This window comes from Streptomyces phaeoluteigriseus (genome assembly GCF_001896135.2).
GTDB lineage: Bacteria > Actinomycetota > Actinomycetes > Streptomycetales > Streptomycetaceae > Streptomyces > Streptomyces phaeoluteigriseus.
The window spans coordinates 267,103-382,445 of sequence record NZ_MPOH02000011.1 but is presented as its reverse complement, the minus strand read 5'-3'; the positions used below and the strand labels follow the sequence as shown (position 1 = coordinate 382,445).

The following is a 115,343-nucleotide window of genomic DNA, read 5'->3' as shown; positions in this document are numbered from 1 at the left end:
CGGCCGGCTCCCCGCCGACCGGCCGTCGTGCCGTGCGGTTCGGCCCGTGAGGTTCGGCTGTGCGGTTCGGCCGTGGGGTCCCGGCCTCGCGGTCCGGCCATGCGGCCCGGCTGTGGGGTCCCGGCCTCGCGTCCGGGCGGTGGGCCGCGTCGCCTCGCTCGCCGCCGTCACCGCACGGGCGATCGTCGCCGCGGACGGGGCCGACCGCCCGGCCCGCGGTCCGGGCGGGGGGATCGGAGCGGGTTCAGTAGCGGAGGCCGTGCCCGATCGGGTACAGCACGCTCGCCGGATCGTCCGGGCGCTGCACCGGCACGGGCAGCCTGCCCCGCGGCTCCACCGCGCCCGCGATCACCGCGGCGGCGGCCCGCAGTTCGACGTCCGTCCAGGAGTAGGACGCCAAGTAGGCCTTCACGGACGGCAGCTGGGCCACGTCGTACGGATTGCGGACCGCCACCGCGACCACCGGCCGCCCCGTCGCCACCAGTTGCTCGACGAGGGTCCTCTGCGGGCTCGTCGCGGTGACGTTGTACGTCCCCACCACCACCGCATCCGCCTCGCCCGCCGCCGCCACCGCACGGGCGATCGTCGCCGCCGACGGGGCCGTACCCGTGGACAGGGCCGTCGCCGTGAACCCCCGTCCGGTGAGCGCGGCGGCCAGGACCCCGGTGGGGGGACCCGTGGTACCCGAGGGGGAGGCCGGGTCGGCGCCCACCACCAGCAGCCGCCGGTGCGTGCGCGGGGACAGCGGCAGCAGGGAGCCCTCGTTGACCAGCAGGGTCGTCGTCCGCTCGGCGATCCGGTCGGCCGTCGCGAGGTGCGCCTTCGTGCCGACCGTCCGCCCGACCCGGTCCCGGCTGACGTACGGGTCGGCGAGCAGCCCCAGCCGGTCCTTCAGCCGGAGGATCCGCAGGACCGACTCCTCCAGCCGCGCCTCCGTCAGCTCCCCGTCCCGCACGGCCCGCAGCACGGCGTTCCAGGCCACGTCCAGCTTCGGCGGGTTGAGGAGCTGGTCGACGCCCGCCTTCAGCGCGAGCACCGGCACCCGGTCGTCGCCGTACTTCGTCCTTACGCCCGCCATGTCGAGCGCGTCCGTGACGACCACCCCGTCGTACCCGAGGCGTTCGCGCAGCAGACCCGTGACGACGGGCCGGGAGAGGGTCGCCGGGTCACTCGAGTCGTCGAGGGCCGGGACCAGGATGTGCGCGGTCATGATCGAGTCGACGCCGGCCGCGATCGCCGCCCTGAACGGCACCGCGTCCAGCTTCTCCCACACCTCGCGCGTGTGCGTGATGACGGGGAAGCCGTAGTGGCTGTCGACGGCGGTGTCGCCGTGCCCGGGGAAGTGCTTGGCGGTCGCCGCGACCCCGGCGGCCTGGTAGCCGCGGATCTCCGCCGCCGCCAGCTCCGCCACCGCCGTCGGGTCCGCGCCGAACGAGCGGACGCCGATGACCGGGTTGGCCGGGTTGACGTTCACGTCGGCGACGGGGGAGTAGTCCTGGCGGACGCCCATCGCCCGCAACTCCCCGCCCGAGACCCGGCCGAGAGTACGGGCGTCGGCCCGCGACCCCCCGGCGCCGATCGCCATCGCACCGGGGAACAGCGTGGCCGGCTCGCCGACGCGGGCGACGATGCCGTGCTCCTGGTCGGTGGAGATCAGCACCGGCAGCCCGCGCGGCTGTCCGAGCGAGGCCCGCTGGAGGCCGTTGGAGAGGTCGGCGATCTGGAGCGGGTCGCGGGTGTTGTGCGCCCACGTGAAGTAGATGATTCCGCCCACCCGGTAACGCGCGATCAGCTCGGCGGCGGTGCGCACACCGAGTTCGGCGAGGTTGGCGTCGACGTCGGCCTGGTCGGGGGCGGTCGCCGAATGGCCGTAGACCCGTGTGACGAAGACCTGGCCGACCTTCTCTTCCAGCGTCATGCGCGAGATCAGCGCCCGCAGGCGGCGGTCGGCGTCGGCGCGGGCGGTGTCGCCGAGGGTGAACGCGGTGGCGAGGGCGGTGGTGAGACCGGCACCGGCGGCCAGGACGGTACGTCTGGAGGGCACGTGCGCTCCTTCCGGAGGGGTTCCGGGGGTGAACGAGTGATCGGGTGATCCGGTGATCCAGGGTGATCCAGTGGTGCGCTGAAGGAAACTTCCGTCGCGCCAGCAGTAATCGGGAAGTTTCCGCCAGTCAAGGGAACGCGCACGGTACCGGGGGAGGGGCCGCCATCGGCGCAATGGAGGGGGGCGCGCCGATGACGGCATGCTGCCGGCCGTGGTGCGGCGGAGAGGGTGGGTCAGCGATCGCAGCCAGCAGCGAGGGCCGACACCGCACCGGGGTGTCTCGTCCGACAGCTGCGGCTTGGACGAGCGTGGGGTGACGGGGGTTCCCCCTCGCCCGTGAATCGACGGAAGTGGGGGTGGGTGGGGTGGATGCGCCTGCGGGGGAGCCGTACCGCGGTTCGCCAGCACCCGCCCACCGGCCCGAGCGCGCCGGGCGCGGCGGCCGGCGGTGAGCCGGACGGCGGCCCCCTCGTGGGACGAAGGGCCACCCTCCGGCCCAACAAGCGGACACCTTGTCCACCACGTGGACACGCCCACCCCCAGCCAACCCCCGGCGGGATCATGCGGGGCATGCCCCTTGTCGACATTCCCGGTTCCAAGTCCCTCACCGCCCGCGCCCTGTTCCTCGCCGCGGCCGCCGACGGGGTCACCACCCTGCGGCGGCCCCTGAGGTCCGACGACACCGAGGGATTCGCCGAGGGGCTCGTCCGGCTCGGCTACCGCGTCGGCCGGACCCCGGACGCCTGGCAGGTCGACGGCCGCCCGCAGGGCCCCGCGGTCCGCGAGGCCGACGTGTACTGCCGTGACGGCGCCACCACCGCCCGTTTCCTGCCCACGCTGGTCGCCGCCGGCCACGGCACCTACCGCTTCGACGCCTCCCCCCAGATGCGCCGCAGGCCCCTGCTGCCGCTGACCCGGGCCCTGCGCGACCTCGGCGTGGACCTGCGGCACGAGGAGGCGGAGGGCCACCACCCGCTGACCGTCGAGGCGGCGGGGGTGGAGGGCGGGGACGTGACCCTGGACGCCGGCCAGTCCTCCCAGTACCTGACGGCTCTCCTGCTGCTCGGCCCGCTGACCCGCACCGGCCTGCGCGTCACGGTCACCGACCTGGTCTCGGCGCCGTACGTGGAGATCACGCTCGCGATGATGCGGGCCTTCGGCGTGGAGGTGGGCCGAGAGGGCGACACGTACGTCGTCCCGCCGGGCGGCTACCGGGCGACGACGTACGCGATCGAGCCCGACGCCTCCACCGCGAGCTACTTCTTCGCGGCGGCCGCGGTCACGCCGGGCGCGAGGTGACCGTGCCCGGCCTCGGCGAGGGCGCGCTCCAGGGCGACCTGGGCTTCGTGGACGTACTGCGCAGGATGGGCGCGCAGGTGACGGTGGGGGCGGACCGTACGACCGTGCGTGGCACCGGCGAACTCCGCGGCCTGACCGTGAACATGCGGGACGTCTCCGACACCATGCCGACGCTCGCCGCGATCGCCCCGTACGCCTCAGGCCCGGTCCGCATCGAGGACGTCGCCAACACGCGCGTGAAGGAGTGCGACCGCCTGGAGGCGTGCGCGTCGAACCTCCACCGACTGGGCGTGGACGTGGCGACGGGCCCCGACTGGATCGAGATCCGCCCCGGCGCCGCCCCCGAGGGCGCGGAGATCACGACGTACGGCGACCATCGCATCGTCATGTCCTTCGCGGTGACCGGTCTGCGCACGCCAGGAATATCGTTCGACGACCCCGGCTGCGTCCGCAAGACTTTCCCCGGTTTCCACGAGGCGTTCGCGGAGCTGCGGAAGGACATCGTCGGGTGAGTTTCACCATGGAGGGGCCGGTTCTCGAGGGCGCGCTGGTACGCCTGGAGCCGTTGGAACACCGGCACGCGGCCGACCTGGCGGAGGCGGCGGAGGAGCACCGGGGGACGTACGCGTACACCTGGGTGCCGCGGAAGGACGAGGTCGGCGACTACATCGACGCCCAACTCGCCCGCGCTTCCACCGGCATGCTCGCCCCCTACGCGCAGGTGTCCCTGGCGACCGGCCGGGCGATGGGCGCCACCGCCTACTGGGAGCCGCGCTCCTGGCGGTCCGAGGACACGCTCGACGCCGTCGAGGTCGGCTTCACCTGGCTGGCGCGTTCGGCCCAGGGCACGGGCATCAACGCCGAGGCCAAACTGCTGCTCTTCCGGCACGCCTTCGAGGTGTGGGGTGTGTCCCGGGTGGACCTGAAGACGGACGCCCGCAACAGCCGCTCCCGGGCGGCCATCGCCAGTGTCGGCGCGAGCCTGGAGGGCGTCCTGCGGAACTGGTCCCGCTCCTGGGCGCCGGGCGAGGAGGGCCGCCTACGGGACTCGGCGATCTTCTCGATCACGGCGGCCGAATGGCCCGAGCGGCGCGGACAGCTGGAGAAGCGGGTGGCGGGATTCCGGTCGCGCGCGACCTGACGCCCACACACCTCACCCACGGGCGGCGGCGCGTCCGCCGTACTCCGCGACAATTCCTCACGCACGGGCGGCGAGGGAGTTCGTCGTGCTCCGCGACAACACACCCACGGGCGGCGGTGACGTCCGCCGCACTCCGCGGCGACTCCTCACCCACGGGCGGCGAGGGCATCCGCCGCGCTCCGCGACAACTCCTCCCGTACGGCCGCCAGCACCGGATCGCTCTCCGCCCCGGCCCGTACGGCGACGAAGACGTTCCGCGACGGGGGCTCGCCCTCGGCCGGGCGCAGGGCGAGGGCGCGGTGGGCGTACAGGGAGCGGACCAGGCGGGGCACAAGGGCGACCCCCTGGCCCGCCTCGACCAGACCGGCCAGCGCGGCCCAGTCGTTGACGGCGTGCCGGATCTCCGGGGTGAAACCGGCCGCCGCGCACACCGAGCGGGTCACCGACCCGCAGCAGCTCGAACCGCTGCCGACGATCCACGGGTCCAGCGCCAGTTCCCGCAGCGGCACCCGGGCCCGGCCCGCGAGCGGATGGTCGGGCGGCAGGGCGACGTCCAGGATGTCGGTGAGCAGGTCCGTCCGGCTGTAGCGGGGGTCGGTGTGCGGGGGTGCCGCCGCGAAGTCGACGGCCACGGCCACGTCGACCTGCCCGCCGTCGAGGGCGGTGAACAGGTCCGGCGGCTCGGCCTCCACGACGTCCACCCGCAGGCGGGGGAGGCGTTCGCGCAGTGCCCGCAGCGCGGTGGGCAGCAGCCCCAGGATGCCGCTGGAGAAGCAGCCGACGGTCACCGATCCGCGCCCGCCCTCCCCGTATGCCGCGAGGTCGGCGCGGGCCCGCTCCAACTGGGCGGCGATGACGTCGGCGTGCGCGAGCAGCACCCGGGCCTGCCCGGTGAGCCGTACGCCTCTGCCGTCGCGTTCCGTGAGGGGGACGCCCAGGTCGCGGGCGAGGACGGCAAGCTGCTGGGAGACGGCGGACGGTGTCAGACGCAGGGCTTCCGCGGTCCGCGTGAGGCTGCCGCGGCGCTGAAGCTCACGCAGGACGGTCAGGCGACGGAGGTCGATGGTAAAGGCTGGACTTAAGGGTTCCACGGCAAAAGATTAACTGGACCTGATGGCTGAGTCCGGGCAATGATCGAGAACATGACCTCGACGACCACGCCCGGCGCCTTCCTCATCCTCCACGGCTGGCAGAACCACCGCCCCGCCGCGCACTGGCAGCACTGGCTCGCCGACCGCCTGACCGAGCGTGGCCACGCCGTCATCTACCCCCAACTGCCCGACCCCGACGACCCCGCCCTGGAGGTGTGGCTCGGGGAACTGTCCCGCCACCTCGGCGACCTCGACGCCCGGCGCGAGCGGGTCGTGATCGCGCACAGCCTCTCCGTCGTGCTCTGGCTGCACGCCATCGCCCGCGGCCTGCCCGGCCTGGACACCGTCGACCGGGTCCTGCTGGTGGCACCCCCGTCCGGCCCGGTCCTCGCCGGCTACCCGGAGGTCGCGGAGTTCGTCCTCCCCGCCCTCGACGGCCTGACTCTCCCCTCCCCGACCCGGCTGGTCGCGGGCGACGACGACCCGTACTGCCCGGAAGGCGTCCAGTCCGTGTACGGCACGCCGCTGGGCCTGACGGCCGAACTCCTCCCCGGTGCGGCCCACCTGGACCTGGACGCGGGCTACGGCTCCTGGCCGTCGGCGCTGCAGTGGTGCGAGACGGGCGACGCGAGCTTCACGGCGCGCCCGGGGCAGCGGCCGTAGCACCGTCCCCCTCCACGGCGCCCACCGACGAGGCCCCGGAGTCAGGGGCACGACCGGGTTCCTCGTCCGGGTCACCCGCCCCACCTCGCAGCTCCGGAGTGGTGGCGGCCACGGCCGTCACCGCCAGCAGACACAGCACCCCGCCGGTGACGAGGGCGGTGGCGCCCGAGGACCAGCCGGCCGCGAGGCCTCCGCGCAGGTTGCCCAGATGCGGACCGGCCTGCCCGACGATCGCCTCGGCCGCCGTGACCCTGCCCAGCAGCGCGTCCGGGGTACGGGTCTGGACGATGGTCGTACGGGACAGGACGGCCACCGCGTCCGCCGCACCGGCCAGGACCAGCGCCGCGATCCCCGCCCAGGCGCTGGTCGTCAGGCCGAACACGGCGAGGGACACCCCCCACAGGCCGGAGGCGCACAGCATCACGGGCCCCGGCCGCGCCAGCCGGGTCACCGGCCCGGAGAACGCGGTCGCGGTGACACCGCCCACGGCGAGCGCGGACAGGAACAGGCCCAGCGTGCGCGGATCACCGCCGAAGCGTTCCTCGTTGACCAGTGGGAAGAGGCTGACCGGCATCGCCAGCACGGTCGCGGCCAGGTCGGTCACCAGGGCGCCGCGCACGACCCGGTTGCCGGTGAGGAACCGCAGTCCGTCCAGGACACCGTGCAGGCCGGGCCGGGACTTCTCGCCCTCGGGCGGCAGCGGGGGCAGGCCGAAGGCGCCGTAGAAGGCCAGCCCGAAGGTGAGGGCGTCCAGCAGGTAGCAGACGCCGATGCCCCACCAGCCGAGCACCAGACCGGCGACGGCGGGGCCGACCAGCATCATCGACTGACCGGTCGCCTGGTTCAGGGCGAGCCCCGCGGCCACCTGGTCCTTGGGCAGCAGCCGGGGCACGAACACGCCGGCCGCGGGGCCCCCGACCGCCCCGAAGGAGGCCTGCGCCGCGACCAGCGCGAGGATCAGCGGCACGGGAGCGTGCCCGGTGAAGCCCTGCACGGCGAGCAGGAGTGAGCAGACCGCCTGGCCGACCGTGGCGAGGAGGTAGACGCGGCGCCGGTCGGCCCGGTCGACCCAGGCACCGGCGAACAGCCCGACCCCGACCATCGGCAGCGCCTGCGCCAGCCCGACCGCGCCGCTCCACACCGAGCTGTGGGTCATGTCCCACACCTGGTACATGACGGTGACCATGGTCATGAAGCCACCGAGCGTGGACACGGTGCGTCCGATCAGCAGCCGCCGGTAGACAGGAGAGGTACGAAGAGGGCGAACGTCGAGAAAGGTCCGGCCGAGACTCATGAGGCCGGAGGAACGACGGGCCGCGCGACGGGTCGATACACGGCGCGGAGGCTAACCCGCACCCCCGCTGACCCGCCAGTCAATTCCCGCCAAGCCAGGGGTGAGCGCCTCCCTCAGGTCGGCGCCACCCACCTCCCCTCCCCCCTCACGCCGACTCGTTGAGCAGCCTCGCCAGGTGCTCCCGCCCGGCTCCCAGCAGCCCGGCCAAAGGCTCGGCGTCGTCGTACCACCGCTTCTCGTACTCCCAGCACAGCCAGCCGTCCCACCCGTGCCGGGAGAGGACCTCCACACACTCGGCGAGCGGCAGCACCCCGGCGCCCAGCGCGACCGGCGTGCTGTCCTGGGCCGAGACGATGTCCTTGACCTGCACGTATCCGAGATACGGCGAGAGCGCGGCGTAACTGTCCTGCGGCTGCTCGCCGCCCAGCCAGGTGTGCATCACGTCCCACAACGCGCCCACCTGCCGGTGCCCGACCAGCCCGAGGACACGCGTCGCGGCGGCACCGGTGCGATGGGAGTCGTGGGTCTCCAGCAGGATGCGTACGCCGAGGTCGGCGCCGTACTCGGCGGCGGCCCCCAGCCGCCGGGCCGCGAGGGCGTCCGCTTCGGCCGGTTCCTGCCCGTCGGCACCGCCGGGGAACACCCGAACGTACGGCGCGCCGAGATCGCGGGCGAGTCCGACGAGCGCGCGGATCTCACCGAGCACGGCCTCGTCGTCCCCCGGAGCGGCCACGCGCGCATACCCCGCGACCCCGAGCACCTCGACCCCGGCCGCCTTGAACTCGGCGGCCACCTCGGCACGTCCGTCAGGGCCGAGGCCCGGATGCACGGGCTCCTCGGGATGGGCGCGCAGCTCGACACCGTGGTACCCGTGCGTGGTCGCGAGCCGCAGCACGTCGGAGATCGGAAGACCGGGAACACCAAGGGTGGAGAAGGCCAGCTTCATACCTTCGGACAGTACTAGCCACCCGCCCCACCGACGACCGCTACGAATCGACGAGGCGACCCCGTACCCCGAACCCGAACCACGACGAAGGGCCGGGCCGCGGTCCACCGGGAGCGGGCCGTGGCGGTGCGTCGCAAGCCCGTCGCGTAGCCCGTCTCCGCCCCGTAGGACCATGGCAGCGGGGGGGCAGTACGCCCGACTGGCGACGGACTCGACGCACCGCCACGGCCCCCGACCCCCACCCACTCACCCGCCGGACCCGAAGACCCCCGCACCATCAACTCCCCCCGCACCATGGCGATGCCCCCCGGCGGAGGCTCCTCCCGCCCCATGGCGATCCGCCCGGCCCGAGCCCCCGCCTCGGCCAACGGCAGCCGCACGGTGGTCAGCGCGGGCACGGCGTCGATGCTGAAGGGCAGGTCGTCGAAACCGGCTACGGAAACGTCGTCGGGAATGCGCAGCCCGGACTCCCGCAGGGCCGCGCACGCCCCCAGGGCGACGGAGTCGTTGGCGGCGACCACAGCGGTCAGCGCGGGATCCCGCCGCAGCAGCTCCAGCGTGGCCTCGTACCCCGCCCGCCGGTCGTACCGCCCGTGGACGGTCCAGCGAGGATCCTCCTCGATGCCGGCCGCGACCAGCGCCGCCCGGTGGCCCTCCAGCCGGTGCCGGGTGGTGGTGCGCTCCTCGGGACCGGCGATGTACCCGAGCCGCCGGTGCCCGAGCCCGATGAGGTGCTCGGTCAGTTCCCGCCCGCCGCCGCGGTTGTCGAAGGTGAGCGCGATCGCCCCGGTGCCGGGCGCCGGCGGTCGCCCGCACAGCACGACGCGGGTGCCCGCGGCCGCCAGCCGGCTCAGCTTCGACGCCACGGCCGTCGCGTGCGCCTCGTCCTCCATGGCCCCGCCGGTCAGCACCACGGCCGCGGCCCGCTGCCGCTGCAGGAGGGTGAGATAGGTCAGCTCGCGCTCGGGCGAGCCCCCGGTGTTGCACACCACCGCCAGCCGCTCACCCCCGGCGCGCCCGCCGGGCCCGCCGATCTCCGCCTGGATCGCGCTCGCCATGATCCCGAAGAAGGGGTCGGCGATGTCGTTGACCAGGATGCCCACCAGGTCGGAGGTGGCCGCGGCCAGCGCGCTGGCGGGACCGTTGAGCACGTAGTCCAGCTCGTCCACGGCCCGCAGCACCCGATCCCGGGTCGACGCGGCCACGGGGTAGTTCCCGTTCAGTACGCGCGACACCGTCGCGGGCGAGACCTGCGCGCGGGCCGCCACGTCCGCCAGGGTCACCGTCATGTCGTCGTCCTCCGGTCACGCATCTCGTCGTACGTCGTCGTACGCCCTGGTAGACAGCAGGTTCACCTGCCTGGTTCCGGGCGTGTCGAGCAGACCTTACGGCCCCGCACCCGAGTTGTTCGCCCCCTCGAACAACTCGGGATGGACACGGTCTTGTCCGGACCGCCGGTCAGAGGCTAGCTTCTCCCTTATAGAAAGCGCTTGCTGTGACGCTGATCAGTGCCGAGGCGTACGCGGCGCGCACAACCGCGTACGAGACGCGCGCGACGCTGCGGGCACCGCCGCGCACGACGCCGCGTACAACGCCTAAGAAGGGACCGACGTGACACGCAAGACGGTGCGTATCGCCATGAACGGCGTGACCGGGCGCATGGGTTACCGCCAGCATCTGGTCCGCTCCATCCTGGCCCTGCGCGAACAGGGCGGCCTCGACCTCGGCGACGGCACCGTGCTGTGGCCGGAGCCGATCCTGGTCGGCCGCCGGGAACACGCGCTGAAGGCGCTTGCTGAAAAGCACGGCCTGGAGCACGTCTCGACGGACGTGGACGAGGTCCTCGCCGACCCCACCGTCGACATCTACTTCGACGCCCAGGTCACCTCCGCCCGCGAGGAGGCCATCAGGAAGGCGATCGCGGCCGGCAAGCACGTCTACACCGAGAAGCCCACCGCCACCGGACTGGAGGGCGCCCTGGAGCTGGCCAGGCTCGCCGACGAGAAGGGCATCAAGCACGGTGTCGTCCAGGACAAGCTGTTCCTGCCGGGTCTGCTGAAGCTGAAGCGCCTCATCGACGGCGGCTTCTTCGGCCGGATCCTCTCCATCCGCGGCGAGTTCGGCTACTGGGTCTTCGAGGGCGACTGGCAGGCCGCCCAGCGCCCCTCCTGGAACTACCGCGCCGAGGACGGCGGCGGCATCGTCGTCGACATGTTCCCGCACTGGGAGTACGTCCTGCACGAGCTGTTCGGCCGCGTGAAGACGGTCCAGGCCATCGCCACCACCCACGTCCCGCAGCGCTGGGACGAGAACGGCAAGCCCTACGACGCCACGGCCGACGACTCCGCCTACGGCATCTTCGAACTCGAAGGCGGCGCCATCGCCCAGATCAACTCCTCCTGGACGGTCCGCGTCAACCGCGACGAACTCGTGGAGTTCCAGGTCGACGGCACCGAGGGCTCGGCCGTGGCAGGTCTGCGCAACTGCCGCGTCCAGCACCGCTCCGCCACCCCCAAGCCGGTGTGGAACCCGGACATCCCCGCCACCGAGGTGTTCCGCGACCAGTGGCAGGAGGTCCCCGACAACGGCGACTTCGACAACGGTTTCAAGGCCCAGTGGGAACTGTTCCTCAGGCACGTCTACGCCGACGCCCCCTACCACTGGAACCTCCTGGCCGGCGCCCGCGGCGTCCAGCTCGCCGAGCTGGGCCTGAAGTCCTCCGCGCAGGGCCGCCGCCTCGACGTCCCGGAGATCGCGCTGTGACCATCCGACTCCCGGACTCCAGTGGGATCCTGCGGACCTACGAACCCCGCACGGAGCCCCTCGCGGCAACGACCGGAAGCGCTTTCACCTCCCGTACGGTCTTCTCCGCGGCGCACGTCGTCGCGGACCCGTTCGCCGACGTGTCGCCCGACTCACCGGCTGCCGTCGACTGGGACGCCACCCTCGCCTTCCGCCGCCACCTGTGGTCCCACGGGCTCGGCGTCGCCGAGGCGATGGACACCGCCCAGCGCGGCATGGGTCTGGACTGGGCGGGAGCGGCCGAGCTGATCCGCCGCTCGGCGGCCGAGGCGAAAGCGGTGGGCGGCCTGATCGCCTGCGGTGTCGGCACCGACCAGCTCACCGGCCCGGCGTCCCTCGCCGAGGTCCGGGCGGCCTACGAGGAGCAGCTCGCCCTCGTCGAGGCCTCCGGCGCCCAGGCCGTCCTGATGGCGTCCCGCGCCCTGGCCGCGGCCGCCACGGGCCCCGAGGACTACCTCGGCGTCTACGGCCACCTCCTGCGCCAGTCCGCCGAGCCGGTGATCCTGCACTGGCTGGGCCCGATGTTCGACCCGGCGCTGGAAGGCTACTGGGGCTCGTCCGACCTGGACGCGGCGACGGAGGTGTTCCTCCAGGTCATCGCGGCCCACCCGGACAAGGTCGACGGCATCAAGGTCTCCCTGCTCGACGCCGGGCGCGAGGTGGACCTGCGCCGCCGCCTGCCGGACGGAGTCCGCTGCTACACCGGCGACGACTTCAACTACCCCGAGCTGATCGCGGGCGACGAGCAGGGCTTCAGCCACGCCCTCCTCGGCATCTTCGACCCGCTGGGCCCGCTGGCGGCGGAGGCGGTCCGGGTCCTGGACACGGGGGACGTATCCGGTTTCCGGCAGTTGCTGGACCCCACGGTCGACCTCTCCCGCCACCTCTTCCAGACCCCGACCCGCTTCTACAAGACGGGCGTGGTCCTCCTGGCCTGGCTGGCCGGCCACCAGTCGCACTTCGCGATGGTCGGCGGCCTCCAGTCGGCCCGCTCCCTCCCGCACCTGGCCCGCGCCTACGAACTCGCCGACGGCCTCGGCCTGTTCCCCGACCCCAAGCTCGCCGAGGAACGGATGAAGAACCTGCTCGCCCTGTACGGGGTGAACCAGTGACCGGTCTCGGGCGTTTCAGCATCAACCAGATGACGGTGAAGCAGCTGTCGATGCCCGAACTGGTTGCCGCCTGCCGCGACCTGGGCATCGGCAACGTCGGCCTCTGGCGCGAGCCGGTCCGGGCGTACGGCGTCGAGGAGACCGCGAAGCTGGTCCGTGACGCGGGCCTGACGGTGACGACGTTGTGCCGCGGGGGCTTCCTCACGGCCGTCGACCCGGACGAGCGCGCGGCGGCCCTGGCCGACAACCGCCGGGCGGTCGACGAGGCGGCGACCCTGGGCACCGAGGTCCTGGTCCTCGTCTCCGGCGGCCTCCCGGCGGGCTCGAAGGACCTGCACGCAGCCCGCGAACGCATCGCGGACGCGCTGACGGAACTCGGCCCCTACGCCGAGGACCACGGGGTGAAGCTGGCCATCGAACCCCTGCACCCCATGTACGCCGCCGACCGCTGCGTGGTCTCGACCCTCACCCAGGCCCTGGACATCGCGGAACGCTTCCCGGCCCACCAGGTGGGCGTCACGGTCGACACGTACCACATCTGGTGGGACGACCAGGCCCCCGCCCAGATCGCCCGAGCGGGCGCCTCCGGCCGCATCCACACCTTCCAACTGGCCGACTGGACCACCCCGTTGCCCGAAGGCGTCCTGAACGGCCGGGGACAGATCGGCGACGGCGCGATCGACATGCGCGCATGGCGGACCCACGTGGAGACGGCCGGCTACACGGGCGCGATCGAGGTCGAACTGTTCAACGACGCGCTGTGGGCGCGGGACGGCCGAGAGGTCCTGGCGGAGACGGCGGCACGGTTCGTGGCGCACACGGCGTAGTGCTCGGCGGCGGTCGCCGGAGGGAGGAAGACCTCTCCGGCGACCGCCGTCCACGGGGCGTATACGTGACGTATACTCCCGGCATGGCCGACGTGATGATCCGTGTACCCGCCGAAGTCCGTGACCAGCTCGCCGCCGTGGCCGAGGCCAGGGGCAGCAGCCTCCGCGCCCTCATGCAGGAGATAGCGGCGGAGGTGCTTACTCCAGAACAGATCGAGGAGCGAGCAGACCACACCCGCACGCTGCTGGCCGAGCGCTTCGGGCACTACGTGTCGGACGAGGAGTCCGCCGAGATGCGGCGCAAGATGAGGGCGGCCTCCGCCGCTCACCGTGCGGGCCCGGCTGGGTCGGAGCCGTCCCCTTGAGCCGGACCGAGCACTTCGTCCTCGATACGCCCACTCTCCTCGCGCTGGGAGGCGACAAGCAGGTTTCCGGCCTCATTCACGCCGCGGCGGCCAGCGATGACATGCGGCTGTGGGTGCCCGTCCTGTGCCTTGTGGAGGCCGAGCGCCGGCGCGCCGGGATCGTCGACCACGTGGGCGTTCTGGTGGACGTACTCCATGTCGTCGAAGACGATTTCGCCATGGCGGTGACCATCGCCCGACTGGGGAGCGCGGGTGTCGACTTCGGCGTCGCGGCCGCCGTGCATGCCGTGAGCCCCAACCAGACCCTTCCCATGGGTGGTCTGATCGCCACGGTGGCACCGGACCCCTACACAGGACTGGGCGTCGGGGTCATGGACCTGAACCGCTGAGGACCGGTGCGGCACGGGCCACGCCTCGGCGAGGCCTTGCGAGACGTCAGGAGGGTGGCTGGGAGTCGCGGTGGACGGCTTGCCGTGCGGAGTGACGAAGGGGCCGCCCTCCGCCGCATGTGAGCGGACAGAGGGCGGCCCCCGCGGTACCTGGCGTGGGCGTCGGGTCAGTCGGGCAGGCGGTCCATCAGCCAGGTGCAGAGTTCAGCGGTGATCGCCGTGTGCTCGGTCGTCGTGGGCGAGCAGAAGAAGTCGTCCAACTCGCTCTCCTCCCGGGCGAGTTCACTGATCGGCGTGTACAGGTCCTCCTGCGTCTCGACGTCGCGGATGGCCACCGCGCTCACCGACGCGACGAAACAGACGTCCTCGTGCCGCAGATCCACCGTGGCGCCGAGCTTCTTCATCGCGTCGGCGAGGATCTTGTACGTGTGCAGCGTGCCGCCGGGAGCGCCGTCCACTTCAGGGAAGCCGCTGGTCGTGACGGTCTCTTCGGCCTTGGGGAACCGCCGGTACAGGTAGGCGGCCGTGACGTCGTCCCCCTGCGCCTGGGTGTAGAAAGTCGTGCCGGGGTAGATCCCGTCGATCCGCAGCGCGACCTCGCCGGGCAGCACCTCGGGCAGGCCGACCCCGTCGGCGCGGCCGTTGGCGACGGCGATCTTCACCGGGATCTGCGGCCAGCCGCCGAGGCGGCCGAGGGCGTCCAGGAACTCGGTGCGCTCCGGGGCGACCCCGATCTTCTTGGTGTCCTTGTCGTAGTGCCGCCACAGCATCTGGCGCGCGGCCGGGCTGTCCATCTGCTTCGCGAAGGCGTTCGGGAACGGGATGAAGTGCGAGAACGCCTGCACGCCGACGGGGATGGAGGCGCCGCGGTGCGGGCTGTCGTAGGAGAAGTACACCGCGGTCTCGTGGTTCATCCGCTGGCGCTCCATGTGGGCCAGGGCGTAGCGGGTCACGATGCCGCCCATGCTGAACCCGCCGACGACCAGCGGGGCGTCACCCCGTCGTCGGCCGATGGTCTCCCTGATGACGGCTTCGGCGGCGCGCGCGTTGTCCAGGATGGACGCGCTGCGCTCCTCGAAGCCGAGGAGGATCACGTCCCTGCCACGCCGGTGCAGTTCGCTGATGAACTGGTAGCCGCTCTCCAGGCCCTGGTAGGTCTTGTCCAGTTCGCTGCGGCCGAGGTTGAAGCCGTCGGCCATGATCACGGGCCGGACGACCGTGCCGTCGGTGTTGCCGTCGGCGGGGAAGACCCAGGCGAAGCCGTTCGGCAGGGGCCACTCGGCGTGGTCCGGTACCTCGACCGGTTGGGCGGGGGCGGTGGTCAGCGGGTCGGCGAGGGTGAACGTACCGACGTTGGGCTCGGTCGTTTCGGACATGGTCGTACTCCTCGGGAGGAGGGTGGGGGAGACCACGCCATCATGGTGGGCGTTTCGGCACGACCACCGCTTTGACCTGCGGGTTTCATCACAACAGGTGGTCTTCTCGCGCGCCGGTTTGATGCGCCTGGCATGTGCCGGTGGCCAGATTCCTTCGCTTGTCCGTTCCGCTTCGTCATTTCCCCGGCGACCGTGCAACCGTTCCGGCTTGATGCGGGTCATACACGGTGTCAGGACTTCCGGAGGGGGGATCCGGGGGGATCGCGGGGGTTCTGGCGACGGAGGGGGCAAGCAAGAGGGGCCTGGTCGACGGACCGGGCCCCTCGAAGCATGCGCGGTGATCACCAGGCGGTCAGAAGAACACCCCGCACCGCAGCAGCACGTTCGCGTACGGCCGTGCCTCCCCGGTCCGCACCACCAGCCGCGCCCCCGCCGACAGCCTCTTCAGCTGCTCGTGCGGGACCAGGACCAGCCCGGGGAAGTGCCCGTCCAGCAGCCCGGCCGCCGCCGGGTTCGCCTCCCGTACCTCGCGGGCCGCCGTCGCGCCCTCCACGACCAGCTCGGCCAGCAGGCCCTCCAGGACCTCGGCGAACGACGGCACCCCCGCCCGGAAGGCCAGGTCCACGACTCGCGGACCGTCGGGTATCGGCATGCCCGCGTCGCACACCAGCACCCCGTGCCCGTGCCCCAACTCGGCCAGCGCGCCCGCGAGATGGCGATTGAGTATCCCGCCCCTCCTCACCGGCCCTCGACCTCCGCCGCCGTCGGGAACGACTCCTGCGCGCCCCGCCGGGTCACCGCCACGGCCCCCACCCGCGCCGCGTACGCCGCCGCCTCCGCGAGCGAGGAGCCGGCACCCAGCTTCCACGCCAGCGCCGCCGTGAAGGAGTCGCCCGCCCCGGTCGTGTCCACGGCGTCCACCCGCACCGCCGCCACCCGCTCCACACCCTCCGCCGACGCCACCAGCGCGCCCCGCGAACCCAGCGTCACCACCACCGACTTCGGCCCCTTGGCGAGCAGCACCCGCGCCCAGTCCTCGGGCCGGTCACCGACGGCCGAGCCGCCGTCGACGGCGCCGAGGATCACCTTCGCCTCGTGCTCGTTGACGATCAGCGGATCGCAGGCCGCCAGCACCTCGGCCGGCAACGGGCGCGGCGGTGACGGGTTCAGCACGAAGCGGCTGCCCGGCGCCAGACTCCGTACGACCTCCACGACCGTCTCCAGCGGGATCTCCAACTGCGCCGACACCACGCGGGAGGCGTGGAACAGCCCGGCGGCGGCACGCACGTCCTCCGGTGTCAGGCGGCCGTTCGCGCCCGGGGACACCACGATGCTGTTGTCGCCCGACGGGTCCACCGTGATCAGCGCGATTCCGGTCGGCGCCCCGCCCACCAGCACGCCCACGGTGTCGACCCCGGCCGCCCGCTGCGAGTCGAGCAGCAGCCGGCCGTACGCGTCGTCGCCGATCCGGGCCAGCAGCGCCGTACGGGCGCCGAGGCGGGCGGCCGCGACCGCCTGGTTGGCGCCCTTGCCGCCCGGATGGACGGCCAGGTCCGAGCCGAGGACGGTCTCGCCCGCCGCCGGGCGCCGTTCGACGCCGATCACCAGGTCGGCGTTGGCCGACCCTACGACCAGAAGGTCGTAGTCGTACATGAGAACTCCCCTACGTACGTCGTACGTGACGTGGGGCGGGCGGTCTCCCGACCGCCGCCCGCATCGCCCGCCTGCCGAACCGCTTGCCGACGGTCAGCCGGTGAAGCCGGCCACGTTCGCCTTCGTGACCACCTTCACCGGCACCTTCACCGTCTCCGCGACCTTCTTGCCCTGGAACGCCTTCAGCGCGTTGTCCACGGCGATCCTGCCCAACTGCGAGGGCTGCTGCGCCACGGACGCGTACAGCGTGCCGTTCGTGACCGCGGTCAGGCCGTCCGGGGTGCCGTCGAAGCCGACGACCTGGACGGACTTGCCGGCCTTGGAGCCGAGTGCCTTGATCGCGCCGAGCGCCATCTCGTCGTTGGCGGCGATGACGCCCTGGACGTCCGGGTGCGCCTGGAGCAGGTTCGACATCACGTCGAGGCCCTTGGTCCGGTCGAAGTCGGCCGGCTGCTGGGCCAGCACCTGGATGCCCGGGAAGGCCTTCAGGCCCTTCGCGAAGCCCTCGGCGCGCTCCCGGGCCGCCGACGTGCCCGCCTGGCCCTGGAGGATCACGATCTTCCCGGTGCCGCCGAGCTTCTCGGCGACCGTCCTGGCGGCGAGTTCACCGCCGGCCACGTTGTCGGAGGCCACGAGGGTGTCCGTGGTCGCCTTGTTGACGCCTCGGTCGACCGCGACGACCGGGATCTTCGCCTTGTCGGCGGCCCGTACGGCCGGCCCGGCCGCGTCGGAGTCCACCGGGTTGACGATGATCGCGTCGTAGCCGGAACTGGTGAAGTTCTGGAGCTGGTTGGCCTGCTGAGAGGCGTCGTTCTGCGCGTCGGTGACGGTCAGGTCGACACCCAGCTTCTTCGCCTCGGCCTTCGCGCCCGCCTGGATCTGCACGAAGAACGGGTTGTTGAGGGTGGACAGCGCCAGACCGACCTTCGGGTTCGACGTCGACGAGGAACCGCTGTGCAGGAAGGAGGTCGCGCCGACCACCGCCACGGTGACGACCGCGGCGAGCCCGTACGTCATCGCCTGCCGGCCCTTGCCGCCACCGGTCCCGGCGGCCACCGGGGTCGCCCCGGCCTTGCGGCGCACGGTGTCCAGCAGGACGGCCAGCGCGATGACGACACCGATGACGACCTGCTGCCAGAACGCCGACACGGACAGGAGGTTGAGGCCGTTGCGCAGCACCGCCAGGATCAGCGCGCCGATCAGGGTGCCGGACGCCTTGCCCGTACCTCCCGCGAGGGACGCGCCGCCGATGACGACGGCGGCGATCGCGTCCAGCTCGTAGCCGTCGGCGGCCTGCGGCTGCGCGGAGGACAGCCGGGAGGCGAGCACGATGCCCGCGGCGGCGGCGAACACGCCGGACAGCGCGTAGATCGCGAGCTTCTGCTTCTTCACCCGCAGCCCGGACAGGCGCGCGGCCTCCTCGTTGCCGCCGATGGCGTACATCGAGCGGCCGATGTAGGTGCGGCCGAGGACGAACGCGGCGATCAGACCCATGACGACCATGACCAGCACGGGCACCGGCAGCCAGCCGCCGAGCGTGTCCCCGAGGTGCGAGACGGAGTCGGGGAAGGCGATCGGGGAACCCTCGGAGATCACCAGCGACAGGCCGCGCGCCACCGACAGCATGGCGAGCGTCGCGATGAACGGCGGCAACTTGCCGTAGGCGATGAGGAAACCGTTCACCAGCCCGGCCACGATGCCGGTGGCGACGGCCAGGACGACCGCGAGGACGACCGGCACGCCGTGCGAGGTGGCGCTCCAGGCGAGGACCGTGGCCGACAGCGCCGCCACCGAGCCGACCGACAGGTCGATGCCCGCCGAGACGATCACGAAGGTCACGCCGAAGGCGAGGATGGCGGTCACGGCCGCCTGGACGCCCACGTTGAGCAGGTTGTCCGTGGTCAGGAAGTCACCCGACAGCGCCGACATGGCGATGAGGAGGACGATGAGCGCGGTGAGCGCCCCGTTGTCGAGCAGCAGGCGGCGCACCGCCGCGGCGCCGCCACCGGCGCCCGTCGTGCTCTTGAGCGTGTCAGCGGCCACGGCCGGTCTCCACTTCGGAAGTAGCAGGGGTGGTAGGGGTGGTGAGAGGTGGTCGGGGGCGACCGGGGGTGGTGGGGGTGCTCACGGCGAGTGCCATCACCGCGTCCTGAGTGGCCTCGTCCGCCGCGAGTTCGCCGGCGATCCGGCCCTGGGCCATCACCAGCACCCGGTCGCTCATGCCGAGCACCTCGGGCAGATCGCTGGAGATCATCAGGACGGCGGCCCCGGCGGCCGTCAGCTCGTTGATCAGCTGGTAGATCTCGACCTTGGCGCCGACGTCGATACCGCGCGTCGGCTCGTCGAGGATCAGCACCCTGGTGTCCGCCAGCAGCCACTTGCCGATGACGACCTTCTGCTGGTTCCCGCCGGACAGCGTCCGCACCTGCTGGCCGAGCCCGGCCATGCGCACGCCGAGCTGCGCGGCGATGCGGCCCGCGGCCTCGTGCTGCCCCCTGAGGTCGACGAGCCCGGCACGGGTGGCCGAACGCAGGGTGACCAGGCCGAGGTTCTCCTCGACGGAGGCGTCCAGCACCAGCCCCTGGCCCTTGCGGTCCTCCGGCACGAGCCCGATCCCGGCGGCCATGGCCGCGGTCACGTCGTGGCGGCGCAGCCGCTCGCCCGCCACCCGCACGGCCCCGTGGTCGTACGGGTCCGCCCCGAACACGGCCCGTACGACCTCGGTACGACCCGCGCCCACCAGCCCCGCCACTCCGACGACCTCGCCGGCCCGCACCTCGAAGCTGACGTCGTGGAAGACCCCGTCCCGCGTCAGCCCCTCGACGGACAGCAGGGCGGCGCCGGTGTCGGCGCGCTCGCGCGGGTACTGCTGCTCGATGGAACGGCCCACCATCAGCCGTACGAGCTCGTCCTCTGGCGTGGACGCCGGGACCTGCCCGACGCTCCTGCCGTCCCGGATGACCGTGACCCGGTCGCCCAGGGCCGCGATCTCCTCCAGGTGATGGGTGATGAACACGATGCCCACGCCGTCCTCGCGCAGCCTGCGCACGATCGCGAAGAGCTTCTCGACCTCCTCGGAGGTGAGCACGGCGGTCGGCTCGTCCATGATCAGCACGCGCGCGTCCAGGCTCAGCGCCTTGGCGATCTCGACCATCTGGAGGCGCGCGATGCCCAGTTCACGCACCCGCGCGCGGGGCGACACGGGGACGCCGACCCGCTCCAGCAGGACGGCGGCGTCGGCCTCCATCCGCTTGCGGTCGATCATCCCGAACCGGCGGGGCTGGCGCCCCAGGAAGATGTTCTCGGCGACCGTCAGGTCCGGTACCAGGTTGAACTCCTGGTAGATGGTCGCGATCCCGAGACGCTCGGAATCCTGCGCCCCGTGGATGCGCACCTCCTCGCCGCCGGCCAGGATCCGCCCGGCGTCGGGCGTGTAGGCGCCGGAGAGCATCTTGATGAGGGTGCTCTTGCCCGCGCCGTTCTCACCGAGCAGCACATGCACCTCGCCCCGCCGCAGATCGAAGTCGACGCTGTCGAGCGCGACCACTCCGGGGAAGGTCTTGCGTATGCCTTCGATGCGCAGCAACTCGTCCGCGTTGCTCACGACTGGCTCCTGTTCCTTGCTGAGTTCTCACCGTCGTGGCCGTCCTCACCGCACGAGCGGCGCACGACGAGACGGGCGGGGAGGGTGACGGACCGCGGGGCCCGCCCCTCGATCCGGTCGACCAGCGCGCGTACGGCCGCGCGCCCCAGCTCGCCCGTCGGCTGGGCGATGGCGGTGATCGGGGGATCGGTGTGCACGAACCACGGGATGTCGTCGAACGCGGCGAGCGCGATGTCGTCGGGCACGCGCAGCCCACGCGCGCGAACGGCGTCCAGCGCGCCGAGCGCCATCAGGTTGTCGGCGGCGAACACGACCTCGGGCGGCTCGGGCAGGTCGAGGAAGCCCTCGGTGACCCGCCGTCCGCTCTCGGCCTGGAAGTCGCCCTGCCCGATGTAGACGTCCGGGAGATCGATGCCGCAGGCGCCGAGGGCCTCCCGGAAGGCCTCGACGCGCTCACTGCCGGTGGTGGTGGCGGCCGGGCCCGCGATGATCGCGAGCCGGCGGTGCCCCAGCCGGTGCAGATGCGCCACCAGGTCCTGTACGGCGGCCCGTCCGTCCGCCCGGACGACCGGCACGTCCACGCCCGGGATCCACCGGTCGACGAACACCATCGGGGTCCCCGCGCGCGCGGCGTCCAGCATCAGCGGCGATCCGCCGTCGGTGGGCGAGACGAGCAGACCGTCGATACGGCGGTCCAGCAGGGTCCGTACGTGGTGGTCCTGGAGGTCGGGCCGCTCGTCGGCGTTGCCGATGATGACGCTGTAGCCGAGCGCGCGGGCCTCCTCCTCCACGGAGCGGGCCAGCTCGGTGAAGTAGGGGTTCATCACGTCGCTGATGACCAGGCCCAGGGTGCGGGTCTGGTCGGTGCGCAGCGACCGGGCGACGGCGTTCGGGCGGTAGCCCAGCGCCTCGACGGCGGCCAGCACACGCGCGCGTGCGTCCGCGCTGACCGACGGATGGTCGTTGAGGACCCGCGACACCGTGGCGACGGAAACGCCCGCCTCGGCAGCGACGTCCTTGATGCTCGCCATCGCCGCTCCACCTCCTCGTGGAATCGATTACAACGCCGTACGGGAAGGATTGGAATCGATTACACGGAGGTAAATCAAGACCCTGGCAAGCCCGAGACCGAAACGTGACGGAACGCGCCCGTCCGCGCTCCGGTCGCAGGCCGGGCCCAGGAGGCACAGCCTGGAAGGACGCAAAGGTCGTCTGCGAGGCCCGTCGCTCAGGCGGACCGGAGACGGAGCAGTCATGACGTCGAGGACCAGGAACGACGTCCCCGTCGTGCTCGAGGGCGACGGGGTCGAACTGCGCATCGAGCCGATCGGAGGCGGCCTGTCCGTCGGCTACGTCACCCTCCCGAAGGGCACCGACATGGGCCCCGCGCTCAAGGGCCTGCCCGACGACGCCTGCCAGTGCCCGCACTGGGGCTACATGCTCAAGGGCCGGCTGCGGATGCTCACGGCCGAGGGCGAGCGGTTCTACGAGGCGGGACAGGCCTACTACTGGGCGCCCGGCCACGTACCGACGGCCCTGGAGGACTGCGAACTCGTCGAGTTCTCCCCGACCGAGGACTTCCGGACGGTGATCGACCATGTGACCGCCCAGGCCGGATGAGCTTCGGCCGCGCACCGGATGAGGTGTCGGACCCACTGTCGGTGCCGAGCGGTACCGTCGGATCATGGAGCGACCGACGGCCAGCGGGGACCGGCAACTTGCCGTACTGGAAGGCGTACTGGAGCGCATCACGTACGCGAACGAGGAAACCGGCTACACGGTCGCCCGCGTCGACACCGGCCGCGGCGCCGGTGACCTGCTGACGGTCGTCGGCGCGCTGCTCGGCGCCCAGGCCGGCGAGTCCCTGCGCATGGAGGGCCGCTGGGGCTCCCACCCGCAGTACGGCAAGCAGTTCACCGTCGAGAACTACACGACACTCCTCCCCGCCACCATCCAGGGCATCCGCCGCTACCTCGGATCAGGGCTGGTCAAGGGCATCGGCCCGGTCTTCGCCGACCGCATCACCCAGCACTTCGGCATGGACACCCTGAAGATCATCGAGGAGGAGCCGAAGCGCCTCGTCGAGGTGCCCGGCCTCGGCCCGAAGCGCACCAGGAAGATCGCCGAGGCCTGGGAGGAACAGAAGGCGATCAAGGAGGTCATGCTCTTCCTCCAGAGCGTCGAGGTGTCGACGTCGATCGCGGTCCGCATCTACAAGAAGTACGGCGACGCCTCGATCGCGGTCGTGAAGAACCAGCCGTACCGCCTGGCGTCCGACGTCTGGGGCATCGGCTTCCTCACCGCCGACAAGATCGCCCAGTCCGTCGGCATCCCGCACGACAGCCCGGAGCGCGTCAAGGCGGGCCTCCAGTACGCGCTGTCCCAGTCCAGCGACCAGGGCCACTGCTACCTCCCAGAGGAGCGCCTGATCGCCGACGCGGTCAAGCTGCTGCAGGTCGACACCGGCCTCGTCATCGAGTGCCTCGCCGAACTCGCCGCGCCCCCCGAGGAGGGCGAGGACCCCGGCGTCGTACGGGAGAAGGTGCCGGGCCCCGACGGCGGCGCGGAACCGGTCACGGCCGTCTATCTGGTCCCCTTCCACCGGGCCGAACTCTCCCTCTCCGCCCAGCTGTTGCGCCTCCTGCGCACGGGCGAGGACCGCATGCCGGCCTTCCGTGACGTGGCGTGGGACAAGGCGCTGGCCTGGCTGCGGACCCGTACCGGGGCCGACCTCGCCCCCGAGCAGGAGGCCGCCGTCAAGCTGGCGTTGACCGAGAAGGTCGCCGTGCTGACCGGCGGCCCCGGTTGCGGCAAGTCCTTCACGGTCCGTTCGATCGTGGAACTGGCCCGCGCCAGGAAGGCCAAGGTGGTACTCGCCGCCCCCACCGGCCGCGCCGCCAAGCGCCTCGCCGAACTGACCGGCGCGGAGGCCTCCACCGTGCACCGGCTCCTCGAACTGAAGCCCGGCGGCGACGCGGCGTACGACCGCGACCGCCCGCTGGACGCCGATCTGGTGGTCGTCGACGAGGCCTCGATGCTGGACCTGCTGCTCGCCAACAAACTCGTGAAGGCGATCCCGCCGGGCGCCCACCTCCTCTTCGTCGGCGACGTGGACCAGCTCCCCAGCGTCGGCGCCGGGGAGGTGCTGCGCGACATGCTCGCCGAGGGCGGCCCGATCCCCGCCGTGCGCCTGCTGCGCGTGTTCCGCCAGGCCCAGCAGTCCGGCGTGGTGACCAACGCGCACCGGATCAACGCCGGGCAGCATCCGCTCACCGACGGCATGAAGGACTTCTTCCTGTTCGTCGCGGACGACACGGAGGAGGCGGGCCGGCTCACGGTGGATGTGGCGGCCCGCCGCATTCCGGCCAAGTTCGGCCTCGACCCGCGCCGGGACGTGCAGGTGCTCGCGCCCATGCACCGCGGTCCGGCCGGCGCCGGCGCACTCAACGGCCTGCTCCAGCAGGCCATCACCCCGGGCCGCCCCGACGTACCCGAGAAGCGGTTCGGCGGCCGGGTCTTCCGCGTCGGCGACAAGGTCACCCAGATCCGCAACAACTACGACAAGGGGGAGAACGGCGTCTTCAACGGCACGGTGGGCGTGGTCACCTCGCTCGATCCGGTCGACCAGCGCCTCACGGTGCTGACCGACGAGGACGAGGAGGTGCCCTACGAGTTCGATGAGCTGGACGAACTGGCCCACGCGTACGCGGTGACGATCCACCGTTCACAGGGGAGTGAATATCCCGCGGTGGTGATCCCCGTCACCACCGGAGCATGGATGATGCTCCAGCGGAACCTCTTGTATACGGCCGTCACCCGGGCCAAGAGGCTGGTCGTCCTCGTCGGCTCCCGCAAGGCCATCGGCCAGGCGGTGCGCACCGTGTCGGCGGGCCGCCGTTGCACGGCTCTGGACCACCGGCTCTCCGGACAGTACAGAAAATGATCGATCAAATGAGTCACGAAGGTCACAGAGCACTTCCGCAACCGTGACGGAGGCGGCAGGATGAGCAAGTTGGCGGCACTGAGTGCCGTGGATACGCCCAATGGCCGACCCCGAGTGCACTCTCCTGCGCCAAATGGGGGATGGTAGAGACAGTCAGGGCAACCTCGAAGAAGAGGCACAACGTCGGTGAGGGATGACGTGAGCGACAACTCTGTAGTACTGCGGTACGGCGACGGCGAGTACACCTACCCGGTGATCGACAGCACCGTCGGCGACAAGGGCTTCGACATCGGGAAGCTCCGCGCCCAGACCGGTCTTGTGACCCTGGACAGCGGCTACGGCAACACCGCCGCCTATAAATCCGCCATCACCTACCTCGACGGCGAACAGGGCATCCTCCGGTACCGCGGCTACCCGATCGAGCAGTTGGCCGAGCGGTCGACCTTCCTCGAGGTCGGCTACCTGCTGATCAACGGCGAGCTGCCCACCGTCGACGAGCTGAGCGCGTTCAAGAACGACATCACGCAGCACACCCTGCTGCACGAGGACGTCAAGAACTTCTACCGGGGCTTCCCGCGCGACGCACACCCGATGGCGATGCTGTCGTCGGTCGTCTCGGCGCTGTCGACGTTCTACCAGGACAGCCACAACCCGTTCGACGAGAAGCAGCGCAACCTCTCGACGATCCGGCTGCTCGCCAAGCTCCCCACGATCGCGGCATACGCGTACAAGAAGTCGATCGGTCACCCGTTCGTCTACCCGCGCAACGACCTCGGCTACGTCGAGAACTTCCTCCGCATGACCTTCTCGGTCCCCGCGCAGGAGTACGACCCGGACCCGGTCGTCGTCTCCGCCCTCGACAAGCTGCTGATCCTGCACGCGGACCACGAGCAGAACTGTTCGACGTCCACGGTCCGCCTGGTCGGCTCCTCGCAGGCCAACATGTTCGCGTCGATCTCGGCCGGCATCAACGCCCTGTGGGGCCCGCTGCACGGCGGCGCCAACCAGTCCGTCCTGGAGATGCTCGAGGGCATCCAGGCCAACGGCGGCGATGTCGACTCCTTCATCCGCAAGGTGAAGAACAAGGAGGACGGCGTCCGCCTGATGGGCTTCGGCCACCGGGTGTACAAGTCCTTCGACCCGCGCGCGAAGATCATCAAGGCGGCCGCGCACGACGTCCTCTCGGCCCTCGGCAAGTCCGACGAGCTGCTGGACATCGCGCTGAAGCTGGAGGAGCACGCGCTCTCCGACGACTACTTCGTCTCGCGCAACCTCTACCCGAACGTCGACTTCTACACCGGCCTGATCTACCGGGCCATGGGCTTCCCGACCGAGATGTTCACGGTCCTGTTCGCCCTCGGCCGCCTGCCGGGCTGGATCGCCCAGTGGCACGAGATGATCAAGGAGCCGGGCTCCCGCATCGGCCGCCCGCGCCAGATCTACACGGGCGTCGTGGAGCGCGACTTCGTGCCGGTGGAGCAGCGCTGACTTCTGCCGGCGGGGCGCTTTCCCACCGGGCGCCCGCTGGGTCGGGCCGTTGAGGGGCGTGAAGGAGGGGCTGTCCGCAAGGGCAGCCCCGTGGTCGCCTCGTAGCGCGGTCGCCACTGCCGGGGTCACTTCGCACCGCGGTTGCCTCGTGCCGCGGTCACTCGTGCCGTGGTCACTCGCACCGCGGTCACCTCGTACTCGCGTGAGCGAGGCGGGAAGCGTCGGTTGGGCATGAAGAAGGCGCCCTGGTGCGTCGGTCCCCCCACGGGCCGACGACCAGGGCGCCTTCCCATGTCCCGGTGCGGATTCCCCCCACGGGATCCGGCCGGGCGTCTGGAGGACACAGCGCCTGAATTCGCTGATGCCATATGTGATTGTTCGTTCCGCGGCGGGAGTTGAGCAGAACGAGCAGAACTCGCCGTACCCCCGCCATGTGTGCGATCTGCCGGGACAGTGCACGCTGGGAGGGCCGCTCAAAGCTTCCCGGTGTGACTGCCCCGGCAACGCATCTCTGGAGAAGTCCCCCAAGACATCTCCAGATGTCAGTCGGCGCCCCCCAAGACGCTTCCTGACATCGTCAACTTAGACCGTCGGACCCCTTCGATGGTTACGTTCACGTCACTGTGATCTGTGTCTCTTGCATATGTCCCGTTACCTACGCAAGAGCCCGGATACAGCGATCGGGGCCCAAGCGTAAGGATGATGCGCGAGCCTTGTGAAGAGCTTATGTGAGGCGCGCGCCGGACTCCAGGGGGGCTGTTGTCTCGACTTGGCCCTAACCGCCGGTAACTTCCGGGTACTTCGCCCACGTCGGCGGAACGGTCAGCGAAATGTCCGCAGCCGCAAGCTGTTCGTCACCACGAAGACGGACGAGAAGGCCATCGCCGCTCCGGCCAGCATCGGGTTGAGCAGTCCGCCCGCGGCCAGCGGCAGCGCGGCCACGTTGTAGCCGAAGGCCCACACCAGGTTGCCCTTGATCGTGGCCAGGGTCCGCCGGGAGAGCCGGATCGCGTCCGCCGCGACCCGCAGATCCCCGCGGACCAGCGTCAGATCGCCGGCCTCGATCGCCGCGTCCGTGCCCGTGCCCATCGCCAGGCCCAGGTCGGCGGTGGCCAGCGCGGCGGCGTCGTTGACCCCGTCACCGACCATGGCGACGACCCGTCCCTCGGCCTGGAGCCGCTTCACGACGGCGACCTTGTCCTCGGGCAGCACCTCGGCGACCACCTCGTCGATGCCGACCTCCGCCGCCACCGCCTCGGCCACCGTCCGGTTGTCCCCGGTCAGCAGCACCGGTGCGAGCCCGAGCGCACGCAGCTCCCGTACGGCCTCGGCGCTGGTCTCCCTGACCGCGTCGGCGACGGCGAGCACCCCGCGTACCGCCCCGTCCCACCCGACGACGACCGCGGTACGACCGCGGCGCTCGGCCTCGTCCCTGGCGCGCGCCAGATCGGGCGGGAGGTCGTCGAAGAGCCGGCCCACGGCCACCTCGTGACTCTCCACGCGCCCGCGTACCCCCCGCCCCGGCACGTTCTCGAAGTGCTCGGCCGGCGGCAGTCGTCCGGCGCGCTCCTCGGCGCCCGCGGCGACCGCTCGGGCGACCGGGTGCTCGGAGGCGTGCTCCAGGGCGCCCGCGAGCCGCAGCAACTCCCGCTCGTCGGTGCCCTCGGCGGCGTACACCTCCTGGAGGGTCATCCGGCCGGTGGTGACGGTGCCGGTCTTGTCGAGGACGACGGTGTCGACCCGGCGGGTGTTCTCCAGGACCTCCGGGCCCTTGATGAGGATGCCGAGCTGGGCTCCGCGGCCGGTGCCGACCATGAGCGCGGTCGGTGTCGCGAGGCCCAGGGCGCACGGGCAGGCGATGATCAGGACCGCGACGGCCGCCGTGAACGCGGCGACCGTGTCGCCGGTCAGGCCGAGCCAGGCGCCGAAGGTGGCGGCGGCGATCAGCAGGACGACGGGGACGAAGACCGCGGCGACCCGGTCGGCCAGCCGCTGCACCTCCGCCTTGCCGCTCTGCGCGTCCTCGACGAGCCGGGCCATGCGGGCGAGCCGGGTGTCCGCGCCGATCCGGGTCGCCTCGACGACGAGCCGGCCGCCGGCGTTCACGGTCGCGCCGGTGACGGCGTCGCCGGGGCCGACGTCCAACGGCACCGACTCGCCGGTCAGCATGGAGACGTCGACGGCGGAGGCTCCCTCGACGACGGTGCCGTCGGTGGCGATCTTCTCGCCGGGCCGGACGACGAACCGGTCCCCGACCGCCAGCCGGTCCACGGGGATCCGGTTCTCCCGCCCCTCCCGCAGGACGGTCACGTCCTTGGTGCCCAGTTCCATGAGCGCCCTGAGCGCGGCTCCCGCACGCCGCTTGGAGCGGGCCTCCAGATAGCGGCCGAGGAGGATGAACGCGGTGACACCCGCGGCGACCTCGAGATAGATCGTGGAGGCGCCGTCGGCGCGCGAGACGGTCAGCTCGAAGGGGTGCCGCATGCCGGGCATGCCCGCGTCGCCGAGGAACAGCGCCCACAGCGACCAGCCGAACGCGGCCAGGGTGCCGACGGAGACCAGCGTGTCCATGGTGGCGGCGCCGTGCCGCAGGTTCGTCCAGGCCGCCCGGTGGAAGGGCAGTCCGCCCCAGACGACGACGGGCGCGGCGAGGGTCAGCGACAGCCACTGCCAGTTGTCGAACTGGAGGGCCGGGATCATCGCCGGCAGGACGACGGGCGCGGCGAGCACGGCGCAGACGAGGAGGCGGTGGCGCAGCGCCGACAGTTCGGGGTGGGCGGACGGCTCGGCCGGTACGGCCTCGGCGGTCGGGGCCGGGGGCGCGGGCTCCTCGGCGGTGTAGCCGGTCCTCACGACGGTCGCGATCAGGTCGGCGACCTCCACCTCGGCGGGGTGGCTGATCCGTGCCTTCTCGGTCGCGTAGTTGACCGTCGCGGTGACGCCGTCCATGCGGTTGAGCTTCTTCTCCACGCGGGCCGCGCAGGAGGCGCAGGTCATTCCGCCGATGAGCAGCTCGACCTCGGAGGTTGCGGAGGCTTCGGAGGGCTTGGCGGCGGCGGTCGGGGCCGGGGTGGTGGTGCTGGACATGTCCGTGACTCCAGGGAGCGGAACGGGCCGTGCCCGACCAGTGTCCACCGGTCGGCCACGGCCCGAAGCCGGGAGGGTGCGGCTCAGGCGCGGCCGACCAGCTCGAAACCGGCCTCGTCGACCGCGGCGCGCACGGCCTCGTCGTCCAGCGCCGCGGCGGAGACGACGGTCACCTCGCCGGTGGAGGCGACGGCCTTCACCGAGGTGACGCCGGAGATCCCGGAGATCTCGCCGGAGACGGCGCCCTCGCAGTGGCCGCAGCTCATGCCGCTCACCTGGTAGACGGCGGTGACGGTTCCGGCAGTGTCCGTGTGGGCGGTCATCTCGTTACTCCTCGTCGAGGCAGGTGGGCTGCGGGGCCGGCCCGAGGGTTCGGCCCGAGGGGTGGCCCGAGGGCTTGGCCGGCGGGGGCCGGCCGGCAGGCCTCGGCCGGTCGGGACCGGCCGAAGCCCCACGAGGGGCCTCCACCGCACCCACAGTATACCCCTAGGGGGTACGTGGCGAAGACGCCTCTTCGCGGCCGGGTCGCTCACCGACCAGCGGTTCCAGATAGCGCACGAGGACGTTCTTCAGCTCTTGGACGTAGGCCTCCCGCTCGGCGCCCTCGTGGCCGAGGGTCAGCTCCAGGCCCGCCTTGTACAGGCCCAGGCACATCCGGGAGGTGCGGGCGAGGTCGGCCGGGGAGGTGTCGGGCAGCAGTGAGGAGAGCAGGGCCTCGACCCGGGCGAGCAGTGTGGTGTGCAGCGCGTCGTGCTCCTCGGCGATACGGCCGGGGACGTCGGGGCCGTGCATCAGGGCGAAGAACACGGGGTGCTCGCAGTTGAAGGCGATGAAGCGGTCGACGGCGGAGCCGACGGCCTCCTCCAGCGGGGTGGCGGGGTCGACCGGGGCGAGCGCCTCGCCGTAGGCGTCGCGCATCTGGTGCATGAGCCGGTCGCCCAGCTCGATCGCGATCGCTTCCTTGTTCGGGAAGAACTGGTAGAGCGTGCCCGGCGAGACGCCGGCCTCGCGGGCGATGGCGTTGGTGCTCGCGGCCGTGTAGCCGGTGGTGCAGAAGACCGAGGCGGCGGCTTCGAGGAGTTGGGCGATCCGGCGCTCGCCGCGGGCCTGGCGGCGGCGCGGCTGTTCCTTCGCCTGGTTCTCGGCGGTGTCGGGCACGAGTTATCCCCAGCTCTCCGAACGCGATTGACAAAAGCGAGAGGTCGCTCGCATTCTGGTCCCAGTGAAACGCGAGCGAGGTCTCGTGTTTGCCATTCTATGGCAGTGGTGACCCATGGTGCCTGCTCATGCCGGCACAGGTCACGTCGAATCATGGTGAAGGGGACACCGCACGATGACCGAAGTCGACAGCCCGCCGCGCGTCGGAGGCTGGACCCGATTCGTGACCGCCCGGCCCAGGCTGTCACTGCTCGCCGCCCTGGTGCTGACCGTGCTCGCGGTGCTGGCCGGCAGTGGGGCCGCCGACAAGCTGGGCAGCGGTGGCTGGGAGGACCCGGACGCCGAGTCCAGCTACGCGACCAAGGTCCTGGAGCGCGAGTTCCCCGACTCCCAGCCCAACCTGCTGCTGCTCGTCGACTCGGGCCGCATCTCCGTCGACGACCCGGCCGTGGCCGCCGAGGCCACCCGCCTCGCCGAGCGGCTGTCCGGCGAGAAGGGCGTCGTGGGCGTCGGCTCCTACTGGGGGACCCGGGCACCCGCCCTGCGCGCGGAGGACGGCCACGAGGCGGTGATCGCCGCCCGGATCACGGGCGACGAGAAGACCATGGGTGAGACCCTCGACCGCATCGCCCCCTCCTACCGCGGCACCCAGGGCCCGCTGGAGGTCAAGGTCGGCGGCATCGTCGCCGTGCGGCACGAGATGCAGACGATCATCCAGGAGGACCTCACCCGGGCCGAGATCATCGCCCTGCCGGTCACCCTGGTGCTGCTGGTGATGGTCTTCGGCAGCGCGGTCGCCGCCCTGCTGCCGCTCGGCGTCGGCATCGTCGCCATCCTGGGCACCAACGCCGTCCTCGGCGCCCTCACGGAGTTCACCGACGTCTCCGTGTTCGCGATGAACCTCACCACCGCCCTGGGCCTCGGCCTCGCCATCGACTACGCCCTGTTCATCGTCCGCCGCTTCCGCGAGGAACTGTCCGGCGGCGCCGACCCGGCCACCGCCATCGGCGCCACCCTGCGTACGGCCGGCCGCACCGTGCTGTTCTCCGCGCTCACGGTCGCGGTCTCCCTGGCCGCGATGCTCGTCTTCCCCCAGTACTTCCTGCGCTCCTTCGCCTACGCCGGCATAGCGGTCGTCCTGCTGGCCGCGGCTGCCGCGCTGGTCCTGCTCCCGGCTGCCCTGGTCCTCCTCGGCCACCGGGTCGACTCCCTCGACCTGCGCCGCCTGTTCCGGCGCGGCCGGACGAAGGGCGCCGCCCCCGGCACGGGGGACGGCACGGAGGACGGCAAGGCATGGGGACGCGCGGCGACCCTCGTCATGCGCCGCGCCCCCTTCTTCGCCCTGGGGACGACGGCCGTCCTCGTCCTGCTCGGACTGCCCTTCCTGGGCGTGAGGTTCGGCACCGCGGACGACCGCCAGCTGCCTTCCTCGGCCGAGTCCCACGTGGTGCAGCAGCACATCAGGGACGGCTTCCCCGGCACCCCCGGCGGCGGCCTGGAGATCCTCGCCGAGGGCAGGGCCACCCAGGCCGAGTACGCCGCCTACAAGGAGCGCGTCGCCGCCCTCCCGGACGTCGCGCGAGTGGACGGCCCGCTGGTGAACGGCGACTCGGCGTACTTCACGGTGCAGCCCGAGGGCGAGGCCGTCGACGACGCGGGCCAGCGCCTGGTGGGACACCTGCGTGCCACCGAGGCCCCCTTCGACACCAAGGTGACCGGCGCCGCCGCCGTCCTGGTCGACTCCAAGGACGCGATAGGCGACCAACTGCCCCTGGCGGCGGCCTTCATCACCGTGGTCACCCTGCTGTTGGTGTTCCTCCTGACCGGCAGTGTGCTGATACCGATCCAGGCCGTCCTGCTCAACGCGCTCAGTCTGACCGCGATGTTCGGCGCCGTGGTGTGGGTCTTCCAGGACGGCCACCTCTCCGGCCTGCTCGGCTTCACCAGCCCCGGCTCCATCGAGACGACCCTGCCGGTCCTGATGTTCTGCGTGGCCTTCGGCCTCTCCATGGACTACGGCGTGTTCCTGCTCTCCCGCATCAAGGAGGAGTACGACCACACCGGCGACCACGAACGGGCGGTCCGCCTGGGTCTCCAGCGCACGGGCGGTCTGATCACGGCGGCGGCGGTCATCCTGGCCGTGGTGATGGTCGCGATCGGCACCTCACGTGTCACCAACACCAAGATGCTCGGACTCGGCATCGCCCTCGCGGTGCTGATGGACGCGATGGTCGTCCGCAGCCTGCTGGTGCCGGCCGTCATGCGCCTCACCGGCAAGGCCACCTGGTGGGCCCCGGGCCCCCTGCGCCGCTTCCACCGACGCTTCGGCCTGAGCGAGGGTGGACCGGCTCCGGCCCCGGCCACCCGGCCGGACCCCGAGCGGGACACAGTGGGGGCGCGCGGTTAGGGGGCGGCCCCGGGACAGGGCTCTACCATTCGCGGTGATCGCCCCGGCCGGGGGCGGTCGGTGAGGGCGGGGACGGGGAGAAGGAGTCGCGCATGCGGGCTGTGGTGTTCGAGCGGTACGGGGAGCCGGCCGAGGTCCGGGAGGTGCCCGGACCGCGGCCCGCGGAGCACGGCGTGGTGGTCCGTGTCGAGGCCACCGGCCTGTGCCGCAGCGACTGGCACGGCTGGATGGGCCACGACCCGGACATCACCCTGCCGCACGTCCCGGGCCATGAACTCGCCGGAGTCGTCGAGGAGGTGGGCGCCCGGGTCGCCCGGTGGAGCCCCGGCGACCGGGTGACCGTGCCCTTCGTGTGCGGCTGCGGCAGCTGCCCGTCCTGCGTGGCGGGCGACCACCAGGTCTGCGAGCGCCAGACCCAGCCCGGCTTCACGCACTGGGGTTCCTTCGCCCAGTACGTGGCGCTGGACCACGCGGACGTGAACCTGGTCGCGATCCCCGGCGACCTGTCCTACGCCACCGCCGCAGCCCTCGGCTGCCGGTTCGCCACCGCGTTCCGGGCGGTCGTGCAGCAGGGCCGGGTCGCGGCGGGGGAGTGGGTGGCCGTGCACGGCTGCGGCGGGGTGGGCCTGTCCGCGGTGATGATCGCGGCCGCCTCGGGTGCTCGGGTGATCGCCGTGGACGTCTCCCCGAAGGCCCTGGACCTGGCACGGGCGTTCGGCGCCGCCGTGTGTGTGGACGCGCGGGACACCCCGGACACCGCGGCGGCGGTGCGGGAGCTGACCGGCGGCGGGGCGCACCTCTCCCTCGACGCCCTCGGCTCGCCCACCACCTGCGCTGCCTCGGTCAACGGCCTGCGTCGTCGCGGCCGGCACCTCCAGGTCGGCCTGCTGCCCTCCCCGGACGGCACGACACCCGTGCCCCTGGCCCGCGCCATCGCCCTGGAGCTGGAACTGCTCGGCAGCCACGGCATGGCGGCGCATACCTACCCCCCGATGCTGGAGCTGGTCCGCGCGGGAGTGCTCGGCCCGACCTGCTCGTCACCTCGACGATCACGCTGGACGCCGTACCGGACGCGCTCGCGGCGATGGGGTCGGCGCCCGGTGCCGGGGCCGTCGTCATCGAGCCGTGGCGGTGAGGGCGGCCCACTCCCGGTCCAGCAGCGCCATCAGCACCTCGTCCACCCAGCCCCCCTCCCGCGGCGCGGCCTCCCGGCGCACGCCCTCCACCACGAAGCCGACCTTCTCGTAGACGCGCCGGGCCCGGGGATTGTCGCCGTACAGCTCCAACTGGATCCGGTGCAGGCCCAGTTGTTCGAAACCGTGGCCGACGATCAGCCGGGTCGCCTCGGTGCCCAGGCCACGGCCGCGGCCCCGAGGTCCGATCAGGGTGCGGAAGGTGCAGGTGCGGGTGTACGGGTCGTACTCGTGCAGGACGACCTCGCCGACGAGTTCGCCGGTGGCCCGGTCGGTGACGGCGAGGTCGAGGCGGTCGGGCTGCGCGGAGCGCGTGGCGTACCAGGACCGCAGCCGGTCCACAGTGAGTTCGCCGTCCGGCGGGAAGGTGAAGCGGACCACCTCGGGGTCCCCGATGATCTCCCACATGACCTCGGCGTCCGCCTCGGTGAAGGGCCGCAGCACCGTCGTCTCCCCGGTGAGACGGGGTTTGACGGAGAAGCCGGAGACCGAGGAGACCGAGGGGGCAGGGGGGACGGAGGAGGCAGGGGGGACGGAGGAGTCGTGGGCGTCGCACAGGTCCATGGACAGCACTGTGCCCCACCCGGAGGCGGGGCACAGAAGGGTTTTTCCGGTGGGCGGTCAGTCCGCCCGGCGGCTCCGGTTGCCGGGCCGGGAGGCGACCCAGGCACGGACGGTGTCGGCGTACCAGTAGGGCTTTCCGCCCTCCACGTGATCGGGCGGGGGGAGCAGTCCGTGCTTGCGGTAGGACCGTACGGTGTCCGTCTGCACCCGGATGTGTGCCGCGATCTCCTTGTAGGACCAGAGCCCTCGGTCGGTCATGAGTCGCACCTCCCTGCGCGTGCGGGGGCGGCGGCCGGGAGGCCGCCGGGGGGAGCCCGGCGCTGCGCTGGTGATCACCAGGCCTGTGCCCGCTCAACGACGCGCGGTGACAGAGGGAGAGCGGCTGTTGACAGCGTGCGACACGTCAGCCGCGTACCTGCGACATCGGTGACGCAACGTCAACTTTTGTGACGCCGGTGACACAAACGCCCCAAAGGGGCGCCCGTGTCAGCGGGTCACGCCCCGCAGGACCGCAGGAACGCCCGAGTCCGCTGGGCGATGGGCAACGGCGTGTCGGGGGCACACGGGTACATGTCCTGCTCCACGATCGCGAACAGATCGACGTCCAGCTTCTGCGCGGCCTCCAGCACGGGCCCCAGCGCCGGCACCCCCGAGGGCGGCTCGCACATCACCCCGCGGGCGACTGCCGGCCCGAAGGGGACCTCCTGGGCCCGCACCTCCGCGAGGATCTCCGGGTCGACCTGCTTGAGGTGGAGGTACCCGATCCGCTCCCCGTACGTCTCGATCAGCTTGACGCTGTCGCCGCCGCAATACGCGTAGTGCCCGGTGTCGAGGCACAGGGACACGAGGTCGGAGTCGGTGCCGTCGAGGAACCGGACGACGTTCTCCTCGCTGTCGATGTGGGTGTCGGCGTGCGGGTGGACGACGATCTCCAGCCCGTACCGCTCCCGCACCTGCTTGCCGAGCCGCTCGGTCAGGGAGGTCAGGCTGCGCCACTGCTCGGGCGTGAGCGTGTCCGGCTCCAGCACCTCGCCGGTCTTGTCGTCCCGCCAGAAGGACGGGATGACCACGAGGTGCCGTGCTCCCATGGCCTGCGCGAGCGCCGCGTTGTCCGCGACGTGCGCCCAGGTCTTCTCCCACACGGCCTCGCCGTGATGCAGCCCCGTGAACACCGTGCCGGCCGACACCTTCAGGCCGCGCCTGGCGGTCTCCTCGGTGAGGACGGCGGGATCGGTCGGCAGGTACCCGTAGGGGCCGAGTTCGATCCACTCGTAGCCGGAGAGCGCGACCTCGTCGAGGAAACGCTGCCAGGGCACCTGCTGCGGGTCGTCCGGGAACCAGACGCCCCAGCTGTCGGGGGCCGAACCGACCCGGATGCGGGAAAGTGAGGGCTGAGGTGACAACGACGTCATGGCCGTCAGCGTGCTGGCTGGCCGCAGGGGTGTCAAGGGCTGGTCCGAATGTCTGGACAAAACATTGACAGGGTCCGCCGTACCGGGCTAGAAAGCCGTGGAGAGCCGATACGAAGGGAACTCGATGGCCTACGACCTGATCACCATGGGGCGGATCGGAGTGGACCTCTACCCGTTGCAGACGGGCGTGCCGCTGCCACAGGTCACGTCCTTCGGGAAGTTCCTCGGCGGATCGGCGACCAACGTCGCGGTCGCCGCCGCCCGCCTCGGCCGGGACACGGCGGTGATCACCCGCACCGGCGACGACCCCTTCGGCACCTACCTCCACGAGGCCCTGCGCGAGTTCGGCGTCGACGACCGCTGGGTGACCCCGGTCCCCGGCCTGCCGACCCCCGTCACCTTCTGCGAGGTCTTCCCGCCGGACGACTTCCCGCTCTACTTCTACCGCCGGCCCAAGGCACCCGACCTGGAGATCGACGCCCACGAACTCGATCTCGACGCCATCCGCGAGGCCCGCGTCTTCTGGGTCACCGGCACCGGCTTGAGCGAGGAGCCCAGCCGCACGGCGACGCTGGCGGCCCTCGCCCACCGTGCCGGGGCCGGCACCACGGTGTTCGACCTCGACTGGCGGCCCATGTTCTGGTCCGACCCGGACGCGGCCCGCCCCTTCTACGCCGAGGCCCTGAAACACACCACCGTCGCCGTCGGCAACCTGGACGAGGTGGAGGTCGCCACCGGGGTGCGCGACCCGCACGACGCCGCCCGCGCCCTCCTCGACGCCGGAGTCGAACTCGCCGTCGTCAAACAGGGCCCCAAGGGTGTGCTGGCCGTCAACAGCGCGGGTGACTCCGCCGAGGTCCCCCCGCTCCCCGTGAACGTCCTCAACGGCCTCGGGGCCGGCGACGCCTTCGGCGGCTCCCTCTGCCACGGCCTGCTCGCGGGCTGGGACCTGGAGAAGACCATGCGCCACGCCAACGCCGCCGGCGCCATCGTCGCCTCCCGCCTGGAGTGCTCCTCGGCCATGCCGACGCCCTCCGAGATCGAGGAAGCGCTCGCCGCCGGAGCGGTGCTGTGAGGGCGGACCGCGTGGGAGGAACCCCGCGCCAGGACACCGGCGCCGCCGGCGCGCCCGCGGGCGGTGCCGCCCTCACCACCGTCGACGTCTCCGCACTCGTCCGCCTCCGCACCCACCATCCGGAGGCCATCGCCGAGGCCGCCGCCCGCCGCACCCGTCGCCCGCTGCTCGACGAGACCGGCCGGCTGATGATCGTCGCCGCCGACCACCCGGCCCGCGGTGCCCTCGGTGTCGGCGACCGCAAGCTGGCCATGGCCAACCGCGCCGACCTGCTGGAACGCCTCTGCCTGGCGCTGAGCAGACCGGGTGTGGACGGCGTCCTGGCCACCGCGGACATCCTCGACGACCTCCTGCTCCTCGGCGCCCTCGACGGCAAGGTCGTCATGGGCTCGATGAACCGCGGCGGCCTCCAGGGCGCCCGCTTCGAACTCGACGACCGCTTCACCGGCCACCGCGCCGAGGACATCGAGCGTCTCGGTTTCGACGCGGGCAAGCTGCTCCTGCGGATCGACTACGACGACCCGGGCTCGCTCACCACCCTGGAGTCCACCGCCCGCGCGATCGACGACATGGCGGCCCGCGGACTGCCCCTCTTCGTCGAACCGTTCATCAGCCGCCGCACCCCGGAGGGAAGGCTGGGCAACGACCTCTCCGCCGAGGCCGTCACCAAGTCGATCGCCATCGCCTCCGGCCTGGGCGGCACCTCCGCCTACACCTGGCTGAAGGTCCCGGTCACCGACAACCCCGACGACATGGCCGAGGTCATGGCGACCTCCACACTCCCCGCCGTCCTGCTGGGCGGCGAGGTGGGCGACGACCAGGACGGGGCGTACGAGAAGTGGCGCGGGGCGCTGCAACTCCCCACCGTGCGCGGCCTGGTGGTCGGCCGTTCGCTGCTGTACCCGGCGGACGGCGATGTGACGGCCGCCGTGGACACCGCCGTGGGACTGCTGTGAACGCCGCGTGGACGGTGCGGCGCGCACGGACCGTGAGTGCCGCAGGGAGTGTGAGGGCCGCGTGAACAGTGAGGGCCGCATGAACGACGAGTTGTACATTCCGCGCGGCAGCACCGCCGACGCGGACCACGTGCTCGACATCGACCCCGTGCGGGCCGGCTGGACGCACAGCAGTCTGCGGATCGTCGAGCTGGCGCCGGGCGGCACCCACAGCTTCACCACCGGCGACAGCGAGTGGATCGTGCTTCCGCTGGAGGGCGGATGTACCGTGCGAACGGCGGATGAAGAGTTTCAACTCCTGGGCAGGGAGAGCGTTTTCGCGTCGGTAACCGACTTCGCGTACGTTCCCCGCGACGCCCGGGCCCAGATCGCCTCCGGCGCGGGAGGCCGCTTCGCCCTGGCAGGAGCGAAGTGCGAGCGTCAACTCCCCGCCCGCTACGGCCCCGCGCCGGAGGTCCCCGTCGAGGAACGCGGCAGCGGCAACTGCGCCCGCCTGGTGCGCAACTTCGCCTCCGCCGACGCCTTCGACTGCGCCAAGCTGATCGCCGTCGAGGTCATCACGCCCGGCGGCAACTGGTCCTCGTACCCGCCGCACAAGCACGACGAGCACCGGCCGGGCGAGGAGTCGGAGCTGGAGGAGATCTACTACTTCGAGATCGACGGACCGGGCGGCTTCGGCTACCAGCGCGTGTCCCCCTCGCGCGAGGGCGGCTCCGACGTCCTCGCCGAGGTCCGCTCGGGGGACGCCGTCCTCGTCCCCGACGGCTGGCACGGCCCGTCCATCGCCCAGCCCGGCCACGCCATGTACTACCTGAACGTCATGGCCGGACCCGGCGAGACCCGGGAGTGGCGGATCTGCTTCCACCCGGAGCACACAGCGACCACAGGGGGGTACCGATGACCACCAGGCTTACCGTGGCCCAGGCGCTGGTGCGGTTCCTCGCCGCCCAGTACACCGAGCGCGACGGCGAACGGCAGCGGCTGATCGGCGCGACCTGGGGCATCTTCGGCCACGGGAACGTCGCCGGCCTCGGCCAGGCGCTCGTCGAGTACGCCGACGAGATGCCGTACCACCAGGGCCGCAACGAGCAGTCGATGGTGCACGCGGCCGTCGGGTACGCCCGCCAGTCCAACCGGCTCTCCACGCACGCCGTGACGACGTCCATCGGCCCCGGCGCGACCAACCTGGTCACCGGAGCCGCCCTCGCCACCATCAACCACCTCCCCGTCCTCCTCCTCCCCGGCGACACCTTCGCGACCCGCGTCGCCGACCCCGTCCTCCAGCAACTGGAGGTCCCCCACGCGGGCGACGTGTCGGTCAACGACGCCCTGCGCCCGGTGTCGAGGTACTTCGACCGCGTCACCCGCCCCGAGGCCCTGATCCCGGCCGCCCTCCAGGCGATGCGGGTGCTGACCGACCCGGTGGAGACCGGCGCGGTCACCCTCGCGCTGCCCCAGGACGTCCAGGCGGAGGCCTACGACTGGCCCGACGCGTTCTTCGCCGAGCGCACCTGGGCCGTACGGCGTCCGGCCGCCGACCCCGCCGAACTGGCCGAGGCGGTCACCGCCATCCGCGCGGCGAAGCGCCCCCTGCTCATCGCGGGCGGCGGCGTCCACCACAGCCGTGCCGAGGAGGCCCTCGCCGAGTTCGCCGCGGCCACCGGCATCCCGGTCGCCTCCACCCAGGCCGGCAAGGGCTCCCTGCGCCACGACCACCCCCAGGACGTCGGCGGCGTCGGCCACACCGGCACGGCGACGGCGGACGAACTCGCCCGCACCGCCGACCTGGTGATCGGCGTCGGCACCCGCTACACCGACTTCACCACGGCCTCGCACACCCTCTTCGGCCACGGCGACGTCCGCTTCCTCAACCTCAACATCGCCCCCTACGACGGCCACAAGCTGGCCGGACTGCCGCTCGTCGCGGACGCCCGCAGCGGCCTCCAGGAGCTGACCCGGGCCCTCGGCACGCACGCCCACCGCGTCGCGGACGCGTACGTCGCCGAGTACGGCGAGGACAAGGAGCGCTGGGAGCAGCGCGTCGACGCCTGCTACGAGGCCGAGGAGCCCGACGTACGCCCGACGCAGCCGCAGGTGCTCGGGGCGCTGGACGCGATCGTCGACGAGTCGGACGTCATCATCAACGCCGCCGGTTCGCTCCCCGGCGACCTGCACAAGCTGTGGCGGGCCCGTTCCCGCGACCAGTACCACCTGGAGTACGGCTACTCCTGCATGGGCTACGAGATCCCGGCCGCGATCGGCGTGAAGCTCGCCGCGCCGGACCGGCCGGTGTGGGCGCTGGTCGGCGACGGCACCTATCTGATGATGCCGACGGAGATCGTCACGGCCGTGCAGGAGGGGATCGCGATAAAGATCCTGCTCGTGCAGAACCACGGCTACGCCTCCATCGGCGGTCTGTCGGAGGAGACCGGCGGCGAGCGCTACGGCACCGCCTACCGCTACCGGGCCGAGGACGGGACGTTCACCGGCGCCCCGCTCCCCGTCGACCTCGCCGCCAACGTGGCCAGCCTCGGCATGCGCGTGCTGCGCGCGAAGACCGTGCGCGACCTGCGGGCGGCGCTCGCCGAGGCGCGCGCCGCCGACACTCCCACTTGTGTCTACGTCGAGACCCAAACGGCAGACACAGTGTCGGGCGCGCCCCCGGCGCAGGCCTGGTGGGATGTACCCGTGGCCGAGACCGCGACCCGAGCGTCCGCGGTGAAGGCCCGTGAGCTGTACGAACGGCACGTCTCCACCCGACGCCGTCATCTGTGAAGGAGTACTCGGTCATGACGAAGATCGTCAACCACTGGATCGGCGGCAAGTCCGTCGAAGGCGCGTCGGGTACGTTCGGGCCGGTCACCGACCCGGCGACCGGCGCGGTCACCACCAAGGTCGCGTTCGCGACGTCGACGAGGTGGACGCCGCGGTCGCCGCCGCCAAGGACGCCTACGCCACCTGGGGCCGGTCCTCGCTGGCCAGGCGGACGGAGATCCTCTTCCGCTTCCGTGCCCTGCTCGACGCCAACCGCGACGCGATCGCCGAACTGATCACCGCCGAGCACGGCAAGGTCCACTCCGACGCGCTCGGCGAGGTCGCCCGCGGCCTGGAGATCGTGGACCTGGCCTGCGGCATCAACGTGCAGTTGAAGGGCGAGCTGTCCACGGAGGTCGCCGGCCGCGTCGACGTGGCCTCGATCCGGCAGCCGCTGGGCGTCGTCGCCGGCATCACGCCGTTCAACTTCCCGGCCATGGTGCCCATGTGGATGTTCCCCATGGCCATCGCCTGTGGCAACACGTTCGTGCTCAAGCCGTCCGAGAAGGACCCGTCCGCGTCCGTCAAGCTCGCCGAGCTGCTGGCGGAGGCCGGTCTGCCGGACGGCGTCTTCAACGTCGTCCACGGCGACAAGGTGGCCGTCGACCGACTCCTGGAGCACCCGGACGTCAAGGCCGTCTCCTTCGTCGGCTCGACCCCGATCGCCCGCCACATCCACACCACGGCCTCCGCGAACCACAAGCGGGTCCAGGCCCTGGGCGGCGCCAAGAACCACATGCTGGTCCTCCCGGACGCCGACCTGGACGCGGCGGCGGACGCGGCGGTCAGCGCGGCCTACGGCTCGGCCGGCGAGCGCTGCATGGCCATCTCGGCCGTCGTCGCGGTGGGCGCGATCGGCGACGAGCTGGTGGAGAAGATCCGCGAGCGCGCCGAGAAGATCAAGATCGGCCCCGGCAACGACCCGACCTCCGAGATGGGCCCGCTGATCACCGCCGTCCACCGCGACAAGGTGGCGTCGTACGTCGAGGGCGCGGCGGCCGAGGGCGCAGAGGTCGTCCTGGACGGCACCGGTTACACCGTCGACGGCTTCGAGGACGGCCACTGGATCGGCATCTCGCTGCTGGACAAGGTCCCCACCAGCGCCAAGGCCTACCAGGACGAGATCTTCGGCCCGGTCCTGTGCGTCCTGCGCGTGGACACCTACGACGAGGGCGTGGCGCTGATCAACGCGTCGCCCTTCGGCAACGGCACCGCGATCTTCACGCGGGACGGCGGCGCCGCCCGCCGCTTCCAGCTGGAGATCGAGGCCGGCATGGTCGGCGTGAACGTCCCGATCCCGGTCCCCGTCGGCTACCACAGCTTCGGCGGCTGGAAGGACTCCCTCTTCGGCGACCACCACATCTACGGCAACGACGGCACGCACTTCTACACCCGCGGCAAGGTCGTCACCACCCGCTGGCCGGACCCGGCCGACGCCCCGGCAGGCGTCGACCTGGGCTTCCCGCGCAACCACTGACCCGGCTGCCCCGGCGGTACGGTGCCCTGCTCCCACCCGGGGGCAGGGCACCGTCGTGTCACCCGGCGGCGCCGGCCTCCTCGAGCGCCTCGGTGAGGTCGCCGGTCTGCGCGGCCGGCGGTGCCTTCACCACGACGGTCCTGCCGAACTCGGCGAAGTCCATGGAGACCTTCATGGCGCCGAACTCCTGCACCATGCGGACCGGAAGGTCCTCCGCGTCCACCCAGACGTCCATCGTGATCGAGGTGGCACCCGAGTCCGTGAGGCCGCCGAAGGCATCCTTGAGCGAGCCCATCCGCTCCTGGTCGACGACGGCCCGGTAGTGGGTCGCGGTCTTCCCGTTCACCGTCTCGGAGCCGAGGTCCTCGACGTCCTTGGCGTACTTCAGGCCCTTCATGGAGGCCGATGGGCTGCCGTTGCTGCCGCTGAGGGCCTGCGAGCCCTGCTCGCCGAAGACGGCGGAGCTGTCGACCTTCATCCACTCCTTGCCCGCCAGGGGGCCGGTGGCCTGCGGGTCGACGTCGTAGTAGTACGCGCCGTCCACGAACAGCACCCGCATGGTCGGGGCGTCCTGGAGCTGCTGCATCTGCGCGGCCGCGGTGTCCATCCGGACGTCGAAGGCGTACCCGTCACCCCAGGAGTACGTGCCGTCCATCGCGACGGGCGTACCCGTGCCGATGTCGGTGGTCATCCTCACCTCGGCCGAGCCGAGCTGCTCGGTCCGGTCGGTCGCCCGCGTGAGCGCGGCCTTGATCTTCTCGGAGCTGTCGGCCACCTCGGCCGCCTTCTGCGCGGTGTCCCGGACCGGGTCCGAGCTGCACCCCGTCGCCGCCACCAGCGCCGCCGCCGTGAGCCCCACCCAGGCAGCGGTGTACTTGACCTTCATTCGTCCCCACCCCGTCCACTGTGAACCAGCTGTGCCAGCAGACTCTAGTGGCCCCCACCGACACGTCCGGATACCGGACGGCGGCACGTTTTTTCCCCACGGCGCCTACGGTTCCCGTACGGCCCACCGCCCCTCAGGGGCTTGCCCGTCACTGCCGAATACCTCCTCGCAACCCGTGTCGCGCAACGGATTCCGTAGATGAACACCTATTGACGCGGTGGTTTTCGTCGGGGTTCCATGCAGCGCCGGGAGCGGCCCGAACGAGTACCACCCAAGCCGCCGGAGGCGATAGCGCTCCCGACCGAACCTCGCCGCATCAGTCGATCGGAACCCCATGACCGACACGCTCCGCCCCGTACCGGCCGCCGTCGACGGCAGCGCCGTCCCCGACGGCCAGGACGGTCCCCAGAAGCTCAAGCGCTCCATCGGAGTGGTCGGCGGCACCCTGCTGACCCTGTCCTGCGTGACCCCCGCGTCCACGCTGTTCGTCGTCGTCCCCGACCTGTTCGGCTCGCTCGGCACCGCGACCGCCCTCACGATCGCGATCGGCTCCCTCCTCTGCGTCGCCGTCGCGTTCTGCTACTCGGAGCTGGGCACCCTCATCCCCAGCGCGGGCGGCGAGTACGCGATGGTCTCCACGATGGCCGGGCGACTGGCGGGCTGGCTGGTGTTCGTCCTCTCCCTCCTCGTCGTGATGATCGTCCCGCCGGTGATCGCGATGGGCACGGCCGACTACCTCGCCCCGATCGTCCACCTCGACCCGTCGCTGGCCGGCGCCGCGGTGATGCTGCTGGCCACCCTCGCCGGCCTGCTCGACCTGCGGGCCAACGCCTGGATCACCGGCGTCTTCCTGGTCCTGGAGGTCATCGCGGCGGCCGTCGTGGCGGTGCTGGGCTTCGCCCACAGCGAGCGCGGCGCGGGCAGCCTGGTCTCCCTGGAGGTCGCGGGCACGGACGGCCACGCCGACACCGTGACGGCCATGCTGATCGTCTCCGGCCTCGCCATCGCCCTCTTCGTCACCCAGGGCTTCTCCACCGCCGTCTACCTCTCCGAGGAACTGGAGAACCCGCGCCGCAACGTCGCCCGCACGGTCCTGGCCACCCTCGCCATCTCCACCGTGATCATCCTGGTCCCGGTCGTCGGCATCACCCTCGGCGCCTCCGACCTCACCGAGCTGACCGGCGGCGACATCGGCGCCATGGTGACCGCCTGGTCCAACTCGGCCGTCGGCACCTTCGTCAGCCTCTGCGTGGCCCTCGCCATCGTCAACGCGGGCATCGTCATGGTCATCCAGAACTCCCGCGTCCTGTTCGCCTCCGCCCGCGACAAGGCCTGGCCGCGGCCGGTCAACGCCGTCTTCTCCAAGCTCGGCCGCTTCGGCTCCCCGTGGGTCGCCACCCTCGCCGTCGGCGTCCCCGGCGCGCTGCTCTGCTTCGTCGACCTGGACACGCTGTACGGCGTCACCGGCGTCTCCGTGACCGGCATGTACCTGCTCGTCGCGATCGCCGCCCTGCTCGCCCGCCGCGGCGCCCACCGCCACACGCACGCCTGGCGCATGCCCCTGTGGCCCGTCGTCCCGGCCGTCCTGATCGCGGTCCTCGCCTACATCCTGACCCAGCAGGAAACCGTCCACCTCCTGTGGACCGGCGGCATCACCGCGGCGGCCACCCTCTACTGGGCGTTCTACCTCCGCCCCCGTCCCGGCACCCGCTGGCTGGTGTCGATCCCGGAGGACGCGCGGGACTGACCCGTACCGCGCCTGGTGTACGCCGACATCCCGCCGTACGCCTGTGGGAGGTGGGGCAGCTCGGTCTCCGGTCGACAACTTCCCGACAGTTTCACCCCGTACCGTTGACGCATGGATCTTCGACTGCGCGGACCGCGGCGGCCGCGGCGGATCATCGCCGCCGTGGCCGCCGTCGTCGTGCTCGCCGGCGCCGGCACCTGGACGGCCGTGGCCTCGGACGACGCACCCCCGGTGCACCGCGCCGACCAGGTCATGGCCGTCAACGGCGTGCGCCTGGCCACCTCGTACTTCACCTCCGGCGACTCCGGCCGCCGCCCCGCCGTCCTGCTCGGGCACGGCTTCGGTGGCACCAAGGAGGACGTCCGGGCGCAGGCGGAGAACCTCGCCGCCGACGGCTACGCGGTACTGACCTGGTCGGCGCGCGGCTTCGGCACATCCACCGGCAAGATCGGGCTGAACGACCCGAAGGGCGAGGTCGCCGACGTCTCGAAGCTGATCGACTGGCTGGCGAAGCAGCCGCAGGTCCAGCTCGACAAGGCCGGCGACCCCCGTGTGGGCATGGCCGGCGCCTCCTACGGCGGCGCGATCTCCCTGCTGTCGGCCGGACACGACGCCCGCGTCGACGCCATCGCCCCCGCGATCACCTACTGGAACCTCGCCGACGCCCTGTTCCCCGGCGGCGTGTTCAAGAAGCTGTGGACCGGCATCTTCTTCAACACCGGCGGTGGCTGCGCCCGGTTCGAGCCCGTGCTGTGCGCGATGTACGAGCGGGTCGCCGAGTCCGGCACCCCCGACGCGGCCGCCCGCGCCCTCCTGGAGGAGCGCTCCCCGTCCGCCGTCGGCGACCGCGTCAAGGTGCCCACGCTGCTGCTCCAGGGCCAGACCGACTCCCTCTTCACCCTCGCCCAGTCCGACGCCGCCGAGAAGGCGATCCGCGCCAACGGCGCCCCCGTCGACGTCGACTGGATCGCTGGCGGCCATGACGGCGGCGACCCGGAGGCGAGCCGCGTCCAGGCCCGCGTCACCTCCTGGTTCGACCGCTACCTGAAGGACGACAAGGGCGCCGACACCGGCCCCGCCTTCCGGATCACCCGCACCGGAGGCGTCGACTCCACCGACGGTGCCGCCCTCCTGCGCGGCGCGAGCGACGACACCTACCCCGGCCTGACCGGCGGCGACCGCTCGATCGCCCTCACCGGCCGCGAACAGTCCTTCGCCAACCCGCCCGGCGCCAGCCCGCCCGCCGTCTCCGCCCTGCCGGGGCTGGGCGGCGGCAGCCTCTCCCAGCTGTCCTCCCTCGGCGTCGGCGTCTCCCTCGACTTCCCCGGCCAGTTCGCCGCGTTCACCTCCGCCCCCGTCACCACGGACCTGCGCGTCACCGGCTCCCCGACGGCCACCCTCCACGTCAGGTCGACCAGCGAGGACGCCGTCCTGTTCGGCAAGGTCTACGACGTCGGCCCGGACGGCCGCCAACAGGTGCTGCCCTCCCAGCTCGTCGCCCCGATCCGCGTCGAGGGCGCCAGGTCCGGCAAGGACGTCACCCTCACCCTCCCGGCCATCGACCACGAGGTCGACAAGGGCCACCGGCTGCGCCTGGTCCTCGCCTCCACCGACCTCGGCTACGCCTCCCCGGCCGCCCCGGCGACGTACACCGTCTCCCTGAAGGGCGACCTCGAGGTGCCCACCGCCGCCGGCGTGAGCACCGCGGCCGCCCCGCTGCCGTCCTGGGTGTGGTGGCTGCCCCTCGCGGGCGCCGGCCTCGCCGTGGCGCTGCTGGTCACGGGCCGCCGCCGCACCGCGACGCCCGCCCCCGACCCGGAGCTGGCCGAAATCCCGCTCCAGATCACCGACCTGAGCAAGAAGTACGCGGGAGGCGACCGCTACAGCGTCCGCGACCTCTCCTTCCGTGTCGAGAAGGGCCAGGTGCTCGGCCTGCTCGGCCCGAACGGCGCCGGCAAGACGACCACCCTGCGCATGCTGATGGGCCTCATCAAGCCGGACGGCGGCGAGATCCGCGTCTTCGGCCACGCCATCCGCCCCGGCGCCCCCGTCCTCTCCCGCGTCGGCGCCTTCGTCGAGGGCGCCGGCTTCCTGCCGCACCTGTCCGGCCGGCAGAACCTGGAGCTGTACTGGCAGGCCACCGGCCGCCCGGCCGAGGACGCCCACCTCGACGAGGCCCTGGAGATCGCCGGCCTCGGCGACGCCCTCGCCCGCGCGGTGCGCACCTACTCGCAGGGCAGCGCCAGCGCCTGGCCATCGCCCAGGCCATGCTCGGCCTGCCCGACCTGCTCATCCTCGACGAACCGACCAACGGCCTCGACCCGCCCCAGATCCGCGAGATGCGCGAGGTGATGATCCGGTACGCCGCCGCCGGCCGCACGGTGATCGTCTCCAGCCACCTGCTGGCGGAGGTCGAACAGACCTGCACGCACCTCGTCGTCATGGACCGCGGCCGGCTCGTCCAGGCGGGACCGGTCGGCGTGATCGTCGGCTCCGGCGACACCCTCCTCGTCGGCACCGCCACGCCCGTGGAGGAGCCGCTCGCCGAGAAGGTGGCCGCGCTGCCCGGCGTCGTCTCCGCCGTCCGCACCGACGACGGACTCCTCGTCCGCCTCGACGCGGACGGCAGCGCCCAGCGCCTGGTCGCCGAGCTGGTGCGGCTCGACGTGCCCGTTCAGTCGGTCGGCCCGCACCGCCGTCTGGAAGACGCCTTCCTCACCCTGATCGGAGGCTCCGCATGAGCACGCTGACCGAGCCGGCCCAGCACACCGAGCCCCCCGTGCCCGTCGCCACCGCCTCCGGCTACCGCGCCTCGCGCACCCTGCCGCTGCGCGTCGAACTGGCCCGCCAGCTCAAGCGCCGCCGCACCCTCGTCATGGGCGCCATCCTCGGCGCGCTGCCGTTCGTCCTGGCCATCGCCTTCGCGATCGGCGGCGAACCCGGCGGTGAGGGCGGCAACCGCATCAACCTGATGGACACGGCCACCGCGTCCGGCGCCAACTTCGCCGCGGTCAACCTGTTCGTCTCCGCGGGCTTCCTGCTGGTCGTCCCGGTCGCCCTGTTCTGCGGCGACACCGTGGCCTCGGAGGCCAGCTGGGCCTCCCTGCGCTACCTCCTCGCCGCCCCCGTCCCGCGCGCCCGCCTGCTCTGGTCCAAGCTGGTCGTCGGACTCGGCCTGAGCCTCGCCGCGATGGTCCTGCTGCCCGTGGTCGCCCTCGTCGTCGGCACCGCCGCCTACGGCTGGGGCCCCCTGGAGATCCCCACCGGCGGCGCCCTGGACGCGGGCACCGCCGCCCAGCGGCTCGTCGTCATCGTGGGGTACGTCTTCGTGTCCCAACTGGTCACCGCCGGACTCGCGTTCTGGCTGTCGACGAAGACCGACGCCCCCCTCGGCGCGGTCGGCGGCGCGGTCGGCCTGACCATCGTCGGCAACGTCCTCGACGCCGTCACCGCCCTCGGCGACTGGCGCGACTTCCTGCCCGCGCACTGGCAGTTCGCCTGGGCCGACGCCATCCAGCCCACCCCCGAGTACTCCGGCATGATCCAGGGCACCGCCGTCTCGGTGACCTACGCCGTCGTCCTGTTCGCCCTGGCCTTCCGCGGTTTCGCCGGCAAGGACGTCGTCTCCTAGGTCTCGGGGAGATCACCCACCGGTCTCGGCGGGCCTCCGCCGTGGCTTCTTCGAGACCCATCCGCAACACCCCGTGCCGCACGTTCGGGCCCCCTGTGCCGTCACAGTCACGTACGTCGACGCCAACGACCACAGGGGGTACCACAGATGGAGACGACCCACCGCGTCCGAGGACTGCTGGCCGGCACGGCCGCCGCACTGCTGCTGCTCACCGGCTGCGGCGCCGGGGATCCGGGCAGCAGCACCGACAGCGCCGAGCGCAGCGGCGGCTTCCCGGCCCCCGCGGACGGCGACGGCCGCCACCAGGACCCGGACGAGTACGGGGACCAGGACCAGGACCAGCGGCGGGAACCGGCGCGGAACCACCTCTCCACCTTCGCCCTGGACGTCGACACCGCCTCCTACGGCTACGCCCGCCGCGCCCTCGCCGACGGCAACAGTCCCGACCCGTCGACGATCCGCCCCGAGGAGTTCGTCAACAGCTTCCGCCAGGACTACGAACGCCCCGACGGCAACGGCTTCTCGGTCACCGTCGACGGCGCCCGCACCGGCGAGGACTGGTCCCTGCTGCGCGTCGGCCTCGCCACCCGCACCGCGCCCCGGACCGGCGAACGCCCGCCCGCCGCCCTCACCTTCGTGATCGACATCTCCGGCTCGATGGCCGAACCGGGCCGCCTCGACCTCGCCAAGGAGTCCCTCGGCACGATGACCGACCGGCTGCGCGACGACGACTCCGTCGCCCTCGTCACCTTCAGCGGTGAGGCCGAGACCGTCCTGCCGATGACCCGTCTCGGCGACCGCCGCGGCCGTGTCCACGACGCCATCGAGGGCCTGGAGCCGACCGACTCCACCAACCTCGGCGCCGGCGTCGAGACCGGCTACGCCACCGCCGTGGAGGGCCTGCGCGAGGGCGCCACCAACCGGGTCGTCCTCGTCTCCGACGCCCTCGCCAACACCGGCGACACCGACGCGGACACCATCCTCGAACGCGTCGCGGGCGCCCGCCGCGACCACGGCATCACCCTCTTCGGCGTCGGCGTCGGCAGCGACTACGGCGACGCCCTGATGGAACGCCTCGCCGACAAGGGCGACGGCCACACCACCTACGTCTCGAACGACGGCGACGCCGAGAAGGTCTTCTGCGAGGAACTCCCCCGGCACATCGACCTGACCGCCCGCGACGCCAAGGCCCAGGTCGCCTTCGACCCGCGCACGGTCGAGGAGTTCCGCCTCGTCGGCTACGACAACCGCCGCGTCGCCGACGACGACTTCCGCGACGACAGCGTCGACGGCGGCGAGGTCGGTCCCGGCCACACCGTCACCGCCCTGTACGCCGTCCGCACCAGGCCGGGCGCCGAGGGCCACCTCGCCACCGCCACCGTCCGCTGGCTCGACCCCGCCACCCGCGCCCCGCACGAGGCCTCGGCCCGGTCGGAGACGGACGCCGTGCACGAGGACCTGACGAGCGCTCCCGTCCGCTTTCAGGTCGCCGCCACCGCCGCCTACTTCGCGGACGCCCTGCGCGGCGGCGGTGACGAGGGCTTCGGCACCCTGCCCGACGCCCCGTCCCTCACCGAACTCGGGAAGATCGCCCGGACCTTGGCGAAGCGGACCGAGGACCCGGAGGTGGGCCGCCTCGCCGACACGATCGACCTGGCCCGCCGGGACGGCGGCCGGTAGGACGCCGGTCCCCCCCCCGTCGGCCTGCCGGAGCGCGAGCCGGCGGAACGGAGGACCGACATGCGAAAGGGGCGGACACCGGTACGTCGGTGCCCGCCCCTTGCCGCGTCGGCGTCAGTTGTCGCTGTTCGTGGACAGGATCGACACGTCCTCGAGGAGGTGGGCCAGCGCACCGTCGCGCTTGGTCTGGGTGGAGTTGTCGGCGCACTGCTGCGTCAGGTCGTCCGACAGGATGGGGACGTTCTGGATCGGAACGACGTCGAGAACGGCGACGGGAATGTCGTTCACGGCGATGCACGGCTTGTTGAAGGAGCCCTGGATGAGCGCCATCTGCGGGCTCATGTGGCCGTACGTCGCGGAGTTGCCGTAGCTCTGCGACGCGCCGTTGCCGTTCGACAGCGTGGGACCGCTGTCGTCGCCGATCGCCAATGCCTGCGGAGCAGCTGCGGCGGAGGCTCCCATGACGGAAGCGGCGATTGCCGTGGTGGCAAGAACCTTCTTGATCACTGGCCTGTCCTTTCTGCGGAAACCCCGTCCACCGGAGCCTCCTGGTCAACTCCGAACAGGGGAGGCGGTTTCTGCCGTTCACCCGATCGGCTCACACCCTCGGACCCGGCGACGGCGTCCTTTTCTCGGTGTTTTCGCGGCCTTGGGGCCAACCGGGTGAACCCCCGCAACCAATTCCCACGGGCTGGGTTGATGTCGCCGTAGGACAGTGCGTCGCTACGAGGAAAGGAACGCGAAGTGCTCAAGAAGGCAATGGTCGCTGCGGCGGCCGCCGCTTCTGTCATCGGTATGTCGGTTGCGGCCGCTCCCCAGGCTCTTGCCACGGGTGACGATTCGGGACCGTCCGTGGCCAATGGCAACGGAAGTTCGGCGGCGTTCGGCAACTCGTCCACCAAGGGCGACATGAGCCCCCAGCTCTCGCTGGTCGACGGCTCGCTCAACAAGCCCTGTGCGGCGCTCGAGGACATCAACGTCGCCGTCCTCAACATCGTCCCGATCCAGGATGTCCCGATCCTGTCGGACGAACTGACGCAGCAGTGCTCCGACAACTCCACCCAAGCCAAGCGCGACGGTGCCCTGTCGCACATCCTGGAGGACCTGTCGGTCCTGTCGGCGAACGGCGGCTGAGACCCGGTCGTCCTCCGCGCGGTCCGCTGATCCTTCTGCGGGCCGCGCGCTCGTGTCCGGCGGGATATCCGCCGGAGCGGACGTATCGGCGCTGCTGCTCCCACTGGGGGAACGGCGCGCCGCCAAGTGAGGCATTCGCATGAATTCGTCGTGCCACGGGTTCCGCGGTCGCCTCGGTCGTCAATTCCTCGTGTGCAGGCTGCGGTCATGGTGCGAGCCGTCCCCGTTGTGCTCGCTCGGTTTCGACCGTCATCTAGGCATGACCGTAGAGAAGGGAAAATCATGAAGAAGACCGCTGCTGTCCTCGCAGGTCTGGTTCTGGCCCTCGGTGGGGCTGCCCCGGCTTTCGCCGACGCTGGTGCCAACGGCGCGGCCGTAGGTTCCCCAGGTGTCCTGTCCGGCAACGTGATCCAGGTCCCGATCCACATCCCGATCAACGTCTGCGGTAACACCGTCAACGTGATCGGTCTGCTGAACCCGGCGGCCGGCAACGTCTGCATCAACGACTGAGCGAACACGTACCAGTCGTCCGGCTGGATCGAGGCCGGCCCAGGACACCGAGTTCCAACGTCCAGGGCCGGCTTTACCCACTTCTTCAAGCAGGAAGACCACGAGATTGCGACAGACCCTGAGCAAGGGCATGGTCGCGGCCGCCGCCGCGACGGGCATTCTGTCCCTGTACGGCGGTTCCGCCCTCGCCGACTCACACGCGGACGCCACCGCCAGGAACTCGCCCGGTGCCCTCGCGGGCAACGCGCCGAGATCCCGCTGACCGTCCCGGTGAACGCCTGCGGCGACTCGGTCGACGTCACCGCTGCCCTGAACCCGGCTTTCGGTGACTCCTGTGCGAACACCTCCGCAACGCAACGCAAGGACCACTCCCACGAGGCACCGCCCCACGACGGGGACGAGCCCGGCTACGGCGGTTCCCCCTCCGGTGAGGATGAGCCGGGGTATGGCGGTTCCCCCTCTGAGGAGGACGAGCCCGGCTACGGCGGTTCCCCCTCCGGTGAGGATGAGCCGGGCTACGGCGACAGCCCTGAGGAGGACTGCGGGGGTTATGGCGACACCTGCGGCGGCGAGTCGACGCCGCCTCCCGGTGGTCACACGACCCCGCCTCCGGGTGGTCACTCGTCGCCTCCGCCCGGTGGCGGTCACTCCACTCCGCCTCCTGGTGGTCATACCTCGCCCCCTCCTGGTGGTCACACCTCGCCCCCTCCTGGTGGTCATACCTCGCCCCCTCCTGGTGGTCACACCTCGCCGCCTCCCGGTGGTCACACGAGTCCCCCGCCCGGCGGTCACACCTCGCCGCCTCCCGGTGGCGTCCACTCCACTCCGCCCCCCGGTGAGCACACCTCCCCGCCGCACGGAGGTGACCGGCCCGAGCTGCCGCACACCGGTAGCGGGGCCATGCTCGCCGCCTCGGGCGTCAGCGCCGTGCTGATCACCGCGGGCGCCCTGCTGTACCGACGAGGACGGACCGCGTCCCGTCGATGACGGCGACGGGTGCCGGACGCCTCGCACGCGCCCGGCACCCGTGCAGGCCCTCAGGCCGGCACCGCCCCTGCCGCGTCCTGCCGTGACCGCCTGCCGGGCACCGGAACACCGTCGGCGCCCGGCACCCCGGCCCGCAGCCGGCGCCGTACCCCGCGCACGAGGGTCCCCGCGGTGAAGCCGGCGCCGTGCACGAAACGCATCGCCGGGCCGAAACCGGACGCCGTGACCAGACCGGCCAGGAAGAGGCCGGGGTACGACGACATCGCCACCGGGATCGGCTCGCCGTGACGGGCCCCCACCCCGCGGGTCGCGCAGTAGGTGTCGAGCCGCCGGCGCCGGGCGGGGTCGGAGAGGTTCGACGCCTACGGCTCGGACTTCACGTACATGCCGGCGGGCATGTGGTCGCGCCAGGAGGCCATCGGCCGGCCGAGGACCCGCAGGCCGAGCCCGGCGGCCGCGGCATGGGACGCGATCGACAGGCCGTGCGGGCCGGCACCGACCACCAGCAGGTCGTACATCAGCGGCTGCTCGCCTTCTCGTCGTCGGCCGGGTCGGCCGCGCACGGCACGTGCGGCGGGAGGCCGGTCAGGGACGGCGGGGGAGGCGGGCCCTGGCGGACCACGCGGGGGAGGACGCCGGTCGCGCCCGCCGCGCCGATCCGGCGCAGCCGGCCGAGCAGCCGGCGGGTCACGTGGGCGGTCCACAGGCCCCACATGGCCCGGCCGGGAGCGGTGTCGTCGTCGGCGTACCAGGCGAGTTCGCGGCCGTGCGGCGTGGCTCCGCGCAGGGCGGTCAGCGGCGCGTAGGTCTCCACGACGAAGGTCCGCCCGGGGCGCGCCCGGCCGTCCGGCAGTGGACGGTGCGTCAGGTCGAGGTGCTGGGCGCGCACCACGTCCAGGCCCGCGGTGTCGGTGAGGAGGCGGAACTGGGCGCCGGGGCGCGGATTGAAGTCGAGCAGGTGATAGCGGCCGGTCGTGCCGCAGCGGCGGAAGTCGAGGTCGAGGATGCCGCGGTAGCCGAGTTGGGCGGTGAGGCGTTCCGCGAGGGTGCGCACCGTCGGGTTGGGGGCCCATTCGCCGATCGCCGTCAGGCCCGCGCCGCGGGGCCAGGCGCACAGTTTGCGGCCGGAGCCGCCGCCGCGCAGCGTGCCCGAGCGGTCGGCGTACCCGTGGAAGAACCAGTCGCGGTCGGTGCCCGGGGCGAGGAACTCCTGGAGGAGCAGCGGGCTGCCGGCCTCCTCGCTGCGCAGATACAGCTCACGGGCCTCCTGCGGGGACCGCACCACGACCGTGCTGCGCAGCCCGGACCCGGACGGCAGCAGCCAGGGCCGGCTCCACTTCGCCACCACCGGCAGGCCGAGCCGCCAGGCGGCGGAAGCGGCCTGCGCCGCGCTGTCCGGGACGACGGTGACCGGGTGCGGGACGTCCGCCGCCGCGCACAGCCCGGCCAGTTCACCCTTGTCGGCGACGCGTTCGGGCAGGGCGGGGGGCTGCTGCGGCAGCAGGTAGGCGGGGGCGAGTTCGGCGCGCAGGCGGCTCACCGCGACGGCGCCCGCGTCGTCCATCGGGATCAGGACGGCCGGCCGGTCGATGCGCGCGGCGACCTGGAGCAGCGCGGTGGCGATGTCACGGGGGGTGGCGCCGGGCGGCGGCGGGGGATGCAGTCGGCGGACGAAACGGGATCTGCCGACGGGACTTCCCGTCACCTCGGCCACCAGATGGACATCGATTCCGGCTCTGCCGAGGGAGCGGACGGCACCCAGTGTTCCGTGGTGAAAGGGATTCCGGTCGATGCGCAGGAGAACGGCGGGGACGCGGGTGTCGAGCTGCGACACGTCTTTTCCTTCGGTTGTTTCACCGGTGCGGACGAGCAGGACACTCGAAAGCCGTAACGGCGGTGGCGGGATTGCTTTTCCTGTGACTTTCATATGACTGAGTGTCAGTAATGCGCTTGCGCATCGGTGACAGCACGAGAGTGGAGAAAGGAGCAGGCATGGCCCCACAGCAGCGACGCGCCCGGTCCCGGCGGCTGGCCGTTGTGGCGGCGGCGGTCGCGGCGTCGGCGGCACTGGCGTCCGGCCCAGGATTCGCCGCGGGCGCGGGCGCGGGCGCGGGGTGGCACGGGTCGCCGATCCTCCCGCTCCGACGCCGACCGAGACCCGGAGCGCGACTCCCGCCCCGACTCCGACCGCAAGCCTGACTGCGACTCAGACTCAGATTCCGGCTTCGACCCCGACCGCCACCCCGACCGCGACCCCGACCGCGACCCCGACCGCGACCGCGACCCCGACCTCCGCGCCGACCGCCAAGTCCGGCCCCGCCTTCGGCGCCTACCTCGACTACGGCCCCTCCGGCGTGGCGCGGATGGCCCAGCTCAGCGACTGGCTGGACGGCGCCGAGCTGCGGGTCGGCCACACCTACCTGCCGGGCGACCGGTGGAGCAACATCGAGGGCCGGCCCGACTTCCTCGACGTATGGGCGGACTGGCGGGCCGAGAAGGACGACCGGATGCTCGTCCTCAACGTCCCCATGCTGGAGCGCAACGAGGAGGGCGTGGCCGACGCCGAGGTGCGGCTGCTGCTGCGGCAGGGCGCGGCCGGCCAGTTCGATCACCACTTCCGGGCTCTGGCCGAGCGGCTGGTGCAGGCCGGCGCTCCGGACACGGTGATCGTGCTCGGCTGGGAGATGAACGGCATCACGTACACCCATCGCTGCGGGCCGGACCCAGAGGCCTGGAAGACGTACTGGAAGCGGATCGTCACCACCATGCGGGCGGTGCCGGGCCAGAAGTTCAAGTTCGACTTCACGCCGAGCCGTGGCCGGGACGCCGTTCCCTGGACCCAGTGCTATCCGGGGGACGACACCGTCGACATCGTCGGAATGGATTCCTACGACCAGCCGAGTGGAGCTTCCTTCGACGAGCAGGTGGCAGAGCCCTACGGACTCCAGGAACACGTGGACTTCGCCAAAAGTCACGGCAAGCCCATTTCCTATCCCGAATGGGGGCTCTTTCGCAACGGTGACAACGCCGAGTACATGCGGCGGATGCTCGCCTGGATGGACGAGCACAAACCGCTGTACAACACGGTGACCGACTACTGCCCGCACGGTGTGTGGCAGTGCTCGGAGAACCCCAAGGCGTCGGAGGTCTACCGCGCGGTGCTCTCCGGCCGCACGGACGAACCGGCGACACCGAGCCCACCGACCGCACCGACCGCACCGACCACACCCACGACTCCGGTGCCGGCGACTCCCGAGCCCTCGAAGGAGCCCACGACCGAGCCGACCCCGCTGCCCGCGGTGAACTGCTCGCCGCTGGATCTCGGCGACTGGGTCGAGTACTGGATCGGCGGCAAGCTGTGCGTGCGGCTGGACTGGTGGCCGCGCGACCGCTGAGCGGTCCCCGCGGTGTGCGCCCGATGGCGCAGGCCCATGTCAGGGCCTGCCGCCACCGGCACGTTCCTGCAGTTCCCGCAGTTCCCGCAGTTCCCGTCGCTCGTCGCGGCGGCGCAGCAGCTCCTTGCCCCGCCGCCGCGCGGCCACGTCCCACACCGCCGCCGACAGCAGCGGGGCGGTGCGCCGACGGGCCAGCAACAGCCGCTGGTTGACGACCGGTTCGGGCCGCCAGTGGTGCTTGTAGGGCTCGTTTCCGCGCAGCAGGCTCAACGTGCCGCGCGCCCGGTGCCGGGTGTGCTCCGCGCAGGCGTCGAGCAGCATCACCGCCACGTCCGCCTTGTGTTCGCGCAGCCGCGGATGGGCGCCGTAGAGGTATCCGCCGGCCAGGCGGCGCGAGAGGAGGGTGAGGTCGACGGCCACCACGTCGTCGTCCAGGCGGAACTCGGTGACCACCGCGTCCCCGGAGCGCACCATCGGACCGACCGAGCGCACCAGGTGCTCGCAGAAGCGGGCACGCAGGTGCTCGTTCGTCACCTTCCGCCCCTGCCACTGCAACCGGTGCAGCTCCAGCAGCCGCCGCAGCGCCGAGTCCACCCCGTCCGGGGGGACGACCTCGCGCCGCACGCCGAGCGCGGTCAGCTTGCGCAGTTTGGCGCGCACCCGCTGCGCCTTCGCCGACGGCAGCCGTGCCACCAGCTCGTCCATCGGTACGGCGGGCAGCTCCAGGCACACCGAGTCGCTCACCCGGCGCCTCGGCCCGCTCCAGCGCTCGTACACCTGCTCCACCGCGCTGCCCGGCCGCACCTCACGGAAGTCGATCAGCGCGGTGCGGGCGGCCGCCGCGAGCGCCTCGGTGAGCGCGGCCACGGCCGTCTCCGCCCGCTCGTCGTCGAGCAGTACGTCCCCGTAGTCGGAGATCGCCCCGCCGAGCGGCACCAGCGCGGGCAGCGGACGGCGTACGGCCATCAGCGGGGCGACGGCGAGGAGGTCGTCGCCGCCGGAGCGCACCACCACCAGCCGCAGCCGGCCGCCTCCGCCGTACGACAGCCACCACGAGTGCAGCCAGGCGTGGCTCTGGAACGGGGTGGCCGTCGCGCACCGCCGGTACAGGCGGGCCCAGGCGGGGGCGAGGGCGGCGAAGTCCTGCTCGTCGGTGACGACTTCGGTGGTGTACGCCGGCTTCACAGCGTTCCGTGGGCGTCGGCGGCGAGTGCCGGGCTCGGCACGGCGGCCGGTCTCCCGGCCTCCCGCCGGTTGCCCTTCGGCCGCACCAGCAGGAGCAGGCCCCCCAGCAGGCCGCCCGCGCTCGCGCCCACGAGCCCGGTCACCGTGGGGGACGCCGAGGAGGGCTCGGCGGGTTCGACGGCGCGGGCGAACGGCTCCAGTTCGACGTTGGTGGTGGCCTGCGCCTCGGCGGCGTGCCGGGTCAGCGCGCGGGACACCGCGTTGGCCATGTCGGAGGCCAGATCGGCGCGCGAGGAGGTCGCGGTGATCGACACCATCGGCGCGTCGGGCGAGGTCGCCGTGCGCACCGCGCCCTGGAGCGTCTTGACCGGCACGCCCGCCCACACCTGCGCGTCCCCGAGCACCGCGAGCTGGGTCGCGACCCGGCCGTAGGCCTGCGCGAAGCCCAGCGCGGACGCCGGGTCGGACTTCTCGGTCGGGACGGCGACGACGTACGCCGTGGCCGTGTACACGGGCGGCTTCAGCGCGCCGTACGCGCCACCGAGGAGACCGCCGGTGAGGGCGCCCGCGGCGAGCAGGGACCACGGCGGGAGCGTCCTGGCGCGGTGCAGGGCGCTGGACCGGCGGTGTGGCCTGGTGGGGTTGTCGGTCATGGCGAGGGGACTCCCTGGGGTGACGGGGCGGACGACGGGGACGGCAGGGGCTGTCGGGCCACGGTGGCCGCGTACACGTCCATGAGGCGGGCGGCGCTGCGGGTGATGTCGTAGTGACGGGCGGCCTCGGCCGCGGTGCGCGGGCCGGGGGCGGCGGCACGGGTCCCGGCGAGCGCCCGGGCGAACGCCTCGGGGCCGCCGGTGACACGGCGGGCGGCGGGCGCGGTGTGCGCGGGGAGGTCCTCGATCGCCGGACAGGACGCGTACAGCACCGGCAGTCCCGAGGCCAGGGCCTCGACGGCGGCCAGGCCGAACGCCTCCTCGGGGCAGGGGGAGGCGAAGACGTCCATCGCGCAGATGAGGGAGGGCAGGTCGGGGCCGGGACCGCCGTCCGGGCCGCTGGGGCGTTCGCCGGTGAACAGGACGCGGTCGGCGACCCCCGCCTCGTACGCGGTGCGGCGCAGCGCGATCTCCTCGGGGCCGCCGCCGACCAGCAGGAGGTAGTGGTCGGCCGGGAGTGCGGCCAGGGCGGTGATCAGGACGTCGAAGCGTTTGCCCGCGTGGAGCCGGCCGATGCCGCCGATGACCCGGGCGTGGTCGGGCAGGCCGAGGCGGCGGCGGGTGCGGTGGCGTCGGACCGGGTCGAAGGCGAAGCGGGCCAGGTCGATGCCGTTGGGGACGACCTGGATCCGGTTCGCCGGGACACCCCAGCGCCGCAGGCGTTCGGCGACCGTGGCGGAGACGGCGACGGTGGCCCGGCCCAGCCGCTCACCGGCCAGGTACAGGGCGCGCACGCCCGGAGTGAGCGGGCGGCCCTCCATCTGGGAGTCGCCCAGGGAGTGTTCGGTGGCGACGAGGGCGCGGACCCCGGCGAGGCGTGCGGCGAGGCGGCCGTAGAGGCAGGCGCGGTAGAGGTGGGTGTGGACGAGGTCGTAGCCGCCGGAGCGGATGATGCGGACCAGGCGGGGGAGGGCGCCCAGGTCGCGGTTTCCGGCCATGCCGAGGTGGATGACGCGCACCCCGTCCGCGGTCAGCCCGTCGGCCACCGACCCCGGGTTGGTCAGCGTCACGACGTCGCAGTCGGCGGGCAGGTGCCGAAGCAGCAGCCGCAGTTGCTGCTCGGCGCCGCCGACGCCCAGGCCCGTGATGACGTGCAGCGCCCTCATCGCAGGCCTGCCACGGGGCGGCGGCGCAGCCGGTGCAGCCGGTGCTTGAGGAACAGCCGGACGGCGGTGTCGTTCTGCCCGATGTGGATGCGCGGCAGGGCGTGCGGCCCGGTCAGCGGGCCGGGGTCGATCGCGCAGGCGTACGCGTATCCGGCGTCCCGTACGGCGTCGACGGCCCGCCGGTCGACCGTCCCGTACGGGTAGCAGAAGCCCGCCACCTCGGTGCCGAGCAGGTCGGCGAGGGCGGCGCGGCTGCCGGCCGTCTCGGCCCGCAGAGTGGCGTCGTCCGCCTTCGTCAGGTCGAGGTGGGTCAGGCCGTGCGAGCCGATCTCGACGCCCTCGGCGGCGGCCTCGCGGATGCCGTCGGCGCAGAGCAGCGGTCTGCGCGGGCCGAGCGGGTCCCAGGCGTTGTCGCCGCCGAGCCGGCCGGGCAGCACGAAGAGGGTCGCGGTGCAGCCGTGCCGGCGCAGCACGGGCAGGGCGCCGGTGAGGAAGTCGGCGTAGCCGTCGTCGAAGGTGAGGCCGGCCAGGTCGCGGCCCTCGCCCCGCGCGCGGGCGGCGAGCAGTTCGGCCAGCGAGACGCCCCGCAGGCCCCTTCCCGCCAGCCAGGTCAGCTGCCGGTCCAGCCGCTCGGGCGTGACCGTGATGCGGTACGGATCCTCGGAGCAGTCGCCCACGGAGTGGTACATCGCCACCCAGGGGGCGGGGCCGGTTGCGGAGTCGGTTGCGGAGTCAACGGGAACGGACATGCGGCAGCCTTCGGGTCGCGGAACGTACGGATCGGAGTGCGGAGGCGATTCCCTGGGCGCCCAGCGCCCAGCCCAGCAGGACGAAGACGGCGGCCGCCGTGAGCGTTCCGGCCGCGAGCCCCGCCGCGGGGTCGACGAACCGGCCCCCCGCGAAGGCACCGGCCGGCGTCGCGACCAGGGCCGCCCCCACCGGACGGCTCAGGTCACGCAGCACGCTCGGGACATGCAGCGGCACACTGCGCGGGACGCGGTGCGCGCCCCGCCGCGAGGCGGTACCGGCCGGCCCGCTCGCGGTGCCGGCGAGCAGCACCAGGGCGGTCACGGTGATGCCGGCCGCGTTGGCGGCGGCGATCCCGTACACCCCCCAGGGCGTCACGCACAGCGCGCCCAGCCAGGAGGTCACGACGATCCCGACGGCCATCGCGCCGGCCGGGTACCAGGAGGCGCGGCCCGTCGAGAAGTAGGAGCGGGCCAGCACCCCGACCAGGGTCTGGCCGAGCAGCCCGAGCGCGTACACGCGCATCACGCCCGCGGTCGCCGAGCTGTCCCGCGCGGTGAACGCGCCCCGCTGGAAGAACAGTTCGATCATCTGCGGCGCGCAGGCCACGACCACCGCCGTGCCGAGCAGCACCACGCACGCGGCCAGCGCCAGGTCCCGCCGCACCCGGTCGCGGGCCCGCTCGGTGTCGCCCTCGGCCAGTGCCCGCGCGACCACCGGGAAGGTGACCGTGCACACCATCAGCGACAGGATCATCGGCATCTGCGCGACCTTCTGCGCGTAGTTCAGATGCGAGATCGCCCCCGACGGCAACTGCGAGGCGAGGAACCGCTCGACCAGGACCTGCGACTGCCGGCACAGCGCGAACAGCAGCACGGTCGCCACGACCGCCCCGCCGAGCGGCCGCGGCTCCTCGGCCACCCCGGCCGCCTGCTCCCCACGCTTGCGCAACTGCTGCCACAGCGAAGGCAGTTGTACGGCGACCATCAGGCAACCGCCCACCGCGACCCCGACCGCCGCCGACCGCACCCCCCAGCGCTCGCCGAGCACGAACATCCCGGCCACGATCCCGGTGTTGTACGCCACGTAGATCGCCGCCGGCGCCACGAACCGCCGGTGCGCGCGCAGAGCCGCGCTGCAGTACCCGGCGAGCCCGAAGCTCAGCACGCAGGTCGCGGTGAGCCGGGTGCAGTCGACGGCGAGCGCGGGGTCGGGCAGGCCGGGCGCGAGGGCCCCGACCACCTGGGGAGCGAGGGCCGCGACGAGGACACCGACCGCGACGAACGCCAGCGACAGCCGCGGCAGCGTCCCGGCGACCAGGGCACGGACCGGGTCGCCGCCGGCCCCCTGGGCGCGCCGGGCCAGGGCCATGCTGAACGCCGGGATCAGCGCGAACGCCAGCCCGTCCTCGATGAGCAGGGTGGCCGCGAACTCGGGCACCGTCCACGCGACGAGGAAGGCGTCCGTGTCCCGGCCCGCCCCGAACAGCCGGGCCAGCGCCTGGTCCCGGACCAGCCCGAGCAGCGACCCGGCCACCGACAGGGCGGCGGTGACCAGGGCGGCACGGGCGAGGAACCCTCCGGAGGCCGAAGGCGGTTCGGGCGAGCCCCCGGACGCCTTCCCGGGCCGCTTCCCGTGCCGTGCGGTCGGCCGCGCCGACGACACGACCGTGACGTCCACGTCCACGTCACCGTCCGCGTCGCCGTCCGCCCGTGGGGTCCGGGAAGGCGTCACCGTCATCGCCCGAGCGCCTCCTCGCGCCCGCCGCTCCCGAGGACCTCCGCGCGTCCCGTGCGACCCGCGGGCCCTTCGCCCTCGGGAGCCTCCTCGCCCGCGGCCAACGCCCACCAGGCGGCGAGCCCCAGCACCACCGCCGTCAACACCGTCGAGGGCCCGCCGATGTCGGCGTACAGGAAGTCGGTGAGCTGCCAGACGAGGAGACCGCAGGCGACGAGGGCGCAGTCGAGGCCGGGCGCCCGGTGCCGGTGGGCGCGCAGCAGCCCGCGCAGCGCGCACACCAGCAGCGCCAGCCAGCTGCCCGCCAGTGCGAGCAGCCCGATCAGGCCCTGCTCGCCCAGGATCAGCAGGTACATGTTGTGCGGGGAGAGCAGCGGTTGCTTGCGGTAGCCGGCGCCGGCGCCCTCGGTGTCGCTGCCGGCCGACAGGGCCAGCGAGGCGTGCGCGTCCCGGTGCTCGGGGAAACCCTTCAACCCGACTCCGGTCAGCGGCTGTTCACGCCACATGCCGGCCGCCGCCGCCCACATCGTGTACCGGTCGGTGACCGACTGGTCGGGGGCGTCCGCGACCTGCGTGATGCTGCTGATGCGCTCCTGGAGCATCGCCGTACCGACGCCGAAGCCGCCCACCAGGACCACGCCCGCGGCGACCACGACCGCGCCGGCCTTCAGCGCCCGCCGCAGCCCGGCAAGCGCCAGCTGTGCCGAGCAGGTCACCGCCGTCGCGATCCACGCGCCCCGGCTGAAGGACAGTGCGAGCGGCAGCAGCAGGCCGAGGGCGCAGGCGGTGGCGATGGCCCGCTGTCGTACCGGGGACCGGCCCAGGGCCAGGCCGGCCGCGCAGACCAGCCCGAAGGACACGACGGTCGCCATGCCCATCACGTCCTGCGCGCCGAAGGTGCCGACCGCCCGGATCTCCTCGCCCTGGTAGGAGGCGCCGGTCCCGGTGACGTACTGGTGCACGCCGACCGCGCCCTGCCAGCCCGCGAGACCCACGAACGACCAGGCCAGCAGCCGGAAGTCGGACCGGTCGCGGATCAGCAGCAGCACCGCCGCCGGGACCAGGACGAACACCTGGAGGTAGCGGCCGAGGCCGCCGATGCCCGCGCCCGGTGAGGACGCCCCCATCGCGGCGAGCGCGAGCCCGGCCACCGGCAGCCCCAGCACCACGGCCGCTGTACGGGACAGGGGGCGCCGCCGCTGCCGCAGCAGCCGGACCGCACAGAACAGGACGACGAGCGCGGAGAGCGCGTCGGCCGGTCCCGCGCCGCCCTCGCCGCCGGGGGAGACCGGCAGCGCGAGCAGGGCCACCACGGCGACGACGGGCAGCACCGGCGACAGCGTCCGGACACGGGGCACGGGCAGGGCGGGACTCATCGGACGGTTTCAGCTCCCGGTCGGTCGCACGAGGGCGGCCGCGGTGCGCAGCAGGATGCAGATGTCCTGCCACAGCGACCAGTTGTCGATGTAGGCGTTGTCGAAACGGGCCCGGTCCTCGATGGAGGTGTCGCCGCGCAGCCCGTGGATCTGGGCGAGGCCGGTGATCCCGGTCCGCATCCGGTGCCGAGCCGCGTAACCGGGGTAGGTCTGGCTGAACTGGCCGACGAAATACGGGCGTTCGGGGCGCGGCCCGACCAGGCTCATGTCCCCCCGCAGCACGTTCCACAGCTGGAGCAGCTCGTCCAGCGAGGTCTCGCGCAGAAAGCGGCAGAACGGGCTGATCCGTACCTCGCCCGCCACGCTCCACCGGGTCGCGGACTCGTGCTCGTCCACCGGACGGTGGGTGCGGAACTTCAGCAGGGTGAACGGGCGCCCGTCCTTGCCGATGCGCTCCTGCCGGAACACCACACCCGGCCCGCTGGTCAGCCGCAGCACCGCCGCGAACACCAGCAGCAGCGGGCTGACCAGCAGCAGCAGCGTCCCGGACACCGCGATGTCCAGCAGCCGCTTGCCGAGGCCGCCGCCGCGCCCGGCGCCCATGTCCAGCCGCCGGCAGGGGAACCCGGCGAGCTGCTCACGGGTCGCGTACGACGGGGTGTCGGCGTCGACCTCCCACACCGTGCAGCCCGACTCGGCGAGCGCCCGCAGCAGCGGGCCCTGCGCGGTGCGCACCGAGGGGTGGACGCACAGGACCTCGCGGACGGCGTTCTGGATGAGGGCGCGCTGTACCTCCTGGCCGGTGGTCAGCACCGGCAGCGCCTCCGTGCCGTCGGGGTGGCCGGGGTGTTCGGCGACGATGCCGACCGGGCGTACCCCGTAGCGGGGGTGGCGCAGCACGGCCGCGGCCACCCGTTGCGCGGTGGCCGCCGGGCCGATGACGAGCGCGGCGCGCGGGCGGCGCAGCAGCGCCCGGCGGCGCCACAGGTGGACGACGGCCCGGCCGGTGCAGGCGGCCAGGGCCTGCGCCGTGAACCCGAGGAAGAGGGTCCGCGCGGACAGCGCGTGCGCCGGGGTGTACGCCGCCACGAGCGCCCCCAGCGTGAACCACGCCACCGCGATCCGGCCGCAGACGGAGGGCAGTTCGTCCAGGACCCCGGCCACCGGCCGGGAGCGGTTGGGGCGCAGCAGCATCGTGGCCGCCACCAGTGCGGCGACCAGCAGCGGCCGGCGCTGTGCCCCGGTCAGCGCCAGGGCGCCGGCCAGCGCGGCGAGACCGTCAGTGAGCAGCAGGGGCAGCGGCGAGAGGGGCCGGGTGGCGGGCCGCCGGGCCGGGAACCGGAATCCCGCTCCGCTCTCACGCCGTGGCAGGACCGAGACGTGGGCGTACCCGGGCTGTGTGCCGGGGGAGGGGACGGTGCTTTCCGCAGTCACGAGTGGATGGACTCCCTGCACTCGGTGGGCACGACGCGCGCCGGGTGACCGGCTGCGGACGGCTGACGGCCGAGGGACTCCCGCAGCAGCGGGTCGAGCAGCAGCTCGGTGACCGTTCGGGCCAGCGCGGCGGCGTCCTCGGGGGCGACCAGACAGCGGGGCGCGAGCGTGGGGGGCAGGCTCTCGCGGGCGCCGTCCACATCGGTCACCACCACGGGCCGGCCGCAGGCCAGCGCCTCCAGGGGGGCCAGCGCCATGCCCTCCCAGCGCGAGGGCAGGACCACCAGGTCGGCGGCCTGGTACCAGGGGACGGCGTCGGCGACGGCCCCCGCGAGCAGCACGGACTCCGGGGCGCGGGAGCGCAGCGCGTCGTGGTCCGGGCCGTCGCCGACCAGCGCGAGCCGGGCCCCCGGCACCCTGGCCGCGACGGCGTCCCACGCCGCCAGCAGCACGTCCTGCCCCTTCTGCCGGCACAGCCGCCCCACGCACACCACGAGTGCGCGGCCGGGTCGATGCCCGGCAGCAGCGCGGCGCGCACGGTGTCGACGGGGGCCGGGTGGAAGCGCCGCGGATCGATGCCGTTGGGGACGACCGTCCATTGCCCGGCGATCCCGGCCCGCTGTCCGGTCGCCCGCTCGGCCTCGCTGACACACACCAGCCGGTCGGCCCAACGTGCTCCGAACCGCTCCCACCTGAGGGCGAGAGCGGCGGTGGCCCCGCCGACCGCCTCGAACGACCAGGCGTGCGGCTGGAACACGGTCGGGATCCGCCCCCGGACGGCGAGCCGCCCGGCGAGCCCGGCCTTCGCACTGTGCGCGTGCACCAGGTCGGGCCGCACGGCGTCGAGCACCCGTCCGAGCCGCCGCACCTCGCCGGGCAGCGAGGGCCCCGGCGCCCGCGACGCCTCCCACCGCCGTACGTCCGCGCCCAGGGACCGCAGGTCCTCGGCGAGGGCGCTGTCGGGACAGGCGACGGTGACGTGCAGCCCGGCGGCGAGCTGGGCGCGCGCCAGGTCCGTCACGACGCGGGCGACCCCGCCGTCCACGGGTTGGGTGAGGTGCAGGACCCGCGGTCCGACGTCGGGTTCTGGCTGGTGCATCGCGCGGTTTCCTCGCTCACGGGTGGCGCTCGGGGACGGGGCGGGAACGCGTCTACCGCTTCCGTGTGTCGACGGCGACGAAGAGCACGCCGGCCCACGCCGCGTCCCGCTGGGAAACGAGCCGGAAGGCCAGCTGGTCACCGCCGCGCCGCAAATCCGCTCGCAGATCGAACACATCGGAGTCGTAACCGAGTGTGTTGGCGTACGCCGGGACACGCGCCGCCGGAGCCGCCCCCGGCTCGCTGATCGTGGAGTTCAACACATCGTCAGATGGATTGACCGGGTCGGAGAGCGCCGAGACCCCCCGCGAGCCGTCGAGAACGTGATCGAATCACCCGAACGGCCGCGGTCGCCGTCGTAGGCGACCAGCCCCGCCCGGCCGCCCGCACCGCGCGGGAACGGCACCCCGCGCAGCCGGATCTCCTGCCCCGCGCCCGGACCTAGCGCGTCGAAGCCGTCCCACACCGCGAGGTGCCGCAACGGCTCCCGCGGGTTCTCGTACGCCACCACCAGCGTCCAGCCGCCCCACGCACCGGCCGCGGACCTGCCCATCGCCATGTTGACCTGCGCCACCGTGTACAGGCCCGCCCCGCTCTCGCGCACCAGCCCCGTGACGTCCGCGGAGGCCTGGAAGGCGTCGGCGCCCCGAGCCACCCGGTGGCCGGTGACGGTGTCCGCGAGCACCGCCTTGTACGCGCCGCCCGGCTCCGCGACGAGCACCCGCCCGTTGTCCTTGGGCGACTTCCGCTCACCGACGCGCAGATTGCCGCCCCAGTACAGCCGCGCGTACGTCACCCGGGAGCCCTCGGGGAGGCGGACCTCGGCGCGGGAGGAGTTGTAGGTGTTCGGGTCGCGGTCGACATCGACGTAGAACATGTCCAAGTCGCCGTTGGCCGCCGCCCGCCCCTCCCGGACAGCCGTGCAGGCAGGCGCGGTTCGGGTGGCGGACGCCGGTGTCGTACGGCAGCTGACGGCCGAGTTGGCCGCCCGGGCGATGCCGCCGTGCTGGGTCGCGCGGTACCGCTGGGTGAAGGTCGCGCCGTACCGCTGGGTGAAGGTCGCGCGGTACCGCTGGGTGAAGGCGAGGCGCTCGGCCTCGGCGGAGGGCGGCGCCGGGGCGGCCAGGGCGCCGCCCGGGGCACAAAGGGAGGCGAGGGCGAGGAAGACCACCGACGCCCGGCGCAGCAGCGGACCCAGGGAATGGCGCATGACCGGCGTGGCCCTTTCGGAGCAGGTGCGGTGTGCTGGCGACAAGCGGGCGGGACGAGCCGTCACTCTAGTCATAATCAGGATTAACAAGGAGAAGTCGGGCATCTGTGTCGGAGTTGTGAAGACCGGGACGCCGTCACGTCACCCGTTCGGAGGCAAAACTCCGGGCGCTTTCACGCGTTGACACACCGCCGGGCATCCCCGCCCGGGTGTATGTGTCAAAACCCCCAAGGAGCACCTCTCCATGTCGCGTATCGCGAAGGGCCTGGTCCTGACCTCCGTTGCCGCCGCGGCCGTCGCCGGCGCCTCCGGCATCGCCGCCGCCGACAGTGGCGCCAAAGCTGTCGCCGCCAACTCCCCGGGCGTGCTGTCGGGCAACGTCATCCAGGTTCCGATCCACATTCCGGTCAACGTCTGCGGCAACACCGTCAACGTGATCGGGCTGCTGAACCCGGCGTTCGGCAACACCTGCATCAACGACTGACGTCACCTCGACCGAGGTCACGACGCGTGCGACGTCAGACGGCCGCCCTTCCGTCAGGAGGGCGGCCGTTCGCGTTGTCCGTGCAGGTGGCCCACCCGTCGGGCCCAAGGTGTCGCGGCCGTCGCTCCCGCGTGTCGCCACGAATGGCGGCAGGGTGCCGCGACCGCCCGGTGGACCGTGCCGTGCCGTCCCGCCAGGGGGCACGTCACACGCGGGGGTGACGGAAGGCAACTGTGCTGTTGCGGGCGTGACACGCGCTTTCACGCTGAACCTGCGACTCGACGCATATCGAAAGGAACCCCCATGCGTGGTCTGCCCGTTCGGCGTGCCGCCCTCACCGCGCTGTGCGCCACCCTCCTTCTCGGCATCGCCGCTCCCTCCGCCCTGGCCGCCGATGGGGAAGCGACCCGCGAGCGCACTCATGCGGTGCCGAGTGCGTCTCTCTCCGGCGCGGACGCGCTGCTTGCCAGGGCCCGGAGCCTGGACGACATCAAACCCGCGCTCGCTCCCGTCACCGACCTGCTCGACACCTCGCTGAGGACCGCCAGCCAGGGCAGGAGCGCCGACCGGGCGAAGAGGCTGGGCGCCGCCGCCGAGGACGCTCTGACACGGGTGGCCGAGTCCACCGGCCCGGCCACGACGCCGTCCCACGGTGATCGCGTCGGCCCCGGGGCACGGGCCGCCGACATCACGGACGACCTGCTCGCCACCGTGGAGAAGCAGCTCGGCGCGCTGCTCGAGGCGGCCACCTCCGGCGACGTCGACCAGATCCTCCCCGCGGCCACGAGCCTGGTGACAGGCCTGAGCGACCTGGTCACCTCCCTGGTGGACGGCCTGTCACTCCCGACCCTGCCGACCCTGACGGACGTGACGGACGTGACGGACCTGACGGGCCTGGGCGACCTTCCCGAGGTCTCCACCCTGCCGGCCGAGACCCCGGCCCTGCCGGTGACGACCCCGGCCCTGCCGGTGACGACCCCGGCCCTGCCGGTGACGACCCCGGCCCTGCCGGTCACGCCGTCCACCCTGCCGGCGCAGGCGTCGCCGCTCACCCCCAAGGCGCAGGCCCCCGACGCCTGACGGCCGGTTCCCCTTTCCGCACCTCGGCGTTCGGGTGGGCCCGTGTCGGGGTGCGGAATTCTTCCGCGTCCGGGGTTTCCGCCGTCGCCGCACATCGTTAGACACGGCGTCAGAGTCTCGCTGGTGACTTGAGTTGCCGAGTTGCCGAGTTGCCGAAGAAAGGTCCCCGATGAAGTCCCTGAAGGCTGCCGCTGTCGTTGCCGGATCCCTCGTGATCGCAGGTGCCGCCGCACCGGCATTCGCGCACGACACCGCCGACCTCACGCCCACCAGCCTCAACGGCGCCGTCAACACGCTCACCAAGGGCCCCATCGACGTGATGCCGCTGCAGCACCAGTCGGACACGCTCGACACGGAGAACAAGAACTCCCCGCTCAGCGGCGTCAAGGACGCGACCACCGCGCTCAACGCCCCGAAGTCGCTCCTCGGCGGCCTGCCCCTGCAGGGCTGACGTCACCGCCCGGAGGCCTTCCGGACGCGGCTCGCGCCACGGACGGACCGGCCGTCCGCGGTGTTCGAGGCGGGTCGGCGGACCGGTCCCTCGTTCGTGTGGAGCACCCGCCCGGTGTCCTCCGCCCGGGTGACAACCGTCCGGGCGGACCGCCGGGACGCCTTAGGGTCGCGCGGTGACCACAACCCCCGGCGCAACCCGCCCCTTCCCCGTCGCCGACCTCGGAACCCTCGTCATGATGCCGTGGAGCGGCGAGGCCGCGGACGGCCGCGCGATGCCCTACCTCCTCGCCTGTTCCCTCGGCAACGGTCCCGGCGGCCATGAGGGCGCGACCGCCGCCGTCGAGAGGCTGCTGGAGTACAGCGGCCTGGTCGTGGGCGGTATCACCGACGGCACCCAGAAGCTGAGTCTGCCCGTCACCATGCTGGTCGTGGCCGGCCAGGCCGTCGTGACCATGCCATGGCTCAGGACCCAGTGCACGGTGCCGCCGGAGTGGCTCGAGGCGGTGGCCGAGCGCGGCTATGCCTACCTCCTCTTCACCACCCGCCCCTGGCCCGGAGACGCGCCCGGTTCGACGGTCGCCGCCGAGGCGCTGAACGCGTTCGCCGGCGACGAGGAGACCCTGAAGGCAGCCGCGCACATCATCCTGCCCGCCCGTAGCCTGCGCGCCTGAGGGGCTCGGCGGCGCCTGACGGTGGCCGTAGCGGCCGGTGGCGGCCGGTGGTGGCCGGGGGCCCACGCCGTCGTCGGCACTCCCCGTGTGGCGGGGTGCCGGTGTGGCGGCGTGGCGAAGTGGCGGCGTGGCGGCGTGGCGGCCTCGCGGGTCGTCCCCGCCGGCCGAGCCGCGAAGTCCCTGGATCCCAAGCCGGCACCCGGCGCTGACCCCCTGCCCTGCTGTCGCGCCGGTGCTGTCCTGTGTCCTGTCCGGCTCCTGGCGTCCGGCCCCGGCCCGACTCCGGGCACCTGGGCGAACGTGCCGTGCCGCCGATGCGCTCCGGCGTGGATCGCCACGACCGCGGGGTTCCCGACCCCGGCCCGGGCACCCGCGGCGTGCGCCACGGCCCACCAGGGACACCGCCCGTACGACTCGCCGGTGGCATGTCCGGACGGCCCGACCATCCCACTGTCGTACGAATGCGGCATCCGAGGGATTTGTGAACTGATGTCGTTTTCCGGCTCGTTACCCGGTACGCAGGCACAGCCCGTCCAGCACTCCGAAAGGGACCGTACCCGAGATGAAGTCGACCACCCGAGGAACCCTCGCCGCCGTGCTCACCTGTGTGGCGGCCGCGGCCGGCGCCGCCTCCGCGACCTCAGCCGCCGCGGTCGGCACGGTTCCCGTCCCCGTCCCGCTGGACGGCGTCGAGAAGTCCCTCCACGTGGAACTGCCCAAGATCGGCGGCGAGATCCCGGTGCCGGTGCCGGGCGCCCCCGAAGGCCCGCGGTACGTCGAGGGCCGCCTCATCCCGGAGCGCGTGGTCCCGCAGTTGCCGGTCGCCGCCGGGCTTCCCGGTCTGGGCATGCGCTCGCCGCTGCCGGAGGTCCTCGGCGACGGGTTCAACCACGTCGGCCTCGACGTCCCCGCCTCCGACGTGCGCACCCTCGGCCCCGGCCTCGCCCTGGACGCCCCGCTCACCGCACCCGACGCCGACCGGTTCGGCCTGCCGGACCTTCAGCTGCCGCAGGCCGGTGTGCTCACCCCGGTCGTCCAGACGGTGCCGGGCGCCGACCTCGAGGTCGGCCAGGGCCTGTAGCCGACCGGCCCACCCGACCACAGGCCCGGACCCGCCGTCCGGGCCTGTCGCCTTTCCCGGCCGCTTTCCGGTCCGCACGGTGACCCCGCGGGCCGTCGGACGGTTACCGCTGTGACAACGGAACCGGACGAGGAGCACACATGGTCGTCAGTGTGGACGGAGCCGCCGACGTGACCACGGGCCCGGCACGGAAGGCGAGACGCGGAACACGCAGGAGTGCGCTGCGCGGACTGCTCGGCGCCACCGCGGCCCTCGCACTCGCGCCGCTGGTGGCCGCCTCCCGGCCGGCCCGCCGCCAGGACAGCCACGGTCACGGCCACGGCCATGTGCCCGCACCCGCACCCGCGCTCGGGCTCGGGCTCGGGGCAAACGCCTTCGACGAGACCTACCTCGGCCGCCACCTGCTCGGCCGCCTCGTTCCGCCGGTCGGCGTTGCCGACACCGGCCGCTGGGAGGTCACCGTCGACGGCCGCCCCCTGCACCTCATGCGCCGCGCCGACGGCACCTGGCTGAGCATGGTCGACCACTACCGCTCGTACGCCGATCCGCTCGAGGCGGTCCGAGCCGCCGTCGACGAACTGGGCCCCGGACAGATGCTGCGGCCCGCCGCCGCCACCGGCCGTCACACACACATGGGGGGAGACCATGGCCTACATCCGTAAGGACGTCAGCACACTCACCACCGGCGAACGCCGACGCTTCGTCCGAGCCCTGCTGGAGCTGAAACGCCGGGGCGAGTACGACGAGTTCGTGCGCATGCACATCGACTACTACACCTCCGACGGCGAACGCGGCCTGCGCACGGCCCACATGACGCCCTCCTTCCTGCCCTGGCACCGCCGGTTCCTGCTGGATCTGGAGAAAGCGCTGCGCCGGGTCGATCCCTCGGTCACGGTGCCGTACTGGGACTGGACGCGGGACCGGGCGACGACCTCCGTGCCGTGGACCGCGGACCTGCTCGGCGGCAACGGTCGGCGCTCGGACCGGCAGGTGATGACGGGGCCGTTCGCCCACGCCACCGGCAACTGGACGATCAGGGACGGCGTCACCGACACGGAGTTCCTCACCCGCGACCTCGGCCGGGCCCGCGACCCGATCGGGCTGCCGACGAAGGCCGACGTGGAGTGGGCGCTGAGCGACCCGGTCTACGACGTCTCGCCCTGGGACTCGACGGTGACCCGCGGCTTCCGCAACAAGCTGGAGGGGTGGGGGACCGGCCGGGGCAGCACCGCCTGGCTCAACCACAACCGGGTGCACCGGTGGGTCGGCGGGGCCATGGTCGGCGGGGCGTCCGTCAACGACCCGGTGTTCTGGCTCCACCACGCCTTCATCGACCTTCTGTGGACCCGCTGGCAGCGACGCCACAGGACACACCGCTACCTGCCCGCCGAACCGCCGCTGCCGGACAGCAGTCAGTTCCGCCGGGTCGTCGCCCGGCACCAGAGGCTGCCTCCGTGGAACGTGACCCCCGACCAGCTGGAGGACGCGGGACGGATCTACCGGTACGCGTGAGGCGGCCACGGTATGGCCGACGGTACGCGTGAGCGCTGCCGGTACACGAGAGGCGGCAGGGAAAGCTGCCGGTACGCGTGAGGGAGGCAGGGAAAAGGGGAGAGCCCCGGCGCTCGAGGTGCCGGGGCTCTCCCTTAGGGGTGCTGCTGCGAGCTGACGTCAGCCGCCGTAGCCACTGGCGTCGCCGCCGCTGTGGTGCTGGCCGCCCTTGTCCTCGTGCTTGTCCTCGCCCTTGTCGTGGTTGCTGACGTTGGCGCAGGTGTTGCCGAAGGCCGGGTTGAGCAGGCCGACGATGTTGACGGTGTTGCCGCAGATGTTGATCGGCACGTGGATCGGGACCTGGACCACGTTGCCGGACAGGACGCCCGGCGAGCCAACGGCCGCACCCTGCGCGTCCGCGTCCGCCATTGCCAGGCCGGCTCCGCTGACCATCATGGCGCCGGCGCCGACGGCGACAGCGGCTGCCTTCGCGATGCGAGACATCACATTCTCCTTTGTGGTTCGGTTCGCACGGCAGCAGGTCGCGCCACCGCACTCCCCGTTCAACGCCGGCCCCCCGGGCAGGTCACGGCGGCATCCGCCGATCACCCTTGTCGCGCACGCGCGGGGGAGTGCGCCTCAGAGGGTGCTCCGGTGCGCCGTCACGAAGTCGGCCAGGGTGGCGATGGACTGGAGGCTGTCCAGGCTGAGGTCCAGCGCGGCGACATCGACGCCGAAGCGGGCGTCGACCGCGCCCAGCAGCGTCACCCCGGCCAGCGAGGTCAGGCCGATCTCCGGGCCGAACAGGTCGGTGTCGGCGGGGAGTCCTGCTACCACGGCGGCGTCCAGACGGGCGGCCTCCGCGATCATCGCGCGAAGCTCCTCCTCCACCGCCGCGCGGTCCGCGGAGGAGGTGGTGGTGGAGGGGGAGGAGGGGGAGTGGGCCTCGGTCACGCGTCGGCGTCCTTTCGGGTGAAGACATGCAGCCAGGCGGGGGGCTTCGGCAGGTCGCCGCCACCGCCACCGCTGTCGAGGGTGCGGGCCAGGACCGCCCCGTCGTCGCCGACAGTGCTGCCGTCGGCGCTGTCGTCGGCTTCTGTACGGCGCAGGCCCGCCTGGCGGAGCAGGATCCGCATCTCCAGGTTGGCGTCCGTCGGCCGCAGTGTCACCCGGAAGTCCTCTGCACCGGACTCCCGCGCCCGCTCCATCAGCCAGAACAGGAACGCCGCCGCGGCGCCCCGGCCGGCGACCCGGCAGGAGAGCGCCAGCAGCGGCACGACCAGGAACCGCGGGCGGTCCGGTCGACGAGAGCGGCGCCGATGATGCCGTACTCCCCGAAGCGGTCGGACATCCGGGCGGTGTACAGCTCGTGCCCGTCCGCGGCGGCGAGCGCGCGGAGCCGGTCGGGGGTCAGGCCGGAGGAGTTCAGACGGTGGGTGCGCGCGGCGAGTTCCAGTGCCCGCGGGACCTCCTCGGCGACGGCCGGGCCGACCGTGAGGCGCATGTCGCACCAGCGCAGGAACTCCTCCCGGGTGCCCTGGAAGCGCTCGCCCTCGGCCCGGCGGGTCTCCTCGGTGCGGTAGCGGCGCACCCGATCCCGCGACTCGGGGGTGACCTCGCGGTCCTCGAACGCCGCCAGCAGCGCCGGGACTTCGCCGGGGTCGAGGGTACGCACGCCCGGCAGCAGCGCCTCCACCTCGGCGCGCTCGTACGGGGAGTCGTCGATCAGGACCAGTGCCTCGACGGCGATCCCGAGATCCTTGGCGATGCGGCGCAGCGACTCGCTCTTGTCCTGCCAGGACACCTGCGGGGCGAGGAAGCGCTCCCGGAGGCCGGGCACGGCGTCCATCCGGTCGAGGACCGCGGGCGCGCTGCGGCTGGCGAGGCTGCTGAGCACGCCGCGGGCCGCCAGCGCGTCGATCGCGGCCAGCATCTCGGGCCGGGGGACCGGCAGTTCGTCGGTGAGGGTCTCCACCGCGATCTCGTCCCACAGGGTGCCGTCCAGGTCCCAGACGACGCACTTGATCCGGTCGGGGTTGTAACCGGTCGGGTCGGGTGCACTGCTCGCGCCGGTCGCGCCGGTCGCGCCGGTCATCGGGATTCCTCCTCCGGGAGGCGCAGCTTCATGGTCAGAGTGGCGGGGTCGAAGCCGAACTTGCGGTAGACCGTGCGCATCGGGACGTTGCCGACGTGGACGCGGCCGACGACTTCGGTGATGCCGTTGGCCAGGCAGAACTCCAGGCCTTCGGTGAGGAGGAGTTCGGCGACGTCGGCGCGGTTGTCGAGCGGGGCGACGGCGAGGGAGCGGAAGTTGGCGTAACGGTCGCCGTCATCTGGTTCTGGTTGATGCTCACCCAGCACCAGCCGACCGTGTCGCCGTCGGGGCGGTGGGCGACGATCATGCCCTCCTTCGACTTCTCCATGGAACGGCCGACGCGTGACGCGTGCCGGGCGGGGTCGTCGACGGCGTCCTCGCCGAAGGAGATGCGGGCGATCTCGGCCTCGAACTCCCCGATGGCCGGGAGGTCGCCCTCGTCGGCCTGACGGGTGAGGCAGGGCCGGGCCCGCTGTTCGAGGGCGGCGCGGGACTCGGGGGTGGGGCGCTGCCAGCCGGGTCGCAGGGAGTGGGAGGGCTGCGCGAGCGCCGGGGCGGGGGTGGCGATGGGTGCCGGGGCCGGTGCCGGTGCAGGTTCCGATACGGGTACGGGTGCGGGGGCCGGCTCGTCCACCGTGACCGCGAGGGTGGTCGGGGGCTCGTCGGCGGCGACCAGGCGGCCCGGACGGAAGGGGCCCTTGCCGCACTGGGGGCAGCCCTCGTCACGCAGTGCGGCGACGGACGTCCAGCGGGCGCCGGGGCCGACGCGCAGCGCGGTGTTGCAGGCCACGCACGTGTACTCGCGCTGGCGCGTCCGCTTGTCACCGGTGTAGAGGGGGCCTTCGAAGTCGCCCTGGTGGGAGGCGGTCGAGGTGGTGGTGAGGAGGTGCTGGAAGAAGCCGACCCCGCCGAGGATGCCGCTGCCCTGGTACTCGTTGAAGTTGCGGATGTAGCCGTTGGTGACCAGCCCGAGCGCCATGATCTCGCGCTGGACCTCGAGCATCTCGTCCGGGCTCTTGCCGCCGAAGGAGAAGAAGACGCTGTGCGAGGGGCCGGGGCGCAGGCCCTCCACGGCACGCGAGAGGAACAGGCGGGCGCCTTCCGCGGTGTAGGGCGGGTCGGTCATCGCCACGTCGAAACCGCTGTGCAGCTCGGTGGGCAGGGGGTGGCGCAGGTCGTGCTCGACCGTCTCGACGCGGGTGCCGAGACCGGCCGACACCTTCCGGATGTAGGCGAGGATCTCGGGGGAGATGTCGACGACGGTCACCCGCTCGACGATCGGGGAGCCGAGCACGTCGCCGACGACGGCGACGGCCAGGGAGACGAGGTCGTCGTCGCCGATCAGCAGAAGATTGCCGCCCGGCAGCGCGCCCGCCGCGAGCAGGGCCAGGACGCGGCGCACCTTGGTCTCGGGCGTGCAGTGGGACTGGTCGATCGACATGTCGGCGGCCGGGCCCGACTCCATCAGGTCGCTGAGCCGCCGTACCGCCTCCTCCAGCACGTCGGGGATGACCAGTTCGCGGCCCTCGCAGGTGGTGCAGGTCGCATCCAGCGTGAGGTCCATGCCCAGCTCGGCCACGACGTCCAGGCCGGCCGGGGTCAGCCGGGAGGGACGCTCCTTGGTGAGGAGGTCGCGTCGGCGCAGCTCGTTCCCGAGGGCGGCCACGATCGGGACGGGCAGGCCGGTGGCCCGGCTGATGTCCCTGGTCGAGGCGGGGGCCAGACGACGCAGGGCACGCAGCACGGAACGCACTCCGGGCGGGCCCTCCTGAAGCCTGACGGCCTCCGCGACTTCTGTGAGCACTCGATCGGCGGGGGTACTCCGACGGTGTCGAGGCGCGTTTTTCACAAAGCTGCTCCGGGCGGGCTGATGGAATACATGTCTATCGAGTATACGGGCTGGCGCGGCGGCGACCGGACGCACCCGCGGATCGGTGAATTCGGAAAGGAACAGGAGGAATGGGAAACGCTGTTTCGGGGTGTTCGCGGAAATGCTTACCGAATTTTCGGGGAGCGGCGATGAGGGAGGCGGCGTACCCCTTGACAGCGTGCGTGCGCGAGCCGTAGAGCGACCCGGATGCTACGCTGGGCCACACCGAGCGTCGGTTTTCGGCCTCGAGACCTTCCCCTTCGGCCGCGCGGACCAGCGCACCTCTATGTGAAAGGAGACGGGGGCAGCGGATAGCGACCCCCGGTTCCCCATGACCAACCCCGCAAGCCTCGCCACCGAGGGTATAAACGTCGACGATTTGTGCTCCTACGCGGTAGACGTGTGGGTGAGCGATCACAGCATCCTGACCGACCAGGAGCGTCTCCTCCAGGTGCTGCGCACAGCCGCCGAAAAGGGAAACGCCCAGGTGCTCGGTGAGGCCTCGCACGTTTTCCCCAATGGCGCCGTCACCGCCATTCTGCTGCTTTCGGCATCGCATCTGAGCATTCACACCTGGCCGGAATTCAGCCTGGCCAACGTCGATCTGCTCGCCTATGGCCGACTGAACGGCGAGCGGATGATGCAGAGTGTGGAACTCGGCCTTTCGCCGACGAAAATCAATGTGACGCGCATGCTGCGCGCGGTGCACTGATTCCAGGAAATGGCCTGACCGCGGGGCGGCGTGTTCTACGGTGTGAGTGCGTTGATTCTCCGCCGCATTGATTTCACAGCCATCCCGAGAGGGATTCGACGAACGCGTCGAATCGGTCCCGGTGGATCGCGTGCGGTGCGTCGGGCACCGTACGCACCTCGAAGCCCCGTCGCCCGAGTTCCACCCTCCCCTGCGCGCTGACGAGCATGCTCGGGTCCGACACCTGGACCAGCGAGGGGACGACGGCCTTCTCCGGCGTGTGGTCGACGAGGCGGTGGGCGGAGAGGGCGAGGGCGGTGTTCTCGTCCCAGGCGTCCAGGGCCAGCCGTTCGAAGGTGAGCCGCTGGGCCGCGAGCTGTTCTACGGTGAGTCGCTGGGCCGTGAGCCGTTCGGCCGTGGGTCGTTCGGCCGTGGGTCGCTCGGTCGTGAGTCGTTCGGCCGTGGGTCGCTCGGTCGTGAGTCGTTCGGCCGTAAGTCCTTCGGCCGTGGGTCGCTCCGCTCCGAGATGTTCGACGGTGAGCCGTTCGGTCGTGAGTTGCTCGGTCGTGAGTCGCTCGGTCGTGAGTCGCTCGGCGCCCTCGGCCGCGGCGTCGTCGCGCGGGCGGGAGAAGCTGGTCAGCAGTTCGGGCGAGCGTTTGAAGAGCGTGAAGAAGGCCGGGTCGAGCCCACCCTCCGACCCGCTCAGCCGCCAGGCGGGCTCCGAATAGACCGCACGCGCCGGAGCCAGCTCCTCCACCGCCAGAGCCAGGGCCAGCGCGCCCAGGGAGTGGCCCAACGCCAGCTCGGGGTGGCGCGGGAGGGTCTCCAGAAGATCCTCGGCGAAGAGCGCGGGCGCGTACGCCCCGCGCCCGCTGGCGCCGTGGCCCCGCAGATCCACCGCGAGGACGCGGTAACCCCGCCCGGTGAGCACCGGTGCCAGCTCGTGCCAGGTGCGGTGGTCGGTCATGATGCCGTGGACGAGGACGGCGAGACGGTCGCCCGTTCCCCACTCCTGTGTGTGCAGACGCATCCGGCTGCTTTCGTGGTCGTCGTGGTCGTGGTCATCGTTTGTCGGCGACGTCGCTGTAGGCGGCGGGCAGGAGTCTAGGGCGTGGGCCGGTCGGCGGATCAGGGTGAGGGACCGTGACGGAGCACGAGGTGCTGGTGCGGTGGGCGCGGTCGGGCGACGCCCGGCCGGGGCTCCTCGGTCTGCTCGACGCCGTGGAACGCGCCCGTTACGAGGCCACGGCCCGCCCGGACGACAAGGCCCGCTTCCTGGTCGGGTGCGCGCTCAGTCGCCTCACCCTGGGCGAACTGCTCGGGCTGTCTCCGGCCGACGTGCCCCTGCGCCGGGTGTGCCCACGCTGCGGCGGACCGCACGGCAAGGTGAGACTGGCGGTGCCGGCGGGGTCGCCGTACGCGGACGTCGACTTCTCCGTCACCCACAGCGGGAACGTGGTGGGGGTCGCAGTCTGCCGGGATGCGGCCGTGGGGCTCGACGTGGAGGACGACGGCATCGGTCTCGACGTCGACGCGGCGGCACGCACAGCGCTCGGCGCCACCGAACTGAGCGCGCTGTACGCCCGCCCCGCCGCCGGGCGCCGTTCCGCCTTCCTGCGTACCTGGACCCGCAAGGAGGCCGCACTGAAGGCACTCGGCGTGGGATTGCACGTGCCGTTGCGCGAGCTGGAGGTGTCCGCCCCGGACGCCGCCCCGGCCGTCCTCACCTGGCCGGAACAGCTCGGCCGGCGCCCCGAGGCGAGCCTGGCGGACCTGACGGTCGAGGACACACACACGGCAGCGGTCGCGGTGCTGGGGGCGGGCGGGGTGCGGGTCGTCGAGCGGGCGAATGCCGGACTCCAGGCCTGAACGGCCAGTCGGCCTGCCACGGACGGCACCGCACTGACCTGCACAGACGCGGAGCGGAAGAGCGCCCCCGGCAGGACTCGAACCTGCGGCCAAGCGCTTAGAAGGCGCTTGGTGAGATCACCGGCACATGCCCTCTGACCTCGCGTTCTTCGGCTGACGACCGCGGATCTGCGGCACCTTCGACACGCATTCGGCAGAGGGGCGGGCGACGCGGGTCTGCTGAGGCCACACGACAGGGGTATCCGCTGAACATGCTTGCTCTGATTGCGTACCGTTCGTACCACGGCGCAACGACCGTGTGGGCCTTCGTGGTTGCCATCCTCATCGTGCTGGTGGCGGGTTGGTACATCCGGCGCCAAAGGTAGGTGCGGCACCCGCAGACCTGCTTCCCCGGATCCCGCAGGCCGGCCGCTATGGACGGTTGATCGGAATCTCGTAGACGATCTCGCAGTGAGCGGCGGGCACCACGATGTCCGCCGTCTCCACGGGCCGCCCCTCGTCGCTGTAGTACGTCCGCCGAATGTGCGTGACAAGAGCGGCCTTCTGGATGCCAAGTAGCGACGCCTCCTCGGCGGTCGCCTGCCGCGGCTCCGGCTGCTCCACGGCGTGGCCGACGGTGATGCCGATCGCGGCCATGCGGTTCACGACGCCCGCCCCGGCGTGCGGCCCTCCCTCGGGGAGGACGACGAGCGTGCCGGCCGTGAGGTCGTACGGCTCCCAACTCGTCGACAGCTGCACGGGCCTGCCGTCCGCCAGGAACTCGTACGTCGTACGGACGCACAGCTCGCCCTCGGCGATGCCCAGCCGTGCCGCGATTTCCGCCGGCGCCGGCACCTTGGCGTCGGTCCGGCTCTCCCAGTCCCCTTGCCTGCCGACGGCCTTCATGTCCGCACGGAAGGGCGACCCGTTGGGCTGCTCGCGCGCCGAGGAACGGACCACCCGCACGCGCTGCCGCGGCTCGGCGACGTACGTGCCCGATCCGGCGCGGCCCTCCAACACACCCTGGGAGATCAGCAACTCCTGCGCCCGGCGCACGACGTTCTCGCCCACGCCGCACTCTTCGCCGATCTGGGCGCGGGAGGGCAGGCGGTCTCCCGGCTCCCACACGTGCTCCGCGATCCGCCGCCGGAGTTCGTCGGCGATGCGGAGATAGGGCGGCTGCTCAGGCATATGGAAAATCTAGTCCACTAGCTCTAATATAGTTAACTAGCTTCACTCAAAGTGATCGCTGGTGACGGAGGCTGCCCTGTGCCCGCTTCGGGAGTTAGCGCGGCGACCCTCGCCGCCCGGCTGTCCGCCCTCGGGCTCCTCACGCGAGTGGAGGAACACCCCCGGCATACGTCGGTCGAAGCGGAGGTGCCGGACGCGATCTCCGCCGGGTTATGGCGGGAGGTCCTGGACGTAGTGGCGGAGGCCGATCGATTCGGACTCTTGGCCACCAGCATGAACGGCCGCACCCTCTGGGCGGTCGTACGCAAAACGTCCCCACGACGGGCGATGTCGGGGGACCGAGCCATCAGCGATAGGAGCTGATCAGCGTGCTCAACCGTATCCGCCGTGCCGTCTGGCTCACCAGAGAGCGGCACTTCCCTAGGGGCAGGCACCGCCGCCCGTTAACGGCCTCCGGGCTGTCGGCCGCCCCCGCCTCCTCCCTGCCTCCGGACAGGACGCGGCCGACCGCCGATGCGCCTTCGACGATGTGAACCACCGGCAAATGCTCAGGGGTGAGGACATCGCGCTCGTCCGCCCGTACGTACTGGCCTGGGAGAAGCGTGTGAGAACGCGCGAAGTGGTCGTCGCTCCCTATCTGCCGGCCGACGCGTGGTCGGTTCTGGTGGGGGTCCACTGATGCATCCCCGTCGACAGACCCGCATCACGGACGCCTCGGCCGTCCCCTACCGATCGACTGCGTGCCGGATCGGCACCCACCACGCCTGCGCGGAGTCCTCCCCGGTCTCGGCGCCGGACGACCTCCCGGTGGTCAACGAGGCGTGCGACTGCTCGTGTCATTCGATGTCCGGCCAGACGGCGCCCTCGGAGGTGCAGCGGTGAGGGAGTGGGCACCAGGCGGCACGCTGGCATCCAACGTCGAGGTGACCGCGGCCACCGTGCAACGCGGCGACATCATCCAACTCGGAGGCAGGGCCTGCCGAGTGCAAGACCTCTTCCAACTTTCCCAGGGCGCGAAGCAAATCCTCTTCGACTCGGGCGAGTTGCTGACCATACACACGCGAACCCGGCTCGTTGCCGTGCGGATGATGAGGCGGCGGTGACCCGGTCCGTGCCTCCTCGCCATCACGACATCGCCGACGATCTCCGCCACCAGATCACGACCGGCCACCTCAAGCCCGGCGAACGACTCCCGTCCGAAACCGGCTTGGCCGACCGCTACAAGGTCAGTACGCAGACGCTCCGGAGTGCCCTCGCGGTGCTCCAGGGCGAGGGCCTCGTCAAGAAGATCCACGGCAAGGGCAACTTCGTCCGCCGCCCTCTCAGACGGATCATGTACGTCGGAGGCTGGGGGACGCTAGACCCGTGGACCGCCGCCGAAGCGGCTCTACGCGTCACCGTTCGCACCGCTACGGTCCAAGCCGACGGACACCTGACGACCTTGCTGAGGGTGCCGACGGGCAGCCCTCTCGCGGAGTTCTTCTGTGTCAGCCACGAGGGGCAGTCACCGCACGGACTGGCCCGTATCTACATCCCGCGCGACCTGGCGCCGGCCGGAGTGCTCGACGACGAGTCCTCGTACCCGGAGGCGGTCAAGAGGTTCGCCGTACTTGGCTCTCCGCCGGCTGCTGTCAGGGAAACGGTATGCGCCCGCCCGCCGACGCGGGACGAGTCATCGACCCTGCGAACCAACTCCGCCGCGCCAGTTCTGGCGATCACGCGCGTCGCGACTGACCTCACCGGCCGAGTGGTCGAGGCGGCCCTTCTGGTCTTCCCAGGGGATCGGGCGGACGCAGTCTTCACCACCCACCACATGCCCGACGAGAGGCAGACGCCAGGATGACAGCACGGAACGAACTGCGCCTGCTCCCGTGGTCGGGCCCGGAGGGCAAGCCCTGCTACCTGAGCACGGATGACAAAGGCGGCTACATGTCCCGCCTGGCGGACAACATCGAAGAGGAACAACTCGCCACGGCGGCAGCCCTGTTGGAGCACGCCTCGGAGACCCTCGACGGCCAGGACGCGGACTCGGAGGACCTACGCCGGTTGACCGGGGAACTGATCGGGACTCTCCGGGACGTGCTCCGCGTAGCAACCAGCCGCGGTCACCTCCTGGGGGTGAGCGAACCGCACCGCTACTGAAGCAGCGGCCGCAAGCAACGCCAGCCACCGATGACCCTCCGCTTCAACCGGGGAGGGGAGCCTGAGCAAGATTCGGCTCCCCTCCCCGCCGCGTTATGCCGGCTACCGCTGAGACTGCGGGCACCGGAGCAGAGAAGGCCACCCTTCTCCGAAGGCTTGAACCTCAGCCGACGACAGCCAGCCACGACGGCGGACGCGTCGACCGACCACGCACGCGTGTGCCTCGCCGCACCCCGACTAACCTCAGCCATGCTGCGGTGTCGTTGATCAGGAAGGGAAGCTGTGACGGCCGGTTTAAAACCCCATACTGTTTTGGACGGAGTTCCTGTCGCGTTCAGGTTTGTTTGACCGAGTGGGGTCTATTCATAGGCAGTCCACGGCGGCCCGACCACCGCTTTAGGAGTTCGATCTGCCCCTGTCCAAAGGCGGGGCCTGCCTCGTGCACTGGTGCCACACGTGGCTGCTATGTGCCGCCGCCGTCCGGGGTCGTTGATGTCAGCCTTGGATGTCAACGGAACAGCCACGGCACCGGGCAAGGGCTCCAAGCGCACGTCTAGCGTCTGAGGCTTGTCACCCCTGCCGGGACACGCCATGAGTTGGCTCGGGTGCCCTTCACCCACCGGCCGGTGCCAAGGAGGACTGCTGCCCGGCAGGTCAGAGGCTCGCCGGGACGGGAAGCGCGGATCGTGTCGATGATCTCCCACATGGGCAAAAGCCATGTCTTCGCCTCGCCAGGCTCCAGGCGGCAGACGTTCCCGTGCATCGTGAAGTCGACCGCTCGAACGCGAGTGGGCCTGCCGCCCCAGTAGGAGTGACGTCTGGCGGATATGCATGGCACACGTACGCTCACGGGTCCACGCCCAGTGTTGCGTACCACCACACTGAATGCATCGTGCACGTACGATTCGAACTGTATGCCTTGGATGTGTTGAAGGTCCGTTGTAGTGCGATCGACAACCTCCGAGGCGATGGACGGGACGGGATCTCCATCGTCATGGATCGCGATCGATAGTTCGCAACGCACCCGGGCGCCGCTCAAGAAGTGGCTAGCGACTTGCCAACTCAGTGACACCGTGGACACGGCCAAGCTGAGTGCGGCGACAGCGAATGCCCCGGCTGTGTCGGTCATTTGAGGATGATATGGGTGTCGATCCGAGACGGGCGACGTTTTGCCCGTTCGTGTCACCTCGCTGGGAAGGTGATAGCACCAGAGGCACCACAGGTGCGCAACCCCTTGTCACGCATACCCACCAGCTGCGCGTTCGGGCTCTCGCCGCGACAGTCGCGAGTCGTGGCAGTGGCGACATTGTGGCCAACACGCTTTCCAACTGTGGTGGTGGTCTTGAGCGACTCGGACGGGGCCGTTCACCTGCGTTCATGGGCGACCGACCGTGAGAGTGGCCACCGCCTCCGGCCCTGTCTGAATGGTCGTGAACGGTGCTGAAGGAGACGGACGGCGGGGCCGGATTCGCTAGCATCGTGGCTGTTGAAGGGGGCGTCATGGCACTGGTCGGCAAGGGATCCCGACGGATCGTTGTCGACGGCACGGTCTACCGCTGGCGGCTGCGAGGCAGGCCGACGTACTTCCAGGGCTTGGCCTGGTCACCGTGCTCGTTCGCGGTCGAGCATGCGGACGCCCCGGGTATGACGCTCGTGGTTACCACCGACCAGCCGCATCCGAGCAACTGGATCGGTCGTGAGGCTGAGCCTGTACTGCCGTCCGGTGTTGCTGCGGCTGTTCGGCTCGCGCTGCGAGCGGGCTGGAATCCGACGGCTCCGGGCTCCGCATTCCACCTCGACCAGTCCGCCGGCTTCACACCGTCGAACTGACCGGAGCCGTTAAGTAATTCGTGCGACCTCAGCCGACGACAGTCAGCCACCGTGGTGGGTGCGTCAACGGATCAGGCGCGCGTGCCTCGCTGCCCTCCCACCGCCTCAGCCACGCTGCTCGATGTCGTCCGTCAGAGCAAGCCGCGACGGCGGAACCGTGGTGACGAATCTTCGGGCAAGGACTTCTTCGTCCCGAAGCAACTTGGGTGAGGGCACTGCCTTGGGCTGGTGTGCTGTTCACCTGCGCAGATAGTCCGCAGTCGTCCGCGCTCGTCCGCCGTTGTTCGTCGGTGTTGTCACGCAGTTAGACACTCACTGGCTGGGCGCCTGATGTCCCACTCCTGCTCTGGAGCGGACCCGGCACATCCTCGTACCCACCTGAGCGTCAACGGTCCTTGCCGAGCGTGGGAAGGCCGCCGCGGAAGGGGCGGTATGCGGAGCCGTTCGCACGAGGCGTGATACCAAGCTTCTTCTTCAGCGCGGCCAGGTGTTCCGCGTCGGCGGCCGCCTGCTTTGCCTCGTCCTCGGCCGCCCGTAGCCGTGCTGCCTCCGTGTCGGAGACGATCCGCTTCGGCTTTCCCGAGATGATTTCCGCTGTCTCGTGGAGGAACCCAAGTCCCCAGAGCCGGTACTGTTCGGCGGCCTCGCTGTTGCCGTTCTCGAGTGCCTTGCGCTGCTGCGCTTCGAAGTGCCGGGCCGTGTTGACGCAGAAGGTGTGCCGGCTTTTACCGATCCAGGTCTTCCCCGACATGGTGTTGTCGCTGGCTACCATGGTCCCCCCTCGACGCCTGTGACGGATCGTATACGCCTGAACACAAGAGCAGGGGACTTTCGCGAAGCTGGGTGAAGCGAGCTTGGTTGGGCCGGGGCTTGTTCGGGCGAAGGCGGAAGCCTGCCCACGCCATTGAGCCGTGATGGCTGACCGTGAGCCCTCAGCTTGGGAAGCTGGGAGCATTTTGCGGGCTATCCGGGTAATGACCTGGGAGAATGCCCTGGTTGCAGTCTCCTCAGGCTGGACCGCTTCCACCGTGTTTCCCCGCTGTTCCCCGCTCGATCTGGTGCGTTTGTGGTGCAGCCTGCCCGGCGCACGGCTCTGACGGACCGACTGTGCGTGCAGACGCGTTGGAAGGCGCATCAGAGATGGTGCTTGGACGCTCTGACCAGTCGGCTGATGTCGTCGCGGGTCTTTACCCTGCGCTGGTCCAGCTCGGTCCTGCTGTCCGTCTTGGGCAGCGCTGTGATGTCCGCAAGTACGGCTTCTGCCGCTTCGCTCAAGGCCTCGTCATTGGTGAGCATCTGCACCCGGAAGAGGGCTTCTTGGGCGTTGGAGCGCAGGTCGTATGCGCGGACCCGCACCACGCCGGGGTCCTCGGGTGGTGGTTGTTCATGTTCGCAGAACCAGAGGTGTACCAGGCAGCGGCGGTAGTTGATGAGTGCTCCGGCGTAGGCGGAGTAGGCGTCGAGTCGCTCCTGCCGAAGCTTCTCGCGGCGGGTGAACTGGTGGCTCCTGTCGGCGGTGCGCTGCTGAAATGCCAGGGTGATCCCCGCACCAAGCAGGGTTCCCAGGACGGCTATGCCGCTGGCGATAATGGTCTCCACGCCCCAAGCTGATCACATATCGCCGACCGGGCGCAGTGCAGTCGACCAACCCTTCGGCGGCCGGGCCGAATGGCACACGGCTCCGGAGGCCGTTTCGGGTCCATGAATAACCGCTGTTCATGGCCTCACGGAGGCTCGATTATGCCTATCCGGTCCACAGATGGTCCACGGCCCGTCGACGTCTTGTATGAAGGCTGCTGTACCTTCTGCGGCGCAGCGGTTACGGTCTGGGTGACCGTGGAGACTGTGGTGGCGTTGGGCTTCTTCTTCGTTTCGCCGGTCAGGGCGTCAGCTCACGTTCCGCTGAACAGCGGAGGTTAGTAGCGGCTATTGCGCGTGGCAGGATGATCAACCCGCCACGTGCTCATCGCCACCTTCACTTGTCGCCGCGGTCGGCAGAAACCGGAGCGGCGAGTAGGCCATCGGCGTGCGGCCAAATGTTCAAAGACAGTGAGCCAAGGTAGGAGCCACGTGCGTGGATCCGGTGCTCGTCCCAGGTGGCAGCCCAGTCGCTGATGTCGGTGTTCGGTGGTGCGCTGAGCAGGGTGCCGTGGGTGAGACGCAGCAGGCTGTGCTTGCTGAGCCATTGCCGCTTGTCTTCCCAGGCCATGTTTCCCAAGGTGGGGTTCAGGCGGGCAGTGACCAGGGTCAGGTTGCCGAGGGTGTGGACCAGTTCGTCGCGGTCGGAGCCTTCGGATGGATCGTTTTCGAGGGGCGGCCAGTTGTCGCGCCAGCTCTGCGGCATGACGTGTTCGATGGTCAACTTCGCGCCCGCCTGCTCGCCGAGGGGGACGACGAGCTGTTCGGTGTGGTCGGTGCGGAGTTCGTCCTCCAGCGCTTCCAGGAGGATGCGTACGCCGCGGCGGTACAGGCGGGTGTAGATGGGGTCCTGTTCCAACGAAGCGCGGAACTCATGGTCGCTCGGCCAATGACGGTGGGCTCCCTGCATTGCCGAGAGGGCCTTGATGACGGCCTCGTCCGCGCGGTCGGGCTGCCGGGCTGCAGCGGCGACCAGGTCACGGAAGACGTTGTTGTGGTCGCGGTTGCTGAGATTGAGCAGCGCCCGGCGAACGAGGTAGCTGTCGATGGCGCGGATCGCCCGTCGACGGCGCTCCGGGGGCAGCACGGACTCGTCCAGGCCGTACAGGAGAAGAAGCAGGGGCATCGGAGTGGAGGTCTGAAAGACTTTCATCCGGTAGAGGAACCGGCCCTCGACGCCGTGCTGCGGGTAATCGTCGATCAGGTCGTAGATCTCGGCGTATCGCGCCAGTTCGGCGAAGACCTCCTCCGTAGGGACGGCAGCCGAGAGCAGCCAGCGCTCGAACTCCTTGAACAGGGCGGAGGCGGTGAACTCCCGCTGTGTTCGCATCGTGAGCCAGTACGTCAGGAACACGTCGAGGCGGCTTCGCGTGATGCGGCCGGTCGTCTGTTCCGTGCGCCATTCGTCCTGGTCGAAGGGAGCCCAGTACGTTTTGTAGAGCCGGTCGATGTCCGCGCCGGCGCGTTCCGCGTCACGGAACAGAAGGTTCTTGATCAGATCCGCGTGCTCCAGCGGTGTACCGCGGCTGTTCAGCGTCTCGAAGACGACCTGAGCGTCGTCGTGCTTTTCCAGATCGATGATGACCAGGCGTAACTGTTCCCGCAGGGTCTGCACCAGCGCCCCTAGCCGCTCCTCCGGTTCGGCGGCTTCTGCCAGCCAAGCGTCGATCTCCTGCTTGAAGTAGGTGATGGCTTCGGCGAACCGTCCTGCCCCGCCCTGACCGCGCATGACGGTGCGGAATTCGTCCCGGTCCGCGTTGGTCGGCCACACCTTGTAGAGGTGATCAGGGTGCTGGACGCGGTCGAACAGGTCCTCGTCGTTCTCCAGGAACTTGCTCAGCAGCCGCACGGACCGCTCATGGTTGAGAGCCGCTGCGGACAGGCGGGCCGCGAACAGGAACAACTGCAGAGTTGTGAGACGCTGCTGGCCGTCAATGACCTGCCGTGTCTCCAGACTTGACGAAAGGTACGGCGTCTCGCCGAAGACAACGGCGCCGAGAAAGTGCGGAGCCACCGTATCGCCGGTCAGGGCCGCCTGCTCTGCCCGCTCGACGGTGCGGCGAATGTCCTCCCACAGAGCTGACCAGTTGTCGTCCCGGTTCCACACGTACGGCCTCTGGAACAGCGGCACCGTGTAACGGATGTCCCTGCCGAAGATCCGACGCAGGTCGACTGTGTCTGCTCTCATGGATCGAGATCCCCTCTTCGCTCTGCGGTTAACACCGTAGCGATCACCACCACAGTCGGCTGGCCTGATCCAGGAAATTCGTTGGCAAGACAGCAGAGGGCACAAGCGGACAACGGCGTTCCGCCGAGTCCCCTGTCGGGGGGGGGCTTGGTCACGTAAGCAGCGCAGGGAAACCCCAGGCCTTGCATACACTGATTCCGGTCCAGCTCGGCTCTCGTCCGCAGCGGCGCGTACAGGCCACAAGGGGGAGGCACAGCATTGTGGAACCACTGAGGGACGAGGACCCGAAGGAGATCGGGGGCTTCGCCCTCGTCTGCCGGATCGGGGCCGGCGGCATGGGGCAGGTTTTCCTCGGTGAGTCCGCGGCCGGCCACCAGGCCGCCGTGAAGGTCATCAAGCCTTCCGTCCTCGACGAGGACACCCGCGCGCGTTTCCTGTCCGAAGTGGACAGCCTGCGCACGGTGTACGGGCCGTTCGTCGCGGCCTTCGTGGGAGCCGATGCGGACGCTGATCAGCCTTGGCTCGCCGTGGAGTACGTCCCCGGACCGGATCTGCGCACCTTCGTCACCGAGCACGGCCCCCTCCCGCTCGCCGAGACCGCCAGCCTCGGAGCGCTGCTGGCGGAGGGCCTCGGCACCGTGCACGACGCGGGGCTGCTCCACCGTGACCTCAAGCCGCAGAACATCCTGCTGTCCCGGTACGGCCCCAAGGTGATCGACTTCGGTCTCGCCGTGCTCGCCGAGCGCCGCACCACCCTGACGGCGACCGGCTTCGTCGTCGGCAGCGTGCTGTGCATGCCGCCGGAGCAGGCCCGGGGCGAGCACCAGCTGGACCGGTCCGCCGACGTCTACGCGCTGGGCGCGGTGCTGCTGTTCGCCGCGACCGGACACTACCCGTACGAGGGACCCACCTGGCAGGCCGTTGCTCTGAAGATCGAGGACCCGGCGACTCCTCCCGACCTGACGAACTTGCCACCGGAGCTCGGGCCCCTGGTCACAGACATGCTCGCGCCGGACCCCGGTGCCCGGCCCGCTCTGCCCGAGGTCATCAAGCGCCTCGTACGGGCCATCCACGACCAGGGCTTGACCGCTCTCCAGGCCAAGTACCGCCTCACCGACCTCACGCCCGAGATCGTCGTGCCACAGCTCCCCGCGCCGCCCCCGGGCCCGCACCGGGGGCCGACGCCCCCGCCTACACGCCCACCGCCGTCGACCCGGCGGCGGTGGAGGACGACGAGCAGGCGGTCACGGCGGTACCGGCCGGGGCGGGGCAGCCCGCCGACATCGACGACGAACCCGGCGGGGAATCCGGGAGCGCTGGCCCCTCCGTCCCCGGGGAGACCGTCCTCGGGCAGGACGGGAGCTCGTCCCGAAGCCGTGGGAGCACTGGCGTCCGACTCTCGACCCCCCTCCAGATCGCTGAGCGGATCCGCGCAGGGTACGCGCGGGAGGCGCGCTTCTGAGCCGCGCCGGTTCGCGTCGCCGATGCCCGTACGAGCCCTTCCTCCACCGTGACAGACTTGCGGTCGCAGGACTGCTGGACAGCAGGACCACGGGATTGCAGTTGGAACGGGAAGGCGAAGGGGCCGCGGGTGACCGACCAGGGGGCGACGCAAGACGGGACTCGGTTCCCGCCGGGAGCGCAGATCCTTGTACGGGACGAGGAGTGGCTGGTCCGCAACACCATCACGACCGAGCGTGACGGTGAGCGGATCGAAGCGGTCGGCGTATCCGAGTTCGTGCGGGACGAGGAAGCCGTCTTCTTCAGCGGGATCGACACGGTCGAACTGCTCGACCCGGAGAAGACCCGACTGGTCCCCGACACCTCCTCGTACTTCCGGCGCAGCCGCCTGTTCCTCGAAGCCGTTCTGCGCAAGACGCCGTTGCCGCAGTCGGAGCGGGGGCTCGCCCTCGCGGACCGCTTCCTGCTGGACCCGCTGGTCTACCAGCAGCGCCCGGCCGAGCTCGCCCTGTCCATGCGCAACCTCCGACCCAGGGTCCTGATCGCCGACGTCGTGGGCCTCGGCAAGACGCTGGAGATCGGCCTGACCCTCGCGGAACTCATCCGCCGCGGACGGGGCGAGCGCATCCTGGTCGTGACCCCGCAGAGCATCCTGGAACAGTTCCAGCACGAACTGTGGACCCGTTTCTCGATCCCGCTCGTGCGGCTCGACTCGCTCGGCATCCAGCGCGTCCAGCGCGAGCTCCCGGCGGGCCGGAACCCGTTCACTCATTACAAGCGCGTGATCATCTCCGTGGACACGCTCAAGAACATCGGCCAGTACCGGCACCACCTGGAGCGCATCCGCTGGGACGCCGTCGTCATCGACGAGTCCCACAACCTGATCAACCCGGGCAGTCAGCGCCGCGCCCTCGCCGAGACTCTGGCCCCGCGTACCGACGCCCTGCTGCTCGCCAGCGCGACCCCGCACAACGGCGACAAGCGCTCCTTCGCCGACCTGATCTCCCTGCTCGACCCGGCCGCCATCGCCGACCGCGACCACTACGACCCCGAGGCGGACCTCGGACACCTCTACATCCGGCGTACCAAGATCAGCCCCGAGGTGCGCGACGAGATGGGCACCGAGTGGCCCGACCGAGGCCCGACCGTCTCCCTCCACTGTGCCGCCACCGAGGCGGAGGAGCGGATCTTCACCGAGCTGACCGAGCACTGGCTGCCCGCCGCGCCGGCGAGCACGGAGTTCGGCACGGCCGACGAGGACCGCACCTCGGTCGCCACTGAGCAGCTCTTCGCCTACCAGCTGCTGAAGACGTTCCTGTCCTCCCACGTCGCTCTCGGCGAGACGGTCGACAAGCGCGTCGCCTCACTCGCCGACCGCGTCCGCAAGGCCGGCGAGAAGGGGCTGCGCCCCGACCCGGCCATCGCCCCCGAGCAGGCGGCCCTGGCCCGGCTGCGGGAGATCATCACCGGCATGGGCGACGGCACCGCCCCCGGCGACTCAGCCAAACTCGACGCGTTGGTCGGGCAGTTGAAGGAGATCGGCGTCGGCCCCCGGTCCACCACCCGGGCGGTGGTCTTCTCCGAGCGCGTCCGCACCCTCACCTGGCTCGCTCAGGTCGTCCCCGCCCGGCTCGGCTTCCCGGTCGCGGCCGACGGCACGGCCAAGGCCGTGGCCGTGATGCACGGTGGCCTCAGCGACGACGAACAGGGCGACGTCCTGGAGGCGTTCGGCCTCGCCGACACCCCGGTCCGGCTGCTGTTCACCGGCGACGTCGCCTCCGAGGGCGTCAACCTGCACCGCCAGTGCCACCACCTGATCCACTACGACATCCCGTGGTCGCTGATCCGCATCGAGCAGCGCAACGGCCGTATCGACCGGTACGGGCAGAAGTACGAGCCCCAGTTCAGCGCGCTCATCCTCACCTCGGCCGTCCCCGGCGCCAAGGACGACCGCACGGTCGCGGAGAAGCTGCTCCGCCGCGAGGAGGAGGCCCACAAACTGGACGGCACCGCCGAGGCCGTGTCCGGTTTCTACCGGGCCGAGGAGGAGGAACGCCGACTCATCAGGGAACTGGTCAAAGGCGGCAGCGTCGAGGAATTCCTGGAGCCCGACCCGGACGCCGACAGCGCCCTCGCCGACCTGTTCGGCCAGGTGGACACCGTCACCGAGCAGGAACTGCCCGCACGCGCCGAGCAGATCTCCCTCTTCGAGGGGGACACGGCCGCCTTCGTCGCCACTGCTCTCGACGAGGTCTACGAGGAGCGCGCCGAGGATTTCGTCGGTCTGTCGTCCGGCGCCGACGCCAAGGGCGGCGCGTACTTCTCGCTGTCCCCGGCCATGGCCCCTGACCTGCTCCACCGCCTCAAAGCCCTGCCGCCGTCCTACCTGAAGGAGCAGCGGGTCGCCGAGCGGATGCTGGTCACCTTCGACCGCGCCCTCGCGCAGCGCAAGCTCACCGAGGCCAGGGACAGCAGCACCACCATGTGGCCGGAGGTCTCCTTCCTCACCGACATCCACCCGGTGGTGGAGTGGCTGACGGACAAGGTCCTCGTCGAGTTCGGCCGGCAGGAGGCCCCGGTCATCACCACCCCGCACGTCGACGGCCCGGTCTTCCTCGTCCAGGGCATCCACTCCAACGCCCTGGGCCGCCCCACCGTAGTGCGCTGGATGGCTGTGTCCGGCCTCGGCACCGAAGGCGCCGTAAACGGCACGCCCGAGGTGCGCCCCATGGCGGACGCGCTGCGCGACGCGAAAGTCGGCCCGAGGCTCGCCCGCACCGGCGGGCCGGCCGACCCGGACCGTCTCCAGGCCCTGGTTCCGGCCGCCGTCGCCGCCGCCCGCGCCCACCTGGACGCCGGGCAGGCCGAGTGGGAGGAGACGATCAGCGAACCTCTCGCCACATACCGCGATCACGTCGCCCAGTGGCGCACCGACTCCCTGCTGCCCGGCCTGTCGGGCCGTCGTGAACGCCTCGTCGAGGAGACCGCCGACGAACTGGCCCGGCTGCTGGACCAGTTGCACACCACCGGCCGCCCCCTGCTGCGCGTCCTGGCCGTCCTCGACCGCCCCGGCACCCCGACCGCCCCCGAAGCCCAGGCGGAGAACCGAGCATGACGTACGACTCCCTCGTCAATCACGGCGACTACCTCTCGGCCCACTACCTCGCTGAGGTCCTCCCCAAGGATCTCAAGGCCAAGGACGGCCTCCTCACCCGCTGGGCCGCCTTCGAGGAGGAGGAACGCCGCCGCCACGCCGACGCCGTCGCCGAGGCGAGACGCCAGGGCCTCGACCCCGCCGCGGTCCCCCCGCGCGCCCGCACGCCACGCGAGACACTGCGTGCCCTGCACGGCCCCTACTTCGCCGGCCGCGCCGCCCTCGCCCAGGACGCGGAGGCCCTCGCCGAACCCGACGCGCCCGTCCCCGCGGGCTGGCGGAAACGGGTCACCGAACTGCATCTGGACACTCTGCGCGCCCTCGGCCACACCGCCGCCCACGAGCAGACCGTCACCGTCCACCGCGCCGACCACGAGTACAGCCTCCAGGTCCTCCACGCCGAACCCGGCCTGTACGCCGTCTCCTGCGGCTGGACCACCGAGCCCGACGCCGCCCTCGACCCGGACGGCGCCGGCCGACTCCTGCACCCCGTGAAGCTGGAGGCGTCGCTGGAGATCGAGGACGCTAAGGCCCTCACCGACTTCCTCTTCGCCTGCGACACCCCGCCGCGCTACGTCCTCCTCCTGGTCGGCGGCGTCATCGTCCTGGCCGACCGCCTCGCCTGGCCCGAGGGCCGCTATCTGGCCGCTGACCTCGACGCGGCCCTCAACCGCCGCGACGACCGCCACGGCGGCGAACTCGACACACTGGCCGCTCTGTTCGGCGCCGACTCACTGCGCGTGCCCGCCGGGGGCGGCACCGCGCCGCTGGCCGCCTTCGTCGACAACTCCGGTAAGCATGCCGTCGGTGTCTCCACCGAACTGCGCGAGGGCCTGCGCCTGAGCGTCGAGTGGATCGCCAACGAGGTCCTGGCCCGCCTGCGCGAACCGGAGAACGGCGTCGCCCCGGCCGACCTCGACGACCCGGCCCGCCTCGCCAAGGAACTGAGCCGTGAGTCCCTGCGCTACCTCTACCGCATCCTGTTCCTCCTCTACGCCGAGGCCAGCCCCGCGCTCGGCATCCTGCCCTCCGACTACCCCGAGTACGAGCAGGGCTACGGCCTCCAGCGCCTCGGCGACCTCGTCCTGCGCGACCTCGTCGGCGAGCGCTCCCGGCGCGGCTTCCACCTCTACGAGTCGCTGAACCTGCTCTTCGACAAGGTCGAGAACGGCCACCGCCGCTACGGCACCGAGCCGGAGGACCTGAAGGCCGAGGCCGCCGCCCGCGAGGCCGCCGAGGCGGAGCACGAGGCGGACCGGCTGCTCGCCGCCGGCTCACTCACCCGCGCCGAGCACACCGAACGCGTCCGCGAGGCCGACCGCGTCCGCCGCGCCGCCGCCCGCAGCACCGGCGCGGGCCTGCGCTTCGAGGCCCTGCGCTCCGAACTGTTCACCAAGGACGCCGTCCGCCTCATCGGCGACGACCGTATCGAGAACCCGGCGTACCGGGGCGGCGAGGGGGAGAAGCGCCGCCCGTTCCTGGACACCCGGCTGCGCAACGAGACCCTGCACAAGGTGCTGCGCCGCCTGATGCTCACCCAGGGCCGGGGCAGGGAGCGCGGCGGCTTCATCTCGTACGCCCAGCTCGGCATCAACCAGCTCGGCGCGGTGTACGAGGGCCTGATGTCCTACACCGGTTCCATCGCCGAGAAGAAGCTGTACGAGGTCGCCAAGGGCGGCGACCCCTCCGGCGGCAGCTGGACGATCCCCGCCGACCGCGTCCAGGACTACGACGACAAATTCTTCGTCCAGCGGACGGACCCCGAGACCGGCCGCCTGGAGCGGGTCGTCCACGACGAGGGCACGTTCGTCTACCGCCTGGCCGGCCGCGACCGTCAGACCTCCGCCTCCTACTACACTCCGAAGTCCCTCACCGAGGTCACGGTCGAACTCGCCCTCATGCACAGGCTCGACCAGCACGGCACCGTCACCGAGGCCCGCGAACTCCTCGACTGGAAGATCTGCGAACCCGCCCTCGGCTCGGGCGCGTTCCTCAACGAGGCCATCGACCAGGTGGCCGCCGAGTATCTGCGGCGGCGCGAGCGCGAGCTGGGCCGCCGGGTGGACCCCGAGCTGCGGCAGATCGAGCTTCAGAAGGCCAAGGCGTACATCGCCCTGCACAACGCCTACGGGGTCGACCTCAACGCCACGGCGGTGGAACTCGCGGAGGTCTCCCTCTGGCTCAACTCCATGCACCCGGGCATGCGCGCTCCATGGTTCGGCCTGCACCTGCGGCGCGGCAACTCCCTCATCGGCGCGAGCCGAAAGGTCTACAAGGCCGATGCTCTGACGGGCGGAGGCTGGCTGGCGAAGAAGTACACCCTCCCTCCGACCGACCTGCCTTTCCGTGAGGGCCCACTGCCCGAGGGCGCCGTCCACCAGTTCCTGCTGCCCGCCATCGGCTGGGGCGCGGTCGCGGGCGAGCCGGAGGCCAAGCGACTCTCGGAGGACGAGGCCAAGGCACTCGGCGCGTGGCGCAGGGGAGTCCAGAGGGCGCCGAAGGGACCGAAACCCTTCCAAGAACGCGGCGAGGAGACCACCGAGGCACGGCAGAAGCGCTACGACCGGTGGCTCAAGGCCGCCGACAAGACCGAACTGGGCCGGTTGCAGGGCGTGGCCCGGCGCGCCGAGTTCCTGTGGTCGCTCGTCGCGACCCGGCTGGAACTCTCCGAGCGGGCCGTCGCCCGCCGCATCGACGTCTGGGGCGCGGACTGGCTGGAGCAGTCCTCGGAGGCGGAGGACAAGCAGAAGGTCCTCGACGACCTGACCCGGCACGGCACCCCCTACTGGCGGCTGAAGACCGTCATGGACGCGTGGTGCGCCCTGTGGTTCTGGCCGCTGGACAAGGTCGGTGCACTCGACGGGACCGACCCGGTGTACGGGACGGGCGGCGCCCTGGTCGACGAGGCGTCGGTGGCGGGCCTGCTGCGCGGACCCCGGCCGACCGCAGTGCCGGAGGCACCGACCGGTCCGGTTCCCGGGGATCAGGTGTGGCGGGCGACCGGGCTGTTCGACGACCCGGACGGCGAGCAGGAGGAACTGGGCGCCGACCATGGGCCCGGGCGGAGCGCGCCGGGCCGCAAGTCCGTCGCCCGGTCGCCGGAGCGCACGACCGTCCCGCTCCAGAGCCTCGGCGACTGGCTGGACTTCCTGGAGAGCGTCCTCGGCAAGGCCGACATGCCTGAGAACTCTCTGCTCTCAGGCATCGAGAACCTCAGTCCGGACGAGGCGCTGGAGTTGCTGGCCGACGTCGAGGACCGCCTGGAGGGCTTCCTCGGCATGCGCCCGGCCCGGCTGCTGCCGTTCCGCTACCCGTGGCTGAACACGGTCGAGGACATCGCAGGCACCACGGAGAAGGACATAAAGGCCGAGGACGGCCACGGGTTCTTCCACTGGGAGCTGCACTTTGCTCATGTGTTCCGGGGGCCGGGGGGCGGGTTCGACCTCCAGGTGGGGAATCCGCCGTGGGTGCGGCCGAGGTGGGAGGAGAACCCGGTCCTCGCCGAGCACGACCCGTGGTTCATGCTCACCGAGAAGCCGACCAAGGCGGAACGCACGCGGCGGCGCGACGAACTGCTGAAGCGGCCACGCGCCCGCGCGTACCTGCTCGCCGAACTCGCCTCGACGAGCGGCATGGGCGAGATGCTGGGCTCAGGACCGGTGTACCCCCTGCTCACGGGAACCCAACCGGACCTGTACCGGGCCTTCATGTGCCAGACCTGGCAGCACACGGCGCGCAACGGCTCCGTGGGCCTGGTCCACCCCGACTCCCACTTCAGTGGTGACAAAGAAGGGCGCCTGCGGGAGGCCGCGTACAGCAGGCTGCGGGTGCACGGAGATTTCGTGAACGCGGGAAACCGCTTCTTTCCGCCGCCCGTCGGCCGGTCCAGCCACTTCGGCGTGCACGTCTACGGGCAGGCGGGCGAGATCGGCTTCGACCACCTGTCCTGGCTCTTCTCCGTGGACGCGCTGCGCCTGTCGGCCGACGACGACGGCACGGCTCCCGACCCAGGGGTCCGCTACGGCGACAGCTGGGACGAACGCCCGCACCGGAAGCGAATCGTCCGCGTGGATGAGGACACACTCGCCCGCTGGCAGAAGCTCACCGGCGACGAGACCCAGCCCGTACGCCAGGCCCGTCTGCTGTCACCGGTGAGTACGGCGGAGGCCCAGGCGATCGAGGCGCTGGCGGACTACTCGCTGCGGCTGGGTGAGTACGACCCGCAGATCTCCCGCGGTTATGGCGAGAGCGAGGCCAAGGCGGAGGACCTCATCGACTACAACACCCCCGACGACACGGGTGTGATCCAGCGCCCAGCTTCCTGGCGCGAGGTGATCCTCAAAGGCCCGCAGATCGGCCTGGCCAACCCCATGTTCAAGCAGCCGAGCCAGGGAGCTGGGGAGGTTCTGGGTCTCAACCCGCTGATGCTTGCGGACGACGCCGTGCCTGAGTCGGAGTACAAGTACGTCGCGAAACCCGAGGTGTACCGGGCTCGGCAGGAGGTATGGAGCGACGGCAGATCCTTGGACCAGCTCAAGGCGTCCGAACGGGAGGTGACCCGCGCACGGAGGGCTGCGGCGGGGCGGTTCGGGGTGGAGCTGGCCGAGGTTACCGAGAAGCAGGTGGAGGGGGAGCTGCTGGGGCGGTTGCGGAGGCCGTATACAGAGTTCTACCGATTGGCGTGGCGCGAAATGATCGCACCTGACACGGAGCGCAGCCTCTACACGGCGCTGATCCCCCCCGGTGTGGCGCACATTCTCACCGTGCAGAGCGCGATGGTAGGCAGTACTCGCCTCACTGCCTTGACTGCCGGTTTCTGGAGCGGTTTGCCTGTTGACTACCTGCTCCGGACGACAGGTATCGGTCACCTACAGAAGGCGCCTGCCCGTCGAATGCCTGCGCCCCAGGCGGAGCATCCTCTCGCTGCCGCCCTGCTCCTCCGCACACTCCGCCTCAACTGCCTCACCAGCGCCTACGCAGATCTCTGGGAGGAGTTGTACGACCCCACCTGGCCCGCCTACGAACCGTGGGCACGCGACTGGACGAACCTCCAGCCGCTGCACACCGTCGGCCCGGAGTGGACCCGGGACACCCCGCTGCGGACCGAACGGTCGCGGCGTGCGGCCCTCGTGGAGATCGACGCGCTGGTCGCCGTCTGGCTAAGCGTGAGCGCTGACGCCCTCGTGGCCATGTACAAGTCCCGGTTCCCGATCATGCAGGACTTCGACGCCGTGACGTGGTTCGACGCCAACGAGCGCAAGATCGCGGGGAACCGCTACACCTATGGCTTCGGCCAGACCAAGGACCACTACGAGCATCTCCTCGCCTACCAGAAGAAGGAGCGCCCCGAGCCCCCCGAGGGCTACGCCGCCCCCTTCTACAAGGCCAACCGCGAGGACGAGATGCGCGAGGCGCACGCCCACTTTTCCGCACGGCTCAAGGAGGTCCACGGCAAGGGAAAGTGAGTGAACGACAGCGCCCCGTGTCGGACGGATCCGGCATGGGGCGGGGCGTGAAGGTCAGCTCTGGGCGGCGTAGTTGACGAAGTCGTTCCACGCGGTGGGGGAGAGGGCGAGTTCGGGGCCCTGCCGGTTCTTGGAGTCCCGGACGTGGGTCGCCTGAGTGCACCGCGCCACCTCGACGCAGTCGTCACCGTTGGAACCGCTGTAGCTGCTCTTGAACCAGGCCCGTTCGTCGATGCTGCTCATGGCGCTCCTCGAAGTTGCTTCAGCAGCCGTCACCGCCCGCGCGTACGCCTCCGTCTGCAACAGGCCCGGAATCACCCGGCAGTCATAGGTCCACAGGGTCACCGCCTGGGCCTCCAGCCGCGCCCACTGGCGGAACCAACTGGCCAGCCTCGCCTGCCGCGTAAGATGCGGCTCGGCTTTCCGCACAGCACCGGTGTTGCCCGTCGCCACCTCCCCGCGCTCCACGAAGTCGCGGTCGGGCATGCGGCGCCCCAGCTCGACCGAGGCCACCGTGTGCTTCGAGAAGCGGACCAGGTCGGCGAACTCCTCGCGGCTGAGGCCCGCGTTTTCCCGTAAGGCCTGGACGACGGCGCCGAAGGTGCGCAAACTGTCCGAGACCCCGGGCTCGCCGCAGCTTCCCGCGCCCGCCCCGCCGTCCGTGTTCTCGTAGGCCACCACAGGCCACCTCCCGCGCTCCGGTCACGCCGTACCGCTTCTGACTCGCTACGGTCATCGCCGAACTGGACCTGCCGGGCTGACCGGCCCGGACCGTCGCGCTGACATGCCGTAAGGCCCATCTATAGGCTGGGTCGGGAACGGCATCGAGCGGCGGCGGAAGGCAGCGGGGACCATGACGGACCTGGAGGACAGCGCCGACGGCCGGGGCGTCGGACGGAACCGGGAGGCAGGAGCCCGAAGGTACGCAGTGGCGGGGGACGTCGACGAGCCGGACGCGCTCCTCCTGCCGCTGGGCGCGCCGCTCGAAATCGGGTCTGACGGCCGGCCGACCGGCGTGGAGCTGGAGCTCCCTGACGACGAGGACGAGGACGGCGGGGACTTCGGCGACTCCGACGGCGGCTTTGCCCTGTTCCGGCCCGAAAGCATCAGGATCCAGACGGAAAGCACCACGGTCGACCTGCTGCTGTCCCGGCTGAGGGAGGGCATGATCGACCTCGCGCCGGACTTCCAGCGCAGGGCCGGTATCTGGAGCGACCGCGCGCAGAGCCGTCTGATCGAGTCACTGCTGCTGCGCATCCCGATCTCCACCGTCTACATGGCCCAGGACGACGAGGACAAGTGGGCCGTGGTGGACGGCGTCCAGCGGCTCACCGCCATCGCGCGGTTCATGGAGCCTGGGCTCACCGGCCTCCGTCCGCTGGTTCTGAGGGGCCTGGACTACTTGCGGGACTTCAACGGCAGCTCGTACCAGAACCTGACCGGGCGGCTGAAGATCCGGCTGCGCGAGACCCAGCTCACCGTGCACGTTCTGCAGCACGGCACCCCGGAGGCCGTCAAGTACAACGTGTTCTCCCGGATCAACACCGGCGGCACGCCTCTGACGCCGCAGGAGCTGCGGCACGCGCTGGTGCGGGGGCCGGTCCGGACGTTCCTCGCCGACCTGGCCAAGGATCCGGCGTTCGGTGAGGCCACCCGGTGGAGCGTGTCCGACGAACGGATGGCCGACCGGGAGATGGTGCTCCGCTTCCTCGCCTTCCGCGAGAGTATTCCGGCCAGGCACGAGGAGAAGGACTTCGACAAGTTCCTCATCGACGCGATGCACAAGGTCAACGCGCTCACCGACGAGCGCCGGGAACAGCTGGCACGGGAGTTCCGGGTGGCCATGCGGTGCGCGCGTGACCTGTTCGGTGACCATGCCTTCCGCAAGTGGCGTGGAGGGAAGCGCAGTTCTCCCGCCATCAACAAGGCGCTGTTCGAGACGATCTCCGTCGAACTCGCGCTACTTGATGATCAGGAGAGGGACAGGCTGGTAGCGTCTCGGGAGAAGGTGATCGACAGGTTCGTCGAGCTCATGGGCGACTGGGACTTCGACCGGTCGATCTCCGTGGGCACCGGAGGCCCGGCGAAGATCCGCACCAGATTCACGTACGTGGCAGGACTGTTCCGAGGGGTGGCCGAACAGTGATCGACCGTCTGACGCTGCACAACTTCAAGGCGTTCCAGGACGCGTCACTGCCGCTGGGCCCTCTCACCCTCCTCACCGGACTCAACTCGTCCGGCAAGAGCAGCGTCCTCCAGTCGATCGCGCTGCTGCGCCAGTCATACGAGGCGGGTGACCTCGACGTCTCCCGGCTCCTGCCCGAGGCGCGACGGGCCGGATTCCTGGGCGAAGTCGGCAACCAGGGCTTCCTACTCAAGGGCGAACTCGTCGGCCTCGGCACCGGGGACGACGTCCTGCACGAGGACTTCACCGAGGAAGAGCCGCTGATCGGACTCGGCGTAGACGAGGGGCCGTACCACTACAGCTGGACCGTCGCGTACGAGGCCGAGCAGAACCTGCTGCCCCTGCGGGACGTGGAGTCGCCGCTCACCTCGGAGGGGGCCGCCGCCCCCACCGGACCCGAGGCCGTGACGCCCTCGTTCCTCACCGCTCCCTTCCAGTACCTGCACGCAGACCGGATCTCGCCCGCCGAGTTCTACCCGCGCGACCACCACGCCGTCATGGGGCGCGGCTTTCTCGGCGTACGCGGCGAACACACCGTCAACTTCCTGCGCATCCACGCCAGTGACACGGTTCCGGCGGGCCCGTTGCGCCATCCGGGGGCCGAGTCGGACCAGTTGCGCCACCAGGTCGCCGCCTGGATGGGCGATCTCTGCCCCGGCGTGGACATCGAGGCGGAGGCCATCAAGGGCGCCGATGCGGTGAGCCTCTCGTACGGGTTCCAGGGCTCGCTGGGCGCCACCAAGCGGCGCCGTCCCAGTAACGTCGGATTCGGCCTCACCTACGTCCTGCCGATCGTGGTCGCCTGCCTCACCGCCCGGCCCGGCTCCCTGGTTCTCCTGGAGAACCCGGAGGCGCATCTCCACCCGATGGGGCAGACCCGGATGGCGGAGCTGGCCGCGGCGACCGCCGCGCAGGGCGCCCAGGTGATCATGGAGACGCACAGCGACCACGTCGTCAACGGGGTGCGGCTCGCGGTGAAGAAGGGGCGGATCACGCCCGGCCAGGCGGTGTTCCACTACTTCCGTGGGGACGGCACCGGCGTGGAGGTCGTCAGCCCGCAGGTCAACGCGGACGGCAAGCTCGATCAGTGGCCCGCCGGATTCTTCGACGAGTTCGAGAACACGCTCGACCAGCTCATCGGCTGACACTGCACGGATCGTGGCGGAGGGGGGACACATGCCGCACCTGTTTCTGAACGAGAGGTCCTGCGGAATCACAGCCGACCCGGACCGGGTCAACCGTGCCATGAACGAGATGGTCGCGGCGGTACTCGCCATGGCCCGTGCGGACCGGAAGGGCACGGCGCTGATCACCCACGCGGACAGCCTGCTGGTGTTGGAACTCGCTCGGGGACACTCGATCAGTAAGTGGATGGGCGCCCCGGGAACCGACAGGGATGCACGGGTGCTCCTGAAAGGACTCGATGACAAGTCGCCTTTCAGGACGGTCTTTCCCGAAGGCGAGACCTACTCCGGCCTCGAATACCGGCACGGCGGTGAGGCCGTGGAAGGGTTGGGCTGGGCGCATGAGCTGGGCGGAATCGGTATCTCCCTGCCTCTGGAAATGCGCTGGGACGTGGACCGGATCACCCTCGAACGGGAGGAACTCCTCGACGACGAGGACGGCGGTTCGGCGCTCACCGAGGTCGAGGTCCGGCACGCCGCACGCGCCGAGCACGTCGACACCCACCTGCCGTGGATCCGGCGTGGAGCGGACTCCGCCCGGCATAAGGCCGTCGAAGGCCTGCGGTCCGGCACCGAACTGTGGGGCCTGAAGTCGGACCTCTTCCCGCTCCTCCAGTTCACCCGCCAGGCCGAGCAGCACTTCGCCGAACTCCCCGAGGTATGGGTGCGGCCGGTGGGCGAGCGGCTTGGAGAACTCCAGGACGCCGTCAGCGACTGGGACCCGCGACAGCGGCCCATCTCGCCCCAGTGGCGTTCCTATGTCCGCACCGAGTTCGAGTCCCGCCGACGTTACTGCTGGTTCCCCGAGGACGACGGTAAGCAGGAGCTGTTCGACTGGCACTGCGAGTTCCTGCCGAAGCCGGGCCGTATGCACTTCCGGCTGCTCCACGACGAGCGCACCCTGCGCATCGCGTACGTCGGGCGGAAACTCGGCAAGGGAGGGGCCCCGATACCGTAGACCCTCGAACCGGTCCCGACCGGCCCCACCAGCACCAAGAAGGAGCGCGCGCGTGCGTCCCACCCTCGCCGCCGACCAGGTACGGGACAGTCTGAGCCAGTACCTCGCGACGACGTACGCGCTGGCCGACGAGAGCACGCGCCGCGCCCTGGAGAACTTCCTCGGCGACCCCGAGGACGGCATCTTCCGCGGGCCCTACCTCCGCGTCCGCACACCCTTCCGGCCCGCCGACGGCACGGACTGGAAGCGGCACCTGACCTGGTACCCCGACCTGACCCCGTACCGGCACCAGGAGCAGGCCTGGGAACGGCTGTCCACGCTGCACGGCCCGGCGCGGCCCACCCTCGTCACCACCGGCACAGGGTCCGGGAAGACCGAGTCGTTCCTGATTCCACTGCTCGACCACTGCTACCGCGCACGGCAGGCCGGCCGGGACGGCGTCAAGGCGATCCTGCTCTACCCCATGAACGCCCTCGCCACCGACCAGGCCCACCGCATCGGCGAGCGGCTCGGCGACCCCAAAGACACCCGGCTGCGCGACGCGGGCGTACGGGCCGCGCTCTACATCGGCGATACACCGTCGCAGGAGTTCAAGCAGGCCAACCCGACGATCACCGTTGACCGGGACGAGATCCGGCGCACCGTACCGGACATCCTGATCACCAACTACAAGATGCTCGACCTGCTCCTTCAGCGGCCCGAGGACCGGCGGCTGTGGCAGGATCCGGCGCTCACTTACGTGGTCCTCGACGAGTTCCACACCTACGACGGCGCCCAGGGCACGGACGTCGCGATGCTGTTGCGCCGCCTCGGGTCGGTCACCGGGCTCGCCGAACCCGGCCGCCCACTGGGGCCGGTCTGCCCCGTCGCCACGTCCGCCACCCTGGGGGAGAACGGCGCCGGCAACGGCCGGGTGGGAATGAGGGAAGTCGCCGAGCAGGTCTTCGGCGTACCGTTCCCGCCCGACGCGGTCGTGGGCGAGGACCGGCGCTCCACAAAGGACTTCACCGGCGAGAGCGACTTCAGCCTTCCGTTTCCCTCGCCCGAGGAGGTTGACGCCCTCGGCGACCCCACCCGTGACGCTGGCGTCATGGACGACCTCGTGGCCGAGTTCACCGGCCTGAGCGGACCGAGCCCCGAGGAACTCGGGGCCGTGCTGCGCCGCCACCGGCTGACCGCGGCCGTCCTGGAGATCCTCGACGGCACCCCGAAGACCCTCGCCGAGATCACCGAGGTACTGCCCCGCTACGCCTACCACTGGGGCGTGGCCGTACAGCAGCGCCCGCGTCTCGCCGCCCGCGCCCTCGCCCGCTACGTCGCCCTCCTGTCGTACGCCCGTGACCCGGAGCACCCTGGACGGCCGTTGCTGTCCATCGAGATCCACCACTGGGTGCGCTCCGTCTCACGCGTACTGCGCGGCATCGGCGTGGCGCGCGCCGAGTTCCGCTGGGACGACGAACGCGTGACTTCCCGCGGAGCCCTGACCCACAAGGACACGGGTCCGGCTGCCCGGCGCTCCCCGTACGACGGGGAGGAGCCCGCCGTACCGCTCGACGCCGCCGAGCAGGCAGCCGTACCCGCCGACGACAGCGCACCGCCGCCCGCCGAGGTCTTCCTGCCAGCCGTGTTCTGCCGCGAGTGCGGACGCTCCGGCTGGGCCGCGTACTCACCCGAGGTCGACCCCGCCGAACTCGACCTGAACGCCACGAAGATCCGCCGCGCCTCGGTCGGGCGTGACAAACGCCGAGTGCGCAACATGATCGCCGCAACCCCGCGGGAGGTGCACCAGGCGGCCTACGGGGCCGGACCCGAACGCCGACGCGGCGGATCCACCGTCATGGTCCTGGAAGGCAGCGGCGGGCGGCTGCGGCCCCTGTCGCCCGAGACCGATTTCACCGACGCGGAGGGTCCGGAAGGCGCGGACGGGCCGCGTCGGCCACGGGCCCTGCACAACGCCGCGTTCGTCCACGCCGACCTTGCGGGCGACCGGGCCGCCGAACGCGACCAGTGCCCCGCCTGCCACACCGCCAACTCCATCCGCTACCTCGGCACCGGCCTCGCTGCACTCGCCGCCGCCGCCATCACCCAGCTCTTCACCGGCGGCGAACTCGACAGGAACCTCAAGGAGAACAAGACCCTCCTCTTCAACGACTCCGTCCAGGACGCCGCCCACCGCGCCGGATACGTCGCCAGCCGCTCCTACACGTTCTCGCTGCGCGCCCTCCTCGCCAGCCGCATCGACGAGAACGAACCGATCACCCTGAACGACCTGGCCGCCGACCTGATAGAGGACGTCGTCGACAGCAAGGCCGTGCAGGCCGCCGTCATCCCGCCGGACCTGCACCCGGTGCGCGGCGTGGACACGCTGCTGTCCGGCCGCAGCCGCGGCTCCAGGCCCACGTGGGAACTGATCGCGCAGCGCCTGGCGTTCGCCACCGTCATGGAGTTCGGCCTGCGGTCCCGGCAGGGCCGCACCTTGGAACTCACCCGCACCGTCGCCGCCGACGTGCCCCTGACGGACCCCGATGCCGTGGCGGACCTCGTACGGGAGCTCCTGCTCACCACACCCGGAGAGATCGCCTTCGCGGACGGGTCGGTCCCCGGGCCCGACCAGTACGTCGGATTCGTGCGCGGTCTGCTGGAACGCATGCGCATCCGGGGTGCCGTCCGGCACGCCTGGCTGGACCCCTGGCTGGACCAGGCCGGGGTGCGCCGGTGGGCGATCTGGGGCGGGCGCGAGACCGGGATGCCCGCCTTCCCCCGGGGCGTGTCCGCGCCCGCCTTCCTGCTCGGTACGCCGAAGCAGGGCAGCGAGGACTTCGACGTGCTCACCGGCCGCCTTGGCTGGTACCAGGACTGGGCCGTGCGCGCCCTCGGCCTGCGACCGGACACGGCCGCCGTCTTCCTCTCCCGGCTGCTGCCCGCGCTCGCCGACCTGGGCGTCGTTTCCGCACGCACCGCGCTCGACGGAGCAACCCGCGTCTACGGACTCCAGCCCGGCCACATCCACGTCCGCAAACTCGCCGACGACACCCTTCCCGATGCCACCGCGCACTGTCCGCAGTGCTTCTGGGAACAGACCGTCCACCCCGACCTCGCCGACCAGTGGCACGGCCTGCCCTGCCCCCGCTACCGCTGCGACGGCATCCTGAGGACCGGCCGCGACCTGGACAGCGGACTGCGCCAGCGGGACTTCACCGACGACTTCTACCGGCGCATGTACCGTGAGGCCGGCGTCTTCACCATCAACACCGCCGAGCACACGGGCGCCCTCAGCCGCGCCCGGCGCGAAGCGGTGGAGAAGGCCTTCCGTGACGGCATCGATGTCCACTACGCCAACCCGCAGGTGCTGTCCTGCACCCCCACCCTCGAACTCGGCATCGACATCGGCGACCTCTCGGCCGTCGTTCTCGCCTCCCTGCCCAAGGGCCCGGCCAACTACATCCAGCGCGTCGGACGGGCGGGCCGCGCCACCGGCAACGCCTACCTGCTGACCATGGTCGACCGGCGCCCGCGCGACCGCTACTACCTCGAAGACCCCCTGCTCATGATCGCCGGGGACGTCCTGCCGCCCGGCTGCTACCTGTCCGCCGCCGAGATCCTCCGCCGCCAGTACCTGGCCCACCTCCTCGACCTCGCGGGCGCCGGACGGCTCACCGCTCCCGACGGGACGCCCCTGCGGCCACTGCCGGCACGCGCTACCGAACTGTTCGGAACGTCGGCCTGGCAGGCCGAGTTCACCGAAGCCGCCCTCGCCGACGGCCCTCGGCTCGTACACGATTTCCTGGGCCTCTTCCCGTCGTACGACGAGACCCGCGGCACCGGCGTCGACCCGCAGGCCCGCGCGGCCCTCGTCACCTACGCCACCGACCCGGGCGAGGACGGAATCGGCGGTGCCCTGGAATCGGCGCGCCGACGCTGGGAGGACCGCCGCGCCGAACTCCAGCGCCGGACCGAGGCCATCGACCGGGCGCACGGACTGCTTGTCGCCGGCGACCCCGACCACGAACGGCAGGGCCGTGAATTGCGTGCCGAACGCCGGGACGTGGCACGCGTCGCCCGCGACATCGCCCGTACCACCGCGCACGGCGCGCTCGTCGATCTCGGTCTGCTGCCCAACTACAGCCTGATCGACTCCGCCACCGAACTCGAGGCCACTCTCACCTGGACCGAGAAGACCGCCGACGGCCGGCGCGAGAGCCACAACAAGACGATCCCTCACCGCCGTCCCGCCCGCCTCGCCCTCACCGAGTTCGCGCCCGGCAACAACTACTACGCGCAGGGCTACAAGCACCGCGTCACCGGACTAGACATCGGCAGCCCCGGCCGCCCGGCCTGGCTCTGGTGGCGGATCTGCCCCGACTGCGGCCATGTCCGCACCCACCGGGCCGAACAGGACGCCTCACTCTGCCCGCGCTGCCGCTCCGCGGCCATCGGAGACGTTGGCTGCCTGCACAAGGTGCTCGTACCGCGCCGCGTCACCTCCCGGGACGAACGCGACGACGTCCGCGTACGCGACGACAGCGACGAACGGGAGCGACGGCACTACACCGTCGTCCCCGCCGTCGACATCGACGCGCGCGATGTCGAACAGGCCTGGAAACACCACCACGTGACCTTCGGCTGGGAGTTCACGCGCCAGGCGCACATCCGCCACATCAACGTCGGAGCCACCCGGGTGGATGGCGGCACCGACACGGCCTTCGCCGGACGGGAGATCCGCCTCAACCCCTTCTGGGTGTGCGACGCGTGCGGCTTCGCCGACCCGGACGGCGGACCCGCCGCGCACGACGCGGGCGACACGTTCGCGACCGCCAAGTACCACCGGCCCTGGTGCCCCAGGCGGCGCGCCGATGCCGCTACAGCCCGAAGGGGCGAACGCGTCCTGCTCGCCCACGAACTCCGCACCGACGCCCTGCGCATCCTCATCCCCGCCGTCACCGCGTACACCCAGGAACGCCTCGCGTCCTTCAAAGCGCTGCTGCTGGCCGGTATCGCCCGCAGCTACGGCGGCGACCCCGACCACCTCGCCGTCGTCACCGACTCCATGCCCGACGAGGGCGGCGAGGCGGCGCATCGCCGCCATTTCCTCGTGCTGTACGACACCCTCCCCGGCGGCACCGGATATCTGCACCGCCTCGCCGGCCGGGACGGACTCAAGGGCGTTCTGGAGGACGCGCGCGCGGTCGTCGAGAACTGCGTATGCGTGACGCAGGGCCGGACCGCCTGCCACCGCTGCCTGCTGCGGCACGTCACCGACAGCGAGTACGAACTAGTCTCCCGCGAGCACGCCCTGGACATGCTGGGAGACCTGTTCGGCTGGACCGCCGACGGGTGGAGCGTCGAACCGGTCGCCACCACGCGGGACATCACCCTGGTCCACCAGGTGGAGAGTGAACTGGAGGCCCTCTTCCGGCGCGGGCTGCTGGAGTGGGCCGAGCGGGTGGACGACGTCAGCGTCCGCACCGCGCTCACCGCCGACGGCACCAGGGACACCACCCTGCGCTTCACCGCACCCGACGGAACCGTCCGCGGTTGGCGGATGGAGACCCAGATCCCGCTCGGCTTCACCCGGCCGGACGTGGTCTTCCGCAGCACCGACGACGACCGCCGCGTCGCCGTCTACCTCGACGGGTACCGCTACCACGCGAGCCCCGCGCACCTCACCGCCGAGGAGGACACGGCCAAGCGCACCCGGCTGCGCACGGAGGGCTGGCAGGTCTTCCAGCTCACCTGGGACGACGTGCGGGCCTGGACGGGCCAGGCCAGGCTGCCCGCCGACCCCGTGTGGAAGCCGTACCCGAACACAGCGCAGAAGGCGGCCATGGACGTCCACCGGCGCATGCACGCCGGAGACACCCGCGACCTGCCGCGTCTGATGTGGGCCAACCCGGTGGACACATTGATCGGCTACCTCACCGACCCCGACCCTGGCCTGTGGCGGCGGCGCACCCAGAGCACGCTCGCCGGCTTCGCCGCCGTATCGGCGACCAGCAGGGCCCTGGCCGACGGCGAGGACATCGCACGCAGGATCGGCGAGGCGCTGCATGGGCGGCGGCTCGCCGGGGGACAGGGCGCCGTCCAGGTCATGGCGACCCGGGACACGTCGGGATGCCCGCTCACCATCGTGCTCGACCTGCGCCGGGGACAGACCGGGGTGGTCTGGACGGCGCTGACCGTACTGGACGACGACACGGACACGGCCGCGGCGGACGAGGCCGCCCATCGCAGGCGCTGGCAGGCATGGCTGTACTGGAGCAACCTGCTCCAATTCCTCGACGTGGGCGAGGGCGACGGAGTTCAGCTCACGACGGGCATGCTGCCCGGATTCGACCCGGTCGAGCTGGCGGTCACCGGGGGAGCCGGATGGCTCACCTCGCAGCGCCGGGCGGACGAAGCGGCGGCGGACGGGCCGGTGCCGGAAACGGGCCGAGCGGGCGCCGCCGAGCAGCTCCCCTCGGGTGTACGCGATCCGGCCTGGGACGAGGTCATCGAGTTCCTCGTCGACGATCCCGGGCTGTCCGCACTCGCCGGGGATCTCGCCGACCGGGGCCTGCCCGCGCCGGAGGCCGGCTACGAGCTGGGAACAGCTGCCTGGCCCGCCGAACTCGCCTGGCCCGCTTCGCGCGTCGGTGTCGTCCTCGCTCACCGTCCGGACCCGGAGACCGGACGGGACGTCGACGCCGAACAACGGGACCGGGCCTACCGCAAGGCGGGCTGGCAGGTCCGTACCGCGACGGAATGGGACGCCGACGAACTCGCCCGGCTGGTGAACGGCGACGCACCCAGGGCGACGAACGAGCACGAGGAGAACGAGCGATGACGGTCACCGGCACGCCGAGGACGGGTGTGACCCTGCGCCTGCTCGACAAGGCCGACAAGGAAATCGTCAAACTGGACCGCGCGGTCCTCGGGGCGTTCTACAAGTTCCAGCATGACTTCCGCCGCAACCCCGATGCGCCCGGGTTCCAGCTCAAGCAGTTGGAAGGCCACGACCGGCTCTGGTCGGCGCGCGTCAACCGGGAGTGGCGGGCCCTGATGATCCGCCTCGGCGGCGACGACTGGCTGCTCGTCTCGGTCAAGCACCGCAGCCACGTCCACCAGAACCTGGACCGGTTCAACTACGGCATCAACCACATCACCGGCGCCATCGAGTACGTCGACCTCCAGGTTGTCGAGGAGGGCGCCCTCCGCCGTGAACTCACGCCGGAGCAGGTGGACATGCCGGGGCTCTCGGGCGTACCGGGGCCTTCGGGCGTACCGGAGCTGGCGGACAAACCCCTCTTCGCCGCGTACACCGACGAGCAGCTCGCGGACCTCGGCGTCGCCGGGCCGCTCATCCCGCTCGTCCGGAAGCTCACCACGGACGACGAACTGCTCGGTCTCGCCGAGTACGCCCCCCGCCACACCGGGGAAGTCCTCCTCCGGCTGCGCGACGGCGTCCCGTACCAGGAGGTCATGGAACAGGTCACCGCGCCCGTCGCCGTGACCGAGCCGGAGAAGAACCTCGACACCGACGACTGGCAGGCGGCGCTCGGCCGCTCCCAGACCGTGGTGATCACCGACGACGAGTCACTGCAGAGCATCCTGGAGGAGGGCGACTTCGGACGCTGGAAGGTCTTCCTGCACCCCACCCAGGAGAAGCTGGTCCACCGGCGCTACTCCGGCCCCGCGCGGGTCGGCGGCGGCCCGGGGACGGGCAAGACGATCGTCGCCCTCCACCGCGTGTGCCATCTGGTGCGACAGCTCCCGCCCGGCCGCACCAGGCCCGTCCTGCTCACCACGTTCAACCGGAACCTCGCCGCGGACCTGCGGTCCCGGCTGCTCTCTCTCGGTGGCCCCGAGGTGCTGGCCCGCGTCGACATCACCCATGTCGACCAGCTCGCCACCCGCATCGTCAGCGAGGCCGACCCGGGCAACGCGAAGCGGCGGATCGACGACACGGCCGCGCTGCGCGAGTGGCGGGCGCTGCTGGTGGAGGCCGGGGAGACCCGCTGGAGCGCCGAGTTCCTCAGCGACGAGTGGAACCAGGTGATCCTGGGCCAGGCGGTGACGTCCAGGCGCGAGTACTTCACCGTCCGGCGGGCCGGGCGGGGCCGCAGCGTCACCCGCGCCGAACGCGCCGGCATCTGGCAGCTCGCCGAACGCTTCACCCAACGTCTGGAGACCAGCGGACTGGAGACACACCGCCAGGTCGCGGAGCGCGCCGCCCGGCTGGAGGCCGCCCGCCGGGCCAGGATCGACCGGCTGTCGGAGGAACGCGAGGAACGCGGCGGTCTTGAGAACCGCCACGTCGAGGCCGGCTCCGGTGCCCGGCTGAACCACCGCTACCGGCACATCGTGGTCGACGAGGCCCAGGACCTCAGCCCCGCCCACTGGAAGATGCTGCGCGCCATGGCGCCCGCCGCACCCGACGACATCTTCCTGGTCGGCGACACCCACCAGCGGATCTACGACAACCAGGTCACCCTCGGCAGCCTGGGTGTCCACATCCGCGGCCGTTCCTCCCGACTGACCCTCAGCTACCGCACGACTCGGGAGATCCTCCGGGCCGCCGTCCGGGTCCTGGACGACGCCGACTACGACGACCTCGACGGCGACGTCGACACACTCGCCGGATACCGCTCGGTCCTCCACGGCCGGCCCCCGTCACTGCGCGGCGCCCGGAGCTGGGACGAGGAGATGGATCTCGTCGTGGAGCAACTGCGGGCCTGGCACGACGTCCCCCGCGAGTCCACGGCCATCTGCGTCCCGACCAACGACATGGTCACCCAACTGGCCGACCGCCTCACCCGCCGCGGCATCACGCCGACGGAAATCACACCGGACGGGCCGCGCGGCGACCAGGGCGTCCACATCGGCACCATGTACCGCTTCAAGGGACTGGAGTACCGCTGCCTGATCATCGCCGGGGTGGCCGAGGGGCTCGTTCCCCGCGCTTCCGTGGACGCGTGGGAACACACGGATCCGAGCCGTCATCAGCGAGAGCTGCACCGGGCACGCTCGCTGCTCTTCGTCGCGGCGACCCGTCCCCGTGACGCACTCGCCATCACCTGGCACGGCGAGCCGAGCCGCTTCCTGGCGCCGTTGCTTCCGCCCAGGTGAGGAGAGGTACGCCCTTCATCAACGTCGGAATGTCACCCCCAGCCCACGCAGTGCACTCGTTTCATTGGGCTGCAACACCGCTGCGCCCCGGTTGGCGCTCGCCAGAGGTTGGACCATAGCGGCCAGCAGCGCGTTCTTTTCCTGGCCAGCCGATTACGGTTGTGGCCTCGACTTCTTCTTGCCCTGGGTCTTGCCGGAGAACTGCGTTTTCCCTGCTCAGGGATGGTGGACTCGTACACCAGGCCGTCGTCGTTGGTCGTCATTGGCCACTGTTGAGCAACCCCGGACGGCCCAGGGACGGCCCAGCTTCGGCCCGATCGACTGACGGCCAGCAGCTTCGACACGCCCCGCCTGAACCTCAGCCGACGACAGTCAGCCACGACGAGTGCGCGTCGACCGACTAGGCGCGCGTGGCCTCGCTGCACCCCACCAGCCTCAGCCACGCTGCCGGTGCCGTCGACCAGAGCAACCGTGACGGCCAGCCCCTGACGACAACGCCTGAGCCATCAGTTTGGGAAGCTTGGGTGCTCCAAGGCTCGTTGCCTTACTGAGCTGCGGTTAGCAGTCGCGGGCTGCTGACGGATCGTTGAGTCAATCCCCGGCGTTCCCCGTGGTTCTCGTACGATCTGGCAGGCGTCTGGCACCGGCCACGCAAGCTCAGGCCTGCCGCCTTCTGCTGTTCGTTGAGGGCAAGCGATGTCTCACGGGACCCGAAGATCGATACAAACAACCGTTTCCGGGTGCACGCATTTCTTGATGGCGTGATGATATCGCCACTCTTCGGACTCGGAGTGCGGTCCTACAACTAGGGCAATATTAACGGGACCAGCTTTTCCTTGCGCACGCCCTACAACCAAGCTGTTCGCAACACATACCCAAGTACCTACCTGGAATACGTGCGGCTCGGCCCCTATCCGCTCCCATCCGCGCTTCCGCAATGGCTGCGAGAATACAGGGACAAATAGATGCGTTAGCCCGAACCTCTGCAAGTCGCTGCCGGATGCTGCAGGTCGACCAAGGTCTTCACATATCGATATGGCGATACGTCCAATATTGCACTCGCACACTATGGTGGAGAGTCCGTGCTGTATGTCTTCATAAGCCATTCCATTTCCGAGTTCACCCGCAAGGCCCCAAGAATGGATTTGACCGTCAGTTAGGGTAAATCCGTTGATTTTATCTTGTTGGAATACAGGTTGACCTGTGTATCGATGCAACAATACCGCCCGATTGGGGGGTGGGTCGGATGATGCACATGGGCCTGTCCCGGCCAAGATCCATCGCAACTGAGAGCCGTCCCGACGGGCGTTTCCAGCCGTCCTCTTCAACTCAGAAGCCCAGATCTTAAGCAAGTCCTCAGATAGTGAGCCTTCAGGCAGGATGGCAAGGATCGCGCCGCTTTCATCGAGAGATCGCAATACACGCTGCATTCGATTGCGTATTGGATGCGCTATTGGCGCCAAGCGATACCCATCTGTCCCATCAGGTCGATCCGTCCGAACAAATGAAACATCTGCCAGTGACCCCAACATGGGCGCAAAGGCAACTCTTACTGGCCCAGCGTTTGGGGGCGGTGCTGGGTCAACATCTTCTCCCGCTCGGATGAACTCAATTTTGCCGCTATCGTTAAGGAGTCGGATGAAATCGAATCCGTCGGCCTTCTTTTGCGGTCCTGGAGGACGGCCCGGCCTCGTAAGTTTAGGCACAAGGAGGCCTCGAACATCGTCACTATTCAGCCGACCGGTCCTCCGATACCTACTTCCAATTGATTCCATAGGTCCGAGTGCTCGGGAATCTGCGTCATCGAATTCGGGATGTACGGCGAGGAGAATTTTATTCAGGCCATTCAGTGCAGCCAGCAGTGATCGATCGCTGCGCGGCTGCAACATTGAAATGATTGCATCGATGTCCAGTCGGGCATCCCTGGAGAAATCGACGCGGAATTTCTCCGCCTCATCTCTAAAGCTCTTTTCTGCTGCCCATTGGGCGGCGTCGTAGCCAAGGAAGGGCTCTTCAGGAAGCTCGTCGTAGAGAATGGCGAAAAGATCTGCTGGATCCCGGGCTAGTCGATCTTTCTGCGCTACCAACACTTGACAAACACTTGCGAGAGGCGCAACCTGGCTGCTTACGACGTCGTCAGCGACCAGACGGACGACCTTGTCGCTCATGGCACACCTCGACAGCCGGAGTGATCAGACCATGTCGGAGAAGGAAACTCACCAAGCCGAGCTCAAGACCAATGCTAGTAGCGATTTTGCTGCGCGCACCTCGGAACTTGATCAACTCCTGAGCGAGTTGGAGACGGGTGCAGTGCCTTGGGCTGAAGGTGATCGTCGTGCGCTGGTGCGAGTCTTGATCGACGCCTCTCTGGATGGCGATGAGACAACACTTCGCACCGCACTTGACTGGCTACAGTGGGTATCTGCGTGCTCCGATGGTGAGGGAACTGACCCCCGCGGCCGACGTCAAGGTGAGATTGCTGGACTTGTTAGCGTCGCGCAGTACGGGTTGCGTCGCGCCCAAGCGATCACTTTGGCCCACAGCGTGGACCTGCGTGGTCTGCAAGGCGATTTTCTCCGGGCGGTAGCACGCGATCCCGGGTGCTCCAATTCGGACCTTGTCGAAGCTCTAAGCGGCATGGATGAGACCCAAGTGAGCCGCACAGGAGCACAGCTCGTAAAACTCGGAGTGGTGACCAAGCGTAAGATCGGGCGGCGCAATTTTTGGGACGTGAGCCCCAGAGGACGGGGCGTCTTGCGTAATGCCAAGGGTCTCGAAAAAAGAGGTGCGAGTCCACCCATTACTGCAACCGAGCCGGCTGTCTCAGACCGTGTGCTCGCGTCCACGCTTGAACTGGAGCAACTGCACCGTACTCCCACTCCTGCGGCAGTCGCTGAGCTAGCTAACTTGTCTGAGGACGCAACCGTATTGGCTAGTGCTTCACTAGTAAGCCATGGCTTGATGTCGCGCGATACCGGGCAGCCTGATGTTCTGCATATCAACGATGAGCACGTGAGTGCAATCGGAGTGAGCATCCGGCCAGACTCCATTTCGGGGGTCGTTACGGACGTGCGCGCCCGGAGTATCTCGTCGCCAAGGCAGAGAAGCCTGACCGGTCAAAGTGTCGAAACAGTAGTGTCCGAGATTGCGACGCTGGTGCAGGAGCTGAGAGCTGACATCAGTGCCGTAGGAACTCAAAAGCGGATTATCGGGCTAGGAGTCGAGCTCGCCGGACAAGTGGATACGGCCAAGGGGGAGGTAATCTTTTCTCCTGACTTGCATGAACGTGAAGGCGTATATTGGCGCGGTGTGCCGCTTGTTGCGGATCTTCAACAGCGCATCGGGCTGCCTACCGTCATTGAGAACGATGCAAATGCTCTTGCTGCGCATGAGCAATGGTTCGGGGACGGGGCCGGCGCTGAGGATCTTGTGGTCATCCTTATCGGTGACCGAGGTGTCGGCTCCGGAGTGGTATCGGGGAGGCAACTACTGCATGGGGCTCGCGGGGTCAGCGGCGAGATAGGGCACATGATAGTTTCCGATCTGCGGCGTGGGTGCAGGTGCGGGAATTACGGATGTCTTGAAACGGTAGTCAGTGCGGCAGGGATACGGGAGTCTGCCGGACTGAACTCTCCTCCGTTTGACTTGGCGCCGATAGCGCAAGCTGTCGATAGGGGTGAATCCTCAGCCATCGACGCCATTAAGATAGCCGGAGAGGCTCTCGGACGCGGCCTTTCATATGTATTTAATGTCGTGCGCCCTGGACTCGTAGTGGTTTTCGGTCCAAAGGAGTTGACTCAGCCTGATCTAGGTGTTCGCTCGGCATCGATCTTTCTGGGCGAAATGGAGAATTCCGCCAAATCTGGATCGTTTCCACGCGATACGATTGCTCCCAAATTTGCTTTGTATCCAGTCGACTCTTCTTTGGGGGCGCGTGGTGCAGCGGCAGCTCTCCTGCATCGCTTCATAACTCAGCCGAATCGTGCGCGTCTTGCCGAGATTGCCCTACGGGCCGACTACTCCGTTGGCTAGCGAGGTCAGGTCGGCGGAGCGGCTTTCGGCTGGAGCTGCTTTGGGGCGAGTGATCATGGCCCCTTAAGCTTCCGGCGCGTCGGGCAGTCTGTGGACCTGCCCGGTAAAGCACGACGTTGGGGCCGTGATCTTCGAGGCTCGCGCCAAAGTGCTCCGTAAACCCGTGGAGCCAACCGCCCCAGCCGCGACGTAGCCCTTCTCTGGCATTAGGTGGCTGATTGCTCTGAGAGCGCGGTACGGGCGCCGGCCGGGCTGGAGTGGGGCGGAGACAGGAGCGCAGGCCCGGCCGG

The 115,343-nt window shown here is 71.0% G+C and carries 83 protein-coding genes and 12 pseudogenes; 51 read left to right on the top strand and 44 right to left on the bottom strand.

Translation table 11 applies throughout. The features are described from left to right. Nucleotides 1-244: 244 nt before the first annotated feature. Nucleotides 245-2,044, bottom strand: a complete 1,800-nt coding sequence (locus BM536_RS12815; RefSeq protein ID WP_079275166.1) for a glycoside hydrolase family 3 protein — start codon at nucleotides 2,042-2,044, stop codon at nucleotides 245-247. Between the two features lie 570 nt (nucleotides 2,045-2,614). On the opposite strand from BM536_RS12815, the pseudogene aroA reads away from it, so the two are divergent. Next, nucleotides 2,615-3,855 (top strand): annotated as a pseudogene (gene aroA, locus BM536_RS12810) (3-phosphoshikimate 1-carboxyvinyltransferase). Then, nucleotides 3,852-4,484: a GNAT family N-acetyltransferase gene (locus tag BM536_RS12805; protein WP_073497371.1), complete on the top strand. Its 633-nt coding sequence runs from the start codon at nucleotides 3,852-3,854 to the stop codon at nucleotides 4,482-4,484. The pseudogene aroA and the gene BM536_RS12805 overlap by 4 nt, the downstream one beginning before the upstream one ends. A 146-nt stretch (nucleotides 4,485-4,630) precedes the next feature. Here BM536_RS12805 and BM536_RS12800 read toward each other — a convergent pair whose 3' ends face one another. Next, nucleotides 4,631-5,575, bottom strand: coding sequence for a LysR family transcriptional regulator (locus BM536_RS12800; protein ID WP_073497372.1), 945 nt, complete (start codon nucleotides 5,573-5,575; stop codon nucleotides 4,631-4,633). A 51-nt stretch (nucleotides 5,576-5,626) separates the two neighbouring features. Here BM536_RS12800 and BM536_RS12795 point away from each other — a divergent pair, with 51 nt between their 5' ends. Continuing rightward, nucleotides 5,627-6,238 (top strand): RBBP9/YdeN family alpha/beta hydrolase, encoded by a 612-nt coding sequence (locus BM536_RS12795; RefSeq protein WP_073497375.1) that lies wholly within the window; start codon nucleotides 5,627-5,629, stop codon nucleotides 6,236-6,238. On the opposite strand, the gene BM536_RS12790 is transcribed toward BM536_RS12795, so the two are convergent. The 3 genes and pseudogenes from BM536_RS12790 to BM536_RS12780 all read right to left on the bottom strand — a co-directional run. Beyond that, nucleotides 6,210-7,532 (bottom strand): MFS transporter, encoded by a 1,323-nt coding sequence (locus BM536_RS12790; protein ID WP_079275167.1) that lies wholly within the window; start codon nucleotides 7,530-7,532, stop codon nucleotides 6,210-6,212. The genes BM536_RS12795 and BM536_RS12790 overlap by 29 nt on opposite strands. Nucleotides 7,533-7,677: 145 nt before the next feature. After that, entirely contained in the window at nucleotides 7,678-8,478 is an 801-nt protein-coding gene (locus BM536_RS12785) for a sugar phosphate isomerase/epimerase family protein (RefSeq protein ID WP_073497373.1), read from the bottom strand. Nucleotides 8,479-8,735: 257 nt separating this feature from the next. Next, nucleotides 8,736-9,767: pseudogene (locus tag BM536_RS12780) on the bottom strand (LacI family DNA-binding transcriptional regulator); the annotation flags it as partial. Between the two features lie 322 nt (nucleotides 9,768-10,089). Here BM536_RS12780 and BM536_RS12775 point away from each other — a divergent pair. From BM536_RS12775 to BM536_RS12755, 5 genes are all read left to right on the top strand, one after another. Then, nucleotides 10,090-11,241: a Gfo/Idh/MocA family protein gene (locus BM536_RS12775; RefSeq protein WP_073490738.1), complete on the top strand. Its 1,152-nt coding sequence runs from the start codon at nucleotides 10,090-10,092 to the stop codon at nucleotides 11,239-11,241. After that, the gene (locus BM536_RS12770; protein WP_073490740.1) at nucleotides 11,238-12,392 is read left to right on the top strand and encodes a dihydrodipicolinate synthase family protein; all 1,155 of its coding nucleotides are present in this window, start codon (nucleotides 11,238-11,240) and stop codon (nucleotides 12,390-12,392) included. Before BM536_RS12775 ends, BM536_RS12770 begins: the two co-directional genes overlap by 4 nt. Before the next feature lie 29 nt (nucleotides 12,393-12,421). After that, nucleotides 12,422-13,219 carry a sugar phosphate isomerase/epimerase family protein gene (locus BM536_RS12765; protein ID WP_073490847.1) on the top strand — a complete coding sequence of 266 codons (798 nt, stop codon included), beginning with the start codon at nucleotides 12,422-12,424 and terminating at the stop codon, nucleotides 13,217-13,219. A gap of 83 nt (nucleotides 13,220-13,302) precedes the next feature. After that, a complete protein-coding gene (locus BM536_RS12760; protein ID WP_073490849.1) occupies nucleotides 13,303-13,584 on the top strand; it encodes an Arc family DNA-binding protein in 282 nt (93 codons plus the stop codon). After that, nucleotides 13,581-13,973, top strand: coding sequence for a PIN domain-containing protein (locus tag BM536_RS12755; protein WP_073490742.1), 393 nt, complete (start codon nucleotides 13,581-13,583; stop codon nucleotides 13,971-13,973). Before BM536_RS12760 ends, BM536_RS12755 begins: the two co-directional genes overlap by 4 nt. 167 nt (nucleotides 13,974-14,140) lie before the next feature. On the opposite strand, the gene BM536_RS12750 is transcribed toward BM536_RS12755, so the two are convergent. From BM536_RS12750 to BM536_RS12725, 6 genes are all read right to left on the bottom strand, one after another. Continuing rightward, entirely contained in the window at nucleotides 14,141-15,349 is a 1,209-nt protein-coding gene (locus BM536_RS12750) for an esterase/lipase family protein (protein ID WP_073490744.1), read from the bottom strand. A 352-nt stretch (nucleotides 15,350-15,701) separates the two neighbouring features. Beyond that, nucleotides 15,702-16,091 carry a D-ribose pyranase gene (rbsD, locus tag BM536_RS12745; protein ID WP_073490746.1) on the bottom strand — a complete coding sequence of 130 codons (390 nt, stop codon included), beginning with the start codon at nucleotides 16,089-16,091 and terminating at the stop codon, nucleotides 15,702-15,704. Next, nucleotides 16,088-17,002, bottom strand: coding sequence for a ribokinase (locus BM536_RS12740; protein WP_094102940.1), 915 nt, complete (start codon nucleotides 17,000-17,002; stop codon nucleotides 16,088-16,090). Before BM536_RS12740 ends, rbsD begins: the two co-directional genes overlap by 4 nt. A 93-nt stretch (nucleotides 17,003-17,095) precedes the next feature. Further along, complete coding sequence (locus tag BM536_RS12735) at nucleotides 17,096-19,045, bottom strand: ABC transporter permease/substrate-binding protein (RefSeq protein ID WP_094102939.1); 1,950 nt, start codon at nucleotides 19,043-19,045, stop codon at nucleotides 17,096-17,098. After that, complete coding sequence (locus BM536_RS12730) at nucleotides 19,035-20,606, bottom strand: sugar ABC transporter ATP-binding protein (RefSeq protein WP_073490749.1); 1,572 nt, start codon at nucleotides 20,604-20,606, stop codon at nucleotides 19,035-19,037. The genes BM536_RS12735 and BM536_RS12730 overlap by 11 nt, the downstream gene beginning before the upstream one ends. Beyond that, nucleotides 20,603-21,637 carry a LacI family DNA-binding transcriptional regulator gene (locus BM536_RS12725; RefSeq protein ID WP_073490751.1) on the bottom strand — a complete coding sequence of 345 codons (1,035 nt, stop codon included), beginning with the start codon at nucleotides 21,635-21,637 and terminating at the stop codon, nucleotides 20,603-20,605. Before BM536_RS12725 ends, BM536_RS12730 begins: the two co-directional genes overlap by 4 nt. Nucleotides 21,638-21,860: 223 nt before the next feature. Between BM536_RS12725 and BM536_RS12720 the strand changes: the two genes are divergently transcribed. The 3 genes from BM536_RS12720 to BM536_RS12710 all read left to right on the top strand — a co-directional run bounded on the left by BM536_RS12720 (nucleotide 21,861) and on the right by BM536_RS12710 (nucleotide 26,037). Next, a complete protein-coding gene (locus tag BM536_RS12720) occupies nucleotides 21,861-22,226 on the top strand; it encodes a cupin domain-containing protein (protein ID WP_073490753.1) in 366 nt (121 codons plus the stop codon). Between the two features lie 64 nt (nucleotides 22,227-22,290). Next, entirely contained in the window at nucleotides 22,291-24,549 is a 2,259-nt protein-coding gene (recD2, locus tag BM536_RS12715) for an SF1B family DNA helicase RecD2 (protein WP_073490755.1), read from the top strand. 198 nt (nucleotides 24,550-24,747) lie between these two features. Then, nucleotides 24,748-26,037: a citrate synthase gene (locus BM536_RS12710; RefSeq protein ID WP_073490758.1), complete on the top strand. Its 1,290-nt coding sequence runs from the start codon at nucleotides 24,748-24,750 to the stop codon at nucleotides 26,035-26,037. 822 nt (nucleotides 26,038-26,859) lie between these two features. On the opposite strand, the gene BM536_RS12705 is transcribed toward BM536_RS12710, so the two are convergent. The 3 genes from BM536_RS12705 to BM536_RS12695 all read right to left on the bottom strand — a co-directional run bounded on the left by BM536_RS12705 (nucleotide 26,860) and on the right by BM536_RS12695 (nucleotide 30,282). Further along, complete coding sequence (locus BM536_RS12705; protein ID WP_094102938.1) at nucleotides 26,860-29,124, bottom strand: heavy metal translocating P-type ATPase; 2,265 nt, start codon at nucleotides 29,122-29,124, stop codon at nucleotides 26,860-26,862. Nucleotides 29,125-29,207: 83 nt separating this feature from the next. Beyond that, a complete protein-coding gene (locus tag BM536_RS12700) occupies nucleotides 29,208-29,447 on the bottom strand; it encodes a heavy-metal-associated domain-containing protein (RefSeq protein WP_073490760.1) in 240 nt (79 codons plus the stop codon). Between the two features lie 163 nt (nucleotides 29,448-29,610). Continuing rightward, nucleotides 29,611-30,282: a TetR/AcrR family transcriptional regulator gene (locus tag BM536_RS12695; protein ID WP_073490762.1), complete on the bottom strand. Its 672-nt coding sequence runs from the start codon at nucleotides 30,280-30,282 to the stop codon at nucleotides 29,611-29,613. A 175-nt stretch (nucleotides 30,283-30,457) separates the two neighbouring features. On the opposite strand from BM536_RS12695, the gene BM536_RS12690 reads away from it, so the two are divergent. Then, entirely contained in the window at nucleotides 30,458-32,689 is a 2,232-nt protein-coding gene (locus BM536_RS12690) for an MMPL family transporter (protein WP_094102937.1), read from the top strand. A 92-nt stretch (nucleotides 32,690-32,781) separates the two neighbouring features. Beyond that, nucleotides 32,782-33,824: pseudogene (locus tag BM536_RS12685) on the top strand (zinc-dependent alcohol dehydrogenase family protein). Here the strand turns inward: BM536_RS12685 and BM536_RS12680 are convergent. From BM536_RS12680 to BM536_RS12670, 3 genes are all read right to left on the bottom strand, one after another. Beyond that, nucleotides 33,805-34,446 carry a GNAT family N-acetyltransferase gene (locus tag BM536_RS12680; protein WP_079274850.1) on the bottom strand — a complete coding sequence of 214 codons (642 nt, stop codon included), beginning with the start codon at nucleotides 34,444-34,446 and terminating at the stop codon, nucleotides 33,805-33,807. The pseudogene BM536_RS12685 and the gene BM536_RS12680 sit on opposite strands and share 20 nt — an antisense overlap. A gap of 57 nt (nucleotides 34,447-34,503) precedes the next feature. Then, nucleotides 34,504-34,704: a helix-turn-helix transcriptional regulator gene (locus tag BM536_RS12675; RefSeq protein WP_073490764.1), complete on the bottom strand. Its 201-nt coding sequence runs from the start codon at nucleotides 34,702-34,704 to the stop codon at nucleotides 34,504-34,506. A 236-nt stretch (nucleotides 34,705-34,940) separates the two neighbouring features. After that, nucleotides 34,941-35,858 (bottom strand): sugar phosphate isomerase/epimerase family protein, encoded by a 918-nt coding sequence (locus tag BM536_RS12670; RefSeq protein ID WP_073490766.1) that lies wholly within the window; start codon nucleotides 35,856-35,858, stop codon nucleotides 34,941-34,943. Between the two features lie 124 nt (nucleotides 35,859-35,982). Here BM536_RS12670 and iolC point away from each other — a divergent pair, with 124 nt between their 5' ends. The 5 genes and pseudogenes from iolC to mmsA all read left to right on the top strand — a co-directional run bounded on the left by iolC (nucleotide 35,983) and on the right by mmsA (nucleotide 42,180). After that, the gene (gene iolC, locus BM536_RS12665; protein ID WP_073490768.1) at nucleotides 35,983-36,933 is read left to right on the top strand and encodes a 5-dehydro-2-deoxygluconokinase; all 951 of its coding nucleotides are present in this window, start codon (nucleotides 35,983-35,985) and stop codon (nucleotides 36,931-36,933) included. Between the two features lie 128 nt (nucleotides 36,934-37,061). Next, a complete protein-coding gene (locus BM536_RS12660; protein ID WP_094103115.1) occupies nucleotides 37,062-37,889 on the top strand; it encodes a Cgl0159 family (beta/alpha)8-fold protein in 828 nt (275 codons plus the stop codon). Nucleotides 37,890-37,968: 79 nt separating this feature from the next. Next, entirely contained in the window at nucleotides 37,969-38,790 is an 822-nt protein-coding gene (iolB, locus tag BM536_RS12655; protein ID WP_073490853.1) for a 5-deoxy-glucuronate isomerase, read from the top strand. After that, nucleotides 38,787-40,664, top strand: a complete 1,878-nt coding sequence (gene iolD, locus BM536_RS12650; RefSeq protein ID WP_073490770.1) for a 3D-(3,5/4)-trihydroxycyclohexane-1,2-dione acylhydrolase (decyclizing) — start codon at nucleotides 38,787-38,789, stop codon at nucleotides 40,662-40,664. Before iolB ends, iolD begins: the two co-directional genes overlap by 4 nt. Nucleotides 40,665-40,678: 14 nt before the next feature. Next, nucleotides 40,679-42,180: pseudogene (gene mmsA / locus BM536_RS12645) on the top strand (CoA-acylating methylmalonate-semialdehyde dehydrogenase). Between the two features lie 58 nt (nucleotides 42,181-42,238). Here mmsA and BM536_RS12640 read toward each other — a convergent pair. Beyond that, nucleotides 42,239-43,066: an SCO4651 family lipoprotein gene (locus BM536_RS12640; protein WP_073490772.1), complete on the bottom strand. Its 828-nt coding sequence runs from the start codon at nucleotides 43,064-43,066 to the stop codon at nucleotides 42,239-42,241. A 334-nt stretch (nucleotides 43,067-43,400) separates the two neighbouring features. Between BM536_RS12640 and BM536_RS12635 the strand changes: the two genes are divergently transcribed. From BM536_RS12635 to BM536_RS12620, 4 genes and pseudogenes are all read left to right on the top strand, one after another. Next, nucleotides 43,401-44,813, top strand: a complete 1,413-nt coding sequence (locus BM536_RS12635; protein ID WP_073490774.1) for an APC family permease — start codon at nucleotides 43,401-43,403, stop codon at nucleotides 44,811-44,813. A 111-nt stretch (nucleotides 44,814-44,924) separates the two neighbouring features. Then, nucleotides 44,925-47,554: pseudogene (locus BM536_RS12630) on the top strand (CocE/NonD family hydrolase). After that, nucleotides 47,551-48,444 carry an ABC transporter permease gene (locus BM536_RS12625; protein WP_073490775.1) on the top strand — a complete coding sequence of 298 codons (894 nt, stop codon included), beginning with the start codon at nucleotides 47,551-47,553 and terminating at the stop codon, nucleotides 48,442-48,444. The pseudogene BM536_RS12630 and the gene BM536_RS12625 overlap by 4 nt, the downstream one beginning before the upstream one ends. A gap of 147 nt (nucleotides 48,445-48,591) precedes the next feature. Further along, nucleotides 48,592-50,124, top strand: coding sequence for a vWA domain-containing protein (locus BM536_RS12620; RefSeq protein ID WP_094102936.1), 1,533 nt, complete (start codon nucleotides 48,592-48,594; stop codon nucleotides 50,122-50,124). Between the two features lie 114 nt (nucleotides 50,125-50,238). Here the strand turns inward: BM536_RS12620 and BM536_RS12615 are convergent, their stop codons facing one another. Beyond that, entirely contained in the window at nucleotides 50,239-50,631 is a 393-nt protein-coding gene (locus BM536_RS12615) for a rodlin (RefSeq protein ID WP_073490777.1), read from the bottom strand. Between the two features lie 237 nt (nucleotides 50,632-50,868). Between BM536_RS12615 and BM536_RS12610 the strand changes: the two genes are divergently transcribed. The 4 genes from BM536_RS12610 (at nucleotide 50,869) to BM536_RS44815 (ending at nucleotide 52,755) form a co-directional block, all read left to right on the top strand. Continuing rightward, complete coding sequence (locus tag BM536_RS12610; protein WP_073490779.1) at nucleotides 50,869-51,258, top strand: rodlin; 390 nt, start codon at nucleotides 50,869-50,871, stop codon at nucleotides 51,256-51,258. Nucleotides 51,259-51,540: 282 nt separating this feature from the next. Further along, nucleotides 51,541-51,768: a chaplin gene (locus BM536_RS12605; protein WP_073490781.1), complete on the top strand. Its 228-nt coding sequence runs from the start codon at nucleotides 51,541-51,543 to the stop codon at nucleotides 51,766-51,768. 106 nt (nucleotides 51,769-51,874) lie between these two features. Continuing rightward, nucleotides 51,875-52,030, top strand: coding sequence for a chaplin family protein (locus tag BM536_RS42770; protein ID WP_245873476.1), 156 nt, complete (start codon nucleotides 51,875-51,877; stop codon nucleotides 52,028-52,030). 8 nt (nucleotides 52,031-52,038) lie between these two features. Further along, complete coding sequence (locus BM536_RS44815) at nucleotides 52,039-52,755, top strand: chaplin family protein (RefSeq protein ID WP_425444626.1); 717 nt, start codon at nucleotides 52,039-52,041, stop codon at nucleotides 52,753-52,755. 233 nt (nucleotides 52,756-52,988) lie between these two features. Here the strand turns inward: BM536_RS44815 and BM536_RS12595 are convergent. Together BM536_RS12595 and BM536_RS12590 are read right to left on the bottom strand one after the other, a co-directional pair. Further along, a pseudogene (locus BM536_RS12595) lies at nucleotides 52,989-53,318 on the bottom strand (dimethylaniline monooxygenase); the annotation flags it as partial. Then, entirely contained in the window at nucleotides 53,273-54,589 is a 1,317-nt protein-coding gene (locus BM536_RS12590) for a carboxylate--amine ligase (RefSeq protein WP_094102935.1), read from the bottom strand. The pseudogene BM536_RS12595 and the gene BM536_RS12590, both read right to left, overlap by 46 nt. A 158-nt stretch (nucleotides 54,590-54,747) precedes the next feature. Here BM536_RS12590 and BM536_RS12585 point away from each other — a divergent pair. Beyond that, a pseudogene (locus BM536_RS12585) lies at nucleotides 54,748-56,150 on the top strand (glycoside hydrolase family 26 protein). A 39-nt stretch (nucleotides 56,151-56,189) separates the two neighbouring features. Here BM536_RS12585 and BM536_RS12580 read toward each other — a convergent pair. From BM536_RS12580 to BM536_RS12540, 10 genes and pseudogenes are all read right to left on the bottom strand, one after another. After that, entirely contained in the window at nucleotides 56,190-57,335 is a 1,146-nt protein-coding gene (locus BM536_RS12580) for a GNAT family N-acetyltransferase (RefSeq protein WP_073490783.1), read from the bottom strand. Further along, a complete protein-coding gene (locus tag BM536_RS12575) occupies nucleotides 57,332-57,988 on the bottom strand; it encodes a YveK family protein (RefSeq protein WP_094102934.1) in 657 nt (218 codons plus the stop codon). Before BM536_RS12575 ends, BM536_RS12580 begins: the two co-directional genes overlap by 4 nt. Beyond that, a complete protein-coding gene (locus BM536_RS12570) occupies nucleotides 57,985-59,154 on the bottom strand; it encodes a glycosyltransferase (RefSeq protein WP_094102933.1) in 1,170 nt (389 codons plus the stop codon). Before BM536_RS12570 ends, BM536_RS12575 begins: the two co-directional genes overlap by 4 nt. Beyond that, on the bottom strand, nucleotides 59,151-59,903 hold the full coding sequence (locus BM536_RS12565) for a polysaccharide deacetylase family protein (RefSeq protein ID WP_094102932.1): 753 nt from the start codon (nucleotides 59,901-59,903) through the stop codon (nucleotides 59,151-59,153). Before BM536_RS12565 ends, BM536_RS12570 begins: the two co-directional genes overlap by 4 nt. Next, a complete protein-coding gene (murJ, locus tag BM536_RS12560; protein WP_094102931.1) occupies nucleotides 59,887-61,641 on the bottom strand; it encodes a murein biosynthesis integral membrane protein MurJ in 1,755 nt (584 codons plus the stop codon). Before murJ ends, BM536_RS12565 begins: the two co-directional genes overlap by 17 nt. Further along, on the bottom strand, nucleotides 61,638-63,014 hold the full coding sequence (locus BM536_RS12555) for an O-antigen ligase family protein (RefSeq protein WP_094102930.1): 1,377 nt from the start codon (nucleotides 63,012-63,014) through the stop codon (nucleotides 61,638-61,640). The genes murJ and BM536_RS12555 overlap by 4 nt, the downstream gene beginning before the upstream one ends. 9 nt (nucleotides 63,015-63,023) lie before the next feature. Then, the gene (locus tag BM536_RS12550) at nucleotides 63,024-64,448 is read right to left on the bottom strand and encodes an exopolysaccharide biosynthesis polyprenyl glycosylphosphotransferase (protein ID WP_073490788.1); all 1,425 of its coding nucleotides are present in this window, start codon (nucleotides 64,446-64,448) and stop codon (nucleotides 63,024-63,026) included. Continuing rightward, nucleotides 64,445-65,047 (bottom strand): glycosyltransferase family 4 protein, encoded by a 603-nt coding sequence (locus BM536_RS44340; protein ID WP_342748799.1) that lies wholly within the window; start codon nucleotides 65,045-65,047, stop codon nucleotides 64,445-64,447. The genes BM536_RS12550 and BM536_RS44340 overlap by 4 nt, the downstream gene beginning before the upstream one ends. A 23-nt stretch (nucleotides 65,048-65,070) precedes the next feature. Continuing rightward, nucleotides 65,071-65,547, bottom strand: a pseudogene (locus BM536_RS44335) (glycosyltransferase family 4 protein); the annotation flags it as partial. Nucleotides 65,548-65,599: 52 nt separating this feature from the next. Beyond that, a pseudogene (locus BM536_RS12540) lies at nucleotides 65,600-66,756 on the bottom strand (DUF3344 domain-containing protein). 244 nt (nucleotides 66,757-67,000) lie between these two features. Here BM536_RS12540 and BM536_RS12535 point away from each other — a divergent pair. From BM536_RS12535 to BM536_RS12505, 7 genes are all read left to right on the top strand, one after another. Next, nucleotides 67,001-67,240, top strand: coding sequence for a chaplin (locus tag BM536_RS12535; protein ID WP_073490790.1), 240 nt, complete (start codon nucleotides 67,001-67,003; stop codon nucleotides 67,238-67,240). 303 nt (nucleotides 67,241-67,543) lie between these two features. Further along, on the top strand, nucleotides 67,544-68,320 hold the full coding sequence (locus tag BM536_RS12530; protein ID WP_211362871.1) for a hypothetical protein: 777 nt from the start codon (nucleotides 67,544-67,546) through the stop codon (nucleotides 68,318-68,320). A 169-nt stretch (nucleotides 68,321-68,489) separates the two neighbouring features. After that, complete coding sequence (locus BM536_RS12525; RefSeq protein WP_073490794.1) at nucleotides 68,490-68,771, top strand: hypothetical protein; 282 nt, start codon at nucleotides 68,490-68,492, stop codon at nucleotides 68,769-68,771. A gap of 175 nt (nucleotides 68,772-68,946) precedes the next feature. Further along, complete coding sequence (locus tag BM536_RS12520) at nucleotides 68,947-69,444, top strand: DUF5949 family protein (protein WP_073490796.1); 498 nt, start codon at nucleotides 68,947-68,949, stop codon at nucleotides 69,442-69,444. A 562-nt stretch (nucleotides 69,445-70,006) separates the two neighbouring features. Then, nucleotides 70,007-70,525, top strand: a complete 519-nt coding sequence (locus BM536_RS12515; protein ID WP_094102929.1) for a hypothetical protein — start codon at nucleotides 70,007-70,009, stop codon at nucleotides 70,523-70,525. Nucleotides 70,526-70,665: 140 nt separating this feature from the next. Continuing rightward, nucleotides 70,666-71,187 (top strand): tyrosinase family oxidase copper chaperone, encoded by a 522-nt coding sequence (locus BM536_RS12510; protein ID WP_073490798.1) that lies wholly within the window; start codon nucleotides 70,666-70,668, stop codon nucleotides 71,185-71,187. Next, on the top strand, nucleotides 71,171-72,037 hold the full coding sequence (locus BM536_RS12505; protein ID WP_073490800.1) for a tyrosinase family protein: 867 nt from the start codon (nucleotides 71,171-71,173) through the stop codon (nucleotides 72,035-72,037). The genes BM536_RS12510 and BM536_RS12505 overlap by 17 nt, the downstream gene beginning before the upstream one ends. A gap of 159 nt (nucleotides 72,038-72,196) precedes the next feature. On the opposite strand, the gene BM536_RS12500 is transcribed toward BM536_RS12505, so the two are convergent. The 5 genes from BM536_RS12500 to BM536_RS44330 all read right to left on the bottom strand — a co-directional run bounded on the left by BM536_RS12500 (nucleotide 72,197) and on the right by BM536_RS44330 (nucleotide 75,864). Then, nucleotides 72,197-72,520: a chaplin gene (locus tag BM536_RS12500; protein ID WP_073490803.1), complete on the bottom strand. Its 324-nt coding sequence runs from the start codon at nucleotides 72,518-72,520 to the stop codon at nucleotides 72,197-72,199. 135 nt (nucleotides 72,521-72,655) lie between these two features. Further along, a complete protein-coding gene (locus tag BM536_RS12495; RefSeq protein WP_245873474.1) occupies nucleotides 72,656-72,970 on the bottom strand; it encodes an acyl carrier protein in 315 nt (104 codons plus the stop codon). Beyond that, nucleotides 72,967-73,185 carry a hypothetical protein gene (locus BM536_RS42765; RefSeq protein ID WP_245873473.1) on the bottom strand — a complete coding sequence of 73 codons (219 nt, stop codon included), beginning with the start codon at nucleotides 73,183-73,185 and terminating at the stop codon, nucleotides 72,967-72,969. Before BM536_RS42765 ends, BM536_RS12495 begins: the two co-directional genes overlap by 4 nt. Before the next feature lie 38 nt (nucleotides 73,186-73,223). Further along, complete coding sequence (locus BM536_RS12490; protein ID WP_245873471.1) at nucleotides 73,224-74,111, bottom strand: HAD-IIIC family phosphatase; 888 nt, start codon at nucleotides 74,109-74,111, stop codon at nucleotides 73,224-73,226. Between the two features lie 34 nt (nucleotides 74,112-74,145). Then, entirely contained in the window at nucleotides 74,146-75,864 is a 1,719-nt protein-coding gene (locus tag BM536_RS44330; protein ID WP_342748798.1) for a bis-aminopropyl spermidine synthase family protein, read from the bottom strand. Nucleotides 75,865-76,312: 448 nt separating this feature from the next. Here BM536_RS44330 and BM536_RS12480 point away from each other — a divergent pair, with 448 nt between their 5' ends. After that, nucleotides 76,313-76,693, top strand: a complete 381-nt coding sequence (locus BM536_RS12480) for an S-adenosylmethionine decarboxylase family protein (RefSeq protein ID WP_073490807.1) — start codon at nucleotides 76,313-76,315, stop codon at nucleotides 76,691-76,693. Nucleotides 76,694-76,766: 73 nt separating this feature from the next. On the opposite strand, the gene BM536_RS12475 is transcribed toward BM536_RS12480, so the two are convergent. After that, nucleotides 76,767-77,702 carry an alpha/beta fold hydrolase gene (locus BM536_RS12475; RefSeq protein ID WP_073490810.1) on the bottom strand — a complete coding sequence of 312 codons (936 nt, stop codon included), beginning with the start codon at nucleotides 77,700-77,702 and terminating at the stop codon, nucleotides 76,767-76,769. 113 nt (nucleotides 77,703-77,815) lie between these two features. Here BM536_RS12475 and BM536_RS12470 point away from each other — a divergent pair, with 113 nt between their 5' ends. Then, entirely contained in the window at nucleotides 77,816-78,541 is a 726-nt protein-coding gene (locus BM536_RS12470) for a 4'-phosphopantetheinyl transferase family protein (protein ID WP_245873467.1), read from the top strand. 411 nt (nucleotides 78,542-78,952) lie between these two features. Here BM536_RS12470 and BM536_RS12465 read toward each other — a convergent pair whose 3' ends face one another. Further along, nucleotides 78,953-79,711, bottom strand: a complete 759-nt coding sequence (locus BM536_RS12465; RefSeq protein WP_073490812.1) for a GntR family transcriptional regulator — start codon at nucleotides 79,709-79,711, stop codon at nucleotides 78,953-78,955. 78 nt (nucleotides 79,712-79,789) lie between these two features. On the opposite strand from BM536_RS12465, the pseudogene BM536_RS42750 reads away from it, so the two are divergent. The 6 genes and pseudogenes from BM536_RS42750 (at nucleotide 79,790) to BM536_RS12430 (ending at nucleotide 83,683) form a co-directional block, all read left to right on the top strand. Further along, nucleotides 79,790-80,067: pseudogene (locus tag BM536_RS42750) on the top strand (hypothetical protein). Nucleotides 80,068-80,255: 188 nt separating this feature from the next. Beyond that, complete coding sequence (locus BM536_RS43970; protein ID WP_281258566.1) at nucleotides 80,256-80,390, top strand: hypothetical protein; 135 nt, start codon at nucleotides 80,256-80,258, stop codon at nucleotides 80,388-80,390. A 199-nt stretch (nucleotides 80,391-80,589) separates the two neighbouring features. Continuing rightward, nucleotides 80,590-80,814 carry a hypothetical protein gene (locus BM536_RS42745; protein ID WP_094102928.1) on the top strand — a complete coding sequence of 75 codons (225 nt, stop codon included), beginning with the start codon at nucleotides 80,590-80,592 and terminating at the stop codon, nucleotides 80,812-80,814. Next, nucleotides 80,811-81,554, top strand: coding sequence for a GntR family transcriptional regulator (locus BM536_RS12440; RefSeq protein WP_073490818.1), 744 nt, complete (start codon nucleotides 80,811-80,813; stop codon nucleotides 81,552-81,554). The genes BM536_RS42745 and BM536_RS12440 overlap by 4 nt, the downstream gene beginning before the upstream one ends. Next, nucleotides 81,551-81,853 carry a hypothetical protein gene (locus tag BM536_RS12435; protein ID WP_073490820.1) on the top strand — a complete coding sequence of 101 codons (303 nt, stop codon included), beginning with the start codon at nucleotides 81,551-81,553 and terminating at the stop codon, nucleotides 81,851-81,853. The genes BM536_RS12440 and BM536_RS12435 overlap by 4 nt, the downstream gene beginning before the upstream one ends. Before the next feature lie 1,500 nt (nucleotides 81,854-83,353). After that, on the top strand, nucleotides 83,354-83,683 hold the full coding sequence (locus BM536_RS12430; protein WP_073490823.1) for a hypothetical protein: 330 nt from the start codon (nucleotides 83,354-83,356) through the stop codon (nucleotides 83,681-83,683). Nucleotides 83,684-84,068: 385 nt separating this feature from the next. On the opposite strand, the gene BM536_RS12425 is transcribed toward BM536_RS12430, so the two are convergent. The 3 genes from BM536_RS12425 to BM536_RS12415 form a co-directional block, all read right to left on the bottom strand. Then, a complete protein-coding gene (locus tag BM536_RS12425) occupies nucleotides 84,069-84,455 on the bottom strand; it encodes a hypothetical protein (RefSeq protein WP_073490825.1) in 387 nt (128 codons plus the stop codon). A gap of 362 nt (nucleotides 84,456-84,817) precedes the next feature. Continuing rightward, nucleotides 84,818-85,282, bottom strand: a complete 465-nt coding sequence (locus tag BM536_RS12420; protein ID WP_073490827.1) for a hypothetical protein — start codon at nucleotides 85,280-85,282, stop codon at nucleotides 84,818-84,820. A gap of 376 nt (nucleotides 85,283-85,658) precedes the next feature. After that, on the bottom strand, nucleotides 85,659-87,509 hold the full coding sequence (locus tag BM536_RS12415) for a DUF262 domain-containing protein (protein ID WP_073490829.1): 1,851 nt from the start codon (nucleotides 87,507-87,509) through the stop codon (nucleotides 85,659-85,661). Nucleotides 87,510-87,769: 260 nt separating this feature from the next. Here BM536_RS12415 and BM536_RS12410 point away from each other — a divergent pair, with 260 nt between their 5' ends. The 3 genes from BM536_RS12410 (at nucleotide 87,770) to BM536_RS12400 (ending at nucleotide 97,589) form a co-directional block, all read left to right on the top strand. Continuing rightward, complete coding sequence (locus BM536_RS12410) at nucleotides 87,770-89,023, top strand: serine/threonine-protein kinase (RefSeq protein WP_245873465.1); 1,254 nt, start codon at nucleotides 87,770-87,772, stop codon at nucleotides 89,021-89,023. Between the two features lie 77 nt (nucleotides 89,024-89,100). After that, nucleotides 89,101-92,085: an SNF2-related protein gene (locus BM536_RS12405; RefSeq protein WP_094102927.1), complete on the top strand. Its 2,985-nt coding sequence runs from the start codon at nucleotides 89,101-89,103 to the stop codon at nucleotides 92,083-92,085. Continuing rightward, the gene (locus BM536_RS12400; RefSeq protein ID WP_094102926.1) at nucleotides 92,082-97,589 is read left to right on the top strand and encodes a DNA methyltransferase family protein; all 5,508 of its coding nucleotides are present in this window, start codon (nucleotides 92,082-92,084) and stop codon (nucleotides 97,587-97,589) included. Before BM536_RS12405 ends, BM536_RS12400 begins: the two co-directional genes overlap by 4 nt. Before the next feature lie 54 nt (nucleotides 97,590-97,643). On the opposite strand, the pseudogene BM536_RS42740 reads toward BM536_RS12400, so the two are convergent. Further along, a pseudogene (locus BM536_RS42740) lies at nucleotides 97,644-97,799 on the bottom strand (DUF397 domain-containing protein); the annotation flags it as partial. A gap of 36 nt (nucleotides 97,800-97,835) precedes the next feature. Further along, nucleotides 97,836-98,267: pseudogene (locus tag BM536_RS12395) on the bottom strand (helix-turn-helix domain-containing protein); the annotation flags it as partial. A 175-nt stretch (nucleotides 98,268-98,442) separates the two neighbouring features. Between BM536_RS12395 and BM536_RS12390 the strand changes: the two are divergent. Genes BM536_RS12390 through BM536_RS12370 form a run of 5 tightly spaced genes read left to right on the top strand, consistent with a single transcriptional unit; the run spans nucleotide 98,443 to nucleotide 111,021 of the window. After that, on the top strand, nucleotides 98,443-99,735 hold the full coding sequence (locus BM536_RS12390; RefSeq protein WP_079274848.1) for a DUF262 domain-containing protein: 1,293 nt from the start codon (nucleotides 98,443-98,445) through the stop codon (nucleotides 99,733-99,735). Then, the gene (locus BM536_RS12385; RefSeq protein ID WP_069769918.1) at nucleotides 99,732-100,919 is read left to right on the top strand and encodes an AAA family ATPase; all 1,188 of its coding nucleotides are present in this window, start codon (nucleotides 99,732-99,734) and stop codon (nucleotides 100,917-100,919) included. The genes BM536_RS12390 and BM536_RS12385 overlap by 4 nt, the downstream gene beginning before the upstream one ends. A 31-nt stretch (nucleotides 100,920-100,950) precedes the next feature. Continuing rightward, nucleotides 100,951-101,916 (top strand): hypothetical protein, encoded by a 966-nt coding sequence (locus BM536_RS12380; RefSeq protein ID WP_073490840.1) that lies wholly within the window; start codon nucleotides 100,951-100,953, stop codon nucleotides 101,914-101,916. 52 nt (nucleotides 101,917-101,968) lie between these two features. Continuing rightward, nucleotides 101,969-108,739, top strand: a complete 6,771-nt coding sequence (locus tag BM536_RS12375; protein ID WP_094102925.1) for a DEAD/DEAH box helicase — start codon at nucleotides 101,969-101,971, stop codon at nucleotides 108,737-108,739. Then, nucleotides 108,736-111,021, top strand: coding sequence for a UvrD-helicase domain-containing protein (locus BM536_RS12370; RefSeq protein ID WP_073490842.1), 2,286 nt, complete (start codon nucleotides 108,736-108,738; stop codon nucleotides 111,019-111,021). The genes BM536_RS12375 and BM536_RS12370 overlap by 4 nt, the downstream gene beginning before the upstream one ends. A 701-nt stretch (nucleotides 111,022-111,722) precedes the next feature. Here BM536_RS12370 and BM536_RS40310 read toward each other — a convergent pair. Continuing rightward, nucleotides 111,723-113,189 (bottom strand): carbon-nitrogen hydrolase family protein, encoded by a 1,467-nt coding sequence (locus BM536_RS40310; protein ID WP_143650909.1) that lies wholly within the window; start codon nucleotides 113,187-113,189, stop codon nucleotides 111,723-111,725. Between BM536_RS40310 and BM536_RS12365 the strand changes: the two genes are divergently transcribed. Continuing rightward, nucleotides 113,188-115,053, top strand: a complete 1,866-nt coding sequence (locus BM536_RS12365) for an ROK family transcriptional regulator (RefSeq protein WP_079274849.1) — start codon at nucleotides 113,188-113,190, stop codon at nucleotides 115,051-115,053. The two genes, BM536_RS40310 and BM536_RS12365, sit on opposite strands and share 2 nt — an antisense overlap. Nucleotides 115,054-115,343: the final 290 nt, after the last annotated feature.

Excerpts from the sequence above, each read along its gene's own strand:
- BM536_RS12795 (WP_073497375.1), top strand. The coding sequence starts at position 5,627 with ATGACCTCGACGACCACGCCCGGCGCCTTCCTCATCCTCCACGGCTGG.
- BM536_RS12790 (WP_079275167.1), bottom strand. The coding sequence starts at position 7,532 with ATGAGTCTCGGCCGGACCTTTCTCGACGTTCGCCCTCTTCGTACCTCT.
- BM536_RS12785 (WP_073497373.1), bottom strand. The coding sequence starts at position 8,478 with ATGAAGCTGGCCTTCTCCACCCTTGGTGTTCCCGGTCTTCCGATCTCC.
- BM536_RS12765 (WP_073490847.1), top strand. The coding sequence starts at position 12,422 with ATGACGGTGAAGCAGCTGTCGATGCCCGAACTGGTTGCCGCCTGCCGC.
- BM536_RS12760 (WP_073490849.1), top strand. The coding sequence starts at position 13,303 with ATGGCCGACGTGATGATCCGTGTACCCGCCGAAGTCCGTGACCAGCTC.
- BM536_RS12750 (WP_073490744.1), bottom strand. The coding sequence starts at position 15,349 with ATGTCCGAAACGACCGAGCCCAACGTCGGTACGTTCACCCTCGCCGAC.
- BM536_RS12740 (WP_094102940.1), bottom strand. The coding sequence starts at position 17,002 with ATGTACGACTACGACCTTCTGGTCGTAGGGTCGGCCAACGCCGACCTG.
- BM536_RS12725 (WP_073490751.1), bottom strand. The coding sequence starts at position 21,637 with ATGGCGAGCATCAAGGACGTCGCTGCCGAGGCGGGCGTTTCCGTCGCC.
- BM536_RS12720 (WP_073490753.1), top strand. The coding sequence starts at position 21,861 with ATGACGTCGAGGACCAGGAACGACGTCCCCGTCGTGCTCGAGGGCGAC.
- recD2 (WP_073490755.1), top strand. The coding sequence starts at position 22,291 with ATGGAGCGACCGACGGCCAGCGGGGACCGGCAACTTGCCGTACTGGAA.
- BM536_RS12705 (WP_094102938.1), bottom strand. The coding sequence starts at position 29,124 with ATGTCCAGCACCACCACCCCGGCCCCGACCGCCGCCGCCAAGCCCTCC.
- BM536_RS12700 (WP_073490760.1), bottom strand. The coding sequence starts at position 29,447 with ATGACCGCCCACACGGACACTGCCGGAACCGTCACCGCCGTCTACCAG.
- BM536_RS12690 (WP_094102937.1), top strand. The coding sequence starts at position 30,458 with ATGACCGAAGTCGACAGCCCGCCGCGCGTCGGAGGCTGGACCCGATTC.
- BM536_RS12680 (WP_079274850.1), bottom strand. The coding sequence starts at position 34,446 with ATGGACCTGTGCGACGCCCACGACTCCTCCGTCCCCCCTGCCTCCTCC.
- BM536_RS12675 (WP_073490764.1), bottom strand. The coding sequence starts at position 34,704 with ATGACCGACCGAGGGCTCTGGTCCTACAAGGAGATCGCGGCACACATC.
- BM536_RS12670 (WP_073490766.1), bottom strand. The coding sequence starts at position 35,858 with ATGACGTCGTTGTCACCTCAGCCCTCACTTTCCCGCATCCGGGTCGGT.
- iolC (WP_073490768.1), top strand. The coding sequence starts at position 35,983 with ATGGCCTACGACCTGATCACCATGGGGCGGATCGGAGTGGACCTCTAC.
- iolB (WP_073490853.1), top strand. The coding sequence starts at position 37,969 with ATGAACGACGAGTTGTACATTCCGCGCGGCAGCACCGCCGACGCGGAC.
- iolD (WP_073490770.1), top strand. The coding sequence starts at position 38,787 with ATGACCACCAGGCTTACCGTGGCCCAGGCGCTGGTGCGGTTCCTCGCC.
- BM536_RS12640 (WP_073490772.1), bottom strand. The coding sequence starts at position 43,066 with ATGAAGGTCAAGTACACCGCTGCCTGGGTGGGGCTCACGGCGGCGGCG.
- BM536_RS12635 (WP_073490774.1), top strand. The coding sequence starts at position 43,401 with ATGACCGACACGCTCCGCCCCGTACCGGCCGCCGTCGACGGCAGCGCC.
- BM536_RS12625 (WP_073490775.1), top strand. The coding sequence starts at position 47,551 with ATGAGCACGCTGACCGAGCCGGCCCAGCACACCGAGCCCCCCGTGCCC.
- BM536_RS12620 (WP_094102936.1), top strand. The coding sequence starts at position 48,592 with ATGGAGACGACCCACCGCGTCCGAGGACTGCTGGCCGGCACGGCCGCC.
- BM536_RS12605 (WP_073490781.1), top strand. The coding sequence starts at position 51,541 with ATGAAGAAGACCGCTGCTGTCCTCGCAGGTCTGGTTCTGGCCCTCGGT.
- BM536_RS12575 (WP_094102934.1), bottom strand. The coding sequence starts at position 57,988 with ATGACCGACAACCCCACCAGGCCACACCGCCGGTCCAGCGCCCTGCAC.
- BM536_RS12570 (WP_094102933.1), bottom strand. The coding sequence starts at position 59,154 with ATGAGGGCGCTGCACGTCATCACGGGCCTGGGCGTCGGCGGCGCCGAG.
- BM536_RS12565 (WP_094102932.1), bottom strand. The coding sequence starts at position 59,903 with ATGTCCGTTCCCGTTGACTCCGCAACCGACTCCGCAACCGGCCCCGCC.
- murJ (WP_094102931.1), bottom strand. The coding sequence starts at position 61,641 with ATGACGGTGACGCCTTCCCGGACCCCACGGGCGGACGGCGACGCGGAC.
- BM536_RS12555 (WP_094102930.1), bottom strand. The coding sequence starts at position 63,014 with ATGAGTCCCGCCCTGCCCGTGCCCCGTGTCCGGACGCTGTCGCCGGTG.
- BM536_RS44340 (WP_342748799.1), bottom strand. The coding sequence starts at position 65,047 with ATGGACGGTCGTCCCCAACGGCATCGATCCGCGGCGCTTCCACCCGGC.
- BM536_RS12535 (WP_073490790.1), top strand. The coding sequence starts at position 67,001 with ATGTCGCGTATCGCGAAGGGCCTGGTCCTGACCTCCGTTGCCGCCGCG.
- BM536_RS12530 (WP_211362871.1), top strand. The coding sequence starts at position 67,544 with ATGCGTGGTCTGCCCGTTCGGCGTGCCGCCCTCACCGCGCTGTGCGCC.
- BM536_RS12525 (WP_073490794.1), top strand. The coding sequence starts at position 68,490 with ATGAAGTCCCTGAAGGCTGCCGCTGTCGTTGCCGGATCCCTCGTGATC.
- BM536_RS12515 (WP_094102929.1), top strand. The coding sequence starts at position 70,007 with ATGAAGTCGACCACCCGAGGAACCCTCGCCGCCGTGCTCACCTGTGTG.
- BM536_RS12510 (WP_073490798.1), top strand. The coding sequence starts at position 70,666 with ATGGTCGTCAGTGTGGACGGAGCCGCCGACGTGACCACGGGCCCGGCA.
- BM536_RS12505 (WP_073490800.1), top strand. The coding sequence starts at position 71,171 with ATGGCCTACATCCGTAAGGACGTCAGCACACTCACCACCGGCGAACGC.
- BM536_RS12500 (WP_073490803.1), bottom strand. The coding sequence starts at position 72,520 with ATGTCTCGCATCGCGAAGGCAGCCGCTGTCGCCGTCGGCGCCGGCGCC.
- BM536_RS12490 (WP_245873471.1), bottom strand. The coding sequence starts at position 74,111 with ATGACCGGCGCGACCGGCGCGACCGGCGCGAGCAGTGCACCCGACCCG.
- BM536_RS12480 (WP_073490807.1), top strand. The coding sequence starts at position 76,313 with ATGACCAACCCCGCAAGCCTCGCCACCGAGGGTATAAACGTCGACGAT.
- BM536_RS12475 (WP_073490810.1), bottom strand. The coding sequence starts at position 77,702 with ATGCGTCTGCACACACAGGAGTGGGGAACGGGCGACCGTCTCGCCGTC.
- BM536_RS12465 (WP_073490812.1), bottom strand. The coding sequence starts at position 79,711 with ATGCCTGAGCAGCCGCCCTATCTCCGCATCGCCGACGAACTCCGGCGG.
- BM536_RS43970 (WP_281258566.1), top strand. The coding sequence starts at position 80,256 with ATGCTCAGGGGTGAGGACATCGCGCTCGTCCGCCCGTACGTACTGGCC.
- BM536_RS12435 (WP_073490820.1), top strand. The coding sequence starts at position 81,551 with ATGACAGCACGGAACGAACTGCGCCTGCTCCCGTGGTCGGGCCCGGAG.
- BM536_RS12430 (WP_073490823.1), top strand. The coding sequence starts at position 83,354 with ATGGCACTGGTCGGCAAGGGATCCCGACGGATCGTTGTCGACGGCACG.
- BM536_RS12425 (WP_073490825.1), bottom strand. The coding sequence starts at position 84,455 with ATGGTAGCCAGCGACAACACCATGTCGGGGAAGACCTGGATCGGTAAA.
- BM536_RS12415 (WP_073490829.1), bottom strand. The coding sequence starts at position 87,509 with ATGAGAGCAGACACAGTCGACCTGCGTCGGATCTTCGGCAGGGACATC.
- BM536_RS12400 (WP_094102926.1), top strand. The coding sequence starts at position 92,082 with ATGACGTACGACTCCCTCGTCAATCACGGCGACTACCTCTCGGCCCAC.
- BM536_RS12390 (WP_079274848.1), top strand. The coding sequence starts at position 98,443 with ATGACGGACCTGGAGGACAGCGCCGACGGCCGGGGCGTCGGACGGAAC.
- BM536_RS12380 (WP_073490840.1), top strand. The coding sequence starts at position 100,951 with ATGCCGCACCTGTTTCTGAACGAGAGGTCCTGCGGAATCACAGCCGAC.
- BM536_RS12370 (WP_073490842.1), top strand. The coding sequence starts at position 108,736 with ATGACGGTCACCGGCACGCCGAGGACGGGTGTGACCCTGCGCCTGCTC.
- BM536_RS12365 (WP_079274849.1), top strand. The coding sequence starts at position 113,188 with ATGGCACACCTCGACAGCCGGAGTGATCAGACCATGTCGGAGAAGGAA.
- BM536_RS40310 (WP_143650909.1), bottom strand. The coding sequence starts at position 113,189 with ATGAGCGACAAGGTCGTCCGTCTGGTCGCTGACGACGTCGTAAGCAGC.